General features: G+C 62.6%; 107 protein-coding genes, 2 pseudogenes and 1 riboswitch (2 of these 110 cut by a window edge). Of the genes and pseudogenes, 45 read left to right on the forward strand and 64 right to left on the reverse strand.

The window, feature by feature from the left end; translation table 11 throughout:
• The 4 genes from NGR_RS19690 to NGR_RS19705 all read left to right on the forward strand — a co-directional run.
• On the forward strand, positions 1-1,763 hold the 3' portion of the coding sequence (locus NGR_RS19690) for an NADP-dependent malic enzyme (protein ID WP_012708222.1). 550 nt of this gene lie to the left of the window's left edge; 1,763 of the gene's 2,313 nt are visible here — the last part of the coding sequence; its start codon lies off the left edge, out of view; it ends in the stop codon at positions 1,761-1,763.
• 173 nt (positions 1,764-1,936) lie between these two features.
• Positions 1,937-2,671 (forward strand): helix-turn-helix transcriptional regulator, encoded by a 735-nt coding sequence (locus tag NGR_RS19695; protein ID WP_012708223.1) that lies wholly within the window; start codon positions 1,937-1,939, stop codon positions 2,669-2,671.
• Between the two features lie 154 nt (positions 2,672-2,825).
• Positions 2,826-3,470 carry an acyl-homoserine-lactone synthase gene (locus tag NGR_RS19700; protein WP_012708224.1) on the forward strand — a complete coding sequence of 215 codons (645 nt, stop codon included), beginning with the start codon at positions 2,826-2,828 and terminating at the stop codon, positions 3,468-3,470.
• Positions 3,471-3,668: 198 nt separating this feature from the next.
• Positions 3,669-4,769, forward strand: coding sequence for a DUF2865 domain-containing protein (locus NGR_RS19705; protein WP_164924347.1), 1,101 nt, complete (start codon positions 3,669-3,671; stop codon positions 4,767-4,769).
• Between the two features lie 96 nt (positions 4,770-4,865).
• Here the strand turns inward: NGR_RS19705 and bluB are convergent, their stop codons facing one another.
• The 3 genes from bluB to NGR_RS19720 all read right to left on the reverse strand — a co-directional run bounded on the left by bluB (position 4,866) and on the right by NGR_RS19720 (position 8,392).
• Positions 4,866-5,573 carry a 5,6-dimethylbenzimidazole synthase gene (gene bluB / locus NGR_RS19710; RefSeq protein ID WP_012708226.1) on the reverse strand — a complete coding sequence of 236 codons (708 nt, stop codon included), beginning with the start codon at positions 5,571-5,573 and terminating at the stop codon, positions 4,866-4,868.
• Positions 5,574-5,617: 44 nt separating this feature from the next.
• A riboswitch (cobalamin riboswitch) is annotated at positions 5,618-5,829 on the reverse strand.
• A gap of 50 nt (positions 5,830-5,879) precedes the next feature.
• The gene (locus tag NGR_RS19715; protein ID WP_012708227.1) at positions 5,880-6,707 is read right to left on the reverse strand and encodes a TolB family protein; all 828 of its coding nucleotides are present in this window, start codon (positions 6,705-6,707) and stop codon (positions 5,880-5,882) included.
• Between the two features lie 2 nt (positions 6,708-6,709).
• The gene (locus NGR_RS19720) at positions 6,710-8,392 is read right to left on the reverse strand and encodes an NAD+ synthase (RefSeq protein ID WP_012708228.1); all 1,683 of its coding nucleotides are present in this window, start codon (positions 8,390-8,392) and stop codon (positions 6,710-6,712) included.
• Between the two features lie 268 nt (positions 8,393-8,660).
• On the opposite strand from NGR_RS19720, the gene NGR_RS19725 reads away from it, so the two are divergent.
• Both NGR_RS19725 and NGR_RS19730 read left to right on the forward strand, forming a co-directional pair.
• A complete protein-coding gene (locus NGR_RS19725; RefSeq protein ID WP_164924348.1) occupies positions 8,661-10,580 on the forward strand; it encodes an LTA synthase family protein in 1,920 nt (639 codons plus the stop codon).
• Positions 10,581-11,067: 487 nt separating this feature from the next.
• Entirely contained in the window at positions 11,068-11,970 is a 903-nt protein-coding gene (locus NGR_RS19730; protein ID WP_164924349.1) for a hypothetical protein, read from the forward strand.
• 17 nt (positions 11,971-11,987) lie between these two features.
• Here the strand turns inward: NGR_RS19730 and NGR_RS19735 are convergent, their stop codons facing one another.
• From NGR_RS19735 to rpiA, 5 genes are all read right to left on the reverse strand, one after another.
• Positions 11,988-12,386 (reverse strand): GFA family protein, encoded by a 399-nt coding sequence (locus NGR_RS19735; protein ID WP_012708231.1) that lies wholly within the window; start codon positions 12,384-12,386, stop codon positions 11,988-11,990.
• Between the two features lie 114 nt (positions 12,387-12,500).
• Positions 12,501-13,874 carry a class II 3-deoxy-7-phosphoheptulonate synthase gene (locus NGR_RS19740; RefSeq protein WP_012708232.1) on the reverse strand — a complete coding sequence of 458 codons (1,374 nt, stop codon included), beginning with the start codon at positions 13,872-13,874 and terminating at the stop codon, positions 12,501-12,503.
• Between the two features lie 238 nt (positions 13,875-14,112).
• The gene (gene gor / locus NGR_RS19745; protein WP_012708233.1) at positions 14,113-15,504 is read right to left on the reverse strand and encodes a glutathione-disulfide reductase; all 1,392 of its coding nucleotides are present in this window, start codon (positions 15,502-15,504) and stop codon (positions 14,113-14,115) included.
• A 175-nt stretch (positions 15,505-15,679) separates the two neighbouring features.
• The gene (locus NGR_RS19750; RefSeq protein WP_012708234.1) at positions 15,680-16,225 is read right to left on the reverse strand and encodes a DUF2059 domain-containing protein; all 546 of its coding nucleotides are present in this window, start codon (positions 16,223-16,225) and stop codon (positions 15,680-15,682) included.
• 118 nt (positions 16,226-16,343) lie between these two features.
• On the reverse strand, positions 16,344-17,039 hold the full coding sequence (gene rpiA, locus NGR_RS19755) for a ribose-5-phosphate isomerase RpiA (protein ID WP_012708235.1): 696 nt from the start codon (positions 17,037-17,039) through the stop codon (positions 16,344-16,346).
• 217 nt (positions 17,040-17,256) lie between these two features.
• Here rpiA and NGR_RS19760 point away from each other — a divergent pair, with 217 nt between their 5' ends.
• Positions 17,257-17,940, forward strand: a complete 684-nt coding sequence (locus NGR_RS19760) for an HAD family hydrolase (protein ID WP_012708236.1) — start codon at positions 17,257-17,259, stop codon at positions 17,938-17,940.
• A gap of 127 nt (positions 17,941-18,067) precedes the next feature.
• Here the strand turns inward: NGR_RS19760 and NGR_RS19765 are convergent, their stop codons facing one another.
• Entirely contained in the window at positions 18,068-19,966 is a 1,899-nt protein-coding gene (locus NGR_RS19765; protein WP_164924350.1) for a L,D-transpeptidase family protein, read from the reverse strand.
• 508 nt (positions 19,967-20,474) lie between these two features.
• On the opposite strand from NGR_RS19765, the gene fumC reads away from it, so the two are divergent.
• Positions 20,475-21,866, forward strand: a complete 1,392-nt coding sequence (gene fumC / locus NGR_RS19770; protein WP_012708238.1) for a class II fumarate hydratase — start codon at positions 20,475-20,477, stop codon at positions 21,864-21,866.
• A 224-nt stretch (positions 21,867-22,090) separates the two neighbouring features.
• Positions 22,091-23,161 carry a GGDEF domain-containing protein gene (locus NGR_RS19775; RefSeq protein WP_012708239.1) on the forward strand — a complete coding sequence of 357 codons (1,071 nt, stop codon included), beginning with the start codon at positions 22,091-22,093 and terminating at the stop codon, positions 23,159-23,161.
• A 112-nt stretch (positions 23,162-23,273) separates the two neighbouring features.
• On the opposite strand, the gene NGR_RS19780 is transcribed toward NGR_RS19775, so the two are convergent.
• Together NGR_RS19780 and NGR_RS19785 are read right to left on the reverse strand one after the other, a co-directional pair.
• Positions 23,274-23,882 (reverse strand): pyridoxamine 5'-phosphate oxidase family protein, encoded by a 609-nt coding sequence (locus NGR_RS19780; RefSeq protein WP_012708240.1) that lies wholly within the window; start codon positions 23,880-23,882, stop codon positions 23,274-23,276.
• A 91-nt stretch (positions 23,883-23,973) separates the two neighbouring features.
• The gene (locus NGR_RS19785; RefSeq protein ID WP_012708241.1) at positions 23,974-24,891 is read right to left on the reverse strand and encodes an alpha/beta fold hydrolase; all 918 of its coding nucleotides are present in this window, start codon (positions 24,889-24,891) and stop codon (positions 23,974-23,976) included.
• 47 nt (positions 24,892-24,938) lie between these two features.
• Here NGR_RS19785 and NGR_RS19790 point away from each other — a divergent pair, with 47 nt between their 5' ends.
• Positions 24,939-25,424 carry a MarR family winged helix-turn-helix transcriptional regulator gene (locus NGR_RS19790; RefSeq protein WP_164924351.1) on the forward strand — a complete coding sequence of 162 codons (486 nt, stop codon included), beginning with the start codon at positions 24,939-24,941 and terminating at the stop codon, positions 25,422-25,424.
• Between the two features lie 18 nt (positions 25,425-25,442).
• On the opposite strand, the gene NGR_RS19795 is transcribed toward NGR_RS19790, so the two are convergent.
• Positions 25,443-25,817: a gamma-butyrobetaine hydroxylase-like domain-containing protein gene (locus NGR_RS19795; RefSeq protein WP_012708243.1), complete on the reverse strand. Its 375-nt coding sequence runs from the start codon at positions 25,815-25,817 to the stop codon at positions 25,443-25,445.
• 162 nt (positions 25,818-25,979) lie between these two features.
• On the opposite strand from NGR_RS19795, the gene moaA reads away from it, so the two are divergent.
• Positions 25,980-27,029: a GTP 3',8-cyclase MoaA gene (gene moaA, locus NGR_RS19800; protein WP_164924352.1), complete on the forward strand. Its 1,050-nt coding sequence runs from the start codon at positions 25,980-25,982 to the stop codon at positions 27,027-27,029.
• Positions 27,030-27,177: 148 nt separating this feature from the next.
• On the opposite strand, the gene NGR_RS19805 is transcribed toward moaA, so the two are convergent.
• A complete protein-coding gene (locus tag NGR_RS19805) occupies positions 27,178-29,718 on the reverse strand; it encodes a methyl-accepting chemotaxis protein (protein ID WP_012708245.1) in 2,541 nt (846 codons plus the stop codon).
• Between the two features lie 463 nt (positions 29,719-30,181).
• On the opposite strand from NGR_RS19805, the gene NGR_RS19810 reads away from it, so the two are divergent.
• From NGR_RS19810 to mobB, 3 genes are read left to right on the forward strand one after another with little or no spacing between them, the layout of a single operon-like run.
• On the forward strand, positions 30,182-31,090 hold the full coding sequence (locus NGR_RS19810; protein ID WP_012708246.1) for a DMT family transporter: 909 nt from the start codon (positions 30,182-30,184) through the stop codon (positions 31,088-31,090).
• 12 nt (positions 31,091-31,102) lie between these two features.
• Entirely contained in the window at positions 31,103-31,759 is a 657-nt protein-coding gene (gene mobA / locus NGR_RS19815; RefSeq protein WP_012708247.1) for a molybdenum cofactor guanylyltransferase MobA, read from the forward strand.
• Positions 31,756-32,274, forward strand: a complete 519-nt coding sequence (gene mobB, locus NGR_RS19820; RefSeq protein ID WP_012708248.1) for a molybdopterin-guanine dinucleotide biosynthesis protein B — start codon at positions 31,756-31,758, stop codon at positions 32,272-32,274. Before mobA ends, mobB begins: the two co-directional genes overlap by 4 nt.
• On the opposite strand, the gene NGR_RS19825 is transcribed toward mobB, so the two are convergent.
• Together NGR_RS19825 and NGR_RS19830 are read right to left on the reverse strand one after the other, a co-directional pair.
• On the reverse strand, positions 32,271-32,876 hold the full coding sequence (locus NGR_RS19825) for a tetratricopeptide repeat protein (RefSeq protein ID WP_012708249.1): 606 nt from the start codon (positions 32,874-32,876) through the stop codon (positions 32,271-32,273). The genes mobB and NGR_RS19825 overlap by 4 nt on opposite strands.
• Before the next feature lie 127 nt (positions 32,877-33,003).
• Positions 33,004-35,280, reverse strand: coding sequence for an OmpA family protein (locus NGR_RS19830; protein WP_012708250.1), 2,277 nt, complete (start codon positions 35,278-35,280; stop codon positions 33,004-33,006).
• 377 nt (positions 35,281-35,657) lie between these two features.
• Here NGR_RS19830 and NGR_RS19835 point away from each other — a divergent pair, with 377 nt between their 5' ends.
• The 4 genes from NGR_RS19835 (at position 35,658) to NGR_RS19850 (ending at position 38,767) form a co-directional block, all read left to right on the forward strand.
• A complete protein-coding gene (locus NGR_RS19835) occupies positions 35,658-36,440 on the forward strand; it encodes an ABC transporter substrate-binding protein (protein ID WP_012708251.1) in 783 nt (260 codons plus the stop codon).
• A 265-nt stretch (positions 36,441-36,705) separates the two neighbouring features.
• Positions 36,706-37,509 (forward strand): ABC transporter permease, encoded by an 804-nt coding sequence (locus NGR_RS19840; RefSeq protein WP_012708252.1) that lies wholly within the window; start codon positions 36,706-36,708, stop codon positions 37,507-37,509.
• On the forward strand, positions 37,506-38,336 hold the full coding sequence (locus NGR_RS19845) for an ABC transporter permease (RefSeq protein ID WP_012708253.1): 831 nt from the start codon (positions 37,506-37,508) through the stop codon (positions 38,334-38,336). Before NGR_RS19840 ends, NGR_RS19845 begins: the two co-directional genes overlap by 4 nt.
• Before the next feature lie 164 nt (positions 38,337-38,500).
• Positions 38,501-38,767 carry an usg protein gene (locus NGR_RS19850; protein ID WP_012708254.1) on the forward strand — a complete coding sequence of 89 codons (267 nt, stop codon included), beginning with the start codon at positions 38,501-38,503 and terminating at the stop codon, positions 38,765-38,767.
• 36 nt (positions 38,768-38,803) lie between these two features.
• Here the strand turns inward: NGR_RS19850 and NGR_RS19855 are convergent, their stop codons facing one another.
• A complete protein-coding gene (locus tag NGR_RS19855; protein ID WP_012708255.1) occupies positions 38,804-39,529 on the reverse strand; it encodes a DUF2270 domain-containing protein in 726 nt (241 codons plus the stop codon).
• 184 nt (positions 39,530-39,713) lie between these two features.
• Here NGR_RS19855 and NGR_RS19860 point away from each other — a divergent pair, with 184 nt between their 5' ends.
• The 4 genes from NGR_RS19860 to NGR_RS19875 all read left to right on the forward strand — a co-directional run bounded on the left by NGR_RS19860 (position 39,714) and on the right by NGR_RS19875 (position 43,545).
• On the forward strand, positions 39,714-40,538 hold the full coding sequence (locus NGR_RS19860; RefSeq protein ID WP_012708256.1) for a class I SAM-dependent DNA methyltransferase: 825 nt from the start codon (positions 39,714-39,716) through the stop codon (positions 40,536-40,538).
• A 66-nt stretch (positions 40,539-40,604) separates the two neighbouring features.
• Positions 40,605-41,894, forward strand: coding sequence for an MgtC/SapB family protein (locus tag NGR_RS19865; protein ID WP_012708257.1), 1,290 nt, complete (start codon positions 40,605-40,607; stop codon positions 41,892-41,894).
• Between the two features lie 86 nt (positions 41,895-41,980).
• The gene (locus tag NGR_RS19870) at positions 41,981-42,850 is read left to right on the forward strand and encodes an NAD(P)-dependent oxidoreductase (RefSeq protein WP_012708258.1); all 870 of its coding nucleotides are present in this window, start codon (positions 41,981-41,983) and stop codon (positions 42,848-42,850) included.
• Positions 42,847-43,545 carry a DNA alkylation repair protein gene (locus tag NGR_RS19875; RefSeq protein ID WP_164924353.1) on the forward strand — a complete coding sequence of 233 codons (699 nt, stop codon included), beginning with the start codon at positions 42,847-42,849 and terminating at the stop codon, positions 43,543-43,545. The genes NGR_RS19870 and NGR_RS19875 overlap by 4 nt, the downstream gene beginning before the upstream one ends.
• A 71-nt stretch (positions 43,546-43,616) precedes the next feature.
• On the opposite strand, the gene NGR_RS19880 is transcribed toward NGR_RS19875, so the two are convergent.
• From NGR_RS19880 to NGR_RS19890, 3 genes are all read right to left on the reverse strand, one after another.
• A complete protein-coding gene (locus NGR_RS19880) occupies positions 43,617-44,105 on the reverse strand; it encodes an Lrp/AsnC family transcriptional regulator (protein WP_012708260.1) in 489 nt (162 codons plus the stop codon).
• Between the two features lie 64 nt (positions 44,106-44,169).
• Complete coding sequence (locus NGR_RS19885) at positions 44,170-44,805, reverse strand: uracil-DNA glycosylase family protein (protein WP_164924354.1); 636 nt, start codon at positions 44,803-44,805, stop codon at positions 44,170-44,172.
• Positions 44,798-45,514 carry a thermonuclease family protein gene (locus NGR_RS19890; RefSeq protein WP_012708262.1) on the reverse strand — a complete coding sequence of 239 codons (717 nt, stop codon included), beginning with the start codon at positions 45,512-45,514 and terminating at the stop codon, positions 44,798-44,800. The genes NGR_RS19885 and NGR_RS19890 overlap by 8 nt, the downstream gene beginning before the upstream one ends.
• A gap of 252 nt (positions 45,515-45,766) precedes the next feature.
• On the opposite strand from NGR_RS19890, the gene NGR_RS19895 reads away from it, so the two are divergent.
• On the forward strand, positions 45,767-47,302 hold the full coding sequence (locus NGR_RS19895; protein ID WP_012708264.1) for a sensor histidine kinase: 1,536 nt from the start codon (positions 45,767-45,769) through the stop codon (positions 47,300-47,302).
• 21 nt (positions 47,303-47,323) lie between these two features.
• Here the strand turns inward: NGR_RS19895 and NGR_RS19900 are convergent, their stop codons facing one another.
• Both NGR_RS19900 and cobT read right to left on the reverse strand, forming a co-directional pair.
• Positions 47,324-47,737 carry a diacylglycerol kinase gene (locus NGR_RS19900; protein WP_164924355.1) on the reverse strand — a complete coding sequence of 138 codons (414 nt, stop codon included), beginning with the start codon at positions 47,735-47,737 and terminating at the stop codon, positions 47,324-47,326.
• Positions 47,738-47,920: 183 nt separating this feature from the next.
• Entirely contained in the window at positions 47,921-48,937 is a 1,017-nt protein-coding gene (gene cobT, locus NGR_RS19905; RefSeq protein ID WP_012708267.1) for a nicotinate-nucleotide--dimethylbenzimidazole phosphoribosyltransferase, read from the reverse strand.
• Between the two features lie 147 nt (positions 48,938-49,084).
• Here cobT and NGR_RS19910 point away from each other — a divergent pair, with 147 nt between their 5' ends.
• From NGR_RS19910 to NGR_RS19920, 3 genes are all read left to right on the forward strand, one after another.
• On the forward strand, positions 49,085-49,873 hold the full coding sequence (locus tag NGR_RS19910) for an adenosylcobinamide-GDP ribazoletransferase (RefSeq protein WP_164924356.1): 789 nt from the start codon (positions 49,085-49,087) through the stop codon (positions 49,871-49,873).
• 112 nt (positions 49,874-49,985) lie between these two features.
• Positions 49,986-50,207, forward strand: a complete 222-nt coding sequence (locus tag NGR_RS19915) for a DUF1289 domain-containing protein (protein ID WP_164924624.1) — start codon at positions 49,986-49,988, stop codon at positions 50,205-50,207.
• On the forward strand, positions 50,204-50,905 hold the full coding sequence (locus NGR_RS19920; RefSeq protein ID WP_012708268.1) for a TIGR02281 family clan AA aspartic protease: 702 nt from the start codon (positions 50,204-50,206) through the stop codon (positions 50,903-50,905). Before NGR_RS19915 ends, NGR_RS19920 begins: the two co-directional genes overlap by 4 nt.
• 258 nt (positions 50,906-51,163) lie before the next feature.
• On the opposite strand, the gene NGR_RS19925 is transcribed toward NGR_RS19920, so the two are convergent.
• The 3 genes from NGR_RS19925 to NGR_RS19935 all read right to left on the reverse strand — a co-directional run bounded on the left by NGR_RS19925 (position 51,164) and on the right by NGR_RS19935 (position 54,733).
• Positions 51,164-52,171 (reverse strand): ABC transporter permease, encoded by a 1,008-nt coding sequence (locus tag NGR_RS19925; protein WP_012708269.1) that lies wholly within the window; start codon positions 52,169-52,171, stop codon positions 51,164-51,166.
• Position 52,172: 1 nt separating this feature from the next.
• Positions 52,173-53,738 carry a sugar ABC transporter ATP-binding protein gene (locus NGR_RS19930; RefSeq protein ID WP_012708270.1) on the reverse strand — a complete coding sequence of 522 codons (1,566 nt, stop codon included), beginning with the start codon at positions 53,736-53,738 and terminating at the stop codon, positions 52,173-52,175.
• Positions 53,739-53,800: 62 nt separating this feature from the next.
• On the reverse strand, positions 53,801-54,733 hold the full coding sequence (locus NGR_RS19935) for a sugar ABC transporter substrate-binding protein (RefSeq protein WP_012708271.1): 933 nt from the start codon (positions 54,731-54,733) through the stop codon (positions 53,801-53,803).
• 184 nt (positions 54,734-54,917) lie between these two features.
• Between NGR_RS19935 and NGR_RS19940 the strand changes: the two genes are divergently transcribed.
• On the forward strand, positions 54,918-55,919 hold the full coding sequence (locus NGR_RS19940) for a LacI family DNA-binding transcriptional regulator (protein WP_240545203.1): 1,002 nt from the start codon (positions 54,918-54,920) through the stop codon (positions 55,917-55,919).
• Between the two features lie 22 nt (positions 55,920-55,941).
• On the opposite strand, the gene NGR_RS19945 is transcribed toward NGR_RS19940, so the two are convergent.
• From NGR_RS19945 to NGR_RS19980, 8 genes and pseudogenes are all read right to left on the reverse strand, one after another.
• On the reverse strand, positions 55,942-56,703 hold the full coding sequence (locus NGR_RS19945) for an ABC transporter permease (RefSeq protein ID WP_012708273.1): 762 nt from the start codon (positions 56,701-56,703) through the stop codon (positions 55,942-55,944).
• Positions 56,700-57,626: an ABC transporter ATP-binding protein gene (locus NGR_RS19950; RefSeq protein WP_012708274.1), complete on the reverse strand. Its 927-nt coding sequence runs from the start codon at positions 57,624-57,626 to the stop codon at positions 56,700-56,702. The genes NGR_RS19945 and NGR_RS19950 overlap by 4 nt, the downstream gene beginning before the upstream one ends.
• A 179-nt stretch (positions 57,627-57,805) precedes the next feature.
• On the reverse strand, positions 57,806-58,129 hold the full coding sequence (bigR, locus tag NGR_RS19955) for a sulfite-sensing transcriptional repressor BigR (protein ID WP_164924357.1): 324 nt from the start codon (positions 58,127-58,129) through the stop codon (positions 57,806-57,808).
• A gap of 12 nt (positions 58,130-58,141) precedes the next feature.
• The gene (locus NGR_RS19960; RefSeq protein WP_164924358.1) at positions 58,142-59,032 is read right to left on the reverse strand and encodes an MBL fold metallo-hydrolase; all 891 of its coding nucleotides are present in this window, start codon (positions 59,030-59,032) and stop codon (positions 58,142-58,144) included.
• 190 nt (positions 59,033-59,222) lie between these two features.
• On the reverse strand, positions 59,223-60,044 hold the full coding sequence (locus NGR_RS19965) for a sulfite exporter TauE/SafE family protein (protein WP_012708277.1): 822 nt from the start codon (positions 60,042-60,044) through the stop codon (positions 59,223-59,225).
• 285 nt (positions 60,045-60,329) lie between these two features.
• Entirely contained in the window at positions 60,330-61,556 is a 1,227-nt protein-coding gene (locus NGR_RS19970) for an extensin-like domain-containing protein (RefSeq protein ID WP_012708278.1), read from the reverse strand.
• 204 nt (positions 61,557-61,760) lie between these two features.
• Positions 61,761-62,152: pseudogene (locus NGR_RS19975) on the reverse strand (Kazal-type serine protease inhibitor family protein); the annotation flags it as partial.
• Positions 62,153-62,362: 210 nt separating this feature from the next.
• Positions 62,363-64,171 carry a methyl-accepting chemotaxis protein gene (locus NGR_RS19980; protein ID WP_012708279.1) on the reverse strand — a complete coding sequence of 603 codons (1,809 nt, stop codon included), beginning with the start codon at positions 64,169-64,171 and terminating at the stop codon, positions 62,363-62,365.
• 192 nt (positions 64,172-64,363) lie between these two features.
• Here NGR_RS19980 and NGR_RS19985 point away from each other — a divergent pair, with 192 nt between their 5' ends.
• Positions 64,364-64,750, forward strand: a complete 387-nt coding sequence (locus tag NGR_RS19985) for an acyl-CoA thioesterase (RefSeq protein WP_012708280.1) — start codon at positions 64,364-64,366, stop codon at positions 64,748-64,750.
• A gap of 9 nt (positions 64,751-64,759) precedes the next feature.
• Entirely contained in the window at positions 64,760-65,350 is a 591-nt protein-coding gene (locus NGR_RS19990; RefSeq protein WP_164924359.1) for a hypothetical protein, read from the forward strand.
• Between the two features lie 168 nt (positions 65,351-65,518).
• Here NGR_RS19990 and NGR_RS19995 read toward each other — a convergent pair whose 3' ends face one another.
• Positions 65,519-65,872, reverse strand: a complete 354-nt coding sequence (locus NGR_RS19995) for a DMT family protein (protein WP_164924625.1) — start codon at positions 65,870-65,872, stop codon at positions 65,519-65,521.
• Positions 65,873-66,127: 255 nt separating this feature from the next.
• Here NGR_RS19995 and uvrB point away from each other — a divergent pair, with 255 nt between their 5' ends.
• Complete coding sequence (gene uvrB / locus NGR_RS20000) at positions 66,128-69,112, forward strand: excinuclease ABC subunit UvrB (RefSeq protein ID WP_012708283.1); 2,985 nt, start codon at positions 66,128-66,130, stop codon at positions 69,110-69,112.
• 282 nt (positions 69,113-69,394) lie between these two features.
• Positions 69,395-70,024 carry a hypothetical protein gene (locus NGR_RS32395; RefSeq protein WP_012708285.1) on the forward strand — a complete coding sequence of 210 codons (630 nt, stop codon included), beginning with the start codon at positions 69,395-69,397 and terminating at the stop codon, positions 70,022-70,024.
• Positions 70,025-70,343: 319 nt separating this feature from the next.
• Here the strand turns inward: NGR_RS32395 and NGR_RS20010 are convergent, their stop codons facing one another.
• Entirely contained in the window at positions 70,344-70,931 is a 588-nt protein-coding gene (locus NGR_RS20010) for a DnaJ domain-containing protein (protein WP_164924626.1), read from the reverse strand.
• Positions 70,932-71,463: 532 nt separating this feature from the next.
• On the opposite strand from NGR_RS20010, the gene NGR_RS20015 reads away from it, so the two are divergent.
• A complete protein-coding gene (locus NGR_RS20015; protein WP_012708287.1) occupies positions 71,464-71,676 on the forward strand; it encodes a cold-shock protein in 213 nt (70 codons plus the stop codon).
• 239 nt (positions 71,677-71,915) lie between these two features.
• On the opposite strand, the gene dusA is transcribed toward NGR_RS20015, so the two are convergent.
• Both dusA and NGR_RS20025 read right to left on the reverse strand, forming a co-directional pair.
• Positions 71,916-73,073 (reverse strand): tRNA dihydrouridine(20/20a) synthase DusA, encoded by a 1,158-nt coding sequence (dusA, locus tag NGR_RS20020; protein WP_012708288.1) that lies wholly within the window; start codon positions 73,071-73,073, stop codon positions 71,916-71,918.
• Positions 73,074-73,339: 266 nt separating this feature from the next.
• Entirely contained in the window at positions 73,340-73,588 is a 249-nt protein-coding gene (locus NGR_RS20025) for a hypothetical protein (protein WP_012708289.1), read from the reverse strand.
• 421 nt (positions 73,589-74,009) lie between these two features.
• On the opposite strand from NGR_RS20025, the gene NGR_RS20030 reads away from it, so the two are divergent.
• The 5 genes from NGR_RS20030 (at position 74,010) to NGR_RS20050 (ending at position 77,256) form a co-directional block, all read left to right on the forward strand.
• A complete protein-coding gene (locus tag NGR_RS20030; RefSeq protein ID WP_014328652.1) occupies positions 74,010-74,249 on the forward strand; it encodes a DUF982 domain-containing protein in 240 nt (79 codons plus the stop codon).
• Between the two features lie 413 nt (positions 74,250-74,662).
• The gene (locus NGR_RS20035) at positions 74,663-74,872 is read left to right on the forward strand and encodes a hypothetical protein (protein WP_012708291.1); all 210 of its coding nucleotides are present in this window, start codon (positions 74,663-74,665) and stop codon (positions 74,870-74,872) included.
• A 284-nt stretch (positions 74,873-75,156) separates the two neighbouring features.
• Positions 75,157-75,843, forward strand: a complete 687-nt coding sequence (locus NGR_RS20040) for a fumarylacetoacetate hydrolase family protein (RefSeq protein ID WP_012708292.1) — start codon at positions 75,157-75,159, stop codon at positions 75,841-75,843.
• Between the two features lie 58 nt (positions 75,844-75,901).
• Positions 75,902-76,432: a gamma carbonic anhydrase family protein gene (locus NGR_RS20045; protein ID WP_012708293.1), complete on the forward strand. Its 531-nt coding sequence runs from the start codon at positions 75,902-75,904 to the stop codon at positions 76,430-76,432.
• Between the two features lie 170 nt (positions 76,433-76,602).
• Positions 76,603-77,256 carry a phytochelatin synthase family protein gene (locus NGR_RS20050; protein ID WP_012708294.1) on the forward strand — a complete coding sequence of 218 codons (654 nt, stop codon included), beginning with the start codon at positions 76,603-76,605 and terminating at the stop codon, positions 77,254-77,256.
• 7 nt (positions 77,257-77,263) lie between these two features.
• On the opposite strand, the gene NGR_RS20055 is transcribed toward NGR_RS20050, so the two are convergent.
• From NGR_RS20055 to NGR_RS20065, 3 genes are read right to left on the reverse strand one after another with little or no spacing between them, the layout of a single operon-like run.
• Positions 77,264-77,659, reverse strand: coding sequence for a Fur family transcriptional regulator (locus NGR_RS20055; RefSeq protein ID WP_012708295.1), 396 nt, complete (start codon positions 77,657-77,659; stop codon positions 77,264-77,266).
• Positions 77,659-78,480: a zinc ABC transporter permease subunit ZnuB gene (znuB, locus tag NGR_RS20060; protein WP_012708296.1), complete on the reverse strand. Its 822-nt coding sequence runs from the start codon at positions 78,478-78,480 to the stop codon at positions 77,659-77,661. The genes NGR_RS20055 and znuB overlap by 1 nt, the downstream gene beginning before the upstream one ends.
• Positions 78,473-79,381, reverse strand: coding sequence for an ATP-binding cassette domain-containing protein (locus NGR_RS20065; RefSeq protein ID WP_164924360.1), 909 nt, complete (start codon positions 79,379-79,381; stop codon positions 78,473-78,475). The genes znuB and NGR_RS20065 overlap by 8 nt, the downstream gene beginning before the upstream one ends.
• 264 nt (positions 79,382-79,645) lie before the next feature.
• Here NGR_RS20065 and znuA point away from each other — a divergent pair, with 264 nt between their 5' ends.
• On the forward strand, positions 79,646-80,668 hold the full coding sequence (gene znuA / locus NGR_RS20070) for a zinc ABC transporter substrate-binding protein ZnuA (RefSeq protein ID WP_012708298.1): 1,023 nt from the start codon (positions 79,646-79,648) through the stop codon (positions 80,666-80,668).
• Positions 80,669-80,857: 189 nt separating this feature from the next.
• Here the strand turns inward: znuA and NGR_RS20075 are convergent, their stop codons facing one another.
• Positions 80,858-81,211 carry an RcnB family protein gene (locus NGR_RS20075; protein ID WP_012708299.1) on the reverse strand — a complete coding sequence of 118 codons (354 nt, stop codon included), beginning with the start codon at positions 81,209-81,211 and terminating at the stop codon, positions 80,858-80,860.
• Between the two features lie 127 nt (positions 81,212-81,338).
• Positions 81,339-82,964, reverse strand: coding sequence for a glycoside hydrolase family 43 protein (locus NGR_RS20080; RefSeq protein WP_012708300.1), 1,626 nt, complete (start codon positions 82,962-82,964; stop codon positions 81,339-81,341).
• Positions 82,965-83,281: 317 nt separating this feature from the next.
• Between NGR_RS20080 and NGR_RS20085 the strand changes: the two genes are divergently transcribed.
• The 3 genes from NGR_RS20085 (at position 83,282) to NGR_RS20095 (ending at position 86,240) form a co-directional block, all read left to right on the forward strand.
• Positions 83,282-83,857, forward strand: coding sequence for a TRAP transporter small permease subunit (locus tag NGR_RS20085; protein WP_012708301.1), 576 nt, complete (start codon positions 83,282-83,284; stop codon positions 83,855-83,857).
• Complete coding sequence (locus NGR_RS20090) at positions 83,854-85,644, forward strand: TRAP transporter large permease (RefSeq protein ID WP_012708302.1); 1,791 nt, start codon at positions 83,854-83,856, stop codon at positions 85,642-85,644. Before NGR_RS20085 ends, NGR_RS20090 begins: the two co-directional genes overlap by 4 nt.
• A 371-nt stretch (positions 85,645-86,015) precedes the next feature.
• Positions 86,016-86,240, forward strand: a complete 225-nt coding sequence (locus NGR_RS20095) for a DUF6429 family protein (protein WP_010875346.1) — start codon at positions 86,016-86,018, stop codon at positions 86,238-86,240.
• 34 nt (positions 86,241-86,274) lie between these two features.
• Here the strand turns inward: NGR_RS20095 and NGR_RS20100 are convergent, their stop codons facing one another.
• From NGR_RS20100 to NGR_RS20160, 13 genes are all read right to left on the reverse strand, one after another.
• A complete protein-coding gene (locus NGR_RS20100) occupies positions 86,275-86,859 on the reverse strand; it encodes a plasmid pRiA4b ORF-3 family protein (protein WP_010875347.1) in 585 nt (194 codons plus the stop codon).
• Between the two features lie 2 nt (positions 86,860-86,861).
• Positions 86,862-88,520: an IS66-like element ISRsp1 family transposase gene (locus tag NGR_RS20105; RefSeq protein ID WP_010875348.1), complete on the reverse strand. Its 1,659-nt coding sequence runs from the start codon at positions 88,518-88,520 to the stop codon at positions 86,862-86,864.
• Positions 88,521-88,565: 45 nt separating this feature from the next.
• Positions 88,566-88,913 carry an IS66 family insertion sequence element accessory protein TnpB gene (gene tnpB, locus NGR_RS20110; protein ID WP_010875349.1) on the reverse strand — a complete coding sequence of 116 codons (348 nt, stop codon included), beginning with the start codon at positions 88,911-88,913 and terminating at the stop codon, positions 88,566-88,568.
• Positions 88,914-88,915: 2 nt separating this feature from the next.
• Positions 88,916-89,350, reverse strand: coding sequence for an IS66-like element accessory protein TnpA (gene tnpA / locus NGR_RS20115; protein ID WP_010875350.1), 435 nt, complete (start codon positions 89,348-89,350; stop codon positions 88,916-88,918).
• Between the two features lie 204 nt (positions 89,351-89,554).
• Entirely contained in the window at positions 89,555-90,661 is a 1,107-nt protein-coding gene (locus NGR_RS20120) for a TRAP transporter substrate-binding protein (protein ID WP_012708306.1), read from the reverse strand.
• Between the two features lie 294 nt (positions 90,662-90,955).
• Positions 90,956-91,984: an L-glyceraldehyde 3-phosphate reductase gene (gene mgrA / locus NGR_RS20125; RefSeq protein ID WP_012708307.1), complete on the reverse strand. Its 1,029-nt coding sequence runs from the start codon at positions 91,982-91,984 to the stop codon at positions 90,956-90,958.
• Between the two features lie 204 nt (positions 91,985-92,188).
• Positions 92,189-93,322, reverse strand: coding sequence for a Gfo/Idh/MocA family protein (locus tag NGR_RS20130; protein ID WP_012708308.1), 1,134 nt, complete (start codon positions 93,320-93,322; stop codon positions 92,189-92,191).
• 13 nt (positions 93,323-93,335) lie between these two features.
• Positions 93,336-94,097, reverse strand: coding sequence for a sugar phosphate isomerase/epimerase family protein (locus tag NGR_RS20135; RefSeq protein ID WP_012708309.1), 762 nt, complete (start codon positions 94,095-94,097; stop codon positions 93,336-93,338).
• Positions 94,098-94,241: 144 nt separating this feature from the next.
• A complete protein-coding gene (locus NGR_RS20140; protein ID WP_012708310.1) occupies positions 94,242-96,716 on the reverse strand; it encodes a beta-mannosidase in 2,475 nt (824 codons plus the stop codon).
• An 81-nt stretch (positions 96,717-96,797) separates the two neighbouring features.
• Positions 96,798-97,883 (reverse strand): ABC transporter ATP-binding protein, encoded by a 1,086-nt coding sequence (locus NGR_RS20145; RefSeq protein WP_012708311.1) that lies wholly within the window; start codon positions 97,881-97,883, stop codon positions 96,798-96,800.
• 6 nt (positions 97,884-97,889) lie between these two features.
• Positions 97,890-98,831 (reverse strand): carbohydrate ABC transporter permease, encoded by a 942-nt coding sequence (locus NGR_RS20150; protein WP_012708312.1) that lies wholly within the window; start codon positions 98,829-98,831, stop codon positions 97,890-97,892.
• Positions 98,824-99,732: a carbohydrate ABC transporter permease gene (locus NGR_RS20155; protein WP_012708313.1), complete on the reverse strand. Its 909-nt coding sequence runs from the start codon at positions 99,730-99,732 to the stop codon at positions 98,824-98,826. The genes NGR_RS20150 and NGR_RS20155 overlap by 8 nt, the downstream gene beginning before the upstream one ends.
• Before the next feature lie 253 nt (positions 99,733-99,985).
• A complete protein-coding gene (locus NGR_RS20160; RefSeq protein ID WP_012708314.1) occupies positions 99,986-101,221 on the reverse strand; it encodes an ABC transporter substrate-binding protein in 1,236 nt (411 codons plus the stop codon).
• 508 nt (positions 101,222-101,729) lie between these two features.
• Between NGR_RS20160 and NGR_RS20165 the strand changes: the two genes are divergently transcribed.
• Complete coding sequence (locus tag NGR_RS20165; protein ID WP_012708316.1) at positions 101,730-102,797, forward strand: LacI family transcriptional regulator; 1,068 nt, start codon at positions 101,730-101,732, stop codon at positions 102,795-102,797.
• Between the two features lie 101 nt (positions 102,798-102,898).
• Here the strand turns inward: NGR_RS20165 and NGR_RS20170 are convergent, their stop codons facing one another.
• Complete coding sequence (locus tag NGR_RS20170; protein ID WP_012708317.1) at positions 102,899-103,573, reverse strand: hypothetical protein; 675 nt, start codon at positions 103,571-103,573, stop codon at positions 102,899-102,901.
• A gap of 202 nt (positions 103,574-103,775) precedes the next feature.
• Between NGR_RS20170 and NGR_RS20175 the strand changes: the two genes are divergently transcribed.
• The gene (locus tag NGR_RS20175; protein ID WP_012708318.1) at positions 103,776-104,375 is read left to right on the forward strand and encodes a YdeI/OmpD-associated family protein; all 600 of its coding nucleotides are present in this window, start codon (positions 103,776-103,778) and stop codon (positions 104,373-104,375) included.
• A 78-nt stretch (positions 104,376-104,453) separates the two neighbouring features.
• Here NGR_RS20175 and NGR_RS20180 read toward each other — a convergent pair whose 3' ends face one another.
• From NGR_RS20180 to ccoG, 6 genes are all read right to left on the reverse strand, one after another.
• Positions 104,454-104,723 carry a hypothetical protein gene (locus NGR_RS20180; RefSeq protein ID WP_012708319.1) on the reverse strand — a complete coding sequence of 90 codons (270 nt, stop codon included), beginning with the start codon at positions 104,721-104,723 and terminating at the stop codon, positions 104,454-104,456.
• 104 nt (positions 104,724-104,827) lie between these two features.
• Complete coding sequence (gene gndA / locus NGR_RS20185) at positions 104,828-106,258, reverse strand: NADP-dependent phosphogluconate dehydrogenase (RefSeq protein WP_012708320.1); 1,431 nt, start codon at positions 106,256-106,258, stop codon at positions 104,828-104,830.
• A gap of 177 nt (positions 106,259-106,435) precedes the next feature.
• A complete protein-coding gene (ccoS, locus tag NGR_RS20190; RefSeq protein WP_012708321.1) occupies positions 106,436-106,594 on the reverse strand; it encodes a cbb3-type cytochrome oxidase assembly protein CcoS in 159 nt (52 codons plus the stop codon).
• A complete protein-coding gene (locus tag NGR_RS20195; protein ID WP_012708322.1) occupies positions 106,591-108,855 on the reverse strand; it encodes a cation-translocating P-type ATPase in 2,265 nt (754 codons plus the stop codon). The genes ccoS and NGR_RS20195 overlap by 4 nt, the downstream gene beginning before the upstream one ends.
• The gene (locus NGR_RS20200; protein WP_012708323.1) at positions 108,852-109,346 is read right to left on the reverse strand and encodes a FixH family protein; all 495 of its coding nucleotides are present in this window, start codon (positions 109,344-109,346) and stop codon (positions 108,852-108,854) included. Before NGR_RS20200 ends, NGR_RS20195 begins: the two co-directional genes overlap by 4 nt.
• 7 nt (positions 109,347-109,353) lie before the next feature.
• Positions 109,354-110,925 carry a cytochrome c oxidase accessory protein CcoG gene (ccoG, locus tag NGR_RS20205; RefSeq protein ID WP_012708324.1) on the reverse strand — a complete coding sequence of 524 codons (1,572 nt, stop codon included), beginning with the start codon at positions 110,923-110,925 and terminating at the stop codon, positions 109,354-109,356.
• Between the two features lie 285 nt (positions 110,926-111,210).
• On the opposite strand from ccoG, the gene NGR_RS20210 reads away from it, so the two are divergent.
• Positions 111,211-111,645, forward strand: coding sequence for a polyketide cyclase (locus tag NGR_RS20210; RefSeq protein ID WP_012708325.1), 435 nt, complete (start codon positions 111,211-111,213; stop codon positions 111,643-111,645).
• A complete protein-coding gene (locus NGR_RS20215) occupies positions 111,642-111,989 on the forward strand; it encodes a VOC family protein (protein WP_012708326.1) in 348 nt (115 codons plus the stop codon). The genes NGR_RS20210 and NGR_RS20215 overlap by 4 nt, the downstream gene beginning before the upstream one ends.
• Before the next feature lie 324 nt (positions 111,990-112,313).
• On the opposite strand, the gene ccoP is transcribed toward NGR_RS20215, so the two are convergent.
• The 3 genes and pseudogenes from ccoP to ccoO form a co-directional block, all read right to left on the reverse strand.
• Positions 112,314-113,177 (reverse strand): cytochrome-c oxidase, cbb3-type subunit III, encoded by an 864-nt coding sequence (gene ccoP, locus NGR_RS20220; protein ID WP_012708328.1) that lies wholly within the window; start codon positions 113,175-113,177, stop codon positions 112,314-112,316.
• An 83-nt stretch (positions 113,178-113,260) separates the two neighbouring features.
• Positions 113,261-113,410, reverse strand: a pseudogene (locus tag NGR_RS33185) (cbb3-type cytochrome c oxidase subunit 3); the annotation flags it as partial.
• Between the two features lie 13 nt (positions 113,411-113,423).
• Positions 113,424-113,867, reverse strand: partial view of a cytochrome-c oxidase, cbb3-type subunit II gene (gene ccoO / locus NGR_RS20230; protein WP_012708329.1) — the 3' portion only. The gene runs 288 nt beyond the window's last position; only the last 444 of its 732 coding nucleotides appear in the window; its start codon lies off the right edge, out of view; its stop codon occupies positions 113,424-113,426.

The raw sequence follows: 113,867 nt of genomic DNA on the forward strand, positions 1-113,867 counted from the left end.
CCGCCGCCGTCCTGAACGGCCTGGAACTGGCCGGCAAGGACATCACCAAGGCAAAGATCGTCGCCTCCGGTGCCGGCGCCGCAGCGCTGGCCTGCCTCAACCTTCTCGTCACCCTCGGCGCCAAGCGCGAAAATATCTGGGTCCACGATCTCGAGGGCCTCGTCTACAAGGGCCGCGAAGTCCTGATGGACGAGTGGAAGGCCGTCTACGCACAGGACAGTGCCAATCGCGTGCTTGCCGACAGCATCGGCGGCGCCGACGTATTCCTTGGGCTTTCGGCTGCAGGAGTCCTCAAGCCCGAGCTGCTCGCCCAGATGGCCGAGAAGCCGCTGATCATGGCACTCGCCAACCCGACTCCGGAAATCATGCCGGAAGTCGCTCGCGCCGCGCGGCCGGATGCGATGATCTGCACCGGCCGTTCGGACTTCCCGAACCAGGTCAACAACGTTCTCTGCTTCCCGCACATCTTCCGCGGCGCACTCGATTGCGGCGCTCGCACCATCAACGAAGAAATGAAGATGGCGGCGGTACGGGCGATTGCCGGCCTGGCACGCGAGGAACCGTCGGATGTCGCAGCCCGTGCCTATTCAGGGGAAACGCCGGTCTTCGGACCCGACTACCTCATCCCCTCGCCTTTCGACCAACGGTTGATCCTGCGCATCGCCCCAGCCGTTGCCAAGGCCGCCGCCGAAAGCGGCGTCGCCACCCGTCCGATCCAGGATTTCGACGCCTATCTCGACAAGCTCAACCGTTTCGTCTTCCGCTCCGGCTTCATCATGAAACCGGTCTTCGCGGCCGCCAAGAACGCCCCCAAGAACCGCGTCATCTTCGCCGAAGGAGAAGACGAGCGCGTGCTGCGTGCCGCCCAGGTGCTCCTCGAGGAAGGCACGGCAAAGCCGATCCTGATCGGCCGTCCACAGATCATCGAAACCCGCCTGCGCCGTTATGGCCTGAGAATCCGTCCCGATGTCGACTTCGAGGTGGTCAATCCGGAAGGCGATCCGCGTTATCGCGACTATGTCGACGAATACTTCGCCCTGGTCGGTCGCCTCGGCGTGATCCCGGAAGCCGCCCGCACGATCGTGCGCACGAACACGACCGTGATCGGCGCGCTGGCGGTCAAGCGCGGTGAAGCGGACGCTTTGATCTGCGGCGTCGAGGGGCGCTACAGCCGGCACCTGCGCGACGTTTCGCAGATCATCGGCAAGAAGCCGGGCGTGCTCGATTTCTCGGCGCTCAGCCTGTTGATCTCGCAGCGCGGCGCGACATTCTTCACCGACACCTATGTGAGCTACAACCCGAGCGCCGAAGAGATCGCTCAGACGACAGTGATGGCGGCGGGCGAAATTCGCCGCTTCGGTATCACGCCGCACGCTGCTCTCGTTTCACATTCGAACTTCGGATCGCGCGAATCCGAAAGTGCCGCCAAGATGCGCGCCGCGCTCAAGCTCGTCCGCGAACTCGCGCCCGATCTCGAGGTCGATGGCGAGATGCATGGCGACGCGGCGATCTCCGAGACGCTGCGCGAGCGGGTGATGCCGAACAGCACGCTGAAGGGCGAAGCCAACCTGCTCGTCTTCCCCAATCTCGATGCCGCCAACATCACGCTCGGCGTGGTCAAGACGATGACCGATAGCCTCCATGTCGGGCCGATCCTGCTGGGTTCGGCGTTGCCGGCGCATATCCTGTCGCCGTCAGTCACGTCCCGCGGTGTCGTCAACATGGCCGCTCTTGCAGTCGTCGAGGCAAGCCATCCCGCTTGAGGGATGGCTTGCGGAACGATCGCCCTTTAGGCGATTCCCCGGCCACCCACCCCGGATTTGCAACCATGGATTGATTAAGTCCAAAGAGTTGCACCGATTACGAAATATAGCACTAGACAAAAACCGCCAGGCTAAACCATGTTTATTCTAGGGGCATGAATCGGTGTTACGGCATGACTAATCAACAGGCTGTCCTCGATCTGCTGGATATCGTGGAATATCGCGGGTGCGCGGACCCGCAACAGTTCTTCGCCTTGATGCGTCGCACGTTCGATATCGCGCATCTGCTCTATCTCGAAGCGGAGCCGACGGCCGAGGGGCTCAAGGTCTGCCGCCTGCATCACACCTTCGGCGCCTATGCCGAGGAGCTCTATCTGTCCCGCGGTCTCCACCGTATCGATCCGATCCTCCGGCTCGCGCTTGGCGGCGTGAGGCCCGTGGAATGGGCGACAGCGCGGCGCCGCTTCCCGGAGTGCGAACCGCTTTACGAGGCTGCCGAGGATATCGGCTTGTCCACGGAAGGCGTCGCTCTGCCGCTGCCCTCGCCGGCCGGACGCATGGCACTGCTGGCGATCAGTGCCAACATGTCGCCGCCGGAATGGGCCGAGTATCGTCGATGCCATCTGCGCGATTTCCAGCTGGCGGCCAATCTTTTTCATGCCTCGATGCTCGAGCAGGCGATGGCAGATGCGATCGACGACCGCGACACGCGATTGACCAGCCGGGAGACGGAGGTCTTGACCTGGTCGGCGGCGGGCAAGAGCTATTGGGAAATCGCGACGATCCTTGGCATTTCCGAACGCACGGTTCGCTTCTTCATGAGCAATGCGCGCCGCAAGCTCAATGTCGTGTCCAACACCCAAGCCGTTGCGCAGGCGGTCCGCCATGCGCTGATCCCCACCATCTAACGGGTGGATTTCCCATCTGAGCGCGATCCACACGCCGGAACCCCCACAAATTTTGTGGGAAAAATGCCCGGATTAAACTGTCACTACCGACAGTTACATGTGTCGCCCGACCCTGACAGCATCGCTGCATCGCGCAAAAACGATGGAGCGAAAGATGATCAGGATAGTGAACGGAAACGCTCGCGGGCAACACCCGCAGGCCATCGACGAGATGTTCCGGCTGCGCAAGCGCGTCTTCCATGACTTCTTGAAATGGGACGTCAAGACCGAGGGCAACTGGGAAATCGACCACTACGACAAGGCCAATCCACTCTATGTGATGTCCTATTCGCCGGAGACCGGAAAGCTGCGCGGTTCGCTCAGACTCCTGCCGACGCTCGGACCGAACATGCTGGATGACACATTCCCGATCCTGCTCGGCGGAAATCCGGAAATCCGCAGCGCTTCGGTCTGGGAATCGAGCCGCTTCTGCATCGAACCGGATATCTCCCAGGACCGGTCTTCGAACCAGGTGACGGTCGCCGCCGCCGAACTCATGTGCGGTGTCGGCGAGCTTGGCCTTGCCTCCGGCGTCAGCCACATCGTCACCGTCACCGACGTCTTCCTGGAGCGGATGTTCCGCCGGATGGGGTGCCCCGGAGAGCGCATCGCCGAGCCGCAGAGGATCGGCAGTGTCTACGCGGTCGCCATCGCCTGGGAAGTATCGAGAAGCCTGCTTCAAACAATGAAGGCCGTTGCCGCCATCGAAGGCACCGTGCTCGAACGGCCGATGTCGCTCGAAACCGCAAGGGCGGCCTGATCTGCCGCCGGGCCGTTCCCTCGGCCCGGCCCCGCCTGCTTCGACGGCGCATTAACGCAAACGCCGTCTTGTCGTTGCGCCCCCACGACAACATCGTATGATGTCGGAAAAGCAGGCGCCCCGGCTTGTCCCGCGACCAGCGGGGCGAAATGCAGGAAAAGACGAGTGTCACTGTTCCGACCTACGGCGTCCAGAAGGATGATGCGCCTTGCGGCGGCTTTGCTGCCGCTCGCCTTGGGCATGACCACGCAAGCCTCGGCCACCGGCGTCTGCGAACGTCTGAGCGCCCGCCTCGCACAATTGCCGGCGGCCTTCACCACGACTGCCAATCTTCGTGATTTCACCGGCGCGGTTTCGCGCCAGAACATCGAGATTCGCCGCGCCAAGAACGAACGGCGGCGTATGACATGCAGCAATGACTCGGTCGTCTACGTCGACAGCGAGAACGAGGCCGCCTGCGCCGAACTCGACGATGCGATCCTCCGGATGGAGGACAATCTGCGCACCCTCAAGGCGCAACGCCAGCATATGATTTCCAAAGGCAATGACGACATGCGCCGGCGTATCCTCGCCGCCTTGGAATTGAACGGTTGCTCGGGGGAATCCGGTCTCAATTGGGACGAGACGATCCAGGACGAGTCCGACCTCGAAGAGGCTCACGTCCACCGCAATATCCTCGAAGACTACCCACCGGACGGCGAAGACTATCCGCTGCTGTTCGACGGTGCTCCGACGGACGACTTCACGTTCATGGAAAACGGCCCGGCAGGCGGCTTCAGGACCATGTGCGTGCGGACCTGCGACGGAGCGTTCTTCCCGATTTCGTCGAACGCCACGCCGGCCGACTTCGCGCGCGATACCGAGCTTTGCCGGGCACGATGCCCCGGCGCCGATACGGAGCTCTACTATCACGTCCTCGCTACCGAGGAGAGTGAGCAGATGGTTTCCGCGTCGACCGGCAGACCGTACACCGAACTTGGCAACGCCTTCGCCTACCGCACGCGCGGCGTCGGCGCGCCCGGCGTCTGCGGCTGCCAGATTCCCAAGGTCGCGACGGATGAGAACAATCCAGCGCCAGGAACCAGACTTTCGGTGGTCAGCCCCTCTGTCGTAACGATCAAGGGCAGCGCTCTGCCGGCGTCCGGATCGCTGCGCGCAAAGCCTGTCGAGGAACGTCCCTACGACCCGGCGACCAACAAGGTCCGCATCGTCGGTCCCGCCTTTCTGCCGCAGGAAGAGAGCGCCATCGATCTCAAGAACCCTCGGGGATCACGCTACCAACCGCTGCAGAATGAATGACCTGATGCATGTCGCCCAAAAGTGCGCCGCGGTTTTGGGATAACGACATGCATAGATGAGAACCGTCCGCGTGAATCCATTTGACTGTGACGCGCTTCAATCGGGAAACCGTTCCTCGCCGTCGCGAACGCCCCATCCTTCCTCGAAGATCAGCTCGTCGAGGGGCAAACGTTGCCGCCAGCCCTTCACGGCCAGTTCGGGCTGCTGATAGAGCCGGTCGACAAAGCCGAGACACAGCCAGGCGACGATTTCGATGTGTTCGGGTATCCCGAGGATCGCCTTGACCTCGGCCTCGTGGAAAATGCTGACCCAGCCGACGCCGACACCCTCGGCCCGCGCCGCGAGCCAAAGGTTCTGGACCGCGCAGACTGTCGAATAGACGTCCATCTGCGGATTGTGCGTGCGTCCGAGCACCACGGCGCCGCCGCGCGTTCGGTCGCAGGTCACGCAGATGCTGAGCGGCGCCTTGCGTATGCCCTCGAGTTTGAGCGATCGATATTGCGCCTGCGCCTCACCGGAAAACATGCCGGCGGCTTCCTCATTGGCACGGCGGAAGGCCTGCCAGACTCTCTCCCGGGTCTCGCTCCGGCGCACGAGCACGAAGTTCCACGGCTGCATGAAACCGACGGACGGGGCGCGATGCGCCGCATTCAGCAAGCGGGCAATCAGCGGCTCGGGCAGCGGTTCGGGCGAAAATTCATCGCGTACGTCGCGGCGCGTCTCGATGGCGCGATAGACGGCAGCGCGCTCGTCCGGCGAAAAGGCACCGGCCGCCGCAAGGCAACCGCTTGGGTCAGGCAGCATCGTTCGATCCCCAACAATGCACAACCTCCCGCCGTCCATACGGGGCCGGTCTATCTTGCCAGGCCGGTCTTCTGACTTTGGATCACTCGGCCGAACCACCTTCCCAGATCGCTTCAAGACCCAGTGGCAAAGCTCTGAAAACCTTCACAGCTCTCTTGGCGCAGCCGTCCCCATCACAGCGTTGGGCACGTGCCGGAATTCAACCGGCTTCCCGATTCTCCCGCAGCAAGCGGGCACCTGACGGCCGCATATGGGCACAGGCGCCGGCGAAAGGCAAGGCAAGCTCCAGTTTTCGAAACTCCGAGCTCAGGACGCCGGGCTATAGCGCACGAATGCAAAGGCATCGCCGTTTGGCGACCAGTTCGGAACGTTCATCGTGCCCTGCCCGCCGAAGAGTTCGAAGAGGACGCGCGCATTGCCGCCTTCCGGGTCCATCAGCCGAAGCCGCACATCGAGATCGCGCGGGTGGTCGAAGACATCGCCATCATAGGACAGCACCAGCAGGTGCCTGCCGTCCGGCGACGGATGCGGGAACCAGTCGCCATAGGGGCTGTCGGTAATGCGCTGGACATCGCTGCCGTCCGGCCTCACCCGCCAGATCTGCATGCGACCGGTGCGGCTCGAATTGAAATAGATCCACGCACCGTCCGGCGACCAGTCCGGACCATCGTTGCGGCCCTCGCCATGCGTGAGACGCCGCTCCTCGCCGCCATCGACCGAGATCGTATAGATGTCGAAGACCTGGTCGCGGATTCCGCAATAGGTAAGCATGCGCCCGTCAGGCGACCAGCCGTGCCAATAGGACGGCAGGTTCCCCGTCACCAGCCGCGGCGCGCCGCCTTCGCTCGGCAGCAGATAGATCGCCGACTTGCCGAACTCGGTCTTGTCGCTGATCGCCAGCGTATTGCCATCCGGCGAAATGCCGTGGTCGTTGTTGCACTGGCCGGCGAAGCCGGTGTCGATCTCCGTTGGCTCCGCACCGTCGACGCCAAGCCGATAGAGCCTGCCGTCGCCGTTGATGATGAGGAATTTTCCGTCCGGCGACCAGTTCGGCGCCTCGACCAGCCGCTCCGTCTGCCAGACGACGCGCGCCTCGCCGGTCGTAATGTCGAAGATCTCGACCGAGCTCCGCACCGCTAGCCCCTGTCGCGGAAACGGTTGGTGATCGGATAGCGGCGGTCGCGGCCGAAATTCTTCTTGGTGATTTTCACGCCCGGTGCCGACTGCCGGCGCTTGTACTCGGCAATGTAGAGCAGGTGTTCGATCCGGTGGACCGTCGCCTCGTCATGCCCGCGCGCGACGATTTCCTCGGTGCTCAGTTCCCGCTCCACCAGGCACTCGAGGATATCGTCGAGCACCGGATAGGGCGGCAGCGAATCCTGGTCGGTCTGGTTGGGCCGGAGTTCGGCCGACGGCGCCTTATCGATGATATTCTGCGGGATGACCTCGCCGGAAGGACCGAGCGCGCCCGGCGGCACGGCCCCATTGCGCCAGCGCGACAGCCCATAGACCTGCATCTTGTAGAGGTCCTTGATCGGGTTGAAGCCGCCGTTCATGTCGCCATAGAGCGTGGCATAGCCCACCGACATCTCCGACTTGTTGCCGGTGGTGACTACCATCGAGCCGAACTTGTTGGAGATTGCCATCAGGATCGTTCCGCGGGCACGGCTCTGCAGGTTCTCCTCGGTGATCCCCGACTCGGTCCCCTCGAAAGTATCGGCGAGCGCATTGAGAAAACCTTCGACCGGCTCCTCGATCGCAACCACGTCATAGTAGCAGCCGAGTGCCTTGGCGCAGGCTTCGGCGTCCTTCAGCGATTCCTGCGACGTATAGCGGTAGGGCAACATGATTGTGCGGACACGCTCCTCGCCGAGCGCATCGACGGCGAGCGCCGCGCAAATCGCAGAATCGATGCCGCCGGAAAGGCCAAGGACAACGTTCTTGAAGCCGTTCTTGTTGACGTAGTCGCGAAGGCCCAGCATGCAGGCGCGATAGTCCGCCTCGTCGCTTTCCGGCAGGCGCGACTGCAGCCCGCTTGTCGAGACCCAACCGTCCTCGGCGCGCGCCCACTCGGAGATCGACAGGGCTTCCTCGAACTGGCTCATCTGGAAGGCGAGCGATTTGTCGGCATTGAAGCCGAAGCTTGCGCCGTCGAAGACCAGTTCGTCCTGCCCGCCGAGCTGATTGGCATAGATCATCGGCAAGCCGGTTTCTATGACCTGCTTCAGGACGATCTGGTGGCGCACATCGACCTTGCCCCGATAATAGGGCGAACCGTTCGGAGAGAGCAGGATTTCAGCGCCGCTTTCCTTGAGCGTTTCGCAAACGCCAAGCTCTCCCCAAATGTCTTCGCAGATCGGGATGCCGATGCGGATGCCGCGAAAATTCACCGGCCCGGGCATCTCGCCTGCGTCGAAGACGCGCTTTTCGTCGAATTCTCCGTAGTTCGGCAGGTCCACCTTGTCGCGGACGGCGACGATCTTGCCCGCGTCCAGCACGGCCACCGAATTGTGCCGCTGCAGGGAGGCCTGACGGGGAAAGCCGATGATCACGCCCGGCCCTCCGTCCGCCGTTTCCGCGGCGAGTTTCTCGACGGCCCGCAGGCATGCAGCCAGAAACGCCGGTTTCAACACTAGGTCTTCCGGGGGATAACCGGAAATGAAGAGCTCGGTGAACAGCACCAGGTCGGCTCCCTGGCGTGCCGCGTCGGCACGCGCTTCGCGCGCCCTTGCCATGTTGCCGGCGATGTCGCCGACGGTCGGATTGAGCTGGGCTACGGCGATCCGCAGCTTTGAAGGTACGGCTTTTTGTGGGGTCATGGCAGGCCTGTCGATGTTTCCTCGGCGAATGCAACCAGCTTAGGTTTTGTTCTTAACGCATCCGACGGCAAAAAACCCACACTCAATCGTCGTCGCAGCGGAAAAATTCCAAAAACGCCTGCAGTTCCCGCCCGTTAACGGCGCGTGGCGCGGCCCTTCGACGCGGCCGGAACCTGGGGATCACCATAGCCGTTTTGCCATTCATCCCCTGTTCAAGATGACAGTCGTATGACAGTTGAACGAAAGATTTGTGACATTGGAGAAGCTGTTGGCCAGTATCGATTCCGCCGCGAGAGGCTCTCAGGTCCTTGTCGAAAGGCCAGGCTTTTCCGCCCGACACGCCAAGACCCTGGCAGGCACCCGCAGCGCGCTATTTTCGCTCTTGATGGCGATGGCGACTGTCTTTGCGGTCGAGCTCATCGTGCGCCAGTCGACCTCCGAAACGATCGCCTATTTCATCGATCCGATGCGGCCGGCCTGGACGACGATTGCCGCATTCTTCCTCGTCATGCTGGCGCTCGACGCGCTGTTCGGACGCGAACACAAGGGCGCGCTGCTCGTCGCTCCGCTCGCCATCGTCCCGGCCTTTATCTGCCAGCAGAAGCAGGTCTTCCTGTCCGACCCGCTTTACCCGACCGATTTCCTGTTCGGCCGGCAGATCATGGAATTGATGCCAGTTCTGGTGAAGGACAGGCCGTGGACCGCCGTCGGCATCGTTCTCGGCATCTTGGCGACCATCGTCGCCATCGGACTATTGCTGCGCTACGCCTGGCGCAACTTTCCGAAGCTGACGCGCCGGGAGCGCCTCGCGCGGGTCGCCTTTGCGCTGCCGCTGCTCGTCGCCTTCTGGAACATCATGGACTACAACCACTTCTCGTGGATCCGTGACCGGCTGCGCGTCATTCCGATCATGTGGGACCAGACCGAGAACTACCGGCACAACGGCTTCGTGCTTGCCTTTGCGATCAACCTGCCGATGGCGAATGTCAGCGCCCCGGCCGGTTACATGGCAGATGCGATCGACCGCATTCCGGTGAAGCCGCTTCCCGCCGGAACCACGCATCGCGGCAAGCCGGACGTCATCGTGCTGATGAGCGAATCCTTCTGGGATCCGACGCGCCTACCCAAGGTCAAGCTGACGCCCGATCCCATGCCGACGATCCGCGAACTGCAGGGCGGCAATGTCTTCTCGCCCGAGTTCGGCGGCATGACGGCCAATGTCGAATTCGAAGCGCTGACAGGCTTTTCGAACGCCTTCCTGCCCTATGGCAGCATTCCCTACCAGCAATATATCCGCAATCCGATCCCGTCGCTCGCCACGTTCTTCCGCGGCGAAGGCTATGTCTCGCGCGCCATCCACCCCTTCCAGGGATGGTTCTGGAACCGCACCGCCGTCTACAAGGCCTTCGGCTTCGATACGTTCCGCTCGGAGGAAAACATGCCGCCGATGCAGAAGCGCGGCATCTTCGCCTCGGATGAATCGCTGACGAAGGAGATCATCCGTCAGGCGGACACGACGGACGATCCCTTCTTCTTCTTCGCCGTGACGCTGCAGGGCCATGGGCCGTACGAGGCGAATCGCTACACGAAGAACACGATCAAGGTCGAGGGCGACCTGCCGGAAGCGGATCGCCAGGTTCTCGCCACCTATGCACAGGGCATCAAGGAAGCCGATGACAGCCTGAAAATGCTTATGGACTGGGCGAAGAACCGCGACCGCGAGACGATCATCGTCCTCTTCGGCGACCATCTGCCGCCGCTCAACACGGTCTACACCAGCACGGGCTACATGAAAGACGTGACGGCAGAGCGCAAGGGACCGAAGGACCAGATGAAGGCACAGCACGAAACGCCGCTCGTCGTCTGGTCGAACAAGACAGGGGCGCGCAAGGACATCGGCAGCATCAGCCCGGCCTTTCTCTCCTATCAGATCCTGAAGCAGGCCGGCTACGAGCACCCGTATTACACCGGCTTCCTCGGCAAGGTTCACGACCATTTCCGTATTCTCGACCGCTACATGCTGATCCGCAAGAACGGCAAGGAAGTCGCCGATTGGCTGCGTCAGCCGAAGATCCCCCCGTCCCTGCGCGACTATCGCTTCCTGCAGCACGATATGATGTTCGGCAAGCGCTACAGCACCGAGCGCTTCTTCAAGTCCCACGCCGAACTCTTCAGCGCCGGCTCGTAAGTCAGAACAGCAGCGATAATCGTCCCGGCCTCCTGCCGGGACGAGACCATTTCGGGGGTCTTGCTCGGCAAAAAGCCGAAACCCCATTCTCTCGGCGGCCCGAGGTCTGTCGCGTCCATAAGCGGCCTTTTCCAAAAAAGCGTCAACCTGAGCGCGAGTCAGCATCCCCTAATGTTATAGTCGATACGGGAAGTTAACGATTTTCGCGCATCGTACAGATGCATGGGAAAATTCATATCAACTATGAATTTTGCGGAGACGCTGCTATGTCCGTTTTCCAGTGCCACTCGCGAGAATTGAATGTCAGCCCCCGTTGCTCGCTCGCCGGCGCCAGCCGCGGCCTGAAGACTCGTCGAGTTAACATTTGCGTGAACCCAAACAGCGGGCTTGCGCGTTTAGGCCAAGGTGAGATTCTATGTTGATTGCACCGGGGCACGGATTATGCGGGGCGTCCGGTGCGTGGAGAGATCGGGAGCACGCGCAGCAGATGCAGCGGCTTGCTGGGAAGGAAGAAGCCGAACGGAACACTCCACCCGCCTTCACGGTGGATGCCCTGTTGCAGAATCCTCAATTCCTCGAGGTCTTGCAGGCCGGCGCGCGTACCCTGATTTCCATGAACGATCTTTTTCCGCGTATTGCGCGCCTTGTCGCGGCCCACCAGAAATGGATGCTGACGCAGGCTGCCTATGCCCTGCATCTGGAGCGCGACCGGGACAATGCCGACTCGGGCATAACGGCAGCGCGATTACTTAAGATCATGCGCGAAACGGGCGCCGCCAGCCGGAACACGGCAACGGCCTTCCTTGGAGAACTCATCGCCTACAAACTGCTCCGCCCCGCAAATGGCGGGCGCACCAAGAGGACCCGCCCCCTCGAGCCGACCGAAATCAGCGAGAACGCCATGCGGCTCTGGTTCAAGACGCAGATGAGCACCCTCGATCTACTGGATGGAGGATCACGGGTAAGACGCGTCGAATCCGATCCGGCCATATTCGAGCGCGCTCAGCCTCGTGTCGCAAAACGGCTGCTCTCGGACACGAGATGGACGCAGCCTCCCGAAAGCGTTGCGATCTTCGTCTGGTCGGAATCCGGCGGGGTTATTCTCGACGACCTCATGGCGCGTCCGCCAAATCTCCTCGCCGTTGACGGCAAGGTCTGGGTAGACGTCAACCTTGCGAGGCTTGCGGAGCGCTACCTGATCTCGAACACGCATATTCGCCGCCTGTTTGCGCGCGCGGAAGCGGCCGGCTTCATCGGCAAGGGAGACGCCGGGGAGCGTGGCCGGTTCTGGTTGAGCAGCCGGCTTGTCGAGGAATACGCCTCGTGGGAAGCCGTCAAGTTCGAGGCGCTGGCGGATGCCTTCGACCAGGCCGCGGTCCCACTTCCCTGACGCCAAGCGCGTGGCGCTTACTGAGACGCCTCGGCGAAGCGCGGCAGGTCGTCGCGGATGTCGTAGAAGTCGCCCTTGTCGGCGCAGAAGATGTGATAGCCGGGCTCGAGCCCGGTCGGCCCGTCAAATGTCCCCGCCAGGATCGAGGTATAGTCGAGATCGTCCGCCTTCCAGAACAGCGCCGAACCGCAATGCCGGCAGAAGCCGCGTCGCGCTGCACTGCTGGAGCGATACCAGGTAATCTCGTTGGCGCCTTGGACATCCATATGGCTGTCGAGCACATTCGTGGCGGCGTAGTAGAGTCCCGTCTGCTTTCGGCACTGGGAGCAGTGACAATAGATCAGCTCTCTCAGTTTTCCCCGCGTCTTGAAGCGCACCGCGCCGCAAAGGCAGCCGCCTTCGTGGATGTCCGTCATTCCCCTCTCCCTTGCAGCAAAAAGCCGGGTCAGCTTCACAAAGCTGACCCGGCCCTGTCAAATTCAGAAGTCGCGCCCATGGTTCAGAAAAATTGAGCCATCGGCAGCGGCTGCTCAGGCGTTGACCGCCATCTTCTTTTCGTCACGGCCGCCCTTCATCCGCTCGGCAAGCAGGAAGGCGAGCTCCAGCGCCTGGTCGGCGTTGAGACGCGGGTCGCAATGGGTGTGGTATCGGTCGGCGAGATCGTCACCGGAGAGCGCGCGTGCGCCGCCGGTGCATTCCGTCACGTCGTTGCCGGTCATCTCGATGTGGATGCCACCCGGATGGCTGCCCTCGGCGCGGTGGATCTGGAAGAAGCTTTCGACTTCCGAAAGAATCCGCTCGAAGGGCCGGGTCTTGTAGTTGTTGAGCGTGATCGTGTTGCCATGCATCGGGTCGCAAGACCAGACGACCTTCTTGCCTTCGCGCTCGACGGCGCGGATCAGGCGCGGCAGGTGCTCCGCGACCTTGTCGTGGCCGAAGCGGCAGATCAGTGTCAGGCGGCCCGCTTCGTTGGCGGGATTCAACAAGTCGATCAGTTCCAGCAGACCGTCGGCTGTCAGCGACGGACCGCATTTCAGCCCGAGCGGGTTCTTGATGCCGCGGCAATATTCGACATGCGCATGGTCTGGCTGGCGCGTACGGTCGCCGATCCAGATCATATGGCCTGACGTGGCGTACCAGTCGCCGGAGGTCGAATCGACGCGCGTCAGCGCCTGCTCGAAGCCGAGCAGCAGCGCCTCGTGGCTGGTGAAGAAGTCGGTCTCGCGCAGGCTCGGATGGTTCTCCGAGGTGATGCCGATCGCCTTCATGAAATCCATGGTCTCGGAAATCCGGTCGGCAAGCTTGCGATAGCGCTCGGCCTGCGGGCTGTCCTTGACGAAACCGAGCATCCATTGATGGACATTCTCGAGATTGGCGTAACCGCCCATCGCGAAGGCACGCAGCAGGTTGAGCGTTGCGGCGGACTGGCGGTAGGCCATGATCTGCCGCTCCGGGTTGGGGACGCGCGCCTGTTCCGTGAATTCGATGCCGTTGATGATGTCGCCGCGATAGCTCGGCAGCGTGACATCGCCCTGCTTCTCGATCCCGGAGGAGCGCGGCTTGGCGAACTGACCGGCGATGCGGCCGACCTTGACGACCGGCTGTTGCGCCCCGAAGGTCAGCACCACCGCCATCTGCAGGAAGGCACGGAAGAAGTCGCGGATCGTATCGGCACCGTGTTCGGCGAAGCTCTCGGCGCAGTCGCCGCCCTGCAACAGGAAGCCACGGCCCTCGGCCACGTTGGCGAGCGCACTCTTCAGGCGCCGAGCCTCGCCGGCAAAGACGAGCGGCGGAAACTTCGCAAGACGGCCTTCCACGGCCTCGAGGGCCGTGTGGTCCGGATAATCCGGCACCTGCTGAATGGGTTTTTGCCGCCAGCTGTTCGGAGTCCAAGTCTGTGCCATTTCCATCACCTGTTGTCTGACGCGGCCGGGGCCGCATCGCGCCCCTGCGGCCCTCAAGCCGCCCGGCATTCGGAGAGTTTGATCAACCCGGCAATCTGGCCGGTCCAAGCCGCCACGTCCGCACGAGCCGGTCACGTCGCGGATGCGGGCTTATAGACGTTAACAAGAGGCTTGGAAAGCCATTCTACCAGAAAACATGGGCTGCCGCGGTTGTCTTCGAGGGAAGCGAGACCGCCGCTCAGGCGACCCGCTCGCCCTTCCGCACGCGGTAGGTCGGCTGATACATGGTTACCAACTCCTCCGCCGCCGTCGGGTGAACAGCCATGGTGCGGTCGAAGTCGTCCTTCGTGCATCCCGCCTTCAGCGAAATTCCGAGCAGTTGCGCCATTTCACCGGCGTCGTGGCCGAGGATATGAGCGCCGACGACCTTGCGGTCCGCGGCACTGACAAGGAGTTTCATGATCATCTTGTCCTTGCGTCCTGAAAGGGTCGCCTTCATCGGACGGAATTCGGCGCGGTAGACTTCGAGCTCGTCATATTTCCTCACGGCCTCCTCCTCGCTCAATCCAACCGTGCCGATCTCCGGCTGAGAGAAGACTGCCGTGGCGATCAGATCGTGATCCGGCGAGGTGGGGTTGTTCCTGTACTCCGTCTCGATGAAGCACATCGCCTCATGGATCGCCACCGGCGTCAGCTGCACGCGGTCGGTGACGTCGCCGAGCGCGTAGATCCCCGGCGCACTGGTGCGGGAGAAGGCGTCGACGATGATGGCGCCACGCTCATTGGTCTTGACGCCGGCATTCTCCAGGCCCAGGCCCTTCGTATTGGGCACGCGGCCGAGGGCGAGCATCACCTGGTCGACGGCGATTTCGCCGTGCTTCATGGTCTTGGCGATCCGCTGGCCATCGGCGCCTGCCGATACCGACTGGATGATATCCTCGCAAAGAATGCGGATGCCCTTCTCCTCCATCGCCGCATGCAGACCGCGCCTCAGGTCCTGGTCGAAGCGGGAGAGAATCTCCTTGCCGCGATAAATGAGAGTCGTTTCGACGCCGAGGCCATGGAAGATATTGGCGAACTCGACGGCGATGTATCCGCCACCGGCGATAAGAATGGATTTTGGGAGCGCCGGAAGGTCGAAGGCTTCGTTGGAGCTGATGCAGAGCTCATGCCCCCGCAGCGCGTCATGCGGGCTCGGGTGGCCGCCAACGGCGATAACGATGCGCTCCGCCGTCACCGTCTTTCCGGTCGCCAGCAGCCGCACCTCGTTGGGCCCGGCAAGTACGGCCCGCGTATCGAGCATCTCCGCACCGGCATTTGCAAGACCCTTGCGATAAAGGCCCTCCAGCCGGGTGATCTCCTGTTCCTTGGCCGCGACGAGCTTCTTCCAGTCGAAGCGGCTTTCGCCGACATCCCAGCCAAAGCCCGCCGCATCTTCGAAATGCTCCGAATATTGCGAGGCATAGACATAAAGCTTCTTCGGCACGCAACCGCGTATCACGCAGGTGCCGCCGTAGCGAAACTCCTCGGCGATCGCCACCTTCTTGCCGAGTGCCGCCGCCAGCCGCCCGCTTCTGACGCCGCCCGAGCCGCCGCCGATCACGAAGAGGTCATAGTCGAAAGCGCTCATGAAGAACTCCTGGAAAGCATTGGGGTGCCGAAATGAAGACCGCGGTTGATGGCTCACGACGAAGAGGCGAGCCGAGAGTCGCGTTTCGCCCCTGATATAGTATTGCGATGCGAAAAAGGAAAAGCCCGGATCGCTCCGGGCTTCACAAGGAAATGAACAAAGCCTCGCCGCGAGACTACTGCTGCGCAGGCGCCTGCGTGCCGGCGTCCGCGGCCGGCGCGCTGCCGATCTTCTCGTCGAGCGACTTGGTAGCCTCCTGGGCGAGGTCGCGCGAAACGCCGGCTGCCCAGATGTCGGCCGCCTTCAGCAGTTCGCGCGAGGCAATCGGACCATCGTTCAGAAGCTTCTTGCCGGCCCCCGAGCTGTAGAACGCCGTGATCGCGTTCAGTTCCTCGACCGAGAAGGTCTTGGCATAGATCGTCGCCGCCTCGCGCTCCAGATCCGAGCGGCGTGCCGCCAGGCCCAGCGCCTTCTCGTCGACGGTCGCCGAAATCAGTTCCTGGTGGTTCGGAGAAGCCTGAATGAGCGAGTTCTTCAGCCGTGCGGCAAGATTGGGGAGAATGTTGTCGAAGCTGTTGGTGACGCCGAGCGCTGTGATGGTTGCCCGGGCCGCCTTGACCTGATCTTCGGTCACGTCCTGCGCCTTTACGGCCGGCACCGAAACCGAAAGGAGAACGGCCGCGGTTGCGAATGCCCGGGCAAAACCTGTGATTTTGTTCATTTTTATCAATGCTCCTGTGTTGGCACATGTCGCCCGGCCAATTGCCGCCGCCAGGCATTTCATGTGCGGAATTCTGTTTTGGGCCATGGCCGCGCCACGAGGCCGGACCGGCGAAGCCTCAGCCTGCCGTGAGCGTGCGCGCCCCCTCCGGACCGGCGATGATCGCCAGTGAAGCCATCCCGAGAAAGAGCCCATGCTCGACGACTCCCGGAATTGCATTCAATCCAGCCGCAAGCGCCTCTGCATCAGGAATACGGCCAAAAGATGCATCCAGGATGAGGTGTCCGCCATCGGTCATGAAGGGGCCGTCGCCGGAGGCACGCAGTCCAATGTCGCCCGTCAAACCGAGGCGCGCGGCAACCTTCTCGATCGCCAGACGCGTTGTTGTTAGACCGAACTGGTTCACCTCGATCGGCAGCTTGAAGGCACCGAGAACGTCGACCACCTTCGATTCATCGGCAATGACGATCATCCGTTCCGAGGCGCTTGCGACGATCTTTTCGCGCAGCAGCGCTCCGCCACCGCCTTTGATCAGGCGCAGTTTGCCGTCGACCTCATCGGCACCGTCGATGGTCAGATCCAATTCGGGCAATTCATCGAGCGACTTCAGCGGCACGCCGAGTTCGAGGCAAAGCCGCGCCGTCCGCTCGGAGGTCGGCACACCCTGGATTTGGAAGCCGGAGGCTACCTTTTCGGCCAGCAGCCGGACGAATTCCTCGGCCGTCGACCCAGTGCCGATACCGAGCCGCATTCCACTTTCGACATAGCCGAGCGCCGCCTGGGCGGCCTTGATCTTCATCTGGCGGGCGTCCATGCGCCACTCGCTCCCCTTCATGATCGCGGACGGCGGGCGGCCATACGCCGGCTTCCGTCCAATTTCCGCTGAGACACTTACACGCCCGTCGCAGCAAACAAAAGCCAAAATGCGAGGCCCGCAGCGGATTCCGGCAGTGCCGAAGTCCCCGGCTGCCGTTGCATTCTCCGCATACTTCGCCTAGGCGAACAGGACGTTTCGGCAATAAGAGGTTCCCGTGTCCCCGCCCCTAGTCGTCTTCGATCTCGACGGTACGCTCGTCGACACCGCCCCGGATCTCGTCGAGAGCCTCAACCACGCGGTCACGCAGGCTGGTATCGAACCGGTTACTTATGCCGATCTCACGCATCTCGTCGGCCATGGCGCCCGCGCGATGATCGAGCGGACCTTCGCCCTGCGCGGAAAGGCGCTCAGCGAAGAAGACCTGACCTGGCAGATGAAGGAGTTCGTGGACTTCTACCACCGCTCCATGCCGGGCGGGTCGCTGCCCTATCCGGGGGTCATCGCGGCGCTCGACCGCCTGCAGGACGCCGGTCTGCGGCTCGCCGTCTGCACCAACAAGCCGGAAATGCTGGCAAAGCGTCTTCTGGAGGGACTCGGCCTCATCGACCGCTTTGCCGCCATCTCCGGCGGCGACACGTTCTCCGTCCGCAAGCCCCATGCCGAGCACCTCCTCTCGACGGTGGCGAATGCCGGGGGTCTCGCGGAACGAGCGGTGATGGTCGGCGACAGCCTCAACGATATCCTTGTCGCCCGCAACGCTCTCGTTCCATCGATCGCCGTACCGTTTGGTTACTCCGACGTGCCGATCGAAAGCCTTTCACCCGACCGGATCATCCAGCATTTCGACGAACTGACCCCGGAACTCGTCAAAACGGTTCTCGATCGGACGAAGAAATAGAGCACCGGGCTTCAGCCGTATAAAAAGAGCCGGACCAGCTCCAGCCGGCTCTGAAAATCCGTGCCGCCAATGCGCAGAGACCCCGCGCTTGGCGGGGCCGTCCATCTCATTGATATGATGCGTCCCGTCAGCCCTCGGCTGGCTGCCGCGCCTTCCGCGTCGCCTCGAACGCCCGATCCATGTACATGTCCCGCTCATAGACGTCGTTGAAATACTCGACCTTGCCGTCCTTGTTCGGCCATGCCGTGAAGTAGGAAACATAGACCGGCACCTTCTGAGGCACCGGCAAGGCCCTGTTGCGCCCCTGGGCGATCTCATTGCCGACGTCGTCCATGCTGACGCCAAGGACGGCCGCCGCCATGCGGCGCGGCTCGGCGAGGCGGACGCATCCGTGGCTGAGTGCCCGCTGGTCACGCTTGAAGAAGCTCTTCGACGGCGTGTCGTGCATGTAGATCGCATGCGAGTTCGGGAACAGGATCTTCAACTCGCCCAGCGCGTTGTCGCTGCTCGGCGGCTGGCGCACGGCGACGGAGTTCGTCGAACCGTACCAATCCACCGCGTAGGACGGAACGACCCGGCCGCCGACCTCGACCTGATAGCCCATGCGATCGAGATAGCTCGGATCGCTGCGCAGCTTCGGCAGCATCTCGTTGACGATGATCGACTGGGGCACGCCCCAATAGGGATTGACCTCGACCGTCTGAATCTCGTCGTGGAAGAAATAGGTCTGGTTCGCCTTCGAGCCGACGACGACCCGCATGGAGAACTGCTCTGCGCCGTGATCGGTATAGTAGGCCATGAAGGCGGGCTGGTTGATGAAGACGTAGCGATTGCCGAGATCGTTCGGCAGCCAGCGGGCCTGCTCCATCGCGATCTCGAGCTTGTCGATCTTGCTGGCAGTCGTGTCGCCACCGGTCAGCACGCGGATCGAGGCCTGGCCGACGACACCGTCCGCCTTCAGCCCATGCTCTTTCTGGAAGGCTTCGACGAGTGAAACCAGTTCCGGCGTGTATTCGGGCGTACCCTGGTAGCCGGCCAGCACGACGGCATGCTCCGCCTTCAGCGCCTCGGACGCCTTCAGCTTGATCCCGGCGACAATATTGGCGAGCTCCGGATTGTTGTCGCCCGGCTTCAACAGAGTCCCCGGCGCGATCTCGACGCGCGGGGCGGCGTCCGTTTCGGCTCGCAGCCTTTCGAGCTCCTGCTTCAATGCCAGGAATTGCGGGCTCTTCGGATTCCGCTCTTCGATCAGCGCTGCAACATCGGCACTTGTAGCGGCCTTGTCGAGAAATGCGACGAGATCGACGCTCTTGCGCTTGAAGTCGTGATAGCCGGATATCTTGTTCGGATCGATGCGGCCCCGCACCGTGTCCTGCACATAGGTGAGGACTGCAGCGGACATGGCGATCTCGAAACGCACGAGATCCTTTTCCCGCGCCACCATGTCGGCGCGATCGAAGTCGTCGGCCGGAACAGCGACTGCATAGTCGTCCGGATCGAGCCCGATCTTTGCGGCATCGGCAAGAACCGCGAGCGCCGATCGAGCCCTTGCATTGGCGCCGTTGCCATCGATCCAGACGAAATCGGCCCGTCCGCCATAAAAGGCCTCGACGGCTTTTGCGACATCGGCCGGAGCGCGAACCTCGACTTGCGGCAGGAACTGGCGGGCATCCGCCAGCGGAATCCGCAACATGGGCGGAAATCCGTAGCTCTGCACGGAACCTGTCACCACAGGATCGACGAGCCGATCGGTCGCAATCCGGCGCATCTGCTCGGGCTTGTAGGTATAGTAGCGCGGACTGGAAACCCGCGGCGGCCTTGTCGCTGCCCTGTCTTCAAGGCGCTGTGGGGCCATCATGTCGTAGCCCGGCATCGGCTGGGCCGGATAGGCCCGCTCCCGCGTGCGTTCCCTGCCGCCGCGGATGAAGTCCATCAGCGTCAGCGCCGAGGCCGGCCGCACATCCAAGGTTGCAATCGCACAGCCGGTCATGAGCGCGACAATCGCTACCGATCTGATCATTTTCATTCGTACAAACGTCCCCGTATCGCGTTGCCGCCGAAATCGGCAGCTCCCAGATTCTCGCCACGCCCTCGTGCCCGAAGACTTATAGAAAAGGATGGTGAATGAAAAGGAAACGACTGCCATTCGAATTTGATCAACTGCCCTGAAACCGGTCGCCCCTCCCTCGTGCGAAGGTCTGCAAGCATCTGATTTGCATCTACTTTGCACCAAGCGATTGCGCGTCGATGTTCCCGGCGGCACTGGACGCGCCAAGAATGAAGGCGTCTTCTGTGACTGAAAGGCCACAAGGAATGCGCGCGGCACCCCGTTGTGCGACGCGTTTGTTCACCGGCTCGAATTGCCGCATCGCAGCAATATTCAAACGATTGTAGCTCGCCGCAGGTCCCTGCGACCCTTTACAAGCCGGCATTGCCGGGGCAGAGAGATGCCCGGCACCGGGGAGGACAACCGGCTGACACCGGCACATCTCCGCCTCGGCTTGATGAAGCGCATCACGAAGGCAGGTATCACGATGACATCGACGCGCACGGAAACTGATACGTTCGGCCCCATCGAAGTGGCGAACGACCGCTACTGGGGTGCCCAGGCCCAACGCTCGCTCGGCAACTTCAAGATCGGCTGGGAAAAGCAGCCACTGGCGATCGTCCGGGCGCTCGGCATCGTCAAGCAGGCGGCCGCCCGCGCCAACGTGGCGCTCGACCGTCTTGATCCGAAGATTGGCGATGCCATCGTCAACGCGGCCCAGGAAGTGATCGACGGCAAGCTCAACGACCATTTCCCGCTCGTCGTCTGGCAGACCGGCTCCGGCACGCAGTCGAACATGAATGCCAACGAGGTCATCTCCAACCGGGCGATCGAGCTGCTCGGCGGCGTCATGGGATCGAAGAAGCCCGTGCATCCGAACGACCACGTCAACATGAGCCAGTCGTCCAACGACACCTACCCGACGGCCATGCACATCGCCTGCGCCGAGCGGGTGACACACGACCTGCTGCCCGCACTCCGGCATCTGCACAAGGCGCTTCAAGAGAAGGTCAAGGCGTTCGACCACATCATCAAGATCGGTCGCACTCATACGCAGGATGCGACGCCGCTGACCCTCGGCCAGGAATTTTCCGGCTATGCGGCACAGGTCGCCTCTTCGATCAAGCGGATCGAGATGACGCTCCCCGGTCTCTGCGAGCTCGCCCAGGGCGGCACCGCCGTCGGCACCGGCCTCAATGCTCCCATCGGCTTCGCCGAGAAGGTAGCGGAGGAAATCGCCGCGATCACCGGCATCGCCTTTACCTCCGCGCCGAACAAGTTCGAAGCACTCGCCGCGCATGATTCGATGGTGTTCAGCCACGGCGCGATCAATGCGACGGCCGCCGCCCTCTTCAAGATCGCCAACGATATTCGTTTCCTGGGCTCAGGCCCTCGCTCCGGCCTCGGCGAACTCTCGCTGCCGGAGAACGAGCCGGGCTCCTCGATCATGCCCGGCAAGGTCAATCCGACCCAGTGCGAGGCGCTGACGCAGGTCTGCGCCCAGGTCTTCGGCAATCACGCGTCGCTCACCTTCGCCGGCAGCCAGGGTCACTTCGAGCTGAATGTCTTCAACCCGCTGATGGCCTACAACTTCCTGCAGTCGGTCCAGCTCCTCGCCGACGCGGCGGTTTCCTTCACCGATAATTGCGTCGTCGGCATCGAGGCGCGTGAGGACAACATCAAGGCAGCGCTCGACCGGTCGCTGATGCTCGTCACCGCGCTGGCCCCGAAGATCGGCTACGACAATGCCGCCAAGATTGCCAAGACCGCGCACAAGAACGGTACGACCTTGCGTGAGGAGGCTGTCGGCGGCGGCTATGTGACGAACGAGGAGTTCGACGCGATCGTCCGCCCGGAAACGATGATCAGCCCGGCCTGATAGATCAAGGGCCGCGGCCGCCTGCCGGCGCCGCGGCCTTCCCCTGCCGACCAGCCATTCCGCTGCGGCCCTGACGAACACTCGCGGCACATGAAGAAGCCGTTTGCGGCGCGAAGATCATTAGAATTGCATCGATGCGCCCAAGCAATCGTTAAGACTTCACAAAGCTTTTGCCCCTAAAAAATACCAGACATTAGAGATAATTAATTTTAAGGGCTCGCCATATGCAGACGGCAACTTCGAACAAGACGCCGACGCCCGACATCGCTGCGCAGATCACCCATGCCATGCGTATGATGGGCGTTGCGCCGATACCGCGCAATTACGAGCTTTACTACGAGGCCTATCTGGGCTCGAACCCGCAACTGTCGAAGGAACTCGCGGCACTCGGCAGCCGCGCCACGCAGGAAGACCTTGACGCCATCGGAGCGCGTTATTTCAGCCATATCCACCATTCGCGCGGGATCGAGCGCGCCCACAGCACGCTGGCGGAAAAGCTGTCCGAACTGGTTACTCTGTTGCGGGACGAACAATACGCACTCGAGAGCTACAACAGGGTTCTCGACGAAGCCTACCTGAACATTGCCAACAAGAGCGCATCGAGCGCCGACATCCTCCGCCACGCGATCGACATCCTGAGTGAAGCAACCGCCGACACGATGAACCAGGGCAAGGAGCGGGTCCAGACGGTCGTTCAGAAATCAGTCGAGATGGAAGCGATCCGCCAGGAACTCGATGAATACAAGCGCATCGCCAATACCGATTCGCTGACGCGACTCGGCAATCGGCGCGCTTTCGACGAGACCCTCGCCGCGGTCTACAACAATGAGCAATTGCGCAACTACACGGGCCTGCTCGTCGTTGACATCGACCACTTCAAGAAGGTCAACGACAGCTTCGGCCATCCGGTCGGCGACAAGATCCTCTCCACCGTCGGCACGGTCATTCGTGCAAATCTCCGGCGGGACGCCTTCGTCGCCCGCACCGGTGGCGAGGAGTTTGCCGTCATCCTGAGCGACAGCACGCAGGAGGAATGCATGCAGGCCGCCGACCGGATCCGCAGCGTTCTGGCAAACACGCCGTTCAAGAACTCCAAGACGGGCGTCAACTATGGTCCGATCACCCTCTCCGTCGGCGTGTGCATGGCAACGGCGGCGGACGATCCGCTCGATCTCTACCACAAGGCCGACATAGCGCTGTACGCGGCCAAGAATTCGGGGCGCAACAGGACGGTCCTCTTCGAGGAGGGCATGCGCAAGGATTCCGGACGGAACTGGCTGATCTATCGCCGCTAATGCATGTCGCCCAAAAGTGTGCAGCGGTTTTGGGATCAAGACATGCAGAAAAAACAAGGACCTAAAGCGCGGAGCGTGAGTACGTTCGAGCGCGGCGCGGTTTAGGTCGTCGCTACCACATCGTCTTAGCGGCGCGGCCGGGCCATTCCCTGTCGTACGCTTCCTTGTCGAAATCGGCCTTGGCCGCCTTCAGAAGCGCTCCAGGTGTCGGCAGCGACACCGGTTCGACGAAGCGCTCCGGATTCCAGAGCTGCGAGCGCAGCAAGGCCCTGGCGCACTGGAAATAAAACTCGCCGATCGTGATGACCACGACGGTGCGAGGATGCTTGCCGTCGACTTCGAAGGACTCGATCAATGCCGGGTCGACACTGACGGCGGCTGTCCCGTTGATGCGCATCGTCGTGTTCGAGCCGGGGACGAGGAACAGGAGCGCCACGCGCGGATCGCGGACGATGTTGGCAAGCGAATCGATGCGATTGTTGCCCCGCCAATCAGGCAGCAGCACGGTCTTGTCGTCGGCGATCCGGACGACCGCTAGATCGTCGCCGCGCGGCGAGCAATCCAATCCTTCCGGCCCAACGGTCGCCAACGCCGCAAAAGGCGACGCTTCGATCATCTGCCGGTATTCGACTGTGAGCGCGTTCGTAACCTTGACGATCGATGCCTCGGCCGTTTCGCCGTAGACCGTCTTCAGTTCCTCAACCGTCGTGATGATCGTCATCTCATTCTCCCGCCCGGCAAGCCACGCAAGCACCGAGGCGCGATCTCCGCGCGCCGGTTTGAGGGAATAGCATGACGTCCCGATGACAGCATCATGCGATCTTTCTAAGCTGAGCCAGTACTTCGTTTTCGCCAAGGAAAGCGACGATTTTCTCGATGACCAGGGGCGCAGAAACGATGCGACGGTGGCCAAGGCCATTCGCCCAATGCAATTCGACATTCGAACCGACCGCACCGTAGCGGCGCGCGTGATCGGCGGAAACCTCCTTGTCGTCCTCCGCGTGGACGACCAGGACCGGCCTTCGCAGCGCGCCCAGAATGCGAGCCGCATCAAACCCCTCGACGCGGCGGCCGGACAGGCGTTCGACCATTCCTTCGAAAACCGCCTGTGCGGCCGGCGCAAGGCGCATGATCTTGCCGAAGCCTTTGAAGAGCCAGGCCATTTCGCTCGGCGCGCCAATGAGCACCAGCTTGGCCGGCACGCGCGCGGGCACGTCGCACAGCACGCCTCCGGCCGCACAGGCCAGGCTGGCCCCGCCGAAGGAATGGCCGATGCAGACATCGAAACCATCGAAGTGTCGCCAGGCCGCATCGATCGACCTCACCGCTTGCGGCATGATCAGCGAGCGACCGGGCGAGGCGCCATGCCCCGGCCAATCCAGCGCGACCACTTCGGCGCCGGCCGTCAACAGGCCATCGATCATCGCGGCCAGGTAGTCGCTGCGCGACCCCCAGCCATGCGTGAGCAGCACACGCGGCCCCCTTCCGCCGCCGCGACGCTGGAAATGACGCGCAAAAACCCAACCGCCCGCGAAGGAAAGTGTCACTTTTCGCGATTCTTCCATCAACGGCGCCGCGGCGTTCAGCAGCGCCCTTTCCTTGTCGCTCTTCGGCTTGCGGCTCGGGGTAAGGCAGAATATTCGGAAAGCCAATTCGCCGGCGGTCGTGGGAGAGACCGCCGACACGGCTCTGAGCGAGAGACGGATGACCTTGGTCGCAAAGGATGCCATAGTGAAACGAGCCTTAAATGTTCAAGCATGAACATAATTGTCCAACGATGAACAAAAAGCAAGTGAGTACCGAACATTACCATTTTCCGTGGGATCACCCGCGCTTTCGCAGCTGGATTGCCGTCGGCCGTGCCTGCCAACTGATGCAGCAGACATTGACGCGCCGCTTGGCCCATCTCGATGTCAAGCCGCCGCATCTCGACATCCTCATCAACCTTTACCGCTTCGACGGCATCACGCAGCAGGAACTGGCCCGCAAGCTGCTCGTCGGCCGCTCCAATATGAGCATGCTGCTGCCGCAACTCGAGACGCGCGGCCTCATTCAACGGCGTGGTGACGCAAGGGACAAACGCGTGTTGCGGCTATCGCTGACGGCGGCCGGACGAACGTTGACCGAGGAGGCTATGGAGATTCAGACGGCGCTCATCGAAAATTCGCTGGGCGGCGCTCCGATCGACGATTGCATGAAAATCGCAGAATCGATGGAACGGATCATCGCCACCCTGCTCAAAGAGGATGCCGAGCTTTCCTGACATCGGCTGGATGCCGGCTCAGCGCGGCTTTTCGGACCTGTCACGGGACATGCCCTTTTCGGCGAGCTCCTGTTCATAGGCTCTGAAGAGCTCGTCGCCCTTCTCGCCGAGTTCGCGCAGATAGGTCCAGGTGTAGATGCCGGTATCGTGGAAATCGTCAAAACCGATTCGGACGGCATAATTGCCCGTCGGCTGGACCGAAATGATCTGGACATTGCGCTTGCCCGGAACGGTCACCCTTTGGCCCGGTCCGTGGCCCTGCACTTCCGCGGACGGAGAAAGCACGCGCAGCAGTTCCGCCGCAAGATCGAAGGAAGAGCCGTCGTCGAAGCTCACGGTCAGCCGGTGGCGATCCTTCGACACGCGCAGTTCCGTTGGCCAGAATTCACTCATCGTCCTCGCTCCGTTTCCAAGTCAACGCTTGGTAAAGCAGAATTGAACCGGCGCAAATCTCCCGAAGGCGACTTTCCCGATATTTGAAAAACAGTTTGCGACAGTATGCGCCTTGACGCGACCTCTTTTGGTCACGACATTGGGGCCGCAGGGAGAAAAGACTTGAACACGGCCGCCATAGACCAGACCAACGCACGACCGCTCGACAAGATGACTGCGCCGATGATCGATCCCTTCGGCCGCATGGTCACCTATTTGCGCGTCTCGGTCACCGATCGCTGCGATTTCCGCTGCACCTATTGCATGGCGGAGCACATGACCTTCCTGCCGAAGAAGGACCTGTTGACGCTGGAGGAGCTGCAGCGGCTCTGTTCCGCCTTCATTGCCAAGGGTGTCCGCAAGCTGCGGCTGACCGGGGGCGAGCCGCTGGTGCGCAAGAACATCATGTTCCTCGTGCGCGAACTCGGCAAGGAGATCGAGGCGGGCCGGCTCGACGAGCTCACCTTGACGACGAATGGCTCGCAGCTCTCGAAATTCGCCGCCGAACTGGCCGACTGCGGCGTGCGGCGCATCAACGTATCGCTCGACACGCTCGATCCCGACAAGTTCCGCGAGATCACCCGTTGGGGCGAACTAACGAAAGTCATCGAAGGGATCGACGCCGCACAGGCTGCCGGCCTGAAAGTCAAGATCAACGCGGTGGCGCTCAAGGGCTTCAACGATGCGGAAATTCCGGACCTGATGCGCTGGGCGCATGGCCGCGGCATGGACCTGACGCTGATCGAGACCATGCCGATGGGCGAGATCGACGAGGACCGCACCGATCACTACCTGCCGCTCTCGGAGATGCGCGAGCGGCTCGAAAGAGACTTCACGCTCAAGGATATCCCCTACCGTACCGGTGGCCCTGCCCGTTACGTCGAGGTGGCGGAAACCGGCGGCCGGCTCGGCCTCATCACACCGATGACGCACAATTTCTGCGAAAGCTGCAATCGCGTCCGCCTCACCTGCACCGGAACGCTCTACATGTGCCTCGGCCAGAACGACGCCGCCGATCTGCGTGCCGCACTTCGCTCGACCGATGACGATGCTTACCTCTCTCAGGTGATCGACGAAGCGATCGGCCGCAAGCCGAAGGGCCACGATTTCATCATCGACCGCGAGCACAACCGCCCGGCCGTGGCCCGCCATATGAGCGTAACCGGCGGCTGACATCAGGCGACGTCGGCGCAAGATCCTGCCCCTCATCCGCCTGCCGGCACCTTCTCCCCGCGAGCGGGGCGAAGGGGCATGCTGCGCCGCCTTGTCCCCTCACCCCGTCAGAACGGGGAGAGGGCTAGGGTGAGGGGCAAATTCCCAGCTACGCCGCGTAGGTCGACCGATATTGGCCCTGTGCATCGTGGCCGGTGCCGGTCTTGAACCGCTCGATCTTTTCGTTGAGCACCTCCACCTGCCGGCGCAGGCCGTGGATCTCGGCCGTGTTCTCCTCGACCATGGCGGCGTTCTGCTGCGTGATCAGCTCGACCTCGTGAACCGCCGTATTGACCTCGTTGAGGCCGGTATACTGTTCGGCGGCGGCCGCTTCGATATTGGCGACGAGCTGGTGAATGGTCGAGATATGGTCATTGATGACCGACAGGGCATCGCCGGTCTCCTGGACCAGCGCCACACCGCTGCGCACCTGGGCGGAGCTTGCCGAGATGAGCCCCTTGATCTCCCGCGCCGCGCCGGCGCAGCGCTGCGCCAGTTCGCGGACTTCCTGGGCAACGACGGCGAAGCCGCGCCCCGCCTCGCCGGCGCGCGCCGCCTCGACGCCGGCGTTCAGCGCCAGCAGGTTGGTCTGGAAGGCAATCTCGTCGATCACGCCGATGATCGTGCCGATCTTTTCCGATGAGCGATTGATCTCCGCCATCGCGTCGATCGCCTTGGCGACGACCTGGCCGGAATGTTGCGCGTAGGAGTTCGTCTCGTCGACCGAGACGGTCGTCTTGCGGGCGCTTTCGGCGGTCGTGCGGACGATTTCGGTAAGCTGCCGCAGGGCGCGCGAGCTTTCCTCGAGTGCTGCCGCCTGCTGCTCGGTGCGGCGCGCCAGATCGTCGGCCGATGCCGAGAGATTGCCGGTGCCCCCGGTGATCTCCTCGGTGACGACGCGCACATCCATCAAGGTGGCGCGCAGTGCGTCGACGGCATTGTTGTAGGTCCGCGCCATCATCACGTAGTCGGCCGGCAAATCCTCCGCCATGCCTTCTTCGAGGTTGCCGGCGGCAAGCTGGGCAAGGACATCCGACAGCGCGTTGAGGGCCTGCATCTGCTCGGCTTCGATACGGGCGCGCTCTTCCGACCGGCGCGCCTCCTCCTCAGCCGACAAGCTGCGTGCCGCCTGCGCTTCGCGCTCCAACCGCACATTTTCCACGGCGTTGTCGCGGAACACGGCGACGGAGCGCACCATGTCGCCGATCTCGTCGCCGCGATTGCGGCCTTCGATCGCCACTTCCAGATCGCCATTGGCGAGGCGCGTCATGGTTTCGGTCACCCGCTTCAGCGGACCGCGCAGCGTCTCGACGAGCATCAGCCCTCCGATGATCGCCAGCAGCGTGCCGGCGACCATCGCGACGATCGACACCGTCGCCGAACGCTGGCTGTCCTGCTTGCCGGCTTCCTGGGCGCTGCTCACGAAGCTCTCCAGCGTGCCGCTCGCCTTGGCCACAAGGCTCGATGCCTCAGCCTTGGCCGCCTGCCAGCGGGCGCCGACATCGATCAGCGCGGCGGTGCCCTTGTCGATATTCTCCAGCGACGGGCCGAGCTTGGCCGGCAGGTCACGCAAGGCGGCGTTCTTGGCACCAAGTTCGGACAGCTTGCCGGCCGTCTCGCGGACAGCCTTGATGTCGGCGACGATCGGCTCGCGGTTCGCGGCGTCGAGCTTGCGGTGCAACTCGCTGATGTGCAATCGAGTGCTGGCCAGACCCTTGAAGGTGTTGTCCATCACGGCGATCAGCGTCTTCAATGTCGAAATTTCGCCATCCATGCTGACGAAGCGCTTGGCGGCCGTATCGGAATTCTTCGCCGCCTCCTTGGCGAAATCGGCTTCGTATTTCGAGAACTTGCTGAGGATCGGCACGAGTGCGTTCTTCTTGGCTTCGTTGTCCTCGCCGCCGGCCAGGACCGCCTGAATTTTCTGGGCCTGGCCCTTGAGCTCGCCGATCGGCTTCTTGACCTTGTCGGAGGCAATCCGCTCCGATTCGTCGATCTGCTTCATCAGATGCGGCAAGAGCTTGTTCGCCTGTTCGATCTTCGCGTCGGGATTGACGGCCATCGTCACCGGCAGGCGGAACTTCTTGATACGTTCTGCGAGCCCCTGATAGGCGGCGGCATCGAAGAGCAACGCCTTGGCGAAGGCTTCCTTCTCGCCCGATTCGGCCTGGAGGATATCGATCTGCTTATAGGCGTTGTTGCCGTTCTTGGTCATCTCGGCGAGCGCCGTTTCCAGCGATTTCGTCTCCGTCTCCCGTTCGACCTGGACGGACCAGAGCTTGTCGGTCTGGCTCCGCATCTCTTCGCCGAGCGCGACGACGGAGGCGATCTTCGCCCTGTCGTCCTCCTGGGTCAGCAAAGATTCCAGGGCCTTTACTCCCGCCTCCTGCTCGTAGACCATCTTCGCAAGCAGCCCGCGGCTTTCCTCGCTGGGATTGTCCAGGAAGTCCTGCAAGGCGCTGCGCAGCGCCTGGAAATCCGACAGGTTGTTGATCGTTTCGCGCGTCACGGTCATGTGGCCATTGAGCGTGCGGGCCGTAAAGAAGCCGGCAAGGCCAATCCCTGCGATCAGGGCCACGAGCGGCACGACGAAAAGGAGGACTTTCGTGACGATGCGCAGGCGCTGCAGAAGACGATCGATGACAGACATTGCGAACCCCGGTTTTTGTTATGGAGAGACATGTCCGCGCGGTTGGGATGCCTGCTTGCCGTTCGGACGCTCGAACGCCCGAGGCGAAGCTTTCGACTGCCGCATCGATAGCGAGCGGCAGTACCAGCATCGACTTCTGCCGACGGAAGCACCCCCTGGCTTCGGCCGGCAGTTCGAGATAGACGGCAGCAGTGTTTCCGCGCCGTCGCCCACCGATCGCGTCATGCGATTGGACTGCGGATTCATCGGGACGATAGGCAGCGAAACTTAAGATTCCGCGAATGGACATCATCCTTGCGGGAGACGCGTGGCCATTTGTCGCTGCGGCGTGCACCGACGCGCCTCCGATGCAAACATGCGCTTGAGTTTACGCGCGTTGGAGGCCAAAGCTTTATCACTGGGCTCGTAATCCATGGATTCGCCCATCCCGCCCGGTACGTGCCCCAGCCGAAGGTCATCAGGAATGCATTCCTCAGCCAATATCCGCGGCATCGTCTTCATGACGCTCGCCATGGCCGGTTTCTCCTGTAACGACGCGCTCGTCAAATCCGTGACAGGCGCGATGAATACCGGCCAGATCATGTTCATCCGCGGCCTGATGACCACGCTGATGATCTTTGTGCTCGCCTATCGTTTTGGCGCCCTGCGTCCCGTGCGCACCGTCTTCAGGCCTGTCATCATGCTGCGCATCGCCATGGAGGCGCTCGCCTCATTGACCTATATTTCCGCACTCGGCCACATACCGCTCGCCAATGCATCGGCAATCATGCAGGCCCTGCCGCTGGCGGTCACACTGGGGGCGGCGCTCTTCCTCAGCGAGCCGGTCGGCTGGCGGCGCTGGACGGCCATCGTGGTCGGCTTTGTCGGCGTGCTGATCGTGCTTCGGCCGGGACCGGAAGGCTTCACGCCGGCCGCCTTGACCGTTGTCGCCTGCGTCTTCTTCACGGCGACACGCGATCTCTGCACCCGCCGTATCGGCAGCGACGTGCCGTCGCTGTTCATTACCGTAACGACGGCATCGGTGACGACGCTGGTGGGAGCGGCGCTTATCGTGCCGTTCGGCGGCTGGCAACCGGTGTCAATGATCTCCTTCAGCCATCTCGCCGGCGCGAGCGTGCTCCTCATGCTCGGCTACCAGACCATCGTGCTCGCGATGCGCGATGGCGACATTTCCGTGGTCGCACCCTTCCGCTACACGGGTCTTCTCTGGGCGATCACGATCGGCATCGTCTTCTTCTCGGAGGCGCCGGACCGCTGGATGCTGGTGGGCGTTGCCATTATCGTCGGGTCGGGGCTTTACACCTTCTACCGCGAGAGCCTGCGCGGCAGACAGGCCGTGGCGCAGCGGTCTGTCGCCGGTCCGCTCGAATAAAGGAGCGCAAGGATGGTCGACAAAACCAGCGATTCGGGCCGCTGCCCTGCCGTCGTCCTCGCCGGCGGGCGCTCCTCGCGCATGGGCAGCCCGAAGGCCGCGGTGTTGCTCGGCGGACAAACCATGCTGGACCGCGTCATCGAGCGCCTGTCGCCGCAAGTCGCTAGCATCGCCGTCAATCTCAATGCCCATTCCGGCGGCGCATTGCCGAGCGGCCACCCGGCCATCGCGGACACGATCCCCGGCTTGCCAGGCCCGCTCGCCGGCGTGCTGGCCGCCATGCGCCACGCCAGGCAGGTCGCGCCGGGGGCGAGCCACGTTCTGACGGTGCCGATCGATGCGCCGTTCTTTCCGGGCACGCTTGCTGCTCGGCTCCAGGGGGCGCTGATTGTCGGAGACGAGATTGCCGTCGCCTGGTCCCTCGGCGAAATGCATCCGCTCTTCGCACTTTGGCCATTGGCGATCGCCGACGATCTCGATTCCTGGATCCGCACGGATGAGAAACGCCGCGTCCGCGCCTTCATTGCTCGCCACGCGTCGGTCGCGGTAGACTTTCCGGTCGTTGCGACGAAAGCGGGGCCGCTCGATCCGTTCCTCAATGTCAACACGCCGCAGCAGCTTGAAGAAGCTGAAGAATGGCTGAACCGCCTCGAGGATTCCGCAATATGACCGCACCCAGGATATTCGGCATCGCCGGCTGGAAGAACTCCGGAAAGACCGGCCTGATGGTCCGGCTCGTCGCCGAAATGACCCAGCGCGGCCATGTCGTGTCGACCGTCAAGCATGCGCACCACGACTTCGACATCGACAAGGTGGGCGCCGACAGCTACCGCCACCGCGAGGCCGGCGCCCATGAAGTGACGATCGTCTCCTCGACGCGCTTCGCCATCATGCACGAATTGCGCGGCGCACCGGAGCCAAGCTTCGAGGAAATTCTTTCGCGGCTCGCGCCCTGCGATCTCGTGCTGATCGAGGGCTATAAGCGCGAGCCGATCCCGAAGATCGAGGCGCGCCGGCTGGAGTCAGCCAATCGGGAGCCGCTCGCGCCAACCGATCCGCATATCGTCGCCATCGCTGCGGACCACCCGGTCGCTGACAGCGACCTTCCCGTCTTCGATCTCGACGACACGGTCGCGATTGCCGATTTCGTCGAGACAACGGTTGGGTTGCGGCGCCTGACTTAATTCTTCCGCAAGCGGTCCAGGTGCTGTCGCGCCTCCGGCAGTTCTCGGACTGCCTTTTGCAACCAATCGGCCGCGAGTGCAGCATCACGCGGAACCCCTTCGCCGCGCTCATACATCAGCCCCAGTTGCAACTGCGCCGCGGCATCGCCCTGCTCGGCCGCCTTTCGATACCAATGCGCCGCTTCGACCGGATTTGCTACGACGCCCATGCCGTGAGCATAGATCATGGCGAGATTGTACTGGGCCATGGCGGCGTTGCCGTCCTCGGCCGCCTTGCGAAACCAACGCGCCGCCTCGACATAGTCCTGCGGGACGCCTTCGCCCTCGAAGTACAGGCTTCCGAGATTGACCTGCGCCTTGACGTGCCCCTGCTCGGCAGCCGTGCGATACCACTTTGCCGCCATGGCATGATCGCGGCGCACGCCACTGCTGCCCTTGTAATACATCGATCCGATGACGAACTGTGCCTGCGGGTCGTGCTTGGCAACCAGCGCCAGTGGCGCGTCCAGCGACGCGGCCGACTCCTGCGCTCCCGCCGGCGCCAGCCCAGCCGCTAGCGCGGATGCGACAATCAAAGCGAGGCCAATTGACCTGTATTTCATCTCCCCTCCCAACCGAACAAGCTGCATAGGTCAAAGAGTCGTACACAACGTCCAGTTGGTGCGCCACAAATAAATCGGGGGCCGGTTGCCCGGCCCCCGATTTCCATTTAGCGAACTGCTGTGCGACTTATCGCTGCGCTACGGGGCGCACCAGCGGAGTAACACGGCGGATCGTCACGCGGCGGTTCTCCTGTTCAGCCTCGGGCGTGCGGATCTTCAGGAACCGTTCGCCATAGCCCTGGGTCACCAGGTTCTCCGCGGGGACGCCATAGACCTCGGTCAACAGCACCGCGACAGACTCGGCACGTTCGTCGGAGAGCACCAGATTCGATCGGTCGGAGCCGACGGCATCCGTGTGGCCCTCGATGAAGAAGGTTTCGCCCGGATCCTTCTCGAGGACCTTGCTCATTGCGTCCGCCACATTGCGAAGCGTCTTGGCCTGCGACATCGATACCTCGGCACTGCCCGTGGCGAATTCGATGGTGTCGAGATCGATGCGACGAACCTTGTCGCGCAGGCGGGCGGAATTGCGAACCTCGTCGATCGTGTAGACGCGTTCGACCTGCTCGACCGGCGGCTCGGACAGGAATTCGTAGTAATCCCGGTCCGGATCCTCGGCCACATCGACGATATACTCGTCGACCGGTATGCCGAGACGCATCGGCGGCAGCTCGTAGCCGACGTCGACGATCGCCGGTCGGTCGTCTTCGTATTCCGGCGTGTACATCATCACATATTCACTGCCGTCGCGATCGACGCGGGTGCGCGTCAGGATATCGCCGTAACGATTGTAGACGGTAACGATCTGGTAGCCGCCCGGGCGCACGATCGTTTCGCGGACGCGGCCGCCCGAGAGATTGTCGTAGTAGGACTCTTCTGCATTCTGCCGCAGTCGCGGACGGTCATCGCCTCTGACGAAGATGCGATCGCCAACACCGAGGATCACTCGATCGTCAACCTGTTCGACGACCTGCACTTCCGTCACATTGTTCTCCGTAACATTATTGACGGTCGTGTTGTTGATCACCGTGTTATTGACGACGGTGTTATTGACGATGTTGGTCGTCTCCGGCACCGCAAAGGCCGGAGCTTCCTCAACCCGCTCGCCTTCTTCCTTCAGCACAGCCTCGATCTTCTGCGGAATTTCTTCCCTGACCTCGACCGGGATCGCCGCCTGCGCGGAAGCGTCGTCGGTCGGCGCTGCTACGCTTTCCTGCTTGGCGCGCAGCTCCTCGCGCTGCTTGCGTCGAGTTTCGCGCGCCTGCTTGCCGCCGGCATTGTCGGCGTCCTTGTCGCTGTCGAGCACCGCGGCTCCCTTCTCGACGGGAAGCACGACAGTCTCATCGGAGGCAGCCGGGTCCTCGGCGACCTTCTGCTTTTCTTCCGTCGTGCGCTCGTCGACGACTTCGGGAGCGGCCTGGCCCTGGGGCTGCTCGCCCTCTGCCGTTGCCGGCTGTTCCGCACCCGGAACCGGCTGCTGCTCGCCTTCGCCCGTCTGCTGGGCCGGAGCCTCCGTCGCCGGCCGTTCAGCGGTCGTTCCGCCGTCCGGCACGACAGTCGGCTGCTCAGCAGCTTTTTGCTCGTCGGTTTGACGCTGCTCTTCGGCCTGCTGCTGGCGCTTCTTGCGAGTGGGAGCCTGCTCTTCGGCCTGCTGCGGAGCGCCCTCTTCGGCGGCGGGCTGCTGCTCCTCGGCCTGCTGCTGGCGTTTCTTGCGCTTGGGAGTCTCCTGCTCCTCTGCCTGTTGCGGGGCAGCTTCTTCGGCCGCCGGCTGCTGCTCCTCAGCCTGTTGCTGACGCTTCTTGCGCTTGGGAGTTTCCTGCTCCTCTGCCTGTTGCGGGGCAGCTTCTTCGGCCGCCGGCTGCTGTTCCTCGGCCTGTTGCTGACGCTTCTTGCGCTTGGGAGTTTCCTGCTCCTCTGCCTGTTGCGGGGCAGCTTCTTCGGCCGCCGGCTGCTGCTCCTCGGCCTGCTGCTGGCGCTTCTTGCGTCTGGGAGCCTGCTCTTCGGCCTGCTGCGGAGCGCTCTCCTCGGCGGCGGGCTGCTGCTCCTCGGCCTGTTGCTGGCGCTTCTTGCGCCTTGGAGCCTGCTCTTCGGCCTGCTGCGGAGCGCTCTCCTCGGCGGCGGGTTGCTGCTCTTCGGCCTGCTGCTGGCGCTTCTTGCGTCTTGGCGCTTCCTGTTCTTCGGCTTGCGGCTGCTGTTCCTGCGCCTGTCCCTGGGACTCCTCCTCGGCGGCACGCTGTTTGCGCTTCTTCAGCAGCAGCAAATCTTCCGGCGACGGCTGTTCGGTGCCTTCCTGCGCGACTTCGAACGGCGCCATCAGGCTGTCGGCGAGCGCTGGTTGGACCGCAAGGGAAGCCACGAAAACGGGCAAGGCAACCGTTGCGAAAAGTTTGGATCGAATGGACATAGTCTTCCTTCCTCTTGTGGTTCGGCGTCCTCGAGCACCGCGCCACAGTTCAAGCCGCATCGCATCGGCACAGGGCCATGACCCGCGGTTCCGACATTTTTGTGTCGGCCGAAATCCGTAGTCGAACTCCGCAGCCACGGATCGGTTCCGCCCAAGGCCTATCGAAGCCGACATTAACCATTCCTGAACGGATCGTTCATCCGCCTCCTCAACGATGAGGCGAACATTTCGCGTTTCGCGGTGGGTGACGCCGCTTTCCTGTTGATTTTTACCGGAAAAGCGTACGAATATCGCCGCAACCGGCGGCACCACCGTCGGCGCAATATGGCATCCGCGCAGAAGAACAGACCGGATGCCGGCCAACAGAGAGGACAATCATGCGTATTTCCAGACGGCTGGTAGCTGCCGCATCGGCTGCCGTTTTCGTGCTCATGGCGGGCACCTCCATGGCGGAAGGCGAAAAGGTCGTGATCGGCACCGAAGGCGCTTACCCGCCCTTCAACAATCTCGCCGCAGATGGCTCGCTGACGGGCTTCGACGTCGATATTGCCAAGGCACTTTGCGAGGAAATGAAAGTCGAGTGCACCTTCGTGACGCAGGACTGGGAAGGGATCATCCCGGCGCTGATCGCCAAGAAGTTCGACGCGATCATCGCTTCCATGTCGATCACCGAGGAACGCAAGCAGAAGGTCGATTTCACCAACAAGTACTACAACACGCCGCCGGCGATCGTTGTACCTAAGGACTCGCCGATCACTGAGGCGACCGAAGCCGCCCTGCAAGGCAAGATTCTGGGCGCCCAGGCTTCCACGACCCATTCCAACTATGCGGAAGCGCATATGAAGGGCGCGGAGATCAAGCTTTATCCGACCGCCGATGAGTACAAACTCGATATCGCCAACGGCCGCGTCGACGCGGTCATCGACGACGTCGTCGTGCTCTCCGAATGGCTGAAGAGCGAAGATGGCGCCTGCTGCAAGCTGCTTGGGACGCTGCCGATCGACCCGGTGATCAACGGCGAAGGCGCCGGCATTGCCGTTCGCAAGGGCGACGATGCGCTGCGCGAGAAATTCAACAAGGCGATCGAAGCCATCCGCGCCAACGGCAAGTACAAGGAAATCAACGAAAAGTACTTCCCCTTCGACGTCTACGGCAGCTGATCGCCGCGTCTCCCGCGGCGATCTATTGCACGTCTCCTTAAATCGACCTCGATTTAAGGACGAAGACTTGCAGCAATTCAAAGTGCTACAGCGACCTTTGCGCGTCTAATGACGCGCGGCGCTGTAGCGGTGATGCCGGGAAAGTCTCGGTTGATGAAGAAATGCAACGGTGGATGGGCTTGCCCTTCCGCCGTTTTTGTTTGACAAGAAAAACAATACTAAGCGCCGTCGGCGCCAATAAGAATGACCAGGGGAACGTAACGGCATGAGCGGACTATTTGCCGCCATTTATTCCGGTATAGCCGGGATCCTTTCGATCATCGATCCGTTCTGCGGGCCGGCAGGGATTTTTCGTTGGTTCGCTTCCGGCACCCTCCTGGCGTGCGGCGACAGCGGCTGGGGCGACGAGATCGCCTACGGATTTCTCGTGACCGCGAGCCTCGCGATAGCCACCCTGCCCATCGGACTGGCGATCGGCTTTTTCATCGCCCTTGCCAAGCAATCACCGGAAAGATCGCTGCGGCTGTCGGCCAACATCTACACGACGATCTTTCGCGGTCTTCCGGAACTCCTGACGCTCTTCATTGTCTATTACGGCCTGCAGATCCTGGTGCAGCAGTTTCTCGCGACGCTGGGTTATGAGGAGCCTGTCGAGATCAATGCCTTCGTCGCCGGCATGATCGCGCTCGGCGTCGTTTTCTCTGCCTATTGCTCGGAGGTGCTGCTTTCGGCCTTCAAGGCCATTCCGCAGGGCCAGTACGAAGCGGGCGATGCCCTCGGCTTTCACCGCGGCAAGACGATGCGGCTCATCATCCTGCCGCAACTCGTACGCATCGCGCTTCCCGGTCTCGGCAATCTGTGGATGGCGCTGCTCAAGGATACGGCGCTCGTTTCGGTCATTGGACTTCAGGACATTCTACGTCAGACGGGCCAAGCAGCCCGCATGACCAAACAGGCCTTTCAATTCTTCGGCGTCGCCTGCGTCCTCTTCCTCGTCCTGGCGATGATTTCGTCCGTCGTATTCTCGGCGCTCGAGCGTTCCACCAAGCGGGCGGAGATGAGCCGATGAGCATCGCTGAAACGATGATTCCGCCGCAAGCGCCGCCGCCCGCCCCGCCGAGGCCCTACACGCTCGCGCGCTTCTTCGGCAGTGTCGCCCTCGGCGCTTGGCTGGCCTTCGGCGTCGGCATCTTCCTGACAATCGTCGACGGCTGGGACCCGGAGAAATTCTCGCGCTACGGGCCGAGCTTCCTCTCCGGTCTCGGCGTGACGTTGCTCCTCGTCATCTCTTCGATCCCGATGGGCGCCGTCCTGTCGTTCCCCGTCGCGCTCGGGCGCATGTCGAAGAACAGGTTCTGGTCGTGGATTGCCTATATCTACGTCTATTTCTTCCGCGGCACGCCGCTGATCGCCCAGCTCTTCCTCGTCTACTACGGTCTCGGCAGCTTCCGGCCGCAGCTCGAATCGATCGGCCTCTGGTGGTTTTTCCGCGACGCCTGGAACTGCGCGCTCTTCACCTTCACGCTGAACACCGCCGCCTATCAGGCGGAGATCCTGCGCGGCGCCATCGAGAGCGTCCCGCGCGGTCAGCATGAGGGGGCGGCCGCCTTGGGTCTGCCGGAGCGCATTGCCTTCTTCAAGGTCATCCTGCCGCAGGCGATGATCGTGGCGCTGCGCCCCTACGGCAACGAGATCATCCTGATGATCAAGGGCTCGGCGATCGTCGCGATCGTTACCGTCTTCGACCTGATGGGCGAGACCCGGCGCGCCTTCTCCCGCACCTTCGACTTCCAAATGTATGTCTGGGCGGCGGTGCTGTATCTCCTGATCGTGGAGTTTCTGCGCAATATCTGGGCCTGGATCGAAGCGCGGTTGACGCGGCATCTCAAGCGATGAGGCGCAACGCCGCGTAGCAAACAGGTTGGCAGCACTCCGCTTCGTTCGCTGCCAAGCCTTTGTTTTTTCGAACTAATCTCCGACACTACGTCGATATTAGGTCTTGATTAACAAATCAAGCGCTTCATCATAGTGACCAACCTTTGTTAGAAGCGAGGTCCTTGATGACGAACGACATGGAACTGCAGCTCAAAGGGTATGGCCTGACGACGGCCCAGATACTCTACCGGATGCCCGACCACCCCGCCCTGTTGCAGACCTATATCTGGCAGCACTACGATATCGCCCCGGACTTTCCCGAAATGCGAAGCTTTCTGAGGTTCTGGCAGGAAAAGCTCGACGGACCGCTGCATTCGGTCCGCTATGTGCATCGCAAGCTGATATCGGCGACGGAATGGCGGGCGCTCAAGGGCGAACTCATTCTACACTGAGGACTATGCCACTACGCCCCGCGCCGTCCGCCGCGCTCAGACATGCACCTCGCCGTGGGCAAGTTCGCCCTCGTGAGCTTCCTTGTGAAGCGACCCATAGAGGACGACGCCGTAGAACAGCGCGACGACGATCATGACGCTCCAGCCCGGCAGCAGTCCGAGAGCGGCATTCTCCGCAAAATCGGTCCAGGAACGGACATGGCCGAAAGGTATACCGGTGGAAGCGATCTTCGGCGAGGATATCTTCAGTGCCCAGGCAAGAAGCAGGATCAGGTACATCCAGCAGTAATTACGCTGCAGCCGTCGGCAAACGGCTTCCCTGTAGGTCATCAGGAAAGCTGGCCTGCGCAGGCTCTTGGCGATTGCCACGGACCATTTGAAGCTCTGCGTTCCTTCCGGAGCAAGGATCTGCGCGAAATAGCCGCGCTCGAGTTGCCGCACGCGGGCGCGATAAACATCGAAGAATCGGTACCGCCTCGCTTCGATCAACAGCAGCAAGGTAATCAGCAGCATCGCAAAGAGCAGCACGCCATGATGCGAGGACGGTGTCGACAGCGACACGGAAAGCATTGCCGCGACGACAGTGATTGCCCAGTTGGACGTACGGTCGATGCGATCGCGCCAGCCGGCCATCCTCCCCAGTTCACCGCGGTAATAGTGCACGATTGTATTGATCGTCTCCTGCGATGACTGCGGCAGGGGCGGACCTTGCCTCTCCGGCATCTCCGTTTCCAATGTCAGCGGGCTCAGTTCGGCAGACATCGGCATCCTCCCGATTTCTCTTCCTTTTCATGATCATGACTCCAATCGCCTTGCGGATAAATCCCGCCGGGCAAGGCGCCGTCGATTTCTTGAGCAAATGCTAACCGGACGAAACGAGGTGACGAGGAGAGACGGCCGCCGGGAGGCGATTGCCAAAGGCCTCCCGCGGTCGTAAGAAACGCCCATGACGCAAAAGAACAAGAAGATCGACGAGGAGGCGCTGGCGGAAGCCTATAACCGCGCTCTTTCCCTGGAAAAGTCCGGCAGCTTCGACGCGGCCGCGGCAGCCTACCGCGAGGTGCTGGACCTCGATCCCGACGATCACGGTGGCGCTTCGGTCCGGCTTGCCTCGATGGGGCGGGGCGAGACGCCGGTCAAGGCTCCGGATGCCTATGTCGCAACCCTTTTCGATCAGCATGCGGACGTCTTCGACAATGTGCTTGTCGATCAGCTTGGCTATTGCGTGCCGCTCCTGGTCCGCCAACGTGTCCAGGCTTTGGATCTCGGTCCGTTCAAGCGGGTACTCGACCTCGGCTGCGGCACGGGCTTGACCGGCGGCGCCTTGCGCGACATGGCGGAAGACATCACCGGCATCGACCTTTCCGAGAACATGGTCGAGATCGCCCATGAGAAGGACCTCTACGAGACGCTCTACGTCGCCGAAGCGGTCGATTTCCTCGACGACAATGAAGAGGCGCCGTTCGACCTGATCGTCGCCACCGATGTCCTGCCCTATATGGGCGCGTTGGAGGCCCTTTTCTTCGGCGCCGTCGACAACCTCGTACCGGGCGGCCTGCTGATCTTCTCCAGCGAAACTCTTCCCGATGAGACTTTCGCCGGCAACCCCTTCATGGTCGGCCCGCACCAGCGCTTCGCCCATTCGGAAGCCTATCTGCGCGACCGGCTCACCGCGACCGGATTCGAGATCGTCGAGGTGACCGACATCACGGTGCGCATGGAAGAGGGCGAGCCGATTGCCGGACAACTGGTGATCGCCCGCTTTCTCTAGGCTGAGCCAACATTCGATCCGGGCGCACGCTCTTGCCCCGGCGCCGCGAAATCCTATTCTGCTCGCATGGAACTTGTCGAAGTCTTCCAGCGCCTCAGCGTCGCATTCTCGGTCGGCCTTCTCGTCGGTTGCGAGAGAGGATGGCAGGAGCGTGACGAACGCTCCGGCGGACGAACTGCGGGCATCCGAACGTTCGGCCTCGCCGGCTTTCTCGGCGGGCTTTCGGGCTACCTTCAGACGCTCGCAGGTCCGGTCGCGCCGGCGGTCGTGCTGTTGCTGTTCGGCTCCGCCTTCGTCCTGTTCAGAATGCGCGAGGCAAAGGAAGAAGAAGATTTCGGCGTGACCACGGTCGTCGCGGCTCTCGTCGTCTTTGCGTTGGGTGCGACCGCGGTCGTTGGCGATGTGCGGGTTGCCGCAGCCGGCAGCGTCGCGACAACCGCGTTGCTTGCCGCCAAACGCAGCCTCCACACTTTTCTGGAGAAGTTGACCTGGCTCGAACTGCGGGCCGCCATCGTTCTCCTCGCCATGACCCTGGTGGCCCTGCCACTCCTCCCGAACGAGACGGTCGATCCGTGGAATGTACTCAATCCTTTCGAATTGTGGCTGTTGACGATTACGATCGCCGCCATCTCGTTCGCCGGCTATGTCGCCATCCGAGTTGCCGGCGCCAGTCGTGGCATTCTGTTTGCCGGCGCGGCCGGCGGCCTGGTTTCCTCGACCGCGCTTACCCTTTCCTTCGCGCGCTTCGCAGCGGAGGCGCCGGAAAGTGCCCGGCGACTGGCGTCCGGCGCGGCGATAGCCGGCGCACTGTCGCTGATCCGCGTCCTCGTCATCGGTGCTGCCTTGGCGCCGGTTCTGCTCGTGCCGCTAGCGATTGGGCTCGTTCCGGCGGTCTTGATGATGCTGGCTGCCAGTGTCGTCGTCATCCTTCGCGACGCCAGCAAGAAGGCCGCACCGGATCTCCATCTCGACAATCCGTTCGAGCTTGGGGAGGTGCTGCGTTTCGGCGCCTTGCTCGGTACCGTGATCGTGGCCTCAAAGGTGCTGGTCGACAAGATCGGCGCAACCATGCTGTTCGCCGTCGCCGCCATATCGGGTCTGATGGACCTCGATGCCATCACGCTCTCGACGGCGCGCCTCACCGGGACGACGGTCGATACCACGACAGCCGTTGCCGCCATCCTGATCGCCGTTGTGGTCAATCTGCTCACAAAAGTCGTGCTGGCCTTCACAGCGGGCGGCAAAGGGCCGTACGCGCTTACGCTTGCGGTGACGACCGCCCTTGCAATCGCCGCGGGCGCCCTCGGCTACTTCGTCCTCGGCTCCTTCGTCCCGGCATCATTCATGCCGGCATGAAATGGTAGCTACGGCCGGCGCTCGGCCTTCCGCCTTCCGACCAATTCGGCTAAATCTTTCGCCAATTGGAAACAGGAGCATTCGCAATGGCCAAAGTCGCATTCATCGGTCTCGGCGTCATGGGTTATCCGATGGCCGGCCACCTCAAGAGCCGCGGCGGACATGAGGTGACCGTCTACAACCGGACTTTCGCGAAGGCCGAGCGTTGGGCGGCCGAGTTCGGCGGGCGCGCCGCGGCGACGCCGGCGGAAGCGGCAAAGGACCAGGATTTCGTTTTCGCCTGCGTCGGCAATGATGACGATCTTCGTTCCGTCACCACCGGCAAGGACGGTGCCTTCGAGACGATCGCGCCCGGCACAATCTTCATCGACAATACGACGGCTTCCGCCGAAGTTGCCCGCGAACTCTATGCCGCCGCCGGCGCCAAGGGTGCGCATTTCATCGACGCGCCGGTTTCCGGCGGCCAGGCGGGCGCCGAAAACGGCGTGCTGACGGTCATGTGCGGCGGCGATGCCGAGGCCTTCGACAAGGCCAAGCCGGTGATCGAAGCCTATGCCCGTATGGTCGGCCTGATGGGACCGGCCGGTGCCGGCCAGCTTACCAAGATGATCAACCAGATCTGCATCGCCGGTCTCGTCCAGGGTCTCGCCGAGGGCATCCACTTCGGCAAGAAGGCAGGGCTCGACATTAAAAACGTGATCGACGTCATTTCCAAGGGCGCGGCCGGTTCCTGGCAGATGGAAAACCGTCACAAGACGATGAATGCCGGAAAATACGACTTCGGCTTTGCCGTCGACTGGATGCGCAAGGACCTAGATATCGTGCTCGCGGAAGCCCGGCGCAACGGCGCCAAGCTCCCCGTCACCGCCCTGGTCGACCAGTTCTATGCCGAGGTCCAGGCTCTTGGCGGCAGCCGCTGGGATACGTCCTCCCTGCTCGCCCGGCTCGAAAAATGACGCTCTCGCCGGCGTCCTCGGCGGAAGAGATCATTGAACATATGCGTGGCCTTGCCTCCGCGGAAAACCGCGCCGGCATGGCACGCTTCGGCATCGCAACCGAAACTGCGCTCGGCATTTCCAATGTCGAGCTCCGTCGCATCGCCCGGTCGACGAAAACCGATCATGCTCGAGCACTGGAACTCTGGCAGTCGGGCATCCGCGAGGCCCGCATTCTGGCGGCCTACACCGCCGATCCGAAGGCATTGACGCTCGACGAGGCCCGTCTTTGGGCCGCCGACTGCAACTCGTGGGAGGTCGTCGATACCGTGGCCGACCTGTTCGTCGCGGCGCGGTTCGAACAAGTGCTGATCCCGGAATTCGCCAATGATAACCGGGAATTCGTCCGCCGCCTCGCCTTTGCGATGATCGCCACCTGCGCGGTGCACCTCAAGCAGGAGCCGGACTCGGCATTGCTCGCCTGGCTGCCCTTGATCGAGGCCCATGCCGGCGACGAACGCAATTTCGTGAAGAAGGCAGTCAACTGGGCGCTACGGCAGATCGGCAAGCGCAGCGCCGCCTGTCACGGGCCGGCTCTGACCCTCGCGGAAAAGCTCGCCGCGAGCGGCAACCGCGCGGCGCGCTGGACAGGCAAGGACGCGCGTCGCGAACTGGACAGCCCAAAGGTGCGCGTCAAGCTGGGGCTTGCCGGCTGAGAAACAAATATCGCCAGTGAATTCACGAAGATAGAAGCGAAAGCACCACTTCCGCCTCAACTGCGACGCGCCTAGTCGTCGCTCGACTTCGCCTGATCGATGACCATGTAGTCGAGCGGCAATTGCGTCGTGTACTTGATCTGCTCCATGGCAAAGGCCGACGAGACGTCGCGGATCTCGATTTTGGCGATCAGCCGTTTGTAGAAGGCGTCATAGGCGGCAATATCCGGCACCACGACGCGCAGCAGATAGTCGACGTCGCCGCTCATGCGGTAGAATTCCACCACTTCCGGAAAATCGGCAACGACTTCGGAAAAGCGACGCAACCATTCCATCGAGTGGGCACTCGTTCGAACCGAGACGAACACCGTCACCTTGGTGTTGACCTTGACCGGATCGAGCAGCGCGACGCGGCGGCGAATGACGCCATCCTCTTCCATCTTCTGGATGCGCCGCCAGCATGGCGTCGTCGAAAGCCCGACCTTCTTGGCGAGGTCGGCAACGGCCAAAGTCGAGTCCTCCTGCAGAAGACGCAGGATCTTGCGGTCCAGACGATCCATGGAAAATCCTCTCGAATATTTTTCCCTCTATAGCGCGGAATTCATGAAAAGAAAGAAAATTGTTTCACCGGATCAGCACCTCGACCCGTTCGCGCAGATAGGGAAGGAGTTCTGACTCGAACCACGGATTCTTCCGCAGCCAGCCGGTATTGCGCCAGCTCGGGTGAGGCATCGGCAGTACAGCGGGGCCTGTGTTGCGCTTCACATACCGCTCCCAGTTACGGACGGTATCGGTCATCGATTTCGGACAGTCGGCTCCGATATGCCAGCGCTGCGCATAGTGGCCGACCGCCAGTGTGAGCTCGATCTGCGGCATGACGTCGATCACCCGCCGCCGCCACAGCGGCGCGCATTCGGCGCGCGGCGGCAGGTCGCTGCCGTGCCTGTCGTAGCCGGGAAAGCAGAAGCCCATCGGAACGATGGCGAAGTTGCGCGGATCGTAAAAAGTGTCGCGATCGACCGCCAGCCATTGCCGCAGCCGGTCACCGGAAGCATCGTTGAAGGGAAGCCCGCTTTCATGCACCCGCAAGCCCGGCGCCTGGCCGGCAATGAGGATGCGGGCGGTGGCGGAAAGGACTGCCACGGGCCGCGGCTCATGCGGCAGCCGATGGGTTTCGCCGCGCGCCGGATCGTCGCGACAGAGGCGGCAGGCGGCGATTGCGGCCCGCAACTCCCACAACCGCTCGTCGGCGCTAGGCACCGAGGACCTCCTTCGCGATCCGCCAAGCCTCGTCTTCGAGCCACTGCACGATAAGTTCAAGCCAATCGCCGGCCCGGTGCGGCGCCTCCTCGGCTTTGCCCTGGGAACGGCGCCACTCCTGCGGGCGGACGAAATCCCCGGCCCACAGCCCGGCTCGGCTGTCGCGCGCCAAAGCCTCTTCCTCACGGTAGAGCCCGTAGCTGACGGCATGGCCGGAGAGAACCATCTCGCGGCCGATGTCGCGCCCACCGGCCTCGCACAGGCCGAGCTCACGCCCGTAGCGGTCGTGGCCATGAAGGCGGCAACGCGTCGTCGTTCCGCCAACGAGATCCTCTAGACGCTGCTGCGCCTCCGCGCCGCAGTTCCATCTCGCCCCATCACGCCGGCAGGTCTGACCGATTTCCGGGGCGTCGATACCCTCGACCCTCACGCGGCGCCCGCTAAGCCGCAGACTGTCTCCGTCGCTCGCCACGGCGGCGCCGCGCAACTCCCCAGTTACGGCCGCTTCCGGCGGCGGCAGCCTGGAAGCGACATAGGCGCCAAGGCTCAGCAGCAGCAGGAACACCCAGCCGCCGATCAGGCTGCCGCGCCCTTGCCGGCGGTCTTTTCGCGGCGGAGTGTTTCCCGGCCGCCCAAAAGCGAAGCGCCGGCTGGACGGCGTCGGCTTTCCACCACCGACAATACGGAACCTGCGGTGCTCTGGCTTCAAGCGGCGGCCTCTCTGTTCGGCATCAACATCAGCTCCATCCATTGTCGCGCAAGGCAAAAAGACGCAATCGCGCCACAATGGTTGTCGAGTCCCTATTCCGCATGTTTCCTTGGATCATGCGATCAAGGATAAAACATGCAGAAATTCAAAGCGCTACGGCGACCTTGGCGCGTCTGAAAAGACGCACGGCGCAGCAACTTCTTAAGGATTACATTCTAGACTGCAAGCCAAACGCAATCCCGATCCACGAGCATGAGCATCGCTGTCAGCACATCGACTGATAAGATCATCGTCGACAAGTCGCGAAACCATCGGAACAAGGCTGTTTCGAAGGCGGTGCGCGCGACTCGTCAGCGGCTGCAGACCGGTTCGTCCGCGCCCGCCGGCTTCGACCGCGAAATGCTCCTTCTGCACATCGATGCCGTCTTGCACGGTGCCATCGCCCTCCCGCTGCTCGTCGGCTTGATTTCGGCGATCGGTGTTTATCTTTCCGAAGAGCCGGGCATCCTCCTTTGGGGCCTGATGGCGCTTTCTGCCCACGCAGTCACGGTTTACCTGGCGCGCAAGGCAAAGCAGCAGAACATCGGCGCGGAGAAAGTCGCCATCTGGCGCCGCCGTTTTCTCGCCAGCCAGTTGCTCATGGGGCTATGCTGGGCGATCTTTGCCCTCCAGGACTGCGGCGCCTGCGGCGAGATCCAGTTCGCTCTCTTCGAAGGCACCGGGCTTTTCATCGCGCTTGCAGCCACCGCTATGGGAACGTTCCTGCTGCGCAACGCCTTGGTCTATACCTTCCTTCCGGTCGTCGGCGCACTCGGTTTCTCGTCGCTGACGACGGGCGATCCCATACATGTCGGACTGACCGGCATTCTGTCGCTGTCGCTCGTTTTCCTGGCCTTCATGACGGAGCGCATGAACAAGGCGAATGTGCATATCCTCTCCATGCAATCGGAAAAGGACGACCTGATCGCTGAACTCGAAGTGGCGAAGTCCATGTCGGACGAGGCGCGCCGGCGTGCCGAAGAGGCGAACCTCGCCAAGTCGCGCTTCCTTGCATCGATGTCGCACGAGTTGCGTACGCCGCTCAACGCGATTCTCGGCTTCTCGGAAGTGATGTCGACGGAGGTGCTGGGTCCGCTCAACAATCCGACCTACAAGGAATATACGGTCGACATTCACCGCTCCGGCGAGCATCTGCTGAACCTCATCAACGAAATCCTCGATCTTTCCCGCATCGAGGCCGGTCGGTACGAACTCAACGAAGAGGCGGTCAATCTCGTCGAGATCGCCGAGGATTGCATCGGCATGGTGCAGCTCCGCGCCCGCGGCAAGAACATCACGATCGAGCCGCAGTTCGAGCAGGCCATGCCCTCCGTCTGGATCGACGAGAAGGCGATGCGCCAGGTCGCGCTCAATCTGTTGTCGAACGCCGTCAAGTTCACGCCCGCCGGCGGGGAAATCACCGTCAAGGTCGGCTGGACCGCCGGCGGCGGACAATACATCTCCATCAAGGACAATGGCCCGGGCATTCCCGAGGAAGAGATTCCGATCGTGCTCTCCGCCTTCGGACAGGGCTCGATCGCGATCAAGAGCGCCGAGCAGGGCACCGGACTTGGCCTGCCGATCGTCCAGGCGATCCTCGCCAAGCACAACGGTCAATTCATCCTGCGCTCGAAGCTTCGCGAAGGCACCGAGGCAATCGCCATCCTGCCGCCGCGCCGCGTGTTGCAGAGCCTGCCGCCGGTCGAGGACGCCCCCTCGCCGGCCCGCCGCCGCAAGAGCTTCGCGTGATCGAGTAATTATCGTCGGTCGTCAGCCTAGATAGCGCGCCAGAAACACCACGTACAAAGCGTAGGTGGCATTCGCCAGGATAAGGCAGAGGCAGGCGAAGGATCCGAGATCCTTGGCGTGCTTGCCCATGTCCGAGATTTCCGGCGAGACGCGGTCGACGATCTCTTCGATCGCCGTATTGATCGCTTCGAAAGCCATCATCAGCAGGAACAGGATGGCCATCGCCACATATTGGAAGAGGCTGGCGCCGGCGATGACGAAGGCGGCCATTGCAACGGCGAAGGCAATCAGCTCGTGGCGAAAAGCCGCCTCGCCGATCAGCCGCTTCGCACCGCCCAGCGAATAGCTCGCGGCCGCAAAGAGATGCCGGATGCCGGTATGCTTTGTGACAGGGGCCGCTTGACCGTGACGGGAGGTGGTGTTCTTGGCGTCCATTTCATCTCGACGAGCTTGACTGTGCAGCTTCGACATTGCGATTGCGGCGAATGCGAGGCCGGCTTCAATTGAAGAACGCCCCCATGTCTCCCGATAAGCGAGAAGGCGCGCCGCATCAAGACCGCAGTCGCCAAGCATACCATGGCTGACAGTCGACCGACAGGAATGGACCAAGCTTGGGCTTCAGTCCTTGTTGCTGACGCCGGCCTGGGCGAAGGTCGCCATTCCGCCATGGCAAGCGGCAGCCGCCTTGACGATGCCTGCGGCAAGTGCGGCGCCCGTGCCCTCGCCGAGCCGCATGCCGAGCGCCAAGAGTGGTGTCTTGCCGAGCTTTTCGATGGCGCGGATGTGCCCCGGTTCTCCCGAGACATGGCCGATCAGGCAATGGTCGAGTGCCGCCGGATTGGCAGCCTTGAGGATCGCTGCAGCGGCCGTCGCCACGTAGCCGTCGATGATCACAGGCACCTTCTGCATGCGCGCCGCGAGGATGGCGCCCGCCATGGCGGCGATCTCGCGCCCGCCGAGCCGGCGCATCAGTTCGAGCGGATCGGACAGGTGATCGCGATGCAGCGCCACAGCCCTCTCGACCGCGGCGATCTTGCGCTTCAACACTTCGCCTTCGGAGCCGGTGCCCGGACCGACCCATTCCTCCGCCGTCCCGCCATAGAGGCCGAGATTGATGGCGGCGGCGATCGTCGTGTTGCCGATGCCCATTTCGCCGATGCAGAGCAGGTCGGTGCCGCCGGCGATCGCCTCCATGCCGAAGGCCATCGTCGCGGCGCAGTCGCGTTCGGACAGCGCCGCTTCCTCGGTGATATCGCCGGTCGGATAATCGAGCGCCAGATCGAAGACCTTGAGCCCGAGGTCATGCGTCACGCAGATCTGATTGATGGCCGCGCCCCCGGCGGCGAAATTCTCCACCATCTGGGCCGTAACCGACGAGGGAAAAGGCGTGACGCCCTGCCTGGTCACACCGTGATTGCCGGCGAAGATCGCCACGAGCGGCCGGTTGACCGCAGGCGGACGGCCCGTCCAGGCGGCGAGCCAGAAAGCGATTTCCTCAAGACGGCCGAGCGCACCCGGCGGCTTCGTCAACTGCGCGTCCCGTTCACGCGCCGCAACAAGTGCCGCCGCATCCGGTCCCGGCAGGTTTCGCAACAACTCGCGGAAATCATCAAACGGCAGGCCGCTGGCACTCATGGGGAATCCTTGCATGTCCGAAGGTGGTCGGCGCCCGTCATAGAGGCTGCCAGCGTTTCCGGCAACGGCATTTGCGCCAAATGCTGTCGCCGGAGCATGATCCGGCAAAGGGCCGGCGATTCGGGCGGCTCCGACCTGGGAGCGACAATGCGCTTTATCGGCAACCTTTGTGATGATCTGGCGCGATCGGTGGCGTTCCTGAGCCGCATTCCCATGCCTCGGCGGCATTTCGTCGATTATGACGGTCGGCTGAGCCGCGCCGTGCGCGCCTTTCCGCTTGCCGGGATTGTGATCGCCCTGCCCGCCGCTTTGCTGGCGGCGCTCCTGGACGTGCTTCAGGCGAGCTCGCTGTTCACCGCTTTCCTGATCGTCGCCATGCAGGCGTTGGTCACCGGCGCGCTGCACGAGGACGGCCTCGGCGATACGGCCGACGGCCTGGGCGGCGGCCGCGATCGCGAGGCGGCACTGACAATCATGAAGGACAGCCGCATCGGCACCTATGCCGCGGTCGCGCTCATCCTTTCCTTCGGCCTTCGCGTCTCGGCGCTCGCCGCCTTCCTGCCGCTCCTCTCTCCCCTTGGTGGCGCATCGGCGCTTCTCGGGACTGCCGCCCTCAGCCGCATGGCCATGGTCTGGCACTGGTCGCGCCTGCTCCCGGCGCGCCGCGACGGCGTTGCCGCGGCAGCAGGCATTCCGGAACCGCGCGCGACATCACAGGCGCTGGGCTCCGGAGCAATCCTCGCGCTTCTGCTGTTCTATGCAGCCGGGATTCCGCCGATTGCAGCGCCGCTCGCTTTTGCCGCTTTCGCCGTCACAGTGTTGGGCTTCGGCAGGATCGTCTCCCGCAAGCTCGGTGGCCACACCGGCGACACGATCGGCGCCACGCAGCAGCTGACGGAAATCGCGGTGCTGGGCGCCCTTGCGCTGGCGGTCTGAAAGGCCGATATAGTTTGACGAACCCTACGGCGCCGCGCGTCCTATCAGACACGCGAAAGGCTGTAGCCCTTTGAATTGCTGCATGTTTTCAGTAGCAGAGCGCGCCAGGCCGATGGAATCTCCCTGCATTCTCGTTTGCGCAATCGACGACCGGACGGGCTACTGTTTCGGCTGCGGCCGCACGCGCGATGAAATCGGCTCCTGGACGCTCTACACCGAAGCGGAGCGGCACAACATCATGCTGGCGCTGCCGGCGCGCCTGGAAACGGTCGAGCGAAAGCCGCGACGCGAAACACGCCGGACGCGGCTGGCGCGGGAACGAAGCGGCATATGAACCGTCTGATCCTTCTGCTGGCAATCCTGGGCATCGGCCTCGCACTCCTCCTCATCAATCACGACAGCGGCCAGACCCTCGGCATGAACAATGACGACTTCGGGCAACTCGTCTCGCTCGGTGCCATTGCGACGCTGCTGGCCGCCGGGATACTCCGCAGCCGACGCCATTTCGGGGAGAGTGTGCGCCAGATTGCCATATGGCTGCTGATCGCCGTTGGCCTCGTTTCCGGCTATGCCTATCGCGTCGAGCTTCAGGCCTTCGGCGATCGGGTCCTTTCCGAACTGATGCCCGGCCGAACGATGGTCGTCACCGACAGCGGGGGGCAGCAGGAAGTCGTGCTGCGCAAGCGCCTCGACGGCCATTTCCAGGCCGACGCAACGATCAATGGCCGGGCGGTCAGCATGCTCGTCGATACCGGCGCCAGCAGCATCGCCCTCACCTACGACGACGCCGAACGGATCGGCCTCGATCCGTCGAACCTTGGCTATACGCTGACCGTGATGACGGCAAACGGGCCGGCGCTTGCCGCGCCGGTGACGCTGGAGCAAATTGCGATCGGCTCGATCGAGCGCCGCAATATCCGGGCAACCGTCGCGGCGGAAGGCAAGCTCGACCGCAGTCTGCTCGGCATGAGCTTCCTCTCGACCCTCGATTCCCTGCAGATGCGGACCGATGAACTGCGGCTGCGGGACTAGATCCATCCTTGTCGCCGTCGCGACGGTTCTCGGCGCTCCGGTCTGGGTGCGGCCTTTGGCCAATGCATGCCGCCCAAATGTGTGCGGCGGTTTGGGATGACGTAATTTGGCTTGGCGAATGCTTTTCCGTCCTCATCCCTGTGCTTCTCACAGGGATGAGGACGGAGGAGAGGCCCTGCCGTTCCGCAACCGACGAAGCTATTGTCGTGTACCGTGGACTACGTTTGAACGCCCCGCGCTTGAGGCGGACCGCCGCCGTCAGGCGGCCGTGATCCGTTCGCGGTACTTGTCGATGATGACGGCCAGGATGATCACGACACCGGTAATCAACTGACGCATGAAATCGCTCAGCCCGAAGAGGATGAGGCCGTTCGCCAATACGCCGATGATGCAGGCGCCAAGCAGCGTCCCGATCACGCTGCCGCGTCCGCCGCTGAGGCTCGTTCCGCCGATGATGACGGCGGCGATGGCGTTGAGTTCGAAGCCGATGCCGATGATCGGGCTGGCGATGTTGAGCCTTGCCATGTAGACCATCGCGGCAATCCCGACCAGGATGCCGGCGATCGTGAACGCCGCGATCTTGTAGGTCATCAGCGAGTGGCCGGCGAGGCGAACGGCTTCCTCGTTATTGCCGATCCCGTAGAGCAGCCGCCCGAACACCGTCTTCGAAAGGACGAACCAGGCGACGGCCACAAGAGCAAGCGCGATCAGGAAGACGACCGGCACGCCGTAGATCATCTGCGAGCCAAAGGCGTTGAAACTCGCCGGAAAGGAATAGATGGTCCGGGCATCCGTCACCTGCAGCGCGGCGCCGCGGGCGATGTTAAGCATGCCGAGCGTGACGATGAAGGACGGCAGCCCCCAGAAGGCGCTGATCCAGCCGTTCAGGAAGCCGCAGAGCGCACCGGTCCCGACCGCCGCAACGGTCGCCAGGCTCACCGCCTGGAAGACCGAGAGGTCCGGAATGGTCAGCACCGAGCCGCCGACCACCGCGCAGAACGCCAGCATGGAGCCGACCGAGAGATCGATGCCGCCGATAAGGATGACGAAAGTCATGCCGATCGCGAGGATCAGGTTGATGGTGATCTGCGTCAGGATGTTGGAAATGTTGTTCGGCGACAGGAAGTGATCCGTCGTCAGGGCGAAAAACAGGATGAGCAGCAGGAGGGCGATGCCGATGCCGGCGTCGCGCAGCAGCAGCTTCATCGAGACTGCCGGGGCGACCGCTGCGACCGGCGCGCTTGGTACTTGTTCGTCGAGTTGCATGTCAGTGCCCCGTCTGTCTTTTTTCGCCCTGATAGGCGTAGGTCAGAATCTTTTCTTCGGAGAATTCGGCGCGCGGGAGCGAGCCAACGATGCGATGCTGCGACATCACCATGATCCTGTCGCAAAGCGTCATCAGTTCAGGCAGTTCCGAGGAAACCACCAGGAGAGCAAGGCCGCGTTCGGCCAGTCGCCGGATCAGGGCGTAGATCTCCGCCTTTGCGCCGACATCTACGCCGCGGGTCGGTTCATCCAAGAGCAGGATCTCCGGCTTGCGCGCGAGCCATTTGGCGAGAACCACCTTCTGCTGGTTGCCGCCCGAGAGTGTCGCGGCGTTCTTGCCGGGCCCGCCATATTTCAGCTTCAGATCGGCTCCGAGCTTTTCGGTCAGGGCATTTTCGGCCCTTTGATCGAGCAGGCCACCCCGTGACACATCCGACAGAGAAGCCATCGTCACGTTCGCTGCGATCGGCATCGACAGGATCAGCCCTTCTTCCTTGCGGTCTTCGGTGACGAAGCCGATTCCCGCGCGGATCGCATCGCGGGGAGAACGCAGGGCTACCGGTTTGCCGTCCCGCATCAAGGTGCCTGACAGCGGCGGTTCGGCGGCGAAGATGGCGCGCAGCAATTCGGTGCGGCCGGAGCCTACGAGGCCGGCGATGCCGAGAATTTCGCCCTTGTGAAGATCGAAGGAGATTCCGTCCACATGGGGTGATTGCGCATGGCGAAAGTTGACCAGCGACAGCACTGTGTCGGACCGCGCCGACGACGCGGTGCTGTGCGTCATCTCCTTTTGCAGTTGCTGCCCGACCATGGCCCGGACCAGCTCGTCCTGGGTCGTCTCGCCAATCCGGCGGCTCGTGACCGTTTCGCCGTTGCGCAAGACCGTAACCCGGTCGCATAGCCGGAAAACCTCGTCGAGGTGGTGCGAGACGAAAATGATGGACACGCCACGCCGCCGCAGGTCGTCGATGATCGCGAACAGTCGTTCGGTTTCACGCGACGTCAGCGTGGCGGTTGGCTCGTCCAGGATGAGCACCCGGCTCTCTGTCATCAGCGCACGGGCGACCTCGACGAGCTGCCGATGGGCAATGCCGAGCCGTTCCACCGGCCAGCGGACATCGATATCCTTCAATCCGATCGCATCGAGAGCGGCTCGGACGCGTGTGTGCATGTCGCGGCGCTTCACCACGCCGAGGGCGTTGCGCGGCAAGTGCTCGATAAAGATGTTCTCGGCGACCGAGAGAAAGGGCAGCAGGTTGAACTCCTGGTGCACGACCTGCAGGCCGCGCGCCTTGGCATCCCGCGGCGTGTGCGGCGCATAGGCGTCGCCGGCCAATGTGATGGCACCGGAGTCGGGCTTGACGATGCCGCAAAGGACCTTGATGAGGGTGGACTTTCCGGCGCCGTTCTCGCCGATAAGCCCGTGCACCTCTCCGGGCGCGACCGAGAGCGTCACGCCGGCAAGCGCGACCGTTCCGCCGAAGCGTTTGCGAATGTCGTGAAGCTCGAGCAGTGGCTGCGTTGCCGTGCTCGTCGCCCCGTCGACGTGGGCCAGGTTCGTTTTCATGGAAACATCCCCGCGGGAGGAGACCGCACCAGCAAGAAGCCGGTGCGGTGCGACAGGCCGCGTTACTTCACGTCGTCCGTGGTAACGAGCTTGATGTCGGTCTTGACCCAGCCCTCGAGCTTCGGTCCGCCGCCCACCACCGCCAGCGCCTTGTCGATGGCATCGGATGCCATTTGCGAACCGAACTGGTCCACGGTCGCAAGCAGCTTGCCTTCCTTCAGCAGCGGCTGGACGGCCGAGACGTTGTCGAAGCCGACGACCTTGATGTCGGAGCGGCCGGCAGCATCGAGCGCCTTGATGACGCCAATCGCCATCGAGTCGTTTGCCGCCATGACACCCTGGATGTCCGGGTGAGCCGTCAGCATTGTCGAGAACACCGAGTTGGCCTCTTCCGTCTCCCAATGCGCGGTGCGCGAATCGAGAAGGTTGAGCTTGCCGGCGGCGACCGCATCCTCAAAGCCGAGCTTGCGCTGGGCCGCGTTGTCGGCACCCGGATTGCCCTCGATGATGACGACCTTGCCGCCTTCGCCGAGCGCCTTGGCAAGGGCGTCGCCGGCCAGCTTGGCGCCGCCGCGGTTGTCGGGGCCGACGAAGGCCAGATCGAGCCCTGCATCCTTCTTGGCCTGCTCGTCGAGCGACACGTCGAAGTTGACCACCGTGATACCTGCATCGATCGCCTTCTTCAGCGGAGCGACCATCGCACGCGAATCGGCTGGTGCAATGACGATCGCATCGACGCCCTGGGTGATGAAGTTCTCGACACCGTTCAACTGGCTTTCGAAATCCGTCTCGTTCTGCATGCCGATGGCCTTCAGCTCATAGTCGCCACGCTTCTTGGCGTGGGCCTCGGCGCCCTCCAGCATGTTCTTGAAGAAGTCGTTGGCGAGCGACTTCATGACGAGGCCGACGACCGGCTTGTCGGCGGCGGCGGCAATGGTCGGCAGCGCCGTTGCTGCGACGAGTGCCACGACGGATGCGAGTTTGAAAAGTTTCATCGGTAATCCTCCTTGAGAAACCGCCGCCCTCCAGCAACGGTGAAACGTTTCATCGGCAAACCAGATATCGTTTCGGGCAGCAGGAAATCGTTTCAACGCGACCCTGTCAATATGAAACGTTTCATCGTTGCAATCTTTTGCACTGCATCTATATCTAGTCGCACGCTAAGGCTTGGCCGCGGAGGTGCTTTTGACCGTCACGATCAAAGATGTCGCGAAGGCCGCGGGAGTCGCCGTCGGCACCGTCTCCCGGGTGCTTGCCAAGAACAAGACGGTCAGTGAAGAGATTCGGATCCGCGTCGAAGAAGTCATCCGGGAACTCGGCTACACGCCAAACTCCCTGGGACGTAACCTGAGGCTGAACAAGACTGACCTCATAGGCTTGGTGATCCCTGATATCACCAACCCGTTCTTTGCCGAGCTTGCGAAACATGTCGAGATGCTGGCGTCGGCTGAAGGCTATTCGGTTCTCCTTGCCAATTCCCATGACGATCCCGCCGCCGAACAGCAGCAGGTACAAACGCTGCTCGGCCGCCTGCCAAGCGGGCTTATCCTGGTTCCGGTCAGCGAAAGCAGGATCGGAGACCTCGTCAGCGGCAGGAATACCGTCACCGTCGACCGCCCTTTGAAAGGGCAGACACTGGTCGGCGTGGATAACCGAAGAGGCGGCTATCTCGCCGCCGACTACCTGTTGTCACTCGGGCACCGCCGCCTCGGCTACATGGGGGGGCCCCAAATGCTGGACGTCGCGCGCGAGCGGTATGAAGGCTTCCTCAGTCGGATTCAGGCGTTTCAGCAACGGCATCCGGGCCAGTCACTCGCCGTCCAGACTGTTGACGGCAATTTCGACTACAAGGCCGGTGAGGAACTTGGAAACAGGCTGTTGCGACAGGAACACCCGCCGACGGCGATCGCCACCGCCAGCGACCAGCAGGCGATCGGCCTGATGCGCGCGGCCGCCGACGTCGGTCTCTCCATACCGGACGACCTGTCGATCGTCGGCTTCGACGATATCCCCCTCGCCTCCCTCGTCCTGCCGCGCTTGACGACGATTCGCCAACCGCTCGCCGAGATCGCGCGGATTGCGCTCGACGCGATCCTAAACCGCCCATCGGCGACCACAGAATGCAAACTCGAGCCGGTGCTGGTGGAGCGAAGCTCGACGCGTGCCTGGTCCGCGAGATAGCTCGACAATTGGTGCTGAACCGTCAGTTGCGCAGTCTGTAGCCGGTTCGGAAGATCCAGGTCAGCACGGACATGCAGATCGCCAGGAAAGCGAGAATGATCACCGCGCTGGCGAGCGGATTGACGTCGGAGATCTCGAAGAAGCTCCAGCGGAAACCGCTGATCAGATAGAGCACCGGATTGAAGTGGCTGACCGCCCGCCAGAAGGGCGGCAGCATATCGACCGAGTAGAAGCTGCCGCCGAGGAAGACGAGCGGCGGGACGACCAGCATCGGGATCAGGTTCAACTGCTCGAAATCCTTCGCCCAGATGCCGATGATGAAGCCGAACAGGCTGAAGGTCACCGCGGTCAGGACGAAGAAGAAAATCATCGCCAACGGGTGGGCGATACTGAGATCGACGAACAGCGACGCGGTGATAAGGATGATCGTACCGATCATCAACCCCTTGGTCGCCGCCGCGCCGACATAGCCGAGAACGATTTCCAACATGGAGATCGGCGATGACAGCACTTCGTAGATCGTGCCCGTGAACTTGGGGAAATAAATACCGAAGGAGCCGTTGCCGATGCACTGCGTCAGCAGTGTCAGCATCATCAGCCCCGGTGTGATGAAAGCGCCATAGGAAACACCGTCGATCTGCTGGATGCGTTCGCCGATCGCCGCGCCGAAGACGATGAAATAGAGCGAGGTCGAGATGACCGGCGACACCACGCTCTGCAGCAGGGTGCGTCGCGTACGCGCCATCTCGAAGAAATAGATGGACTTGACCGCCTCGATGTTCATCGCCCCGCCTCCACGATCTCAACGAAAATATCTTCGAGCGAGCTTTGCTGGGTCGAAAGATCCCGAAGTCTGATCCCGGTCTCCGCGAGCGTCGCGAGCAGTGCCGTGATGCCGGTCCGTTCGGCACTCGTGTCATAGTCGTAGATCAGGCTTTGACCATTGTCCTCGAGCGTCAGATTGTAGGATGACAGAGAATCCGGGATGCGCTCCAACGGTTGGGCGAGGTCGACGCGCAACTGCTTGCGTCCGAGCTTGGTCATCAGAGCCTCCTTGTCCTCGACCAGGAGGATTTCACCACCGTTGATGACGGCGATCCGGTCGGCGATCTCTTCCGCTTCCTCGATGTAATGCGTCGTCAGGATGATCGTCACGCCCGAGGCGCGCAGCCGCTGGACAACCTCCCACATGCTCTTGCGCAGGCTGACGTCGACTCCCGCGGTCGGCTCGTCGAGGAAGAGCACGCGCGGCTCGTGCGACAGCGCCTTGGCGATCAGGACGCGCCGCTTCATGCCGCCCGAAAGCTCGCGCAGCATGTTGTCCTTCTTGCTCCAGAGCGACAGGTCCTTCAGCACCTTCTCGATATGGGCGGGGTCCGGTTTCTTGCCGTGCAGGCCGCGCGAGAAGGAAACCGTGTTCCACACCGTCTCGAAGGCATCCGTCGTCAGTTCCTGCGGCACGAGCCCGATCATGGACCGCGTCTGGCGGAAGTCGCGCACGACGTCGTGGCCGTTGACGGTGACTTCGCCGCCGCTCGGATTGACGATGCCGCAGATGATCGAGATCAGGGTGGTCTTGCCGGCCCCGTTGGGTCCGAGCAAGGCGAGAATCTCCCCCTCCTCTATCTCGAGGCTGACGCCCTTCAGTGCCTCGAAACCGGAGGCATAGGTTTTCGACAGGTTCGAAACGTAAACAATAGAAGCCATGAAAAACGGATCCGGATGCGGGGCAATATCGGCAGGGTGCCGCTCCTATATGGGCCAATTCACGTTGTTTTGCAGCCCATCCCACGCAATTTTAAAGGTGACGCTATGTCAACTGATACCACAAGACGGGTGCTAGGAGGCCCGCTGCCTTAGCGGGGTGCCCGGAAGCGGTCATTGCTTCATCCCCTGCCACAGAATATCTCGTAGAGCGCCGTGATCAGCCGTGCCGCCTTCTCCTCGGCGAGGCGATAGAAGATCTGCTTCGCATCGCGCCGTGTCGCGACGATGCCTGCCTCGCGCAGCACGGTCAGTTGTTGCGACAGGGTCGGCTGGCGGATGCCAAGCGTCTCTTCCAACTGGCCGACGGAATGCTCGCCCTCGACGAGCCTACAGACGATCATCAGCCGGTTCTGGTTTGCGAGCGTCTTGAGCAGGGCCGCCGCTTCGCCCGCCCGCTCGCCCATGTCCGGGCCGACGCTTCGGATTTTCGTGACCATTCGCATGCCCATCGCCATTCAGCCCCATGCCGCTCCCTTGAGCGCATTGAGCGGAAATTTCAGATAGCGCGCGCCATTGGCTTCCGGTTCCGGCAAGCGCCCGCCGCGAATATTGACCTGCAGGGCGTGCAGGATCAGTTTCGGCATCGGCAGCGACCTATCGCGCGCCTCGCGCAATTGAACGAACTGATCCTCGGTCACGCCGGCAATATGCGCATTGCAGCGCTTCTCCTCGCCGACCGTACTCTCCCAGCGCGGCTCGCGGCCTTCCGGCCGATAATCGTGCCCGGTGAAAACGCGGGTTTCGTCCGGCAGCGCCAGGATCCCGGCGATTGAGCGCCACAACTGGCGCGCGTCGCCGCCCGGGAAATCGGCACGGGCAGTGCCGCTATCCGGCATGAAGATCGTGTCGTGAACGAAGGCTGCATCGCCGAAGACGTAGGTCACGGACGCAAGGGTGTGGCCCGGCGAATAGAGCACCCGTCCTTCGATCGACCCGAGGGGGAAGTGTTCGCCCTCGACGAAGAGATGGTCCCATTGCGACCCGTCGGCCTCAAGCTCCGGCCAATTGTAGATACTCTTCCAGAGATTCTGGACGCGCACGATCTTGGATCCGATGCCTGTCGGCGCCCCGGTCCGTTCCTTCAGATAGGCGGCAGCCGAGAAATGGTCCGCATGCGGATGGGTATCGAGGATCCATTCGACCGTCAGACCGTTTTGCGCCACGTAGTCAAGGATCAGATCCGCCTGCTCGGTCGCGGTCGTACCGGATTTCTCATCGAAATCCAGCACCGGGTCGATGATCGCGCAACGCTTGGTCAGCGGATCGGAAACGACATACTGGATACTTCCGGTACGACATTCGTAAAAGCCTTGGACGTCCGGTTTTGCAGTCGCGGCTGCAGCCATCGTCGCCTCCACTTTATCAATATACATTTAAATATATTATATATCGTTGACTCGGACAAGTGACCGGACATGACGACTATCGCATCGCGCGTTCAATGCTCCGGGAGACCAATTATCGCACAGCCGCGATGACAAGGCTCATCCAAATCGGGACGCCGGCGATTCAATGGCCATGGGCGCTTACTCCGGGCTAGCCGTAAAGGCTGTAAAGGAAGCGCAAGGCTATCAAGATCATGAAAATGCCGAAGCCCGCTTCGAGCTGCCGCCTGTCCATGGCATGGGCCAGACGGACACCGAGCGGCGCCACCAGCAACGAGACCGGAATGATCAAGGCAACCGCGATCCAGTTGACGAACCCGGTGGAAAGCGGCGGCAGACCGGGTTCGCCCGAGCCCGCCCAGATATAACCGAACAGTCCGGGGATCGAGATCAGTACCCCGACGCCGGAGGACGTCGCGATCGCCTCGTGGATCGGCCGGTTGTAGAGCGTCATGAACGTATTGTTGAGCACGCCGCCGCCAACGCCCATCAGGCCGGACAAAACGCCGATCACAACGCCGACGAGCCACGTGATCGGATTCTTCGGAAGGTCCCTGCCGAGGCGCCAGGTGGCGCGGTTGAAGATCATCCGCAATGCCACCGCGAGCGCGATCATAGCGAAGATCAGCCGCAAGGTTTCGCTGCTGACATAAGCCGCGATCACGGTGGCAAGTATGGCGCCGAGCGGAATGGCGAGGATCCAATTGCGCAGCAGGGCCGTATCGACGACGCCGCGCCGGTAGTGCAGCAGGAAGGAACGCACCGATGTCGGCACGATGATTGCCGTCGAGGTGCCCACCGACAGATGCATCCGCACCGCGTCGTCGACGCCGAGAAGCCCGAAGACCTGAAAGAAGACAGGCACGAGGATGGCGCCGCCGCCGACGCCGAAGAGACCCGCAAGTACGCCGGACACGACGCCGGCCGCGGCCAGCGCCAAGGCAAACATCATCAATTCCGAGAGCGGCGGCATGGAGAACCCGATCTTGCTGAAGGCCGGCAGCAGATCCTGCCGATGGGGATGAGCCCCATCACTGTCATGAAACGGTGATGCTTTTCAATCACCTTCGGACGGCGCAGAGCGACCCCGCTCTCGTGATTTGCACGCCGGAGCCTCCCCTATCCTCCGGCCGTTTTTGGCCGGCCCCCGCCGGCCTCTTTTTTTGCTGCGCTAAAGCGCATCATGCGACGCGCTTTAGGTCTTTGTTTTGCGCATGTCGTTATCCCAAACCCGCTGCACACTTTTGGGCGACATGCGCTAATCGCAATGCCGATAGCCCGACTTCCGGGTCCTGAGGTCGAAGTGGAAATGGTCCTTGTGGTAGGGGTCGCTGCCGGGGCCGAGCACGGTGTGGAAATACTTGCAGCTGTCGGCGCGCACCGCCTTCAGCAGCCCACGCTCCCGGAAGGCGAAGAAGCCCTTTCGGCGCACGTCGATCTCCTTGCCGTTCTTCAGCACGAATTTGCCGACGTCGATCGCATTGCCGCGTGCATGTTCCGACATCGGATTGCCGCGGCGCGAGTTCATCGTCCGGCAGGAATAGCCGCCGAGCGGCTTGATCGTCTTGACACCGGACCAGTAGCGGTAACGCGAGGACGGCGCGAGCTCGTATTTCACCCATTTGGCGAAGGCTTCGGTGACCTGGCAATTGAGCTTCACCGCGGGCTTGACGGCAATGTTGCCGGATAGGCCGCTGATCTCGACCGGGTAGTCGATGCCGCACGACGGACCGTTATAGATGCGCGGCACGTCGCGGAAGGTGACGCCGAGCTTCCTCAGCCGCTGGCGGCAGGCGATCTCAGAGCGCGGCATTTCGCCGGTATATTCAGGCGTCGACAGCGGATTGCGGGCGCGCGGCAGGAAGGCGACCTGCTGCGGCTCCTCGGTGCGCCGAATGGTGCGCTGCGGCTCGACACGTCGCGCCCTCTTCGCCTCTTCGGCGGAAATCTGCTCGGGCGTCAGTGGCGGCAGATCGGGATCAAAATCCGGACTTGCTTCCGAAACAGGCTCCGGCTCGGCCGGGACGCCCAGTTGACGCACATTGTCCTCACCGATGCCGCCGACGACCGGCTGGGCGGTGTTGCCTTCGGCGATGTCGCCGGCCTGCTCCTGCGCCAGGCCGACGACCGGCTCGACACCGAGCATCGCATCCATATTGACGCCTTCGGGAGGAACCGTCATCGGACTGGCGCTTGCGACCTGCGTTTCCGCCATCTCCGGCTGGCTGTCGATCATCGGCAGGCTGCCCTGCGGCTCGGCGGCGCCGGCGGTCCTGTCGCTGAACGTCGATACCGGCTCTTCCGAAGGATAGGCGGCCGCCTCCCGTTCCGGATTGGCAACGACGCGGCTCGGCCTGATGGCGCCGACGCGGGAGGCGTCATCGATCCTGGCCGGTGGCGAAAGTACGTCCGTGCTGCAGGCGACAAGCGGAATGGACAGCAGCAGCGCCGTCAACGGTCGATGGAGAAGAGAAACATACGCCATACCAGTTGCCGCCTTCGTCCATGACAAAGCCACCGCCTGCCCACAATCGAAACGTGACGTGCCGCTATGTCGCCAAGCAGGCAAGCGGCCGAAAAAGTCGGGTTCAAGCCGCACTATAGGCAAACGTGGTTAATGAAGCTTTGCCCGCTGCCAAAAGTGACCCGCACTGGCACAAGCCTCTGGCTCGGCTGCCCTATGTCAGACGCACTCGCCGCGGCGGACAATCCGGAAACCGGCCGCGCCGGCCTCGCAGGCATTCGGGAACGTCCGCCTCAACCTGCCGCGCTCGCCGCAGACCGGCGCATATTCGCGGGTGCAGGCCTGCTCCACCGGCGGACGCACATTCGGCCGGCATTCGCCGCGGTGCAGGACGCGGAAGCCGTCGGCGCGCGCGTTGCAGGCGTTGGGGAAGGTTCTGAGCCGGTTGCCACGCTCGCCGCATACTGGTGCGAATTCCATCGTGCACATTTGCGGCGGCCGGATCGGCGCGGGCCAGGACGTGGTTCGTCGACGACGACCGTGCAGGCGCAAAGAAACCCGATCACCATCAAGACCGAAGCGGATGGCCGCGAGATCAATAGCCTGAGAAGCGACATGGAAATCCTCCGCGAACATGCTGCGCGTCGGGCGAACTGCACACAGCCGCCCTCTCCCGGCGCGATCTCACCTGGAACGGACGGCGCGGTCAAGATCCGCGAACCGGATCAGTTTCATACAACTGGCGATAGGAAGCGGTCGAAACAAGAAGCCCGCGCCCTTTCGAACGCGGGTCAGTCCTGCAACGGGTCTTGTCTCTTGTTGATGCGTCAGGCTGCCCGGCCATACGCAACCTGCCCGTCGCGCAAGCGGAACTTCTCGAGCAGCGACTTCAACTCGCGACTCTCCTGCGCCAGCACCTGGCTCGCAGCGGTCGTCTCCTCGACCATCGCCGCGTTCTGCTGGGTCATCTGATCCATGCTGTTGACGGCCGTGTTGACCTCCTGGAGGCCCGTCGCCTGTTCCCGTGCCGCGGTGGCGATAGAGGCGACCTGTTCGTTCACCTGGTTGACGAGCGCCTCGATCTCCATCAGGGCGTCGCCCGTCGAGCGCACCAGTTCGACGCCAGCGCCGACTTCCTTGACCGACGTGCCGATCAGACCCTTGATCTCCTTCGCAGCCCCCGCCGACCGTTGCGCAAGCTCGCGGACTTCCTGGGCGACGACCGCAAAGCCGCGTCCCGCCTCGCCTGCCCGCGCCGCTTCCACGCCGGCGTTCAGCGCCAGCAGGTTGGTCTGGAAGGCGATTTCGTCGATAACGCCGATGATCTGGCTGATGCGGCTCGAGGAGTCCTCGATACGGCCCATGGCATCGATCGCGTTGCGCACGATGCCGCCGGATTTCGCCGCACTCGCCTTGGTCTCGTTGACCATGTCGCGCGCCTCGACGGCGCGGTCCGAGGCGTGGCGCACGGTGGAGGTGATCTCGTCGAGCGCCGCAGCCGTTTCTTCCAGGGCGGCGGCCTGCTGTTCGGTCCGCCGTGCCAGGTTGTTCGCCGCCTCGGAAATGTCGCCGGCGCTGCCGTGCACGATCTCCGTCGATTGCGAGATCGCCCCGATCACATCGCGAAGCGCGGCAACGGCGGTATTGAAGTCGTGCTTGAGCTTGCCGTATTCCGGCGCGATCCGCCCGACTTCGGCCGTCAGATCGCCGCTTGCCAGCCGCTCCAGTGCGGCGCCGAGCGCTTCCATCGCCTCGGCCTGGGAGGCGGCGGTCGAGCGCTGCAGTTCTTCGTTGCCGCGTCGCTCGGCGTTCAGCCGATCCTGCTGCTCGGATTCGCGCGAGCGCAGTTCCAGCCGCTCCTTCACGGAATCGCGCAGCACCAGCAGCACCTTGGCCATCTGGCCGATCTCGTCGGCACGGTCCGTTTCCGGGATATTCGAGGAAACGTCCTCGTCGGCAATCGCCTGCATCGAGACCTTCAGCTTTTCAACCGGCCGCACGACGCTGCGGACGATCGCCAGCGCCGCCAGCAGGATCGCCAGCGCGGCCGCCGCGAGAATGCCGCCAACCTGCCAGGCGCGCTCGCGGAACATCGCCGCGAGGTCGTCGGCATAGACGCCGGTGCCGACGACCCAGCCCCAGGGCTTGAAGCCGGCCACGTGCGAATATTTCAACACCGGTTCCTCGGCGCCCGGCTTCGGCCAGTAATAGTCGACGAAGCCCCTGCCCTCAGCCTGCACGGTCTTGACGAATTCGACGAACAGGAATTTTCCGTTCGGGTCCTTGTTCTGGGAAAGATCCTTGCCGTCCAGTTCCGGCTTGATCGGATGCATCACCATCGCTGGCTGCATGTCGTTGACCCAGAAATAGCCGCTGTCCTGGTAGCGCATCGCCTTGATCGCTTCGAGCGCACGCTTCTGCGCCTCCTCGCGCGACAGCGTTCCGGCCTGTTCCTGCTTGTGATAGGCCTCGAACACCGCGACGGCGTTCTCGTTCATTGCCGAAAGCATTGCCTTGCGTTCGGCGACGAGCTTGTCCTGCGCCTGGACCAGGCCGAAGGTCAATGCCGCCGCCATGGCCAGCAGCGCAAATGCCACGAGCGCGTATAGCCGCGCCGAAATCCGAAATCGTCTCATCCCAGCCTCCCTCTCAGTGGCTTGCAGGATAAGGACAGGTATTTGCGAAGCTCCTAACAAATATTTCGCTAGATTTTACAGTCGATCCTTAATGAATCGGCAACCATGGCAGCCGCCGGAGATTTGGCGGACCCTCTTTTTCCGATACCCGCCATAGGCTAAACCTTTTGCCGACAACGGGAGACAGGCCGGATGAATGCAGTGAACAGGCCGAACGGCGAGCTAACCTTGCGCACGCTGGCGATGCCCGGCGATGCCAACGCGGCCGGCGATATTTTCGGCGGATGGGTGATGGCGCAGATGGACCTTTCCTGCGGCATCCGCGCCGCCGAACGCGCCAGGGGCCGCGTCGTCACCGCCGCGGTGAAGGAAATGGCTTTCGCGCTGCCGGTGAAGATCGGCGACACGCTGTGCATCTATACGGATATCGTCACGGTCGGACGCACCTCGATGACGCTCAAGGTCGAGGCCTGGGCGCAACGCTATCTCTCGCATGTGATGGAGAAGGTCACCGACGCCATTTTCGTGATGGTGGCGCTCGACGGCAGCGGCAAGCCGACGCCTGTGCCGGCGGAATAGCGGCAAGCCATGGACGCGCCCGCGCCCGATCCGGCGATCTTCTCCCACATCCGCGTCGTGATGGGCATGATCATCAGCCTCAGCCTGGCGCGGCTGCTGAGCGGCGTGGCACTTTTCATACAGCATCCCGGCAAGACCAAGGTGTACTGGATCCATCTCGGCTGGGTGCTGTTCCTGTTCGTTTTCCTCGTGCATTTCTGGTGGTGGGAGTACCACCTGCACGCAGTTCCTGTGATCGACGTCACAGTCTATCTCTTCGTCATCCTCTACGCCTGCGTCTTCTTCTTCCTGTGCGTGCTGCTTTTCCCCACGTCACTGGAGGACTACAGCGGCTACGAGCATTATTTCATGTCGCGCCGCGCCTGGTTCTTCGGCTTCCTCGCCCTCGCCTTCCTGGTCGACCTCATCGACACGGCGGTGAAGGGAAAGGCCTATTTCGAGTCCTTCGGGATCGAATATCCGCTGCGCAATACCGCCTACATCGCGCTCTGCGTCGTCGCCGCGCTGACGCCAAGCCGCCGGTTCCACGCCGCCTTCCTCGTCGGCGCCCTGCTCTACCAACTGGCGTGGATGTACCGCGCCTTCGATTTGTTGGATTGAGGTGAAATCGCAGCGAAATGCCCCTCTCCTCGGGTTTAACCCGAGGACTAGCCCTCTACCCGCTTTCGGGGAGAGGGGATTGAGAGGGCGCCGCATGCCCCTTCTCCCCGCTTGCGGGGAGCAAGAAGGTCGCGGCAGCGGGATGAGGGGCAATTCCACGGAAGACTGTCACCCCTTGAATATGAACGACGCTCCGAGCGCGATCAGCGCGAAGCCGATCAGTTGGTGCCAGCCGAGCGGCTCCTTCAGCCAGAAGACCGAGAAGATGACGAAGACTGAGAGCGTGATCACTTCCTGCATCGTCTTCAACTGCGCCGCCGAATAGACGGAATGGCCGATGCGGTTGGCCGGCACCGCCAGCCAATATTCGAAGAAGGCGATGCCCCAACTCGCGACGATGACGATATAGAGCGGCGAGGATGTGAACTTCAGGTGGCCGTACCAGGCGAAGGTCATGAAGACATTGGAGGCGAGCAGCAGCACCACCGGCCAGACATAGGCGGGATTGACGGCAAGGGACATGAAGACCTCGGAAGGACGCGAATCGGTGTTCGAGGATGATCCGGCCGCCCCCGCCGTTTCAAGCCTCTCCATGCCGCGCGACCTGCAGTCCCTTCATCGTCGACATATCCCTGTCATCGAAAAGCAACGGGCGGCTCGGCCCGGTTGCTGTTGGCCGGAGATTGATCCGAGAAGACCGAAAATCCAAGCCGGCCGTTTCCCTTTTGTACTCCTTCCCCCTTGGCTTTCGGCCTGACTCTCTCCATATTCCCGGCCATGACCCGATCTCCGAAGAGTTCCCCGAAGAAACCGTCAACACCCAGCGGCTTCGAAGAGGCCCCGCAGGCGCCGCTTTCCGGTACGCCGCTGTCCGGCAATGTCTCCGACTGGGTGAAGCAACTCGAGGCGGAAGCAGAAACGTCCGCTTTCGAGAGCCAGCGGGAGATCGCCTCCAAGGCCGGCAAACACCGCAAGAAGGTCGAGATCACCGCCTCGAAAGCCGCTGCGAAGACCGTCGCGGGCAAGACCGCGCGCGGCACATCGATGGGCGGCAGCCACGACCCGAAGACGCGGGCCGCCGCCGGTCTCAACCCGGTGGCCGGTCTCGATGTCTCGCTCGAGGATGCCGACAAGCTGACGACCGGCTCCGGCGTTACCGCGACGGTCGAAGCGCTGGCGGCGCTGATCGAGAGCGGCAATCCGCTCTTCAAGGACGGCAAGCTCTGGACGCCGCACCGCCCGGCCCGGCCGGACAAATCCGAAGGCGGCATATCGCTGAAGATGGTGACCGACTACCAGCCCTCCGGCGACCAGCCGACGGCGATCGCCGACCTCGTCGACGGTCTCTCCTCCGGCGAGCGCAACCAGGTGCTGCTCGGCGTCACCGGCTCCGGCAAAACCTTCACCATGGCCAAGGTGATCGAGGCGACGCAGCGCCCGGCCGTCATCCTGGCGCCGAACAAGACGCTTGCCGCCCAGCTCTATTCCGAATTCAAGAACTTCTTCCCGGAGAATGCGGTCGAGTATTTCGTCTCCTACTACGACTACTACCAGCCGGAAGCCTACGTGCCGCGCTCCGACACCTATATCGAGAAGGAATCCTCGATCAACGAGCAGATCGACCGCATGCGCCACTCGGCAACGCGCTCGCTGCTCGAACGCGACGACGTCGTCATCGTCGCCTCGGTCTCCTGCATCTACGGTATCGGCTCAGTCGAGACCTATACGGCGATGACCTTCCAGATGACTGTCGGCGACCGGCTCGACCAGCGGCAATTGCTCGCCGACCTGGTGGCACAGCAATACAAGCGCCGCGACATGGATTTCCAGCGCGGTTCGTTCCGGGTGCGCGGCGACACGATCGAGATCTTCCCGGCTCACCTTGAGGATGCCGCCTGGCGCATCTCGATGTTCGGCGACGAGATCGACGCCATCACCGAATTCGACCCGCTGACCGGCCAGAAGACTGGCGACCTGAAATCGGTGAAGATCTACGCCAACTCGCACTATGTGACGCCGCGGCCGACGCTGAACGCCGCCACCAAGGCGATCAAGGACGAGCTGGCGCACCGCCTCACCGAGCTGGAACGGGCCGGCCGGCTGCTCGAAGCGCAGCGCCTCGAACAGCGCACCCGCTACGACCTGGAAATGCTGGAGGCGACTGGCTCCTGCCAGGGCATCGAGAACTATTCGCGCTACCTGACCGGCCGCAAGCCGGGCGAGCCGCCGCCGACGCTGTTCGAATATATTCCGGACAACGCGCTGATCTTCATCGACGAGAGCCACGTCACTATTCCGCAGATCGGCGGCATGTATCGCGGCGACTTCCGCCGCAAGGCGACGCTGGCCGAATACGGCTTCCGCCTACCCTCCTGCATGGACAACCGGCCCTTGCGCTTCGAGGAATGGGACGCGATGCGTCCGGACACGATCGCCGTCTCGGCAACCCCCGGCGGCTGGGAAATGGAGCAGTCCGGCGGCGTCTTCGCCGAACAGGTGATCCGCCCGACCGGCCTGATCGATCCGCCGGTCGAGGTACGCTCGGCCAAAACCCAGGTCGACGACGTGCTCGGCGAGATCCGCGAGACCGCCGCCGCCGGCTACCGCACCCTCGTCACCGTGCTGACCAAGCGCATGGCCGAGGACCTCACCGAATATCTGCACGAACAGGGCGTGCGGGTGCGCTACATGCACTCCGACATCGACACGCTGGAGCGCATCGAGATCATCCGCGACCTGCGCCTCGGCGCCTTCGACGTGCTGGTCGGCATCAACCTGCTGCGCGAGGGTCTCGACATTCCCGAATGCGGCTTCGTCGCCATCCTCGACGCCGACAAGGAAGGCTTCCTGCGCTCGGAAACCTCGCTGATCCAGACGATCGGCCGCGCCGCCCGCAATGTCGACGGCAAGGTCATCCTCTATGCCGACACCATCACCGGCTCGATGAGCCGGGCGATGGAGGAGACTGCCCGCCGCCGCGAGAAGCAGATGGCCTACAACCTCGAAAACGGCATCACGCCGGAATCGGTGAAGGCGAAGATCTCCGACATTCTCGACTCGGTCTACGAGCGCGACCATGTCCGCGCCGACATCTCCGGCGTCGCCGGCAAGGGCTTTGCCGAGGCCGGCCACCTCGTCGGCAACAATCTGCAGGCACATCTCAACGCGCTCGAAAAACAGATGCGCGACGCCGCCGCCGACCTCGACTTCGAAACCGCCGCGCGGCTGCGCGACGAGATCAAGCGCCTCAAGGCCGCGGAGCTTGCCGTGCTGGACGACCCGATGGCGCGGGAAGAGGCGCGGAGCGCCGAAGGCGCGACAGGGAAGCGAAAGGAAGAGGCGCGATCGCAGGAGAACCGAAAGGGCGCCTCCTCTTCGACGTCCCCGTCTTCTCCGTCATCCTCGGCTTCGACCCGAGGATCCAAAGCCACGGAGGAGAAGTCACTCTTCCAGAAACCCTCGCTCGACGACATGGGCCCGGGCACCGACACCGAGCGCCCCCTGTTCCGCAAGCCCGACCTCGACGAAATGGGCCGCGACGTGGCGATTCCTGCGGGCAGCGAGTCGGACGGGAAATCGCTGTTCAGGAAAAACAGCCTCGACGAGATGACCGTCGGCCGGACCGAGAAGCCGGTGACTGGGAAAGTGCCGGACAAACCGCTGGTCCGCGCCAAGCCCGGCGTCGGCTCCTACGAGGATCCGGCGGAAGAGAAGCGCCGGCAAGGCAGGACGAAGGGCAAGACCGGGCGGCCGGGACGGTAGCAGTCGTGGCGACAGACCAGGCTAGAATCGTATAGCCCGCTTTCTGGACAGGGCGCCGACAGGTGGCGTCCGTCGACGCAGATTCGCAAGAAGCCCTTCATCGTCCATCGGCTCGCCGCACGCGGAGCGCGCGTGCAGAGCCTCCATACATTTCAACTGCCACTTGAACTACGCGCTACAACTGCTCGTTACAACAGGCTTTTCCGCTTCCAATTTGCCTGACCGAGGGAACAAACGCGCGGACTACGAATTTCAGTTCTTTCTAATTTAGGGAGAACGAACATGTTGCCCCTGAAGCAACGTCTCATGAGCACCAGCGTAGCACTCCTGTCGGCGGGCTTTCTCGCCTCGGCAGCACCACCGGCAAGAGCCCAGGAGGCCGAACGGCCCATACTGACGGCGCAGCAGTGCAGCCCGCTGACGGAAGCCAACTATCAGCAATGCTGCATGGCGCAGAACCGCGCCGATATTCTCACGACCGAGCAGCTCGACCAATGCCCACCCTTTGCCACAGCGCTCATTCGCAACGTCTTTTCGACGACATCCACCGACGGCAACCCCACCGGCAGTAACGGCGGTGGCGGCTCCGGTGGCGGTGGCTCCGGCGGCGGCGGCGGCGGTGGCGGCGGCGGTGGTGGCGGCGGCGGCGGCAACGGCGGTGGCGGCGGCGGTGGCGGTGGCGGCGGCGGCGGTGGCGGCGGCGGCGGTGGCGGCGGCGGCGGCGATGGTGGCGGCGGCGGCAACGATGGTGGCGGCGGTGGCAACGACGGTGGCGGTGGCGGCCAGGATCCTGGAAGGGGTAACCAGGACCAACACAGAGATAACCAGGATCCCGGAAGGGGCAACCAGGATCAAAGACCGGATCACCGAGATCCCGGAAGAGGCAACCAGGATAGCGGCGACAACCGGTAGGACAGGTCCGGCGGGCGCAGGGGCGCTCCTCCCTGCTGAGGCCAAATAAATAAGTCGCGCCGGCTCACGGCAGCCGGCGCATGAGGTTCCCTTGTGGGAAATAGTAGGAGGAGACTTCTTCTAGCGCCTGGGGTCGGGCTCGCGAAGTCGGGGAAAGCGCGAATCCTACTTTTTCGCCAAGCGCCCCCTAGATCGAACCGATCGTCCCCACTTTCCGCGAATTGGACATCCAGCAACGTGTCGCCGGTCGGCGATCCCAATTGGCTGCAGATTGAAGTCTCTGCCAGAAGTAGGCGTTTGGAAGCGATTCGGAAGCCCCCTACTCCGCCGCCCGCGCCTCCACCTCCAGCGGCTCCATCTCATAGGAATAGCCTTCGAGCATCTGATAGGCCTGCTCGATCACGCCGATCTGCGCTTCGGCCGTCTTGATCGCATCGCTGATCGACTGGCTGCGGGCGCGCAGCATCGAGCCGAGGACGTCGGTCTCCGGCCGCCGGCCGAGGCGGTCGAGGTGCTTGCGGACGCGCGCCCGGTGGCGCTCCAGTTCGAGGATGTGGAAGCGCGTCTTGACGATGTCGTCGGAGAGCTTTCGGCGCATGGCCGCGATCGGATCGAAGCTGCCGGGCTCGCGCAGGTCGAGGATGAAGTCGTTGACGAGCGTCTCGAGCATCATCAGACCCTTGACCTGTTTGGGGTCGACGAGCTGCGGATCGTAGCCGGTGTCGTCAAAAACCTTGCGGCGCACTGGATCCTTCAAAAGGTCATAGGCCGTCTGCAGTTTGCCGAACTGCTCGGCATCGCCGCCGCGGTCCGGATGCGCCGTCTTCACCGCCCGGCGGTAGGCCGCCCGGATAGCCCGCTCATCGGCGTCGCGTTCAAGTCCAAGGAGGGCATAGGGATCGATCAAGCCGGCCACCTGTTGTTCATCGATTTGCAATGGTCCTGTCCGGTTCAGACCTACCGGTTCGCTGCGCCGGCAGCAAGTCCACGGCGATCGCATCGAAACCGCGCCACGCTCACCGAAGCGTCGCGGCGAAAATGTGGTGGAAACGAGGCAATCCACGACATTTGCGTGTTGGTTCGGCTTTATCAAAGTCCCGGAAAGCCCGGTCGTGCAAGGCATTGCGCAGGCGCGCCTGTAGGCGGAACTCTTCGCTTGCCTTTTACCCCGAATACTGCCAATCCTATCGCCGTTCGGGCGATTTCAATCCCGGAGACTGGACTTTCGTTTGAGCCCGGCCATAGCCGGGTCTGCCGCAAGCGGCATCGTAGACGTCTTTTCCCCGATATCGTGACCACTCGACGCCTTTCAGCCTACCGCTGAAGACGACATATTCGTTTCCCAAAAGGGGCACGAATCCACTACCTCAAGCAGCCAAGCCGTGCTATTGAAGCGCTGGGTTGCGGCAAAGACAGACTGAAGGAAAAGGACTTCTTCCATGGCCACCAAGGGCATCGTAAAATTCTTCAACCAGGACAAGGGTTTTGGTTTCATCACGCCGGACGGCGGCGCCAAGGACGTTTTCGTCCACATCTCCGCTGTTCAGGCCGCCGGCCTCGCGACGCTCAAGGATGGCCAGCAGGTCAGCTTCGACACCGAGCCGGACCGCATGGGCAAGGGCCCAAAGGCGGTCAACCTCCAGGCTCTCTAAGCCGGACGTTTCGATCGGATTTTGAAAGACGGCGCTTCGCAGGAGGCGCCGTTTTTTTGTTGCCTGCGGTGCCCCTCATCCGGCCTACAGCGCCGCGCGCCTTATCAGGCGCGCAAAGGTCGCTGTAGCACTTTGAATTGCTGCATGTCTTCGTCCCCTCGCCCCGCTTGCGGGGAGAGGGTTAGTCCTCGGGTTAAACCCGAGGAGAGGGGCAAAGCCAGGCAGACCCGCGAGTGCCCCTATTCCGCCGCTTGGCGCGCCGTGATCGCCACGAACACAGCCTCGAAGGCGGCGTGGATCACCTCCGGGCCGGCGCCCTTGCGGGTGGCGTCGGCGGAAAGCATCTGGCGGTAGCGCCGCGCGCCGGGCCAGCCCTGGAAGAGCCCGACCATGTGGCGCGTCACATGGATCAGCCGGCCGCCATTGTCGATATGGGCGGCAGCATAGGCCGCCATGGCGTCGCGCACATCCGCCCAGAAGGTGAGCGACAGGCAATGGCCGCGCTCCGAGAAGCTGTCGGGGTCAAGCGGCACAGGTGGAGCGCCGGTCAGCGGATGGGCGAAATAGCCGTCCGCGGCGGTGAGCAAGCCGCTGTCGTGGTAGGCGGCGCGGCCGAGCATGACCCCGTCCAGGGGGACCTCATGTTCGGCCTCGGCCACGGCAAGCTTCGGCGCATGCGCCGGGAGCAATCGCGGATCGAGATGCGCGAGCGCCTGATCCAACGTCTGAAGACCGCCGTTGAGGCCGATGAAAAGGTTCTTATTTTCCGACTTGAGCCGGTGCACGAGGCCGTAATCGAGCGGCGGGATTTCGCGGTTTTCCCGCGGCGACAGGCCCTGCAGCCAGGCCTTGCGGGCATGCACCCAGACGGCATCCGCGCCGGCGCTCTTGACGCGGGCGACAAGCGCGCGAAGCGCCACCTCGGGATCCTGATCATCGACGCCGATGCGGCACTTGACGGTGACCGGGATCGTCACGGCCTCCTTCATCGCCGCCACGCATTCGGCGACCAGCGCCGGCTCCTGCATCAGGCAGGCCCCAAAGGTGCCGGATTGCACCCGGTCCGAGGGGCAGCCGACATTCATGTTGATCTCGTCATAGCCGAAAGCTTCGGCGATCCGCGCCGCCTCCGCCATCTTCGCCGGATCGTTGCCGCCAAGCTGCAGCGCGACCGGATGCTCCGCGGCGTCATGGCCGAGCAGCCTGTCCCGATCGCCCCGCAGGATTGCATCGGCGACGATCATTTCCGTATAGAGCAGCGCATGGCGCGAGAGCTGCCGCGCGAAGAAGCGATAGTGCCGATCGGTCCAGTCGATCATCGGCGCCACGGCGAACACGGGCCGCTTGAAGTATCGCCCCTTCTCAAACGTTCCGACCGTTTGCGACGTCTCTCTCATGGTCTGATCAAATCTCTTCCATCTTCTTGACCGCGCGCAGCGCGGCCAAATGGCGGCATTTGCAGCCTCGATTTGGCGCGCGAAATCCAAACGACCGCGCCATGCGGACGCCTTATACTGCGCCGACATCGATAAAGCGAGATGGCTTGGCTGTTCGGTGCGCTACGCAGATGCTAGGTGGCGCCCATGCGATGCAATTGGCTGCCTAGACCCAGGGCGATGAACCGGGGCGCATACATCGTCATGCGGCGGAAATCCCTCGCCCGTTACCGAAATCCTGCCTGGCGAAACCATTCCTGGACGCCGGCCAGCACTGCCGCCTTGGCGGTTTCGAGCGTCGACGCATAGTGAAAGCCGGTATTGTTGGTGCCATTGCAATGGGAAATCCGCCAGGCCCAGTCGCTCATCGTCTCGCGCTTCATGACGAAGGCGACTTCGTGCCGACCGAGCATGGCACAGTAGATCCCGTTGCGCAGCGGTAACCACGTCAAACGAATTTCTGCAACCTCTATCATTTATGCCTCCCCAGCAGAAAATATATAGGCCCGCGGTCAAGTCATTGAAACCCGCACATTTAAGGGGCTTTCTGTCCAACGTCGCGACGGAGGACGGCTCTCCGATTGGTGAACAACCCTGGATAGGAAATTTGCGCCTGGCCGAGGTGGGGAAGCGAGCGGCAGCAATCCCTCGCCCGCATCGGATCGCCCGAATTCTCGAAATTGCGGACAAACGAAAAATCCTGCGCTAGATTGAGGAGCCTTGCCCGCCGACGCGCACAAAGGCCGCGCGGAACCGGACAATGGCCGACGACGTTTTTTGCATTGAATCCCGGGAGTCGGGAGGAGCAGTGCGCGAGGGGCCCTCCACCCGACGACCGGAACCGAAATCGCGGTACGCCCGGACTTGCCCGGGACGTTGTTCTTCAGGAGGAGAAGCATGCATCAGGTGTTGTGGAACCGTCCCATCGAGCTTGGGTTGATTAGCGGCGATGTCCGCATGGTGAAGGGGCCGTCCGACGCGCTCGCATGCCTGGCCGGCCAATGGCCCCACCGCGGTCCCTATTACGTCGCGGCGCGGAGCGCCTGCCGCGCGGCGATCGCCGGCCGCCGGACTCCTGACGAGGCCCGCAGGCTGTTCATTTTCGCGGTTGAAGAAGCGCACCTGACGGCTCATTGAGCCGGCGAGACGCAGTCGCAGGCCGGCCACTGTTCAGTGTCTGTGGACGGCGAGACCTCTATTGTTCCAATATGCCCTGCCGAAACGCCTTCGACGGCAGCAATTATATTATTTATAGATAGATCGAAGCGCTCAAAAATAGTATTAATGTCACAGAGAGACGGCTTTGCTTGAAGACCAGGGCCGTTTCCAATATAAGCTATGACGCAAACTCCAAGTCATCAGCATGCCTTCGGGCCCGGCCAGATTGCGGCCGATCTTGAAATGACACGGAAATTTCCGCGAAACCGCCAGATTTCTGTCGTGAAGTGTTCATTTAAAACACGTATATTCTGAGGTGCCTCATAAAGAACAAGTTCGGAGTGTTTAACTCCGGATCAAAAGGGAAAAGAAAATAATACGGGAGAGACATCATGATGAGAGAGAGCAATCTCCGACGTATCGTCGAAGTCAGCATGAAACGTGAAACCGGCCGCAAGGACATAGGCATCATGACCGTCCGCCAGGCCCTTGAACTTCCCGAAGTACCGAGCCTCGAATACAGCCACCCGGAACTGAACTCGCGCTCGGACGGTCGCTTTCTGACCCGCGACCAGCTTGAAGCCTATGCCCGCTGCGCCTGACCTCAGACCTCACGGGCCCAATAAATTCCCCTCGGCATAAGTTTGCCTATTGCCGCAGCCCTTCCGGCTGCTAACGTCCCACCAAGATTCGCTACAGCGCCACCGCCCATCACCGGCATGGGAGGTCGCTGTAGCGTTTTGACTTTCCGCATCATTCCCTACAGCGCCGCTCGCCTTATCAAGCGCGCAAAGGTCGCTGGAGCACTTTGAATTGCTGCATGTCTCTTTAAATCGAGGTCGATTTAAGGAGACATGCAGTAGAGTCAGGCGAGGACCGAACGACCATGGAAACCGTCATACCGCCTTCATTGCCTGTCCTCTTGCCGATTTTCGAGAGCCCCGTCGGATTTCCGGTCCGGCGCGTCTATTGCGTCGGACGCAATTATGCCGCCCATGCGCGGGAAATGGGCCATGACCCCGACCGCGAACCGCCCTTCTTTTTCCAGAAGAATGCGGACAACCTGCTGCTCCCCGGCCAGGATTTCCCCTACCCGCCGCTCTCCTCCGACGTGCATCACGAGGTGGAGCTGGTCGTCGCCCTAAGGCATGGCGGTGCGGACATCCCGATCGAGGAGGCGATCGCGCATGTCTATGGCTATGGCGTCGGCATAGATTTTACCCGCCGCGACCTGCAGGCGCAGGCGAAGGAGGCGGGGCGCCCCTGGACCGCGGCCAAGGCCTTCGAGCATTCCGCGCCGATCTCCGCGATCGCACCGGCGACCGCAGTCGGCCATCCGACGAATGGAAATATCTGGCTGAAGGTCAATGGCGAGATGCGCCAACAGGGCGACCTCGCCCAGATGATCTGGACCGTACCGGAGATCATCGCCGAACTGTCGCGTCTCTTCACACTGGCGCCGGGCGACATCATCATGACCGGCACGCCCGCGGGGGTTGGGGCGGTACAGCGCGGCGACGTCGTCACCTGCGGTATCGACGGCCTCGCGGCGCTCTCCGTCAAGGTCGTCTGATCGTATCGGGCGGCAGGAAAAGCCGGACGCGCCTTCCTCCAAGCACAAGGAACACACCATGCCACTCTATGCGCTGGGACCGCTGCAGCCGACCACGCCACCGGAAGGCAGCTACTGGGTCGCGCCTGATGCCAATGTCATAGGGCGGGTGGAGATCGGCGAGGAGGTCGGCATCTGGTTCGGCGCGACGTTGCGCGGCGACAACGAGCCGATCCGGATCGGCGCGCGGACCAACATCCAGGAGGCGGTGATCGTCCATGTCGACCCAGGCTTCCCGGTGACGATCGGCGAAGGCTGCACGATCGGCCATAGAGCGATCGTTCATGGCTGCACCATCGGCGACAATTCGCTGATCGGCATGGGTGCCACCATCCTGAACGGCGCCAGGATCGGCCGCAACTGCCTGGTCGGCGCCAATGCGCTGATCACCGAGGGCAAGGAATATCCCGACAATTCACTGATCGTCGGAGCGCCCGCCAAGGCGATACGAACGCTGGATGAGGCGGCCGTGCAAGGCCTGAAGCGCTCCGCCGAGCACTATGTGAAGAACTGGCAGCGTTACGCGACACAACTCAGCCGGCTGGACTGAGCCTTCGCCAGCATGAGTAGGCGCGGCCGTTCCGTTGCGCTATGCTCAGCCACCATTTCCGACTTGCATGTCTCTTAAATCGACTTGATTTACGAGACCTGCGCCAATTCAAAGTGCGACAGCGACCTTTGCGCGCCTGATTGGCGCGCGGAGCTGTGGGGGTCCGAACGATGAGGCGTGGACTGCTCGTCGGTGCCGCAATTGGTCTCGCCGTCGCCCTCGGCGGCGCCTACGCATTGCGTCCGGCCGAAGTCTCGCCTGCGGCGATCCGCGCCTCCGTCGAGCAATCGCCGGAAGTAATGGACCGGGCCTGGGGCTTGCCGGTCGCCCTCAGCTACGGACGCAGCGTGACGTGGCAGGCAAATGGCTCGTTCTGCGGCCCCGCCAGCATCGCCAATCTCTTTCGCTCCGTAGGAGAGGAAGAGACGACTGAAACCGCGGTCCTCGAGGGCACCGGCTGGTGCCGCCTCGGTTTCTGCTGGATGGGGCTGACACTCGACGAGCTTGCCGAGGTGGCGCGAGCGAAAACGGAGCGCAAGGTGACCGTATTGCGCGATCTGACTCCAGACGAGTTTCGCCGCCATTTGCTGGCCAGCAACGATCCCGGCAGGCGCTATATCGTCAACTTTTCGCGAGAGGCGATCTTCGGCGCCGGTGTCGGCCATCACTCGCCGATCGGCGGCTATCTCGAGGCCGAAGACCTGGTTTTCGTCCTGGACGTGAATGAGCGCTTCAAGCCGTGGCTCGTCTCGCGCGAAAAGCTCTACGCTGCCGTGGACACGCTGGATGGCGACCACAAGCGCGGCCTGTTGCTCATCGAATAGTCTTGGTCTAAGCGCAGCTCTTGCAGTGCCCGCGGATCTCGATGGTCGTCTTCTCGGTCTTGAAGCTCTGGGCGCGGACCAGCGCCGACAGTCGCTGTTCGATCGCCTCGTCGTGGAATTCCGTCACCTGGCCGCAGCCCTCGCAGATGGTGAAGGCGGTGACGCCGTGGTCATGCTCATGATCCTGCGGGCAGCTGCAGGCCACGAAGGCATTGAGGCTCTCCAGCCGATGGACGAGGCCGTATTCCAGGAGCTTGTCGAGGGCGCGATAGACCTGCAGCGGCGCCCGGAAACCGTGGTCCCTGAGCTTGTCGAGGATCGTATAGGCGCTCATCGGCCCCTCCGCGTGCGTGAGAGCACCCATCACCAGCGACTGGTTCTTCGTCAGTTCGGGCGTACCCATCAGTGTCCTCCATGCGAAGAATGCGACGCGCGCTCCGGGCGCCCGAGAGGCAGAAGACTGAGCACGAACAGCGCCAGCGCGGCAACCACGATAGACGGCCCCGACGGCGTATCCCAGTGCAGCGAACCGAAAAGACCGCCGGTAACGGCAAGCGCGCCGATCAGCGAGGCGATAATCGCCATGACTTCCGGCGACGTCGCAAAACGGCGCGCGGTCGCCGCCGGGATGATCAGCAACGAGGTGATGAGGAGGATGCCGACGATCTTCATGGCAATCGCGATCACCAGCGCCATCAACAGCATGAAGAAGAGCCGCGCCCGTTCCGGCTTCAGTCCTTCGGCTTCTGCCAGTTCCGGATTGACGGTCGAGGCGAGCAGCGGCCGCCAGAGATAAACGAGCGACAAGATCACCAGAATGCCGCCGCCCCAGATGATGTCGATATCGGCTTCCGAAACGGCGAGGATGTCGCCGAACAGGAAGCCGACCAGATCGATGCGGACCCAGGTCATGAAGGCGACGATGACGAGGCCGATCGACAGCGCCGAATGCGACAGGATGCCGAGCAGCGCATCCGTCGACAGCGCGCCGCGCTTCTGCAGGAAGAGCAGCAGCAGCGAGACGGCCGAGGCTACGATGAAGACGCTGATCATCAGGTTGAGCTCGAGAAGCAGCGACAGCGCCACCCCCAGCAGCGCCGAATGGGCCATCGTGTCGCCGAAATAGGCCATGCGCCGCCAGATGACGAAGCAGCCGAGCGGTCCCGCAACCACGGCAATGCCGATGCCGGCAACGAGGGCGCGAACGAAGAAATCGTCAAGCATCGCGCTTCTCCGCCGTGTCGTAGCCGTGCAGGCGTGCGTGATGTCCGCAACCGCAGTCGGAATCGTGGTCGTGGACGTTTTCGGCCTCGTCATGGTGATGATGGCCATCGCCGGGGAAACAGCTCTCCGTAATGCTGCCATCGGCGTGCAGCACCCGACCGTCCGGCAGGTGCGTGTGGTCGTGGTGGTGGCTGTAGACGGCCAACGCCCCGGCGGCCCGCCGTCCGAACAGCTTCAGGTATTCCGGGCTCTGGCTGACCGCCTGCGGCGTGCCGCGGCAGCAGACATGGCCGTTCAGGCAGACGACCGTATCGGTCTCCGCCATGACGATGTGAAGGTCGTGCGAGATCAGCAGGATGCCGCAGCCGGTGCGGTTGCGGATCTGCTTGATCAGCTCGTAGAGCGCGATCTCGCCGGAAAAATCGACGCCCTGCACCGGCTCGTCGAGAACGAGAAGATCCGGCTTGCGGGCGATCGCGCGTGCCAGCAAGGCCCGCTGGAATTCGCCGCCGGAAAGATGCTGCACCTCGGCCTTGGCCATATGCAGCATGCCGGTGGACGCCAGCGCCTCTTCGATCTCCCTGCCCTTCAGCGGCCCGGTCAGCGTCATCAGCCGCTCGACGGTCAGCGGCAGCGTCCAGTCGACGGCAAGCTTCTGCGGCACGTAGCCCACCTTGAGACCGGCAAGACGCTCGACATTCCCTTCGTCGGGCTTCAGCACGCCGATTGCGGTCTTCGCTGTCGTCGACTTCCCCGAACCGTTCGGACCGATCAGGGTGACGATTTCGCCGCGGCTGATCGAAAACTCGACGCCGCGCACGAGCCAGCGCCCATTGCGGCGGACGCCCGCATTCGCAAGGCTGACGAGCGGCGTGATATCGGGCGATCGGACATTCAGCATCGAAAAATTCCGGTTTGGGCGGTTGCCTCTGGCTATCGCACACGTTATAGCATAACGCAATTGATGTAATAACATTACGTGCATCACTGTGCAACAATTGCTGCGCAGCGCCGCCGCTAGAGCGGGATGAGGAAAAGTGTGTGCGGTTTTCCGTCCGCATCCCGCTCTAACCCATTAGAATCGATCACGTTCATGATTTTAGGTCGATCCGACCTTAAATCATCGTGATCTAAAGCACGTTGACCTGCAACCTCGGAGAACCCGATGAAATCGACTGCCGCCTTTCTCTTTGCGTCCACGATCCTTCTGTCTTCGCCGGCCTTTGCCGAGGCTCCCAACGTGGTCGTCTCGATCAAGCCGATCCACTCGCTCGTGGCGTCGATCATGCAGGGCGTCGGCGAGCCGTCTTTGGTTGTCGAAGGCGCCGCCTCACCGCATACCTACAACATGAAGCCGTCGAACGCCGCGGCGCTGCAGGCGGCAAAGGTCGTGTTCTGGGTCGGTCCCGGCCTCGAAATCTTCCTTGAAAAGCCGCTCGAGGCCCTCGGCGGCGACGCCAAAGTGGTCGAACTCAGCGAGGCGCCCGGTCTCGAAAAGCTGAAATTCCGAGAGGGCGGCGCCTTCGAGCCGCATGACGACGGAGATGAGGATGGCGAGGAAAGCCATGAGCACAGCGCAGAGGACGCCAGCCATGAGGGGCATGATGCCGACGCCCATGGCGCCGCGGCGGAAACCGCCGAGCACGACCACGAGCATGGCGAAGGCGAGTTCGACATGCATGTGTGGCTCAACCCGATGAATGCCAAGGCCATGGCGGCCGAGATCGAGAAGACGCTCGCCGAGGCCGACCCCGCCAATGCCGCGGCCTACAGCGCCAATCTGCAGAAACTGAACGAAAGGCTCGATGCCCTGGACAAGACCCTTGCCGAGACGGTGGCGCCGATCAAGGACAAGCCCTTCGTCGTCTTCCACGACGCCTATCAATATTTCGAGCATCGATACAACGTGCGGGTCGCCGGCTCCATCACCGTCAGTCCCGAAGTGCTGCCGGGGGCGGAACGGCTGTCCGAGATTCACGCCAAGATCGAGGACCTCGGCGCCACCTGCGTCTTCGCCGAACCGCAATTCGAACCGAAGCTGGTCAATGTCGTCATCGAAGGCACGTCGGCAAAATCCGGCACGCTCGACCCCGAAGCGGCCACCCTCGAGGGCGGTCCGGATCTTTATTTTCAACTGATGGAGAACATCGGCGCTTCGTTGAAGGATTGCCTTTCGTCGGCAAGCTGACGTCGTTCTCCTGTGGACTCCACCTTCAATCGTTGACGTGGAGGCGAGGATCATCCCCCTCATCCGGCCTGCCGGCCACCTTCTCCCCGCAAGCGGGGCGAAGGAGACCCGCGGCAAACGCCCTGCGTCCCCTCTCCCCGTTCTTACGGGGAGAGGGCTAGGGTGAGGGGCAAACTCCCCGTAGCTAAATTAGCGGGCCAGGCTGACGATGACACCGGTTGCCAGGCTGATCAGCAGGAAGTCGTTGTCGACGCGGACCCATTGCTGGCCACGCGGCGGGGGCCGCAGCCTGTAGCGGCGATAGTCGTTGACATAGGCCATGTGGCGCCGTTCGGCCGGGCTCATCCTGTGGCCGCGCGCCCAACGGTATTTCTTCACCATGACGCGCTTTTCGACGGTCCTGTCGACATGGCGGTCGACCGGCCTGTGACGATAGCGCTCATGCGACTGTGCAAGCTCGAAAGAGGCGCCGGCCGTCTGAGCGAACGCGATCGGCGTGGCAAGGAATGAACTGGCGACAAGCGCGATCAGGAGGCGTTTCATGGCGTTTCCTTTCTTTGTCTGCCCCTTGAAACTAGTCTCCGCCTCCTGAACCGAATATGAAGTCCAGATTACATTTATGTAATGATAATCTATACTTATAAGAAGTACCTTACAAACGAATCTCAGATCATAAGCCAAGCGCCTCATATCGAAAACGGTCGAAGTCAGCGGTCATCGCACTGCCGGACGTATCGAAGGCGAACATGCCGGTAAAAGCGCCGGTGAAGGAACCGTGCTCGCCGCGCCCGCCCTCGTCCGAGACGACGCCGGCGTCGAGCACAGGGCCGATCGGCTGCCAATCCGCCTGCGTCGCCTCCCGCCAGAAGAATTGGAGGTCGTTGTCCCTCACTTCCATCGCCAGTTGCACCGGGCCGTCCGGGACCGCGACGCCGCTGCCGGCCGGGTACTGCAAGCGCCCGTGCGGGAAATCTCCCGGGCATGAAAGGATGGTGACGACGCGGCCGAGCATCTCGTGCCAGGTGACGCCGAGAGCATGGAACTTGTGGCGGTTATAGTAATGCGTCAGGCCCGCGACCTGCTGGTAGGTGTGGGGCGCGAAGTCGACCACGGTCTCGGCGCGGAAGGAGTGATGGTCCTGGCGTCTGGCGACAAGCGCCTGCTCGAACCAGCTGCCGATGCTTTCGCGGCCGAACAGGCGCAAGTGGCCTTCCCGCCGCTGCAGCGAAAAGATCCGCTCCGGCATCGGGGTGCGCAGCCATTGAAACTCGGGTGCAAGCACTCCCTCGTCGAAATCCGTCTCGATAACAGCGGGTAGCGGCACAGAGCTCGTCTCGGCCGGAGCCGGTACAATCACCTCTGGCACGACACCGCCGTTCTCCAGATAGAGCCATCCGTCCTCCCGCCAGACGCATTTCTGCAGCGCCGTTTCGCGGCCAAGCGTGCAGCGGCGATGCGGCGGCAGCGGACGGCCGCAAAGATGGGTGTGATAGGCCTGCCCGTCCGGCGTCTCGACATATTGGCCGTGGCCGGCCCGTTGCAGGGCCGCTTCCGGATGATCCTTCGACGTGATGAGGTGGGCGTTCGGATGTATGTCATACGGGCCATGGATCGACCGGGAGCGCGCCATGGTGACGGCGTGGTCGTAGCCCGTTCCGCCTTCGGCCGTGGTGAGGTAGTACCAGCCGTCACGCTTGAAGAGATGCGGCCCCTCGACGAGACCGAGCGAACTGCCGGCGAAGATGTTCTTGACCGGGCCGACCAGCTTGCGGGACCGCTCGTCCCATTCCTGCAGCAGGATGCCGTCGAAGGCGGGATGCTTCGGCGCGCCGCCGAAGCTCTCAGAGCGGTGGTTCCACTGCATGTTCAGGAACCACTTGCGGCCGTCGTCGTCATGGAACAGCGACGGGTCGAAGCCCGACGAGTTGACATAGACCGGATCGGACCACGTCGCCTCGACCGCTTCGGCCGTGACGATGTAGTTGTGCGCGTCCTTGAAGTTGCCGTCGAAGCGCTTGACGTCCGTATAGACGAGCCAGAACAGCCCGTCGCAATAGGAAAGGCACGGTGCCCATATCCCGCAACTGTCGGGGTTGCCGCGCATGTCGAGCTGGCTCGCCCGCTCCAGCGGCCGACGGACGAGACGCCAGTTCACCAGATCGCGCGAGTGGTGGATCTGCACGCCAGGATACCACTCGAATGTAGAGGTCGCGATGTAGTAATCGTCGCCCACCCGGCAGATCGACGGGTCGGGATTGAAGCCCGGCAGGATCGGATTGCGGATCATCGCGGTCATGTCTTGCTCCTCCATGTTTGCGCAGCATCCAGCCCCAAACTCGGGGCCGTTTCAAGGTCTTTCGTCCACGCTCGGAGAACGCATCGCCGCCCCCCGGATCGCGTCTACGCAACGAGAACCGCACGCCAATACGGTGCGCCGTCGTGGGAATCGCGCCTACGCCTTAGGCACTCCAGGGGCCTGCCCATGATACTTTCGTACATCCGCCGGCCGCGAGAGGGAAAAATGGCAGCCCAGACTTGAAAGGGAGCTTGAAATCAGCACTGTGACTGTGCTTGGCAAAACACCAAAAACCAGCCAATGCGGGGAGGTATTTAATGAAACCGTTACTCGGCTTCAGCCGATTGATCGACGCAATTACCGAGCGAATCGGCAAGGCAGTTTCCTGGCTCATACTCGTTGCCGTTCTCGTCAGCGCCGGCAACGCGGTCATCAGAAAAACGTTCAACGTATCGTCCAACGCCTGGCTCGAGGCTCAATGGTACCTCTTCGGCGCGGCCTTCATGTTCGCGGCCGCCTATACGCTCAGCCAGAACGAGCACATCCGGATCGACGTCGTCTACGGAATGTTTTCGCGGCGCGTCCAGCATTGGATCGATCTCTTCGGGCACATCTTCTTCCTGATGCCCTTCGTGCTGCTCATGCTCTATTACCTCGTGCCCTACGTCCGGATGTCCTATGTCTCGGGTGAGGTATCGTCGAGCGCCGGCGGGCTGATCATCTGGCCGGCCAAGGCCATTCTGCTGATCGGCTTCATCCTCCTCGCCCTGCAAGGCGTCTCGGAAATCATCAAGAAGATCGCCATCATGACCGGCAACATGGATGATCCGACCCCCTACGTGCCGACCCACGCGCCGCTTGAAGACCCCGTCGCTCCGGAGGTACGCCCGTGATCGAACTCATCGCTGAAAACCTGGCACCGATCATGTTCGCATCGCTGATCGTGTTCCTGCTGCTGGGATACCCGGTCGCCTTCTCGCTCGCCGCCAACGGCCTGCTGTTCTTCATCATCGGCGTGGAACTTGCGCCGCTTTCGGACTCGATCAATCTCTCCTGGCCGCTGCTCAATGCACTGCCGGAACGCTTCTGGGGGGTGATGTCGAACGACACATTGCTCGCCATCCCATTCTTCACCTTCATGGGGATAGTGCTCGAGCGCTCCGGCATGGCCGAAGACCTTCTCGACACGATCGGCCAGCTCTTCGGTCCCGTCCGGGGCGGCCTCGCCTATGCGGTGATCTTCGTCGGGGCGCTGCTTGCGGCAACCACCGGCGTGGTGGCGGCCTCGGTCATTGCCATGGGCCTGATCTCGCTGCCGATCATGCTGCGCTACGGCTATGACCGGCGCGTCGCGTCGGGCGTCATCGCCGCCTCCGGCACGCTTGCCCAGATCATCCCGCCGTCGCTGGTGCTGATCGTTCTGGCCGACCAGCTCGGCCGCTCGGTCGGCGACATGTATGCCGGCGCCCTGATCCCGGGCCTGGTCCTGACGGGCCTCTACATGGGCTACATCCTGCTCATGTCGTTCCTGAAACGGGACTCTATGCCGGCGCTGCCGCTCGAAGCGCGTACGCTCGGCTCCGGTGTGACGTCGCTGATCGTCGCGCTCGCCGTCGCCGGCGGTATCGCCTACGCGGCCCATGTCCTCCTGTCGCCGACCCAGGGAGAAAACGCCGACATTCTCGGAGCAACCGTCGGTGTCGCGTTCATCTACATGGTCGCGCTGATCGACAGAGCGATGAAGATCAACGCTCTTTCCCGATTGGCCCAGCAGGTGATCATCGTTCTGATCCCGCCGCTGGCGCTGATCTTCCTCGTGCTCGGCACGATCTTCCTCGGCATCGCGACGCCGACCGAAGGCGGCGCCATGGGTGCAGTGGGCGCACTGATCATGGCGGCCGCGAAGGGCCGGCTCAACATGGAGGTCATCCGGGCTGCACTTGCGTCGACCACGCGCCTATCGGCCTTCGTGCTGTTCATCCTGATCGGCGCCCGCGTTTTCTCGCTGACCTTTTACGGCGTCAACGGGCACCTCTGGGTGGAACACCTGCTGGTTGGATTGCCGGGCGGCGAAATCGGCTTCCTGATCGCCGTCAACCTGCTCGTCTTCTTCCTGGCCTTCTTCCTCGATTTCTTCGAGCTCGCCTTCATCATCGTGCCGCTGCTCGCACCGGCCGCCGACAAGCTCGGCATCGACCTGATCTGGTTCGGCGTGCTGCTCGGCATCAACATGCAGACGAGCTTCATGCACCCGCCTTTCGGCTTCGCGCTCTTCTACCTGCGTTCGGTTGCAGCAAGGGTGCCCTATCTCGACAAGGTGACCGGCAAGATGACGCAACCGGTGACAACCGGGCAGATCTATTGGGGTGCGGTGCCCTTCGTCGGCATCCAGATCCTGATGGTGGCGTTGACGATCCTCTTCCCGCAGATGGTCATGCACTACAAGGGAAGCGGCGCCACGGTGGATCCGTCGACGATCAAGATCGAGGTGCCCGGCTTCGGCCAGGGCGGCGGCGGTCTGACCCTGCCCGACAACGGTGGCGGCCTCGGCCTGCCGGGCGGACTGCAACTCCCCGGCGGCAGCCCGCTCGATGGCGGCCAGCAGCAACCGGGGCAGCAGAACGCGCCTCAGCAGAACAATTCGGCGCCCGATCTCAGCGCGCCGCCCTCGTTCAACTGAAGTCAGAAGGCCGGTCAAGCACCGGCCTTCTCGCTTGTCGGACCTTGACAGAAGAGCCCCGGGGTAGCCCCCGGGGTTTTTCCTTTCAACGATGCGGCACAGCTCGGACCTTGCCGTTGCCACGCCGGATTATCGTGAAAGCGTCGTCGTTCTATTCGGCGATTTGGGCGTTCAGGCAGCACGTGGCGCGCAGCGCCTTGATCGAATACCAGATCTTCCTGAAGTCGGGTTCGACGCTTCCTCTCAGCTTGGCGCCGGCCCTAACAGAACCGTCAGGCGCCCGATCCAGAGCGCCCGCCCTCGTGCATCCGAAGTATCCATCCGAGGTGGGCCGCGGGACTTGGGGGTCTCGCGCGTGGTAGGATAGCAGAATGGAGATCGACGAGGACAAAATCGATGACGCGGTGCTGGCACTGTTATGGCTGACGCTCCACAACGAGCGTTGCGCCTGGAAGGGATTTGACTGGGCGACGACGGACCGGTTGCATGAGAGGGGACTGATCTGTGATCCGGTGAACAAGTCGAAGTCGCTGGTGCTGACGGACGAAGGTCTACGGCGCTCGGAAGAACTGTTCCGCCGGTTGTTTACACGGTAAAATCAACTTTCGGCCTTCGGCCACAGCCCGGCGTTCAGGTTTTGCGGCGCGCTTTTCGGGCCCATTTTGCAGCGAGGTCATCGACGGCTTTGTTGAGCTGCGAGAAGTTGGCGGCGGCGGAATCATAATCGCTGCTGCCGCACCATTCGAGGGTTTCGGCATGTCGCTCGTGCGCCGGGTCTGCAAGCGCCTCGCAGAACTCCTGATAACCCCATGGACCACCAACGTCTTCGGGCGGGCAGTGCCCCGTTGCTTCGAGAAGCATCGGTCCTTCCGTGCCGACCGCAGGAAAGGTGCGCTCGATCTTGATGCTGTGTTCCCAGCCGTCGCCAAAGTCGTAAAGGTATTTGAACGATTTCGCACCGGTGTCCTGGACTGCCGACAGCAGCGAGACCCTGCGGGCATCGATCGGACCATCCCCCCATTCCTCGTCAGGCAAACCAAAGCCGACGTCACGCATGCGGAATTCGTAAAGGTGGCTGTTGGTCCAGCCCATCGCCGCCTGCAACACCTCGTGCAGCCGACTGAGCCTGATGGTGAACGGCACGACAACGCGCCGCATCACTATCGGCTCGACATGATCGAGGGTGACCTTCAGGCGGACGACGGAAGCCACCATCGTCAGGCCGCCAGCATGACGGTTGCCGCCGATGCACGTTTCCACTCCCAGGGCAGCAGTTCGTACAGGCGCGTGACAGGATGGTCGGCGATGCGAGCCAGCACGTCTGCAAGCCATGCCTTCGGGTCGATATCGTTGAGGCGGCAGGTGGTGATGACGGTCAGCATGACAGCGGCACGATCGGCCCCGCGCTGAGAACCGGCGAAGGTCCAGTTCCGTCTTCCCAATGCGACACTTCTCAGCGCCCGCTCGGCTGCGTTGTTCGTTAAACAAACTCTCCCGTCTTTGAGGAAGAGAGCAAAGCCCTCCCAGCGCTTGAGCATGTAATCGATCGGCTCGATGACCTCGGACGATCTGCTGAGCATGGCGCGTTCCTTCGTCAACCACTCGTGCATGTCATCGAACAGTGGCTTGCTCTTCTCCTGCCGCACAGCCAGTCGTTCTTCGGCGCTCAATCCGTTGATCTGGCGCTCGATCTCGAACAATTCGTCGTAGCGCTTGACGGCTTCCAATGCGATCGGCGAGATCGGCTTGCCCCTCCGTTTGCGATCCCGCGCATTCTTCTGGATATCGGCCAGCTCAAAGAATTTCCGCCGCGCATGCGCGTGACAAAAGGCGAATGTGATCGGGACCGCTTTCGTTGCGGCAACAGCGATCGGCTCGAAGCCATTGTAGCAATCGCTCTGCAGAATGCCGCCGTATCCGGCCAGGTGTTTCTGCGGATGTTCGCCGCGCCGGTCACTCGACGCATAATAGATTGCGGCTGGCGGCGCCGTTCCCCCGAATGGCCGGTCATCGCATACGTAAGTCCATATGCGTCCGGTCGTGCATTTGTCCCTGGCCTGAATGGGAATGGTGGTGTCATCACCGTGAAGACGCTCGGCCGCGAAGACATGCGCCTCGATCAGATCGAAGACAGGCATGAGAGCGGCTGTTGCGTACCCGACCTGGTCGGCCAGCGTCGAGGTCGAAAGATCGATCCCCTCGCATTTGAACCGGGCACTCTGCCGGTTGAGCGGGCTGTGCATGCCGAACTTGTCGAACAGGATCGTCGCCAGCAGGTTCGGCCCGATAAAGCCGCGCGGCGTGGCATGGAAGGGTGCGGGCGTCTGACTGATCGCCTCACAGTCGCGGCAGGTGAACTTTTCCCGCACCGTCTCGATCACTTTGAACCGGCGTGGGATCTCTTCCAGCGTCTCGGTGACGTCCTCGCCCAGCTTCGACAGGCGCGAACCACCACAGCAGGTGCAAGTCGTCGGCGGCTCGATGACAACACGTTCGCGCTCGATATCGTCCGGCCATGGTTTGCGCACCGGCCGTTTGCGCGTGAACGAACGTACGCTCGAGGTTCTGGCGCTTGCTGCTTGTGCCGCGACCTCATCCTCCGTCGCCGCCGCCACGAGTTCCTCGAGCTGCAGTTCCAACTGGTCGAGCAGGCGCGCCGTGCGCTCAGAGCGCTGGCCCCGCAACTCGCGCCTGAGCTTCTCGATCTTCAATTCCAGAGCAACGATCAGCGCCTCGTTGTCAGAGAGCATCGCCTGCGCATTGGCGGCTTCCGCTACTGCGATAGCGTGTTTAGCCTGCAAGGCTTCATGCTCGCCACGCAGCGCCAGGTAAGCGCCAACAACATCCACAGGAAGATCGACAGGCTTTGAGATCATGAAGCCATTCGATCAGATTTCCCCTGTATTTTCAATAGAATAATGCTAGCCGACCTTCGTCGGCCGCCAGGTTTCCTGAGGATGCCTCCAGTCGATTCCGGACAGAAGATAACTGAGCTGCGCGGGTGATATCGCTATCGCTCCGCCTTCGGCAGAAGGCCAGACGAACCGGCCACGGTCCAATCTTTTTGTAAAAAGGCAGCTCCCCTGGCCGTCACTCCAGATCACTTTTAGCAGCGATCCGCTGCGACCGCGAAACACAAAAAGATTGCCGTCCAAAGGGTTCAGTTTCAGCACCTCCTGCACCCGCAACGCAAGCGATGGAAACCCACACCGCATGTCCGTATGGCCCGTTGCAATCCACACCCGCACATTTTGACCGGAAGGAAGCATGATCACCGCAACGTCTCCAGCCCCCGCATGATCCGCAGCAGCGCCTCAACGTCGACGCTGCCGTCCACGACCACACGACGGCCGTTCGCCGCAACAATCTCCATGCGGCCGGAAGGAGACGCCACCGGCTGCTCCATCGCAGCAGGTGGAGTGACCTGCTTCACCGGCACAAAAGTTTCCGGCATGACGAACGCCGGCACAAAACCATCGGTTTGTTTCTGGCCGTGCAAACCCTGGCGAACCGATTTGCGCCAACGGTTCAACAGGGAGCGACTGATGCCGTACTGACGGGCCGTGGCCGACGCACGGCCTCTCCCGGCAAAGCTTTCTGCGACAATCCGCAGCTTCTCATCTTCCGTAAATCGACGCCGCCGTCCGGTGTTGATCACCTCAAGACGGCTCACCCGAGACCCGCTGTCTCCTTCAAAAATCTCCATGTTGGCAACTGTCCTTATGCATGGGAATAAGGACAGGGTCTGAACAGTTTTACTCAATATGCAAAGGCGGTCGCGCTCGGACGGATACCATCCGAATGCAGAAGGCCGGGCTGCTCCCCGCTCTTCTCGGTTGTCAGCCCCGCACCAAAGAAAAACCCCGGGACAGCGGCCCCGGGGTTCTTCCGTTCAACGATGCGGCGCAGTTTAGACCTTGCCGTTGCGCTGCTGGATCATCATGAAGGTGTCGTAGTTGTATTCGGCGATCTGGGCGTTGAGGTAGTACTCGGCACGGAACGCCTTGATCGACTCCCAGATCTTCTTGAAGGTCGGGTTTGCCGCTTCCATCTCCGCATAGACCTTGTTCGCCTCGTCGAAGCAGGCCGACAGAATTTCCGGGCTGAACGGGCTCAGCTTGGCGCCGGCCGCGACGAGGCGCTTGATCGCCGACGGGTTCAGATAGTCGTACTTCTGCAGCATGTTGGCGTCGGTCGCCTGGCAGGCCGTGCGCAGCAGCGACTGATAGGCCTTCGGCAAACCGTCGTAGGCCGCCTTGTTGAACATGGCGTGCACCGTCGGCCCACCTTCCCACCAGCCGGGATAGTAGTAGTACGGCGCCACCTTGTAGAAGCCGAGCTTCTCATCGTCATAGGGGCCGACCCACTCGGCGGCATCGATGGTGCCCTTCTCGAGGGCCGGGTAGATATCGCCGCCGGCGAGCTGCTGCGGCACCACGCCGAGGCGCTCCATGACCTTGCCGGCGAAGCCGCCGACGCGCATCTTCAGGCCCTTCATGTCGGCAACGGTTTTGATCTCCTTGCGGAACCAGCCGCCCATCTGGACGCCGGTATTGCCGTTCGGGAAACCGACCAGGCCTTGCGCACCGAGGAATTCGTTGAACAGGTCGATGCCGCCGCCATGATGGTGCCAGGCGTTCATGCCGCGCGCATTGAGCGCGAAGGGCACGGCAGCGCCAAGCGCCCAGGTCGGGTCCTTGCCCCAGTAGTAGTAGGCGACAGTGTGGCACGCCTCGACAGTGCCGGCTGCCGTCGCATCGGCGGCCTGCAGCCCCGGAACGATTTCACCCGCCGCGAAAACCTGGATCTGGAAGTTGCCGTCAGTGGCCTCCGACACGTATTTCGACAGGACTTCACCGCCACCGTAGATCGTATCCAGCGACTTCGGGAACGACGACGTCAAACGCCAGGTCACCTTCGGATTGCTTTGCGCAATGGCAGGCGCTGCGAGCGCCGTCGCGGCGGCTGCACCGAGCCCGCCCAAGCTCGCGTTTTTAATGAATGAACGGCGATCCATAGTTCCTCCCTAGTTCCCGCCTGGCGATCGACGCCGTTCACTGCCAACGCCGCCGCCTATCGAGGCGTCTTCACCCCGTTTCGGATGATCGAAGCGCCTTGTTTCTCCTCGCTTGCCGGCCGATACGAATTTGCCAAAAGCACTGCGCAAATCGGACAACAGCAACGCACCATACAGAATCGCAACTCCATGTCCAGCGGCGGCATTGAGCCGCCACCCCCCTACTTTTGTACAGGCCATGGAAACCGTGCTTGCTTGCCTAAAATCGAGGCAAATCAAGGCATTCAGCTGCAATCAGCGCTCTGCAGACGATGCCCAGAGATTGATATCGGCTTCACGGGCATAGAGATCGATCTCCGCCAGTTCCTCGGCCGTAAAGGCATCGTTCTCGAGCGCCCTGACGCAATCGACGATCTGCTCGGAACGGCTTGCGCCGATCAGCGCCGAGGTAATGCGGCCGCCGCGCAACACCCAGGCAAGCGCCATCTGCGCCAGCGTCTGACCGCGCCGTTCGGCGATTCCGTTCAACTTGCGGATGTTGTCGGTGATCGCCGGACGGATGAAATCCTTCTTGAGGAAATGGTTCTGCGCGGCGCGGCTGTCCTGAGGGATGCCGTTCAGGTATTTCGTCGTCAACATGCCCTGGGCGAGCGGCGAGAAGACGATCGAGCCGATGCCGAGCTCTTCGAGCGTGTCGACGAGACCATCATCCTCGATCCAGCGGTTGAGCATCGAGTAGCTCGGCTGGTGGATGAGGCACGGCGTGCCGAGTTCCTTGAGAATTGCTGCCGCCTCGCGAGTGCGCTGCGAATTGTAGGAGGAGATGCCGACATAGAGCGCCCTCCCCGAGCGGACGATATGGTCGAGCGCCGCGCAGGTTTCCTCGAGCGGCGTGTCCGGATCGAAGCGGTGGGAATAGAAGATGTCGACATAGTCGAGCCCCAGGCGCTTGAGGCTTTGGTCGCAGGAGGCGATCAGGTATTTGCGGCTGCCCCATTCGCCATAGGGACCGGGCCACATGTCGTAGCCCGCCTTGGACGAGATGATGAGCTCATCGCGCAGGCCGGCAAATTCAGTCCGGAGGATTTCCCCGAAGGCGGTCTCGGCCGAACCGGGCGGCGGTCCGTAATTGTTGGCGAGATCGAAATGCGTGATGCCGAGGTCGAAAGCCGTCCGGCACATGTCGACCTTGCGCTCGTGCGGCGTGTCATTCCCGAAATTGTGCCACAGCCCGAGCGAGATCGCCGGCAGTTTCAGTCCGCTCCGGCCGCAGCGGTTGTACTTCATCTTCTCGTATCGGGTTTCCGCCGGTTGCCAGGGCATCGTCATACTCCTCGTTTCGGATTGCGTGGGTTTGAATACCCCTCTCCAACCTCTCCCCACAAGGGGGAGAGGCTAGTCGTGCCTGCCGCGACGGCCTGCCGCTTTCAACGTCGCACTAGGTTGAGATGTCGAGACGAAGGCAGAAACGGTGCGGCGAAGGAGCCCCTCCCCCTTGTGGGGAGGGGTTGGGGAGAGGTCTTCCCTCTACCGCAACAGCGCCCGCGCCTCCTCGATGCCGAGCGCCGCCGGCTGGGTGCAGGTCGTCGAAAGCGTCACGAAACGGCCCTCCTCGCCCGATTTCAGGATCGACACCATGACGTCGACGGCATGCAGGGCGCGATCGAGCGAGCAACGCGCATCGCGTCCGTTCAGGATCGCGTCCGCGAGGTCGGCGAGGCCGGCGGTGCGATAGTTGGCGATCGGACCGAGCGGATGCTCCCAGTTGTTGACGGCGAACGGATGATCCCACATCTCCAGCGGCTGGATGTCCTTGCCCTGCCCGCTTGCTTCGACCGTGCCGCCGAAGAAATTGGGATCCGGCACGAACAAGGAGCCCTCGTTGCCGTAGAGTTCCATATGGGCGTGGCGGTGCGACCAGACATCCCAGCTTGCCGAAAGCGTGATCGTCGCGCCGTTGTGGAATTCGAGCAGCGCGTGGATGTTGGTCGGCGTCTTGACCGGAATCACCTCGCCCTTGCGTGGCTCACTGGTGATGGTGCGGGTCTGGCTTGCCATGGAGGAAAGCGCTGCGACCCGCTTCACCGGCCCGATGAGGTTGACGAGGTTGGCAATGTAATAGGGTCCGAGATCGAGCACCGGGCCGCCGCCCGGCAGGAAGAAGAAGTCCGGGTTGGGATGCCACATTTCCATGCCGGGGCTCATCACATGGCAGGTCCCGGAAGTAATCCGGCCGATCTTGCCCGCGTCGATATGGGCACGGGCGAGCTGGTGCGCGCCGCCGAGAAACGTGTCCGGCGCCGAGCCGACCATCAGCGCCTTCGCCCTGGCGATCGCCCGCAGTTCCTCGCCCTGTTCCATGGTGAGGACGAGCGGCTTCTCTGAGTAAACGTGCTTGCCGGATTCGAGGATCGCCTTCGAAACCGGGAAATGCGCATCCGGGATGGTCAGGTTGACGACGATGTCGACTTCCGGATTGACGAGCATCGCCTCGATGCTCTGCGCGCTCACGTCGAATTCAGCCGCCCGCGCCTCGGCGGCGACCGGATTGATATCGGCGCAGGAGACGATCCTGATGCCCTTGAAGAGCGGCGCAAGCTTGAAATAGGTGGTTGAGATGTTGCCGCATCCGATGATGCCGACGCCAAGTTCTTTTACCATGGAGATGTCCTGCTCAGTAGGATTGAATCGAAGCCAGCGAGCGCTTGGCGAAGCGCCGGAAGTCGCTGGGATTGTCGTGTTCGGCAATGAAATACTTGGCCGAGGTCTTTGAGAGCGCCTTGATGAGCGCCTTCCAGTCGAGCGTGCCCTGGCCGACATCCGCCCAGCCGTCCTCACTTGCATTCTCGCCCTTGGCCGCGATGTCCTTGACATGGACGGCGGTGATGCGACCGCCGTGTTTCGAGATCCAGGCGAAGGGGTCGGCGCCGCCGCGCACGATCCAGGCGATATCCGCCTCCCAGGAGAGTTCCGGGCCGCCGGCGAAAATCAGGTCGAGCGGCACCGAGCCGTCCGCCAGCGGAAAGAACTCGAAATCGTGATTGTGCCAGCCGAAGTCGAGCCCCGCGTCGCGGAACGGCTTGCCCGCCGCCTGCAGCCGCGCACCGAAGGCGCGCCAGCCGGTCGCGTCGGTCGGGCGCTGGTCGGGCATGAGGTAGGGGCAATAAATGGCACGGATGCCGAGCGTCCTGGCGATCTTCGAGACCCGGTCCGGATCCGACTCGAGCATGTCGAGGCCGAAATGGGCGGTCGGCATGGCGAGGCCATGGCGATCGAGGCCGCTCTTGAAGCCGGCGATTTCACCATCGGTAAGCGACGCATAGAGCGCGCCGTAACCTTCGACCTGGGTATAGCCGGCTTCACCGAGTGCGGAGAGCACTTCGGCAAGCGGCGGGAAGTTGCGGGCGCTGTAGAGCTGGAAGCTGACGTCTTTCATTGAAAATCTCCTTGTGGGTTCGCGCGATTGGGACTTCGCGGGAATGGACGGAAGAAAGGCGGACGCGGCTGGCGCCGCACCCGTATCAGGTGGTGTTCACCGATGGGGAACCACGCGTTCTGGCGGGATGAAACTTCATGACGCTCAGCCCCTTCCCTGGCAGGATTCGAGGTCATAGGCGGTAAAGTGCGGCACGCCGCCCGTTTGAAGCGGCTCCTTCGGCGCGAAACGGACCGTCTTCACTTCACCGGCGGTCAGGTCGAAGGCATTGTCGGAATAGAGACCCTCGACATCGGCCTCGATCATCACCTGCAGCGCCAGGCCCGCCGCACGGACAGTCACATCGAAGGCGCCGTCCGGCCGCGGCGCCGTTTCGAGCGTCAGCCCGGATGGCGCGAGATCGAGGGCCTTGTAGGTGCCATGAACGTAATGCCCCTCGCCGCGCATGCCGTTCGATGCCTCGAAGGACCAGAAGAGCAGTGCATCCGGCGGAATGTCGCTCGCAGCGATGGCAACGAGCGTCGCCGCACGGTCGGGTGAGCACGAGCCCATCGCCGCCAACAGCGGACGGCGGCTGCCGTCGAGCGAAACGAGGAAGGTCTCGAGTTCGATCGTCACCGGCTCCGGCGTGTCGTTCACCACCGAGAAGGCGATTTCCCGGCCGTCCGCCGACGGAATGGCGGCGATGGCGACCGGCTGGAAGAAGCGGCGCGCCATGTAGTGCATCGCTTTCCAATGGCCGCCATAGTCGAGGCTCGACCAGGAGGCGACCGGCCAGGTGTCGTTGAGCTGCCAATAGAGCGTTCCCATGCAATGGGGCTTCAACGAGCGCCAGTAGTCGACCGCCGTGCGGATCGCCAGCCCCTGCTGGATCTGGCTCAGATAGACGAAGCTCGGAAAATCCTTAGGGAAACGGAAGTAGCGGAACATCGTCCCGGCGATCCGCTCGTTGCCGCCGGCATTCTTCTGATGCGCCTCCATCACCGGAGAGGCGATATTCAAGTCGTGCGCCTCGGCGAACTGCCGGATCACCGGCATCGACGTATAGGACTGGAAACCGAATTCCGAGCAGAAGCGCGGCCGCACGGTGCGGTAATTGTCGAAGGACTTGTTCTCGTGCCAGACGGACCAGTAGTGCATGTCGCCGGCGCCATCCGCATGCCAGGCATCGCCGAAATTGAGATAACCGACCGACGGACTCGACGGCCACCAGATCGCCTCCGGTGAGGCAGCCTTCATCGCCGTCTCGACGGTTCGGTTTAGCCGGTCGTAGGAAACGAGATAGCGGTCGCGATCCTTGCGGCTTTCCTCGAACCAGGTCAGCGCGCCGACGAGTTCATTGTCGCCACACCAGAGTGCGATCGACGGGTGGGACTGGAGGCGCCTGACCTGGTAGTCCACCTCCGCGGCGACGTTTTCAAGGAAGTCCGGCGTCGACGGGTAGAGATTGCAGGCGAACATGAAGTCCTGCCAGACGAGCAGGCCGAGCCGGTCACAGAGGTCGTAGAACCAGTCCGGCTCGTAGAAGCCGCCGCCCCAGACGCGGATCATGTTCATGTTGGCTTCGACCGCCGAGCGCAACAGGTCCTCGACGCCCTCAGGCGTGACGCGCGACATCAGCGCGTCGGCCGGTATCCAGTTGGCACCCCGGCAGAAGATATCGCGGCCGTTGACGCGCAGCGCGAAGCGGCTGCCGTCCTCGTCCTTGTCGGTGACGAGTTCGAGCCTGCGAAAGCCGATCTGGCGCGTGACGCTTTCCTCGGGCGTTTCCACCTTGAGGGTCGAGAGCGCCTGCTCGCCGCTGCCGGCCGGCCACCAGCGTCTGGGCTCCGCCACGTTGAACACATGGGTGATGCGTGTCGCGCCCGCGGCAACGCTGCAATCCAGACGCTCGCGCAGGCCGTCGAGCTCGAAGTGGATCGGCAGGATGCCAGGATCGTGGGCGTAGAGCTCGACCGTCACCTGCAGATCGACAGACCCGTCCTCCAGCCAGACCTGTCGCGTCGTGACATGTTCGATCCGCGCCGTCTCCAGCCGGCAGAGCGCCAGCGCGCCATAGACGCCGAGCGGCGCAATGCCGATGTTCCAATCCCAGCCGAAATGGCATTGCGGCTTGCGCAGCATATTGCCGTTGGGGATCGGCGAGTTGCCATCGTGATAGGGCACGTAAAAGGGCTGCGCCGCCTGGCGCCGCGCACCTTCTGATATCGAGGAGTGGAGCGCGACGCGGATGCGGTTCTCCCCCGAGACGAGTGCCTGCGAAACATCAGCACGATATCGACGGAAGCAATTGTCCGCCTGCAAGACGAGCCGATCGTTGACGAAAACCGAGGCGACGGTGTCGATACTGTCGAGATCAAGATACCAATAGCCTTCGAGATCGCCGGAATCGATGGAAACGGTGCGCTCGAGCACCCAGTCCTTGTGGGCCACCCATTGGACGTCCGCCTCGTTCCGGCCGTGATAGGGATCGGCAATGATGCCGGCCCGTTGAAGCGCGCTGTGCACGTCGCCCGGAAGCGCAATGGTCAGCGCGTGGCTGTTGTCCGCCGAAGCGAGCAGCCAATCGCCGGAGAGGTCGACGCGGATGGCGTCGCGATTGTTGAGTTCGGAAGGCATTGCCATAGTCCATTCGTTGACCGGCGGGTTCGCGCCGGCTTTCGTCCGAGCGGAGGCCGTCGGCGACCCCTCGGATTTCGGTCAGAGACGGCTTTCGCTAGTGGCGTCGAAGATCGAGGCAACGGCCATGTCGAAGGAGAGGCGCACCGTGCTGCCGGGAGGATAGCGCCGCTGGCCGGCGATCCGGACCGACATGGATTGGCCGGCAAGCGTTAACCAGAGCAGGTTGTCCGCGCCCATCGGCTCCTCGATATCGACGATTGCCTGGTGCACCTCATGCCCCTCCCTCGCCTCGTCGACCTTGACGTGCTCGGGCCGCAGACCGAGGACCACCTTCTGGCCGGACTGCAGCCTCGTGCGCGCCGGATAGGCGGTGACGTCGAAGGCGACGTCGTTCACCCGGACGAAGCTGCGTCCGTCCTTCGCCTCCACCTCGCCGCGGAAGAAGTTCATCGACGGCGAACCGATGAAGCCGGCGACAAAAAGGTTCTCCGGTGCGTTGTAGATGGTCATCGGGTCGGCAAGCTGCTGGATCACGCCGCTCTTCATGACGGCGATGCGGTCGGCAAGCGTCAGCGCCTCGATCTGGTCGTGCGTCACGTAGATCATCGTGTTCTTCAGCGACTGGTGCAGCCTCTTGATTTCGACGCGCAGTTCGGATCGCAGCTTGGCGTCGAGGTTCGACAGCGGCTCGTCGAAGAGGAAGACGTCGACATCGCGCACCAGCGCCCGGCCGATTGCCACACGCTGCCGCTGCCCGCCCGATAGCTCCGACGGCTTCCGCTTCAGCAATGCTTCGATCTGCAGGATGGCCGCTGCACGCTTCACGCGCTTGTCGATCTCCGGCTGCGGAATCTTGGCGACCTGCAGCCCGAAGGAGAGGTTCTTCTCGACCGTCATCTGCGGGTAAAGCGCGTAGGACTGGAACACCATGCCGATGCCGCGATCCTTCGGCTCCTCCCAGGTGACGTTGCGATCCTTGATGAAGATCTGCCCGTCCGACACGTCGAGCAGGCCGGCGATGCAGTTCAGCAGCGTCGACTTTCCGCAGCCGGACGAGCCGAGCAGGACGAGGAATTCGCCGTGGTCGATATCGAGATTGAGCTTGTCGAGAACGGTGATGGCCCCGAAGTTCAGCGACAGATCCCTGACGGAAACACTTGTCATGCTTGCTTATCCTTTCACTGCACCGGCTGCGATGCCGCGGACAAAGAGCCGTCCGGAGACGAAGTAGACGACGAGCGGAACTGCCCCCGTCAAAATCGTTGCCGCCATGTTGACGTTGTATTCCTTCACGCCCTGCACCGAATTGACGATGTTGTTGAGCTGGACGGTCATCGGGTAATATTCGGGGCGGGTGAAGACGACGCCGAACAGGAAGTCGTTCCAGATGCCGGTGACCTGCAGGATCATCGCGACCACGAAGATCGGCAGCGACATCGGCAGCATGATCTTGAAGTAGATCGTCCAGAACCCGGCACCATCGACACGCGCCGCCTTGAAGAGTTCCTCCGGCAAGCCGGCAAAATAGTTGCGGAACAAGAGCGTCAGGATCGGCATGCCGAAGATCGTATGTACGATGACGAGGCCGGTCAGCGTGCCGTAGACGCCCATTTCCCTGAGGACGATCACGATCGGGTAGATCATCACCTGATAGGGAATGAAGGCGCCGACGATGAGGATTGTGAAGAAGAGGTCCGCCCCTTTGAAGCGCCAGTTGGCAAGCGCGTAACCGTTCACCGAGGCGACCGCGATCGATATGATCACCGAAGGAACGGTGATACGGACCGAATTCCAGAAACCGCGAGAAAGCCCGTCGCAGTTGAGGCCGGTGCAAGCCTCGGCCCAGGCCTTCACCCAGGGGTCGAAGGTGATTTCGAGCGGCGGCGCGAAGATATTGCCGACGCGGATTTCCGGCATGCCCTTCAGCGACGTCATGATCATCACGTAGAGTGGCAGCAGATAGTAGAGAGCGACTACGATCAGGGTGCCGTAGACGATGATGTTGCGGCGCGAGAGCGTTCTGCGCGGCTTGCGGCCTTTCGGACCGGACGTGATCCTGCCAGGAGCCGCTTCGTGCTCGGCGATGCTGTTGTTGGTGACGAGATTAAGCACGCTTGCGACCTCCTCCGAATTCCAGATACGCCCACGGCACGATGATGATTGCGACGGTCAGGAGCATCATGGTGGAGGCGGCAAAGCCCTGCCCCAGGTTCTGCGCCTGGAACATGTAGTCGTAGACATATTTGGCGGGCACTTCGGAGGCGATGCCAGGGCCGCCGCTCGTCTGCGCCACCACGAGGTCGTAAACCTTGACGATGCCGCTTGCGATGATCACCAGGGTAGTGATGAAGACGCCGCGCATCATCGGGATGATGATCAGCACATAGGTCTTCCACATCGGAATGCCGTCGACCCGCGCCGCCTTCCAGATGTCCTCGTCGATGCCCCGCAGACCGGCGAGCATCAGGCACATCACGAGCCCGGTGCCCTGCCAGAGCGCGGCGATCAGGATGCCGTATATGACGATGTCGGCGTTGTAGAGCGGATCGAAGGAGAAGCTCGTCCAGCCGAGCGAGCGAACGATCGACTGGATGCCGAATTGCGGATTGAGCAGCCACTGCCAGACCAGGCCCGTGACGATGAACGACAGGGCGAATGGATAGAGCATGATCGTCCGGAACGCATTCTCGAAACGGATCTTCTGGTCCATCAGCGCGGCCAGCACGAAACCGATGACGAGGCTGAAGATCAGCGACAAGACGCCGTAGATGGCGAGATTCTCGATCGAGACGAGCCAACGTGGTGCCGCCCATAGCCGCTCGTATTGGTCCAGACCGACGAAGGACAGGCGCGGCAGCAGCTTGGAGTTGGTAAAGGAATAAAGAACTGTCCAGGCCGTGCCGCCGACGAAAATGACCACGGCCGTCAGGATCATCGGAACAGAGGCGATCTTCGCATTCAGGTTCCGCAACCACTGATTCGGCCGAGCCGAGCCGCGTGTTTGACCTGTCATGTTTGCTCCTCCGGACTGCAAGATATCAATGCGCGAACACGCGACTGCTGCGCCAACCGCCTCACCCCGGCTATCGCCCCTCACCAGTCACGCCGCGTTCACGGGAATTCGGAACGGTGATCCAACTCGAAGGCGGACGCTCCTCGAACGCCGACGCCAACAGACATCGACACGCGTGCCCGGCGCGAGCGCGTCGTGCCGAATGGGGATGAGGGCGGCCCCGCGAATGCGCGGGGCCTTCAGGCGGAGAACGTCAGTCCGCCGCTGCGATGATCTCGGCAAAGCGCTTCTGCGCGTCCTCCGGAGTTATCGACGTGTTTGCAAAGAACTCGGAGAAGAGGTCTTCCTTCTGCTTCTGGCTATCTTGCGAGAGAAGCTCGTCGGTGCTCCGGATCACGTTGCCCTTGGCAAGGATATCGAGCCCCTTCTTCATGCAGTCATTGGCGGTCGCGAGGTCCACGTCGCCGCGCACCGGCAGCGAGCCCTTTTTCAGGTTGAACGCGACCTGCGTCTCCGGCTTCAGCAGCGTCGATGCCAACTGCTCCTGCGCCTTCGACTTTTCCTCGTCCTCGAGCAGCGGGAAATAGAACGCGTCGCCACCGGTCGAGATCACCTCGTTGAGGCCAAGACCCGGAAGGCAGGTGTAGTCGACTCCGGCCTTCTGGCCAGCAAGCTGGAATTCGCCCTGGGCCCAGTCTCCCATGATCTGACCGCCAGCCTTGCCGGTGATGACAAGGTTCGTCGCCTGATTCCAGTCTTGAACATTGCTGCCCTTGGCCATCCGGCGTGCGTCGTCGGCGGCTTTGAAGACCTTGGCGATCTCCGGTCCGGCCGCCACTTCCTCATCCTTCTTGGCAAAGACGCTCTCGAATACATCCTTGCCGGCGACCGCGACGATCAAGACGTCGAAGGCTCCCGACGACTGCCACGGCTGGCCGCCGAGGGCGAGCGGCACGATACCGGCCTTTTCAAGCGCCGGTGCCGCTGCGACGAACTCGTCCCAGTTCTTCGGCACGGGAACACCGGCCTTCTGGAACGCAGCGTTCGAAAGCCACAGCCACTGCCAGGAATGGATGTTGACGGGGGCGCAGTAGATCTTGCCCTCGATGGTGCAGGAGTCGAGCAGGCTCGAGGGCTTGACGATCTCCTTCCAGTTTTCGCGTGTGGCGACATCGGTCAGGTCGCGCATCAGCCCTGCCTGCACCAGCTCTTCCGCCTGACGGCCATGGTTGAACTGCGTGGCGCCCATCGGGTCGCCGCCGGTGATGCGGCTCACCATGATCGGCCGCGCCGTTCCGCCGGAGCCGGCGATCGCACCGTCGACCCATTTGTTGCCGGTCGCGTCGAAGGCCTTGGCCAGTTCGGCGACCGCGGCAGCCTCGCCGCCGGACGTCCACCAATGCGTGACCTCCAGATCGGTGGCCTGAGCCACGCCGAACGGCACCGCCACGGTTGCGGCCAGTGCGCCGGCCAAAGAACGTAATTTCATGAGTCTCCTCCCTCACTGTAACGTTACCGTAAAAAACTTAGTTCAATCCATTTGCCGACGCAACACCCACAACGAACAATTCAAATTAATTATTTTTGTACAACTCCTGCTTTCATCCGACCGACCTTGGAGGGGCGCGCTCGCGCCATGTCCAAATATCGCCAACGCTCACCTCTCCGCCATTATCTGATTGTTTTTAATACATAAGGCAGAGACGCTTCGCGTCGTTCCGAAAGCCCACCCTTCGCATACGCAGCAAGATATTTCGGATAGTCGTTATTCAACCCTCCGTTTACGCAATTTGCAGCGCAGCAACAAAAACGCTCGACATTACTACTGTATCGTTACAGATATTGGGAACACGATTTCGCTTCGCCCCGATATGGTGCGTTCAAGCAAATCGTATATAACCGGCAAGGGGCAGGAGACGGGGCTATCAGAAAGGCGCCGGCACCGCGGTTGCGGTTGGCATGAGTGGCTTTGGAGGTCCGAACGAGCGGGCTTTGGCATGGAAGGCAGGACAAGGAACAGGCCGGCGGCAGTGCCGCCAACGGAGGGCGCCAGGCCGACATTGAAGACGATCGCCTTCATGACCGGGCTCGGCATCACCACCGTTTCCCGCGCGCTGAAGGATGCGCCCGATATCGGCGCCGAGACCAAGGAGCGCGTCCGCCTGGTCGCCAAGCAGATCGGCTATCAGCCGAACCGTGCAGGCGTTCGCCTCAGGACCGGCAAGACCAATGTCATCAGCCTCGTCCTGACGCTCGAGGAAGAGATCATGGGCATCACCAGCCCGATGGTCATCGGCATCACGGAAATCCTCGCCGGCACGCCGTACCACCTGGTCGTCACGCCCTATAGCTCCTCCAAGGATCCGCTCGGCCCGATCCGCTACATTCTCGACACCGGTGCCGCCGACGGCGTGATCATCTCGCGAATGGAGCCGAACGACCCACGCGTGACGCTGCTCACCGAACGTCAGTTTCCCTTCGCCACGCATGGACGGACCGAAATGGGGATCGTCCATCCCTATCACGATTTCGACAATGGACGCTTCGCCTACGAGGCGGTGCGCAAGCTCGTCGAACGCGGCAGACGCCGGCTGGTGCTGCTGGAGCCGCCGCCGCACCTCACCTTTCATTCGCACATGCGCACCGGCTTCGAAGGCGGCCTCAAGGATTTCGGTGCCGAGTCGGTCAGCTTCCATCAGGTCAATATCGACTACAGCCTCGTCGCCATCCGCGACGCCTTTGAAAAACTCATGGGTTCGTCCGACGCCCCGGACGGCATCGTTTCCGGCAGCGGCTCCGGTGCCATTGCACTGATTGCCGGCGTCGAGGCGGCGCGTAAGAAGCTCGGCGAAGAGGCCGACATGGTCTCCAAGGTCCCGAGCGACTTCCTGCGCTGGCTGCGTCCGGAGGTGATGACCATGTACGAGGACATCCGGATTGCTGGCCGTGAGCTCGCCAAGGCGGTGATCGGCCGTATCGAAGGGCAGCCGCCCGAGACCCTGCAGAGCCTCAGCCAGCCGGAGTTTCAGCCGCCGATGCAGCGGCTGATCAAGGGGCGGGAATGATCCGTCGCGATGTCAGGACGGGACGAAGCAGCCACCAACCACCCTCCATGGTTTGAGACCCGAGCTGTAACGTCGGCACTGGAGCAAAGTCTCACAACACCTCAGAGGACACAGCCGCACCGCGCGGAACGGGCATAGGAGACGATCTCGGCTCGCTTGCTGCGGCCGTCGCCGAGGAACGCATCGACGGCGGCGGCCACTTCGTTGGGTCGATGCCGCGCCCAATGGCCGAGGCCGTGGAGGGCTGCCTCCTGGCACGCGATCGCATCAAGCCTCAGCGTTCGACGCATGACATCGATCGCCGCCCTGTGCATGAGTTCGCAAGCCGGGTCGTCAGGCAGCGCCAGACATGGGAACTCGTCCCACCACATGTAACAGACGGTATTGAGGGGAGCTGCTCCTGGTTCGTCGATGTGCCCCAGCACAGCGGCGCAGCGCGGCGCGAACAGCTCGGCGAAGACATGCTCGATCGCCTCGACGCAGGCCAGCCGCGCTACCACGGGCGTCGACGTCTTGTAGAACCACCCGTTATCGCCCGAGGCACTGGTGCTCAGCAGATACCGCAAGCCCTGGGCGATCTGCGCATCGGAGAAGCCGGCGAGCGAACGCTCGGTCGTCGTGAAGAGCCTCGTAAAGTAATCGATGGCGAGAGACGGCTCGGGATCCCACCACGGAGGGTCTTCATCGAAGAACCAGGGATTGCCGTGCGGCCGGATCGCGTGGCTGAACGCGTGCTCAAGCCAGTCATCGTAGCTCAGGTCCGACACCGCAGGCATGGAAACCTCCTCCTCTAGGCGAGTCCGCCCAACCTTCTCACGAGCCCATCGCGCGCGCCAGCCGCACTCACCGAGTGCCCCCTTCCAGTTCGCGGCGCGACCGCGCAAACGGAGGCTAAGGGCTGGAAGGCTGATGCACCGCCTTGTAGGCTGCACCGCGATTCAGCAATGAAGATGCAGCCAGCAGGAGGAAGTTTGCCGCATGCCGCCCGTCAAGGTCGATCCCGATAAGGTGCGCGAGTTCGAGACCGCCGAGCGTTTCTACGATTGGCTCGGCAGCCACCACGACAAGGAGGACGAAGTCTGGATCAAGGTCCACAAGGTGGGGTCGGGGCTCGAGTCGATCACGCCCAAAGAAGCGATCGACGTGGTGCTCTGCTGGGGCTGGATCGACGGGGTGCGCAAGGGGCTCGATGACAAGAGCTTTCTCCAGCGCTACACGCCGCGCGGCAGGAAGAGCACCTGGAGCCAGATCAATGTCGACAATGTCGCGCGCCTCATCGAGGAAGGCCGGATGACGGAACACGGTCTCAGGCAGGTGGAAATGGCCAAGGCCGACGGCCGTTGGGACCGCGCCTACAAGAGCGGCAAGGACATGAAGATCCCCGACGATCTTCAGGCCGCAATCGATGCCGAACCCAAGGCCAGGGAAATGCTCGGCAAGCTCAGCGAACAGAACCGCTTCGCGCTCGCCTTCCGCACCCACAACATGAAGACGGAAGCCGGCCGGAAGAAGAAGATCGAGACCTTTGTCGAAATGCTGAAGCGCGGCGAGACGATTTACCCGCAGACGAAGAAGTGAGGCGGTCGGACGCGTTCTCGGGTTGCTTTGGTGGAACTCTCTGCAAGCTGCCGGAGCGCTTCATCGCGGCCCTGCTCTTCAAGTGCTTGCGGCTGGCCAATATTTGTCGTCGGTAAAATCCGCCGGCATCGGATTGAGCTGTTCGAGTTTCTCGGCAACGAAATCGATCTGCATCTTCAGATATTGGATCGGCCGCGGAATCGGCGCCCCGGTGGCCAGGTTTCGGACCCGCCACTGGTCATAACCGGCGGCCGTCATGCGCCGCTCCGCCTCGGCGCGAATGGTCGTTGATCCGACCGTGATTGCAGCTTCGATCGCCTTGCCGCCCTCGATGACTCTGAATTTCATGCTTGCTTCTCGTTATTCCCGCACCGGAACGTAGACGCCTTGGCTTGCCCGAGCTTGTCGCAAAGAGGGCGGCCAAAGCCGCCCTCCGCGCACGGGTGACGTCCCTAAGCGTTCAGCCCGCTGCCCCACGGCCCATGGTGGCTGTCGGCGCCGTCGACGCGGTCGAAGCCGTGGGCGCCGAAGAAGTCGCGTTGCGCCTGGATCACGTTCGCCGTGCCGCGGCCGCGGCGGTAGCTGTCGAAATAGCCGAGGGCCGAGGCGAGTGCCGGCACCGGCAGGCCGCCGAGCACCGCCGCGGAGACGACGCGGCGGAGTGCTGCATCGGTTTCCTTGACCATGGAAGCGAAAGCAGGCGTGACGATCAGGTTGGCTGCATCAGGCGCCTTGGTGAAGGCGGTAGTGATTTCGTCGAGAAATTGCGAGCGGATGATGCAGCCGGCGCGCCAGATCCTGGCGATAACGGGCATGGGCAGGTTCCAGCCGAATTCCCTCGAGGCGGCCGACATCACCGCAAAGCCCTGCGCATAAGCGCCGATCTTGGCGGCCAGCAGTGCGCTTTCCAGGTCCTTGATGAAGGCCCGCCTGTCGGCAACCTTGAATTCGCCGACCGGCGGCAGGCCAAGGATCTTCTCAGCCGCTTCGCGCTCCTCCTTCATCGAGGAGATGCTGCGGGCGGCGACGGCCGCTTCGATGGCGGTCGCCGGAACGCCCATGTTCTGCGCCTCGATCACCGACCATTTGCCGGTGCCCTTCTGGCCGGCCTTGTCGAGGATCAGGTCGACGATCGGCTTGCCGGTCAGCGGATCGGCGGCCTTCAATACCTTCTCGGTGATCTCGATCAGGTAGGAATTGAGCCGGCCCTTGTTCCAGGCGCCGAAGACTTCGCCGATCTCCTGCGCCGTCATCTTCAGCCCGTCGCGCAGGATGCCGTAGATCTCGGCGATCATCTGCATGTCGGCATATTCGATGCCGTTGTGGATCGTCTTGACGAAGTGCCCCGCCCCGTTTTCTCCGAGCCAGGCAACGCAGGGATCATTGTCATATTTCGCAGCGATCGAGGTCAGCACCTTCTCGACGCGGCGGTAGGATTCCTCGGTGCCGCCGACCATGATCGAAGGACCATGGCGGGCGCCCTCCTCGCCACCGGATACACCCATGCCGATGAAGGTGAGGCCGCTATCCTTCAGCGTGTCGAAGCGGCGCATCGTGTCGCGGAAATTCGCATTGCCCGCGTCGATCATGATGTCGCCCGCCGAAAGATGCGACTTCAACGCCTGCATCTGCTGGTCGACCGGATCGCCGGCCTTGATCATGATGATGATCGGCCGCGGCGGACGGATCGCCGCGACGAATTCCTCGATCGTCTCGCAAGGGACGATCTGCTCCTTGAGCGCGCCGGCCTCCGCGTAGAATTTCCGCGTCGCGTCAACCGTGCGGTTGAAAACGGCGATTTTGTTGCCTTTTTCAGCGATGTTGAGCGCCAGGTTCGATCCCATGACGCCGAGGCCGATTAGGCCGATTTCCGCCTGTGACACGTGCTTCCTCCATTGGACAGGAGAGCCATGCACGGGCGACGATTCGCGTGCGTGCCGGCCCCTTCGAATTGAATTGCGCAAGTCCGGTGGCCCAGGAAGAGCGGGTGCATGGGACATGCAGCGAAGGAGGCTGTTTTGGCACTCAAATCGATTTACGACAAGCCGTTCCTGACAAAATCAATGCCTGTCCGGCTTGCCATCGCCATCGTCGAGCACCCGCCATGAGGCGCCGTCGAGATCCTCATACTGGCCGCTCTTCAGCGCCCAGAGAAAGGCCGCGAGACTGAGACTGCCGAGCAACAGGGCGATCGGGATGAGATAGGCGAGCGTGTTCATCGGGCGCTTCCTGCCGGCTGCAAAAGGGAGGCAGGCGGCTCGCTGGCCGTTGCCGAACCGAGGCTTCGCAATCTCAAGGCATTCGCGACGACGATCACCGATGAGGTGGACATCGCCACTGCTGCCACCAGTGGCGTCGCGTAACCGAGAATGGCGATGGGTACGGCGATCAGGTTGTAGCCGATTGCGAGGGCGAAATTCTGCCGGATCAGCCGGCCGGCGCGACGCGAGGTCTCGATGGCGAAGGGAATGGCGGTCAATGGCTGGTGCATGAAGACGAAATCGGCGGCCTGGCGGCCGACGTCGGCGGCCGTCGCCGGGGCCATCGAAACATGGGCGGCGCGAAGGGCCGGCGCATCGTTGATGCCGTCGCCGACCATCAACACCCGCCGCCCGCCCGCGGCGACGGCATCAACCTTGCCGCGCGGCGAGAGCTCTGCACGCCAGTTGGCAATGCCGAGCCTGCGGCCGATCTCCGCCACGACCGGCTCGCGGTCGCCGGAAAGAATGCCGGTCGCAAGTCCCAGTTCATGCAGCGCCGCGATGCTCTCGCGCGCGCCGGGGCGGAGGCGATCTTCGAAGCGGAAACAGGCGAGCTCCTGGCCGCCGAGCGAGAGGATCGCTTCGGGCAACCCGCTCGAGACGCCGATGGTGCCACAGGCGAAGCTGCGGCTGCCGAGCCGATAGACACCGTTCGCCGTCTTGGCCTCGATGCCTGCGCCCGGAATTTCGCTGATCTCGCCTTCCAGATGAGAGCTACGGGCCGCATCGTGCAAGGCGACCGCGATCGGATGGCGAGAATGCGCGGCGAGTGCAGCGGCGGTTGCCAGCACGCCACGCGCAATCTCATGCGCGTTGACGAGGCGCGGCTCGCCGAGGGTGAGAGTTCCGGTTTTGTCGAGAAGCACCGTGTCGATCTCGGCAAGCCGCTCCATGGCAGAACCGTCCTTGACCATCACCCCGCCCTGGAAAAGGCGCCCGGCCGCAACCACTTGCACCACCGGCACCGCCAGCCCGAGCGCGCAGGGGCAGGTGATGATCAGCACCGCAACCGCAATCAGCATGGCATGGCGGACGTCACCCTCCACCAGCATCCAGCCGATGAAAGTTAGAAGCGCCAGCAGATGGACGGCCGGCGAATAGTAGCGCGCCGCCCGGTCGGCGATGCGGCGATAACGGGCCCGGCCCCCTTCGGCCGCCTCCATCAGCCCCATGATCTCGGCGAGAAAGGAATCGCGCGCCGCAGCGGTCGTCTCCAAGGTCAGCGGGCCCGTCAGGTTGAGCGTCCCGGCCTGGACGAGATCGCCCGCTCCGACCGTGATGGGCGCACTCTCGCCGTTGACGACGGAGCGATCGAGATCGCTGCTGCCGAAAAGCACGCGCCCGTCGACCGGAATTCGCTCGCCGGCGGCGATCATCAGCCGTTCGCCCGGCCTGATCTCGTCGACGGCACGGTATTCGCGCGTGCCATCGGGGTGAACGACCGTCGCGCCGCGTGGCGACAGACGTGCCAGACCGCTGATGGCGGACCGCGCCCGCCCCCGCATCATGTGGTCGAGGGTCCGGCCGATCAGCAGGAAAAACAGCAAGGTTACGGACGCATCGAACCAGGCATGCTCGCCATGGCCGATCGTTTCGTAGAGCGACATACCGTAGGACAGCGTCACCGCCAGCGCGATCGGCACGTCCATGTTGGTGCGTCCATGGCGAAGGGCGTTCCAGGCCGACTGGTAGAAGAAGCGGCCGGCATAGACCAGCGTCGGTGCCGCGATCATCGCCGAAATCCAATGGAACAGATCGCGGGTGGCCGCATCCGCCCCGGACCAGACGGAGACGGAGAGCAGCATGATGTTGGTTGCCGCAAAGCCGGATACTGCCACGGCGCGGATCAATTGCTTGAGCAGCTCATCGCCTTCGTCTTCGCCGGATGAAAGGAGATGCGCCTGGTAACCGCAAGCCGTGATCGCGCTGACGAATTCGCGGGGTTCGCTGCGGTGACCGCCAACCTCTTCCTTCCACACGATCGAAACGCGGCGCGAGGAGAGATTGACACGGGCGCGCTCGACCTCGGGTCTGGCGCGCAACGCGCTCTCAATCGTGCTGATGCAGGCGCCGCAGTGGACCCCGGGGACGCTGAGATCCGTCTGGAGCAACCCGCCTCCGAGGCTTCGGCTCGCAAGCCAGAGCTCTTCGGAGGCGGGCTGCGCCTGCCCCCCTTCGGCAACCGTCGTGATTTCGGCGCCAGGCGCGCAGCAGCTCATTTGACGTCTCCCGGGGCGATGAAGCGGATGGCCTGGCGGTAGACGACGGCGTCGCCGGACATCGCCGTCACATCGGCGATCCATTGGCCGGGCTTCAGACTTTCGGTGACGAGGAAAGTGCCCTCGTCCTGCCGATCGAGCTCGACGCGAAGATCCTCATGCTCCTCGACCGGCCGCTTGAACACGACGACGACCCTGTCGATCTGTTTCACCGGTAAGCCGTTGTACGTCACGACGTAGCGAATCCCGCCCGGCTCGGCGGTCAGCCGACCGGTGATGCCGCTTGCCTGAAATGCTCGAGTCTCGGCGACCTTGCCGTTGAACTGCTGGCTGGCGATATAGGTGTTCTCGACGACGAGGCCGCTCCAGCTTCGGCTGGCATTCCAGGCCATGACGAAGTTGACGGAGATGATGGTCCCGAAGAACAAGGCCATCACGGCGATCATGTGCCAACCGGTGAATTGACGCTGCTTGCTCGAATGATGGGTCATGTGCGTCCTATCTTTCTGGTGCGGCCCGGTTGAAATTCGCCCGGTACGCGTCCTGCTCACGGCTCAACGGATCGTCGGCAATCAATGTGAAGCCGGCATCCGCCTCGGCGAGGTTTTCCTTGGGCAGCGTCACGAAAACCTTGAGCGCGGTCACCTTGTCCGGATCGACGTCGATCGCGAAGCTCCGGCCATCGCCGGCGTGGCCGGCAAGCTGCATCCGCGCCGATGGCATGCCCTCGATCGCAAGGGTAATGGTGCGCCGCTCAGGGATCATGTTGAGCAGCTTGACCATGTAGCCGTTGCGCACCGAACCATCGGACTCGACGACATATTGCGGATTTCGATCGTGCAGCACGTTGAGTTCGAGCCGGTCACGCGATGCGAGCCCATAGACCAGGCCGAGCCCCATCGCTGCCCAGACGGCGAAATAGAGGAGAACGCGGGTGCGGAAGACGATGCGCCAGTCGAAATGCCTGACCGCGTCCACGAAGGTGCCGTTCGTGTCGCGGACGCGCCTCGGGTCGATCGCCGCCGCCCCCTTGTTGGTCGCAAGCGCCATATTGGCGGCATAGTCGCTGAGCGTCGCATAGGAGATCAGCCCGCGCTCGCGGCCGAGCTTGTCCATCACGCCGTCGCAAGCGTCGATGCAGAGTGCGCAGGTGATGCATTCGAGCTGCTGGCCGTCGCGTATGTCGATACCCATCGGACAGACCGCGACGCAGGCATTGCAATCGACGCAATCGCCGACGACCTCGCCGGCTGCCGCTGCCTTCTTGGCATGGCGCGAGCGCGGTTCGCCGCGCCAGTCGTTATAGGTGACGACCAGCGAATTCTCGTCCAGCATCGTCGCCTGGATGCGCGGCCAGGGGCACATATAGGTGCAGACCTGCTCGCGCATCAGCCCGCCGAAGACGTAGGTCGTGGCCGTCAGGATCGCTACGGTGAAATAGGCGACGGGGGGCGCTTCGAACGTGACGAAACTCCTGAGCAGCGATGGAGCATCGGCGAAATAGAAGATCCAGGCGCCGCCGGTCGCCACGCCGATGACGAGCCAGATTGCATGCTTGGCAATGCGTTTGGAGAACTTGTCGAGCGTCCAGGGACCCGCATTGAGCCGCATTCGCGCGTTGCGGTCGCCTTCGATGAAGCGTTCGATGACCAGGAAGAGATCGACCCATACCGTCTGCGGACAGGCATAGCCGCACCAGGCCCGGCCGACGGCGGAAGTCACGAGGAAAAGACCGAGGCCCGCCATGACCAGCAGCCCGGCGACGAAGAAGAACTCCTGCGGCCAGATCTCGATGAAGAAGAAATAGAAGCGCCGTGCCGCAAGGTCGACGAGGACGGCCTGATCCGGCGCATGGGCGCCGCGATCCCAGCGGATCCACGGCGTCAGGTAATAGATGCCGAGCGTCGCCAGCATGACGAGCCACTTGAAGCGGCGAAAACGTCCCTCGGCCCGCTTTGGAAAGACTTTCCTGCGCTTTTCGTAGAGGGGCTTGCGAACGCGCGCGGCATTGACCGGTTCGGCTTCCAGTCTTTCGATCGTCTGAGCTTTGGCGAGGGATCGGGGATGCATCCATGGATTCCGGATTATTTCATGATCGCCTCTGTCATCACCGATTTCGCCCGTCTCAAACCTTGATCTGCGTCAAGTCTGCGGCCGAATGCCAGCGGTGCGTCGATAAGTCCGCGTCGCATCTTTGACGACAAGCCACTCCTTTCTGCCTACTTCTCGCTGTAGGATGGTCAGGCGCCGTCGAACGGCGCATTGAGGCAGGCACCGTAAGCTCGAAGGAGATGGCCGTTTCATCCAGGACCGCGGCGCAGTGAGGTGCTAACCAGGCTGAAAACGGAGAGACGCATGACCACGATGGCCGCCAGAATAATTCATGTCTCGATCGAGCGGGACTGGCGCGATGTCTATGCCTTCATGGCCGACCACGCGAAGATGCCGCTTTGGGCCTCCGGGCTCTCTTCGGGGCTCACCCGTGACGGCGACGAATGGATCGCGCCTGGACCGCTCGGCAACGCCCGCGTCCGCTTTGCTCCCGACAATGAGTTCGGCGTCGTCGATCATCTCGTGACGCTCGAGAACGGCGCGAAGGTCCACAACGCGCTGCGGGTCGTGCCGAATGGCGATGGCGCGGAAGTGATGTTCACTATTTTGAGGCAAACCGGCATGAGCGACGAGCAATTCGCGACCGACGCCGCCTGGGTGGAAAAGGATCTCGCCGCCTTGAAGACCATTCTGGAAAAAGATCAAGAACGACCAAAGACGAGAAAGGACATGCCATGATCGGTAGCGACCGACGCATCGACTATATCGAGTTCAATGTTGCCGACATCGCGGCGAGCAAGGCCTTCTACGGCAGCGCGTTCGGCTGGACCTTCACCGATTACGGTCCGGAATATTGCGAGTTCGCGGACGGCCGGCTGACCGGCGGCTTCACGACGCTCGGTCCGGTCCGCAGCGGCGGGCCGCTCGTCATCATCTATGCCGATGACCTGGAGGACGCTCAAACCCGTGTCGAGAGCGCCGGCGGCAGGATCCTCAAGCCGATCTTCGCCTTCCCCGGCGGCCGGCGCTTTCACTTTACCGATCCGGATGGCTACGAGCTGGCGGTCTGGTCCAAGCAATAAGTTCAACTGGCAGGGAGCGCACTTTCATTCGCCGAAACGGATGAAAAGTGCGCTGACGAGGCCGAAGACGACGATGCACTGCAGGATGAACATGGGCCATTCCTGTGACATCTCGCTCCTCCTCTCGAATGACCGCCGCCACAACGGCAAACCTGCAATGGAGCGGCTCCGGAAACGCAGGTGCTGACCGGCAAACGACAGATTATTGATGAGTGGCCGGCCACGAGAAAAGTTTAGCATCTCCTTTTGAATTGCGCACAGAAAAGCCGCACGCCCTGAGGGGACGTGCAGCCAACGCATGAGGGAAGCTGTTCGGACGGCTCGCTACTCGCCGCCGCCAAGCGAGTGGACGAAGACCGCGAGTTGCTTGACTGCCGTGTCGCCGATGCGAGGCAGCCACGCGGGCATGACGCCATGCTTCGGCGCTTTCATCTGGTTGACGATCGCCTGCTCGCCCTCCTCGTTCAACCAGATTGCGTCCGCCAAATTGGGTGCGCCCATCTCGCGGTTGCCCTTCGCATCCGCGCCGTGGCAGGCGGAGCAGTTGTCCGCGAAGAGCTGCTTTCCGTTCGTAACAAGCGCCAGATCGGACGACGTACCACTGAGACTGACGACGTAGGCCGCGGTCTCGCGCATCTCTTCGTGTGTCAGCATCTCCGCGAAGGAGGGCATCTCGGAGACACGCGTTTCCGCATCGCCGCTGTGACGGATGCCATGCGCGATCGTCAGATAGATGTCCTCGGGCTTGCCGCCCCAAAGCCACTCGTCGTCGTTGAGGTTCGGGAAGCCCTTGGCGCCGGCCGCCCCGGAACCGTGGCACTGGGCACAGTTGACTTTGAAGGCCGACGCACCGCCTGCCGCCGCGAATTGCTGAAGTTGCGGGTCGGCGATGATTTCGTCTAGCGAACTGGACGCGATGCGCTCAAGACTCCCTGCCTGCGCTGCCTTGGCATTGGCAAGCTCCGTGCTGACCTCGGCGCGGCTGGAGAACCCGAGCATGCCCTTGGTCGCATCCGTGAGCAGCGGGATCGAGGGATAGGCGACGGCATAACCGACCCCCCAGAGGATCGTGGCGTAGAACGTATAGACCCACCAGCGCGGCATCGGATTGTTGAGTTCGCGAATGCCATCCCATTCGTGGCCGGTGGTTTCGACGCCGCTGATCTCGTCGATATGCTTGTCCGCCATGATCAGTCCTCCTTTCGAGCGGCATGAGGAAAAGTGTGCAACGGTTTTCCGCCCGCATGCCGCCCTGGCTCGGAGCCGATCACATCGTGATTGAAGGGTATGGCAGCGGCCTGGTTGGCGGCCGCCTTGGCGCCAGGCCGGAAGATGAAAGCGACGACGCCGAGAAAGAAGAGCGTCATGCCAAGGAGAGCCCAGCTGTCGGCGAAATGGCGCATGGCGGTATAGGTTTCCATGTCAGTTCCCCGCTCAGCGATAGCCGGTCGTGTCGTCATAGGTGGAGAAATCGACGAGCGTGCCGAGCATCTGCAGATAGGCGACAAGCGCATCCATCTCGGTCAGCTTTTGCGGATCGCCGTCGAAATCACCGAGCTTGGCCTTGGGGTAGCGCGCCTCGAGGCCGGATGTGTCCGCATTCGGATCGGCTTGCGCTTTGACGTCCGCCAGCGCGGTGTCGATCATCTCGTCCGTGTAGGGGACGCCAACCGCCCTGTTCGCCTCGATGCTCGCAGCAACGTTCTTCACCTCGAGCGGCGTCTCCTTCAGGAAGGCGTAGCTCGGCATGACCGATTCCGGCACGACCGAGCGCGGCTCGATCATGTGCTGGACGTGCCATTCGTTGGAATAGCGCGCGCCGACGCGGGCGAGGTCCGGACCGGTGCGTTTCGAGCCCCACTGGAAGGGATGGTCGTA

Origin of the sequence: Sinorhizobium fredii NGR234, assembly GCF_000018545.1 — a bacterium.
GTDB lineage: Bacteria > Pseudomonadota > Alphaproteobacteria > Rhizobiales > Rhizobiaceae > Sinorhizobium > Sinorhizobium fredii_A.

Coding starts and splice junctions, on each gene's coding strand:
- NGR_RS19870 (WP_012708258.1), top strand. CDS start 41,981: ATGGCCAAAGTCGCATTCATCGGTCTCGGCGTCATGGGTTATCCGATG.
- NGR_RS19985 (WP_012708280.1), top strand. CDS start 64,364: ATGAATGCAGTGAACAGGCCGAACGGCGAGCTAACCTTGCGCACGCTG.
- NGR_RS20030 (WP_014328652.1), top strand. CDS start 74,010: ATGCATCAGGTGTTGTGGAACCGTCCCATCGAGCTTGGGTTGATTAGC.
- NGR_RS20175 (WP_012708318.1), top strand. CDS start 103,776: ATGCCGCCCGTCAAGGTCGATCCCGATAAGGTGCGCGAGTTCGAGACC.
- NGR_RS19705 (WP_164924347.1), top strand. CDS start 3,669: ATGATGCGCCTTGCGGCGGCTTTGCTGCCGCTCGCCTTGGGCATGACC.
- NGR_RS20200 (WP_012708323.1), bottom strand. CDS start 109,346: ATGACCCATCATTCGAGCAAGCAGCGTCAATTCACCGGTTGGCACATG.
- dusA (WP_012708288.1), bottom strand. CDS start 73,073: ATGAGAGAGACGTCGCAAACGGTCGGAACGTTTGAGAAGGGGCGATAC.
- NGR_RS20040 (WP_012708292.1), top strand. CDS start 75,157: ATGGAAACCGTCATACCGCCTTCATTGCCTGTCCTCTTGCCGATTTTC.
- NGR_RS19950 (WP_012708274.1), bottom strand. CDS start 57,626: ATGGCTTCTATTGTTTACGTTTCGAACCTGTCGAAAACCTATGCCTCC.
- NGR_RS20180 (WP_012708319.1), bottom strand. CDS start 104,723: ATGAAATTCAGAGTCATCGAGGGCGGCAAGGCGATCGAAGCTGCAATC.
- NGR_RS19790 (WP_164924351.1), top strand. CDS start 24,939: ATGAACAAAAAGCAAGTGAGTACCGAACATTACCATTTTCCGTGGGAT.
- NGR_RS19990 (WP_164924359.1), top strand. CDS start 64,760: ATGGACGCGCCCGCGCCCGATCCGGCGATCTTCTCCCACATCCGCGTC.
- NGR_RS19765 (WP_164924350.1), bottom strand. CDS start 19,966: ATGAAAATGATCAGATCGGTAGCGATTGTCGCGCTCATGACCGGCTGT.
- NGR_RS19910 (WP_164924356.1), top strand. CDS start 49,085: ATGCGCTTTATCGGCAACCTTTGTGATGATCTGGCGCGATCGGTGGCG.
- NGR_RS19845 (WP_012708253.1), top strand. CDS start 37,506: ATGAGCATCGCTGAAACGATGATTCCGCCGCAAGCGCCGCCGCCCGCC.
- uvrB (WP_012708283.1), top strand. CDS start 66,128: ATGACCCGATCTCCGAAGAGTTCCCCGAAGAAACCGTCAACACCCAGC.
- ccoP (WP_012708328.1), bottom strand. CDS start 113,177: ATGGCGGACAAGCATATCGACGAGATCAGCGGCGTCGAAACCACCGGC.
- NGR_RS19930 (WP_012708270.1), bottom strand. CDS start 53,738: ATGAAAACGAACCTGGCCCACGTCGACGGGGCGACGAGCACGGCAACG.
- NGR_RS19980 (WP_012708279.1), bottom strand. CDS start 64,171: ATGAGACGATTTCGGATTTCGGCGCGGCTATACGCGCTCGTGGCATTT.
- NGR_RS19865 (WP_012708257.1), top strand. CDS start 40,605: ATGGAACTTGTCGAAGTCTTCCAGCGCCTCAGCGTCGCATTCTCGGTC.
- NGR_RS20165 (WP_012708316.1), top strand. CDS start 101,730: ATGGAAGGCAGGACAAGGAACAGGCCGGCGGCAGTGCCGCCAACGGAG.
- NGR_RS20145 (WP_012708311.1), bottom strand. CDS start 97,883: ATGACAAGTGTTTCCGTCAGGGATCTGTCGCTGAACTTCGGGGCCATC.
- cobT (WP_012708267.1), bottom strand. CDS start 48,937: ATGAGTGCCAGCGGCCTGCCGTTTGATGATTTCCGCGAGTTGTTGCGA.
- NGR_RS19785 (WP_012708241.1), bottom strand. CDS start 24,891: ATGGCATCCTTTGCGACCAAGGTCATCCGTCTCTCGCTCAGAGCCGTG.
- NGR_RS20210 (WP_012708325.1), top strand. CDS start 111,211: ATGACCACGATGGCCGCCAGAATAATTCATGTCTCGATCGAGCGGGAC.
- NGR_RS20160 (WP_012708314.1), bottom strand. CDS start 101,221: ATGAAATTACGTTCTTTGGCCGGCGCACTGGCCGCAACCGTGGCGGTG.
- NGR_RS19805 (WP_012708245.1), bottom strand. CDS start 29,718: ATGTCTGTCATCGATCGTCTTCTGCAGCGCCTGCGCATCGTCACGAAA.
- NGR_RS19920 (WP_012708268.1), top strand. CDS start 50,204: ATGAACCGTCTGATCCTTCTGCTGGCAATCCTGGGCATCGGCCTCGCA.
- NGR_RS19750 (WP_012708234.1), bottom strand. CDS start 16,225: ATGAACAAAATCACAGGTTTTGCCCGGGCATTCGCAACCGCGGCCGTT.
- znuA (WP_012708298.1), top strand. CDS start 79,646: ATGAAATCGACTGCCGCCTTTCTCTTTGCGTCCACGATCCTTCTGTCT.
- NGR_RS19900 (WP_164924355.1), bottom strand. CDS start 47,737: ATGGACGCCAAGAACACCACCTCCCGTCACGGTCAAGCGGCCCCTGTC.
- NGR_RS19855 (WP_012708255.1), bottom strand. CDS start 39,529: ATGTCTGCCGAACTGAGCCCGCTGACATTGGAAACGGAGATGCCGGAG.
- NGR_RS19965 (WP_012708277.1), bottom strand. CDS start 60,044: ATGCCGCCGCTCTCGGAATTGATGATGTTTGCCTTGGCGCTGGCCGCG.
- NGR_RS19780 (WP_012708240.1), bottom strand. CDS start 23,882: ATGACGATCATCACGACGGTTGAGGAACTGAAGACGGTCTACGGCGAA.
- bigR (WP_164924357.1), bottom strand. CDS start 58,129: ATGCGAATGGTCACGAAAATCCGAAGCGTCGGCCCGGACATGGGCGAG.
- NGR_RS19925 (WP_012708269.1), bottom strand. CDS start 52,171: ATGCAACTCGACGAACAAGTACCAAGCGCGCCGGTCGCAGCGGTCGCC.
- NGR_RS19850 (WP_012708254.1), top strand. CDS start 38,501: ATGACGAACGACATGGAACTGCAGCTCAAAGGGTATGGCCTGACGACG.
- mgrA (WP_012708307.1), bottom strand. CDS start 91,984: ATGCCCTGGCAACCGGCGGAAACCCGATACGAGAAGATGAAGTACAAC.
- NGR_RS20215 (WP_012708326.1), top strand. CDS start 111,642: ATGATCGGTAGCGACCGACGCATCGACTATATCGAGTTCAATGTTGCC.
- NGR_RS19775 (WP_012708239.1), top strand. CDS start 22,091: ATGCAGACGGCAACTTCGAACAAGACGCCGACGCCCGACATCGCTGCG.
- NGR_RS20050 (WP_012708294.1), top strand. CDS start 76,603: ATGAGGCGTGGACTGCTCGTCGGTGCCGCAATTGGTCTCGCCGTCGCC.
- NGR_RS19880 (WP_012708260.1), bottom strand. CDS start 44,105: ATGGATCGTCTGGACCGCAAGATCCTGCGTCTTCTGCAGGAGGACTCG.
- NGR_RS19960 (WP_164924358.1), bottom strand. CDS start 59,032: ATGGCTGCAGCCGCGACTGCAAAACCGGACGTCCAAGGCTTTTACGAA.
- mobB (WP_012708248.1), top strand. CDS start 31,756: ATGACCGCACCCAGGATATTCGGCATCGCCGGCTGGAAGAACTCCGGA.
- znuB (WP_012708296.1), bottom strand. CDS start 78,480: ATGCTTGACGATTTCTTCGTTCGCGCCCTCGTTGCCGGCATCGGCATT.
- NGR_RS20095 (WP_010875346.1), top strand. CDS start 86,016: ATGGAGATCGACGAGGACAAAATCGATGACGCGGTGCTGGCACTGTTA.
- NGR_RS20075 (WP_012708299.1), bottom strand. CDS start 81,211: ATGAAACGCCTCCTGATCGCGCTTGTCGCCAGTTCATTCCTTGCCACG.
- NGR_RS19835 (WP_012708251.1), top strand. CDS start 35,658: ATGCGTATTTCCAGACGGCTGGTAGCTGCCGCATCGGCTGCCGTTTTC.
- bluB (WP_012708226.1), bottom strand. CDS start 5,573: ATGCTGCCTGACCCAAGCGGTTGCCTTGCGGCGGCCGGTGCCTTTTCG.
- NGR_RS20195 (WP_012708322.1), bottom strand. CDS start 108,855: ATGAGCTGCTGCGCGCCTGGCGCCGAAATCACGACGGTTGCCGAAGGG.
- NGR_RS20130 (WP_012708308.1), bottom strand. CDS start 93,322: ATGGTAAAAGAACTTGGCGTCGGCATCATCGGATGCGGCAACATCTCA.
- NGR_RS19730 (WP_164924349.1), top strand. CDS start 11,068: ATGCAGCGGCTTGCTGGGAAGGAAGAAGCCGAACGGAACACTCCACCC.
- NGR_RS19860 (WP_012708256.1), top strand. CDS start 39,714: ATGACGCAAAAGAACAAGAAGATCGACGAGGAGGCGCTGGCGGAAGCC.
- rpiA (WP_012708235.1), bottom strand. CDS start 17,039: ATGGACGCCCGCCAGATGAAGATCAAGGCCGCCCAGGCGGCGCTCGGC.
- NGR_RS20025 (WP_012708289.1), bottom strand. CDS start 73,588: ATGATAGAGGTTGCAGAAATTCGTTTGACGTGGTTACCGCTGCGCAAC.
- NGR_RS19935 (WP_012708271.1), bottom strand. CDS start 54,733: ATGAAACTTTTCAAACTCGCATCCGTCGTGGCACTCGTCGCAGCAACG.
- NGR_RS20120 (WP_012708306.1), bottom strand. CDS start 90,661: ATGGATCGCCGTTCATTCATTAAAAACGCGAGCTTGGGCGGGCTCGGT.
- NGR_RS20100 (WP_010875347.1), bottom strand. CDS start 86,859: ATGGTGGCTTCCGTCGTCCGCCTGAAGGTCACCCTCGATCATGTCGAG.
- NGR_RS19695 (WP_012708223.1), top strand. CDS start 1,937: ATGACTAATCAACAGGCTGTCCTCGATCTGCTGGATATCGTGGAATAT.
- NGR_RS20035 (WP_012708291.1), top strand. CDS start 74,663: ATGATGAGAGAGAGCAATCTCCGACGTATCGTCGAAGTCAGCATGAAA.
- ccoS (WP_012708321.1), bottom strand. CDS start 106,594: ATGAACACGCTCGCCTATCTCATCCCGATCGCCCTGTTGCTCGGCAGT.
- NGR_RS20045 (WP_012708293.1), top strand. CDS start 75,902: ATGCCACTCTATGCGCTGGGACCGCTGCAGCCGACCACGCCACCGGAA.
- NGR_RS32395 (WP_012708285.1), top strand. CDS start 69,395: ATGTTGCCCCTGAAGCAACGTCTCATGAGCACCAGCGTAGCACTCCTG.
- NGR_RS19735 (WP_012708231.1), bottom strand. CDS start 12,386: ATGACGGACATCCACGAAGGCGGCTGCCTTTGCGGCGCGGTGCGCTTC.
- NGR_RS20105 (WP_010875348.1), bottom strand. CDS start 88,520: ATGATCTCAAAGCCTGTCGATCTTCCTGTGGATGTTGTTGGCGCTTAC.
- NGR_RS19795 (WP_012708243.1), bottom strand. CDS start 25,817: ATGAGTGAATTCTGGCCAACGGAACTGCGCGTGTCGAAGGATCGCCAC.
- NGR_RS19740 (WP_012708232.1), bottom strand. CDS start 13,874: ATGGCACAGACTTGGACTCCGAACAGCTGGCGGCAAAAACCCATTCAG.
- NGR_RS19830 (WP_012708250.1), bottom strand. CDS start 35,280: ATGTCCATTCGATCCAAACTTTTCGCAACGGTTGCCTTGCCCGTTTTC.
- tnpB (WP_010875349.1), bottom strand. CDS start 88,913: ATGCTTCCTTCCGGTCAAAATGTGCGGGTGTGGATTGCAACGGGCCAT.
- mobA (WP_012708247.1), top strand. CDS start 31,103: ATGGTCGACAAAACCAGCGATTCGGGCCGCTGCCCTGCCGTCGTCCTC.
- NGR_RS19915 (WP_164924624.1), top strand. CDS start 49,986: ATGGAATCTCCCTGCATTCTCGTTTGCGCAATCGACGACCGGACGGGC.
- NGR_RS19875 (WP_164924353.1), top strand. CDS start 42,847: ATGACGCTCTCGCCGGCGTCCTCGGCGGAAGAGATCATTGAACATATG.
- NGR_RS19720 (WP_012708228.1), bottom strand. CDS start 8,392: ATGACCCCACAAAAAGCCGTACCTTCAAAGCTGCGGATCGCCGTAGCC.
- NGR_RS20080 (WP_012708300.1), bottom strand. CDS start 82,964: ATGACCGCGATGATCCGCAATCCGATCCTGCCGGGCTTCAATCCCGAC.
- NGR_RS20065 (WP_164924360.1), bottom strand. CDS start 79,381: ATGCTGAATGTCCGATCGCCCGATATCACGCCGCTCGTCAGCCTTGCG.
- NGR_RS19945 (WP_012708273.1), bottom strand. CDS start 56,703: ATGAACATCGAGGCGGTCAAGTCCATCTATTTCTTCGAGATGGCGCGT.
- NGR_RS19700 (WP_012708224.1), top strand. CDS start 2,826: ATGATCAGGATAGTGAACGGAAACGCTCGCGGGCAACACCCGCAGGCC.
- NGR_RS20170 (WP_012708317.1), bottom strand. CDS start 103,573: ATGCCTGCGGTGTCGGACCTGAGCTACGATGACTGGCTTGAGCACGCG.
- ccoG (WP_012708324.1), bottom strand. CDS start 110,925: ATGCATCCCCGATCCCTCGCCAAAGCTCAGACGATCGAAAGACTGGAA.
- NGR_RS20055 (WP_012708295.1), bottom strand. CDS start 77,659: ATGGGTACGCCCGAACTGACGAAGAACCAGTCGCTGGTGATGGGTGCT.
- NGR_RS20085 (WP_012708301.1), top strand. CDS start 83,282: ATGAAACCGTTACTCGGCTTCAGCCGATTGATCGACGCAATTACCGAG.
- NGR_RS19895 (WP_012708264.1), top strand. CDS start 45,767: ATGAGCATCGCTGTCAGCACATCGACTGATAAGATCATCGTCGACAAG.
- NGR_RS19995 (WP_164924625.1), bottom strand. CDS start 65,872: ATGTCCCTTGCCGTCAATCCCGCCTATGTCTGGCCGGTGGTGCTGCTG.
- NGR_RS19825 (WP_012708249.1), bottom strand. CDS start 32,876: ATGAAATACAGGTCAATTGGCCTCGCTTTGATTGTCGCATCCGCGCTA.
- NGR_RS20135 (WP_012708309.1), bottom strand. CDS start 94,097: ATGAAAGACGTCAGCTTCCAGCTCTACAGCGCCCGCAACTTCCCGCCG.
- NGR_RS20140 (WP_012708310.1), bottom strand. CDS start 96,716: ATGCCTTCCGAACTCAACAATCGCGACGCCATCCGCGTCGACCTCTCC.
- fumC (WP_012708238.1), top strand. CDS start 20,475: ATGACATCGACGCGCACGGAAACTGATACGTTCGGCCCCATCGAAGTG.
- NGR_RS20015 (WP_012708287.1), top strand. CDS start 71,464: ATGGCCACCAAGGGCATCGTAAAATTCTTCAACCAGGACAAGGGTTTT.
- tnpA (WP_010875350.1), bottom strand. CDS start 89,350: ATGGAGATTTTTGAAGGAGACAGCGGGTCTCGGGTGAGCCGTCTTGAG.
- NGR_RS20155 (WP_012708313.1), bottom strand. CDS start 99,732: ATGACAGGTCAAACACGCGGCTCGGCTCGGCCGAATCAGTGGTTGCGG.
- NGR_RS19810 (WP_012708246.1), top strand. CDS start 30,182: ATGCATTCCTCAGCCAATATCCGCGGCATCGTCTTCATGACGCTCGCC.
- NGR_RS19970 (WP_012708278.1), bottom strand. CDS start 61,556: ATGGCGTATGTTTCTCTTCTCCATCGACCGTTGACGGCGCTGCTGCTG.
- gor (WP_012708233.1), bottom strand. CDS start 15,504: ATGAGCGCTTTCGACTATGACCTCTTCGTGATCGGCGGCGGCTCGGGC.
- NGR_RS19840 (WP_012708252.1), top strand. CDS start 36,706: ATGAGCGGACTATTTGCCGCCATTTATTCCGGTATAGCCGGGATCCTT.